Source organism: Arenibacter troitsensis, from assembly GCF_900177645.1.
Classification (GTDB): Bacteria; Bacteroidota; Bacteroidia; order Flavobacteriales; family Flavobacteriaceae; genus Arenibacter; species Arenibacter troitsensis.
Genome location: NZ_FXAO01000001.1, coordinates 700,054 through 815,396, shown reverse-complemented (window position 1 = coordinate 815,396; position 115,343 = coordinate 700,054). Strand labels below are relative to the sequence as shown.

The following is a 115,343-nucleotide window of genomic DNA, read 5'->3' as shown; positions in this document are numbered from 1 at the left end:
ATGGTACGGTAACGGCAGCCAATGCTTCAACTATTAATGATGGTGCGGCAGCCTTGGTACTGATGAGTAGTGAAAAAGCGAAAGAATTAGGGCTGAAGCCTTTGGCCACCATAAAAAGCTATGCCGATGCGGCCCAAGAACCCAAATGGTTCACAACGGCACCGGCAAAAGCCCTTCCAAAAGCATTGACCAAAGCCAGCATAGGCATGGAAGATGTGGATTATTTTGAATTTAACGAAGCCTTTTCCGTGGTTGGCTTGGCCAACATGAAAATCCTTGGCCTTACCGATAAGAATGTAAATGTGAATGGCGGTGCTGTTTCTTTGGGCCACCCCTTGGGTTGTTCGGGAGCAAGGATCATTATTACGTTACTCAATGTACTGGATCAAAATAAAGCCAAAATAGGAGCAGCGGCCATATGTAATGGTGGCGGTGGTGCTTCTGCAATAATTATAGAAAGAAATTAATAAGTTCTTGTAAAGCAAGCCCATGCAATACGGTATTTGCCACCTTAGTATTGTTCCAATACGTTCCGTTGCAGACGACACCAGCGAAATGGTTTCCCAGCTTTTGTACGGGGAACATTTCAAGGTATTGGATCAGAGAAAAAAATGGAGCAAGATCCGCAATGCTTTTGACAATTTTGAAGGCTGGGTCAGTAACCAACAATTTACCCTAATCGACGAAAGCCAGTATAAGGAAATGGAAAGTTTGGAATCCACAAAAGTATCTTCCGAACTAATTTCATTTGTAGAAACAGAACACAATGTTCTTCTGCCTATTGTTTTAGGATCCAGCATACCTCAAAACTGCCCCTTAAACCACAAATTCGACGGCTCATTTACAATAGGAGAACAAAACAAAGACCAAGTCCTAAACAAAGCCCTTCTCTATTTAAACGCACCTTACCTATGGGGCGGGAAAACCACTTTTGGAATTGACGGTCCAGGATTTACCCAAATGGCGTACAAAACAAATGGATATCGATTACTCAGAGGTGCCCAACAGCAATCTACCCAAGGGGAGGCTTTGAGTTTTATTGAAGAAAGTGAACCTGGGGATCTGGCCTTTTTCGACAATAATGATGGCATTATAGACCATGTAGGGATTATCATGGAGAACAACTATGTTATCCATTCCTTTGGCAAGGTCAGGATAGACCGGATAGACCACACTGGAATTTTCAACACCGAAACAAATACCTACACCCACAAACTAAGGGTAATCAAAAAAATCATATAAAAAAAGGGCTATCGAAATCGATAGCCCTTTTAAATTTTCGTTCTAAGATGGTACTACTCCCCACTAAGCTTTTTTAAGCGCAAGAAGTTTTCATTATCCCCTAAGGCACCATAAATATTCTTCAATTGGGAAAGGATACTTTGATTGTCCGGATTCAATTTTAAGGCATCCTCCAAGATTATGGCCCCATCACGGAACAAGCTATCCTTTTTCTCCTTCAATTCATCATATCTTGCGATATCCTTTTTAGAATTCCCAAGTGAATTCATTTCATCTATCAAGCTATTGCCCTCGTTAACATAGGTAGTAGAAAGATTCAATTGCGCATTAACATACCCTGGGTTAATTTCGATAGCCCTTTTATATGCCTTTCTGGCATCTTCTATATTTCCTTGTTCCATATTGATAACACCAACGTTGTAGAACAAATCCGGATTATCCGGAGCAACCTCGGAAGCTTCTGCCATCAAAGCCTTAAATTTTTCCTTATCCCCCATCTTATAGTAAAGATTGGCCTCGTTCAGAATCAAGTTCACATCCTTTGGATCCTTGGCCCTAGCATCCCTGTAGGCATCCAACGCCTCGTCATCCTTACCCAACTGGGTATATATTAAAGCAATATTCTTAACGATCTCTGTAGTTTTTGAAGGTGTCTTTTCATCTACTGGATCTTTGTAAGCTCCGGATTTAACCATAAGCTCCCTTTGGGTTTTCTCCATTTCTTCCACCTCTCCAGTAGAAACATTGGTGGCCTTGTAGACCATTCCACCTCCGTCATAACCCAAATCCTTTAACTCGTTGTAGTAATTCAAGGCTTTTTCCCAATGTCCACCATTTACAGCACTACTGGCAGCGTAATAAAGGTAAACAGTATCCCGGGGACTCAATTGATAACCCATATACAGTTTATCGGCAGCTTCATCGTATTTCTTGTTGTTGTTATCTTCCACTGCAGAATTGATAAGATCGGCAGTCATGCCGGAAAGTTTTTCCTTGGCATCAGGCCCGTATTTGGACTTTCCACTTTTCTCTTCTACTTCACTTACTTTTTTAAAGGAAGAAATAGCTTCATCAAAAGCACCGGCAGTACCTTTTTTAGCCAATTCGGCATAAGCACTACCCCTTAAAAAATAATATTGGGCCTGCATTTTTTCATCCGCACTAGCAATTAGTGAAGATGCACCGTCCAATGCTGTTTTAGCAGCCATGGCATCGCCCGACTTTAACGCCTTATCAGCCGTTTTTATCTCATCCTTTTGAGCAATTCCGACCACCGAAAAGAACATAGCCGAGAGTATTAAAATATTTGTTTTCATTTCAAATTAAATTTACTTATTAGTGTTTAAATGTTATTCTTTGGTTTCCGCACTATCATTATCAAGAGCCGTGCCATCTTCTTCTTTGGCATCTACCTCCAAGGCTTTAATATCATCCAATTCATCTTCGTCCTTCATCACTTTGGCCACTGCGGCAATAGAATCGTTGCCTTTAATATTAATGAGTCGAACTCCCTGAGTTGCCCTACCCATTACTCTTAAATCCTCTACACTCATTCTAATTGCGATACCGGATTTATTGATTATCATTAAGTCATCAGAGTCGGAAACATTTTTAATAGCTACCAATCCACCTGTTTTATCGGTAATGGAAATGGTCTTCACCCCTTTACCACCTCTATTAGTAATTCTATAATCCTCAATACTGGAACGTTTTCCGTATCCATTCTCCGAAACCACCAATATTTCCTCTTCAAAATTGTGTACGGCCACCATGCCGATCACCTCATCCTTGTCATGTGCCAAAGTAATGCCGCGAACACCGGAGGCATTTCTACCCATAGGTCTTGTCTTTACCTCTTCGAACCTAATGGCCTTACCAGATTTTAACCCTAGGAATATCTGACTTGAACCAGTCGTAAGTTTAGCTTCCAATAGTTCATCGTCCTCACGGACACTAATTGCATTGATACCATTCTGTCTCGGCCTTGAGTATTGTTCCAAAGAGGTCTTTTTAACGATACCCTTTTTGGTGGCCATAATTACATAATGACTGTTTACATATTCCTCATCCTTTAAATCCTGGGTACAGATGAAGGCTTTCACCATATCATCGTTCTCAATATTGATCAAGTTTTGGATAGCACGTCCTTTTGAAGTTTTGGTTCCCTCTGGAATTTCATACACACGCATCCAGAAACATTTACCCTTTTGGGTAAAGAACAACATATATTGATGGTTGGTACCCACGAAAAGATGTTCCAAGAAATCTTCATTTCTGGTGGAAGATGCTTTTTGACCAACACCACCCCTATTTTGGGTCTTATATTCGGAAAGAGGGGTTCTTTTGATATAACCGGCATGGGAAATGGTAATCACCACTTGCTCATCCGGGATCATATCCTCCATACTTAGATCACCACCTGCAAAATTTATTTCTGAACGACGGTTATCCCCATATTTGTCCTTAACCTCCAGCAACTCTTCCTTAATGATCTGCATCCTTCGCTCTTTCTTGGCCAGGATATCCTTTAAATCGGCAATGGTCAGGATTATTTCCTCGTATTCCGACCTTAATTTATCCTGCTCCAGACCTGTCAACTGGCGTAAACGCATTTCAACAATAGCCTTGGCTTGAATTTCACTAAGCTTGAAGCGCTCCATAAGCTTTTCCCTAGCCTCATCAGCATTGGAAGAAGCCCTTATGATCGCAATTACCTCGTCTATATTATCCGAGGCTATAATAAGTCCTTCCAAGATGTGCGCCCGGTCTTCGGCTTTCTTAAGCTCAAACTCTGTACGCCTTACAACCACTTCATGACGGTGCTCCACAAAATAGTGGATCATCTCCTTAACGTTCAACAATTGAGGCCTTCCTTTTACCAAGGCTATATTATTGACACTAAACGAAGACTGTAACGAAGTATATTTGTACAGGGTATTTAAGACGATATTAGGAATAGCGTCCCTTTTCAGGATATATACGATACGCATACCGTTCCTATCGGACTCATCCCTAATAGTAGAAATACCATCTATCTTTTTCTCATTGATCAAATCGGCAGTCTTCTTGATCATGTCCGCCTTATTGATTTGATATGGAATTTCGGTTACAACGATACTCTCCCTTCCCTGAACCTCCTCAAAACTGGCTTTCGCCCTTATTACCACACGGCCACGTCCGGTATGGAAAGCCTCCTTGACCCCGTCATAACCATAAATTATACCACCTGTTGGAAAATCGGGCGCCTTAATATGGGTAATAAGCTCATCGATCTCAATATCATTATTATCAATATAGGCTACGGTACCGTCCACTACTTCGGAAAGGTTGTGTGGCGGCATATTTGTTGCCATACCTACCGCAATACCTGAAGCCCCATTGATCAATAAATTAGGAATCCTGGTAGGAAGAACGGTTGGTTCCTGCAAGGAATCATCAAAATTAAGCTGATGATCTACAGTGTCCTTATCTATATCGGCCAACATATCATCTGCTATTTTACGCATACGGGCCTCCGTATAACGCATTGCTGCAGGACTGTCACCATCTACGGAACCAAAGTTTCCCTGGCCATCGACCAACATATACCTTAAACTCCACTCCTGGGCCATACGGACCATGGAATCATAAACAGAAGTATCTCCGTGTGGATGATACTTACCTAATACTTCCCCGACTATACGCGCGGATTTCTTATGGGCACTATTAGATCTAACACCTAACTCATGCATTCCGAACAAAACCCTTCTATGCACTGGCTTTAAACCATCCCTAACATCTGGCAGGGCACGTGACACAATGACCGACATTGAATAATCAATGTAGGCAGATTTCATTTCATCTTCAATGTTAATCGGAATTAATTTTTCTCCTTCTGCCATTTAAAATCTTCTATTTATTTTTAGTTAAAAAAGCAGGACAATATACGTAAAATCGATACTATACAAGTACTTAGGACATACTTTTGTAAAGAATTTATCAACACTTTAAATAAGTGCTACGGATAACGTTTTGATTGTTAATTTTTTCGCAAATAATGGCTTATTTCGTCAAATCGATCACGTTTAACGAATATTAGGTATAGTATTTGCCATAGATTGATATAGATTTACTATTTTTAAAGTTGAAAGGATATTTTATGGACGACAATTTTTCCCCTAGAGTAAAAGATGTAATTGCTTACAGTAAGGAAGAGGCCTTAAGACTAGGCCACGACTTTATTGGAACCGAGCATTTAATGCTGGGATTACTGCGGGATGGTAACGGAAAAGCAATAAGCATTTTAGACGCATTGGATGTGGACTTGGATCACTTGAGAAGAAAAGTGGAGATATTAAGTCCCGCCAATCCGAATACCGGCACTGCACAAAAGGACAAAAAGAACCTGCATCTGACCAGACAGGCGGAGCGTGCACTGAAAACAACATTTTTGGAAGCTAAATTATTTCAAAGTTCCTCTATCAATACGGCTCATTTATTACTATGTATTTTGCGTAATGAAAACGACCCTACCACAAAATTACTACACAAGTTAAAAGTGGATTACGATGGAGTAAAAGACCAGTTTAAATCAATGATAACAAGTGATGATGACTATATAGATTCTCCTACCTCGGAATCCTTTCCCAGCGATTCCGATGAGCCCAATGAAGAAAAGGAAGGCACTTTTGGCACTTCCGGTACCGGGCAAAAAGGAAGTAAAAAATCAAAAACCCCTGTATTGGACAATTTCGGTCGCGACCTGACCAAAATGGCAGAGGAAAACAAATTGGATCCTGTTGTGGGCCGTGAAAAGGAAATTGAAAGGGTTTCCCAAATTCTCAGCAGAAGAAAAAAGAACAATCCTCTGCTCATAGGAGAGCCAGGCGTTGGCAAAAGTGCCATTGCCGAAGGACTAGCCTTAAGGATAATCAACAAAAAAGTTTCCAGAATCCTTTACAATAAAAGGGTGGTGACCTTGGATTTGGCTTCTCTGGTTGCCGGTACCAAATACCGCGGCCAATTTGAAGAGCGAATGAAGGCAGTTATGAATGAACTGGAAAAAAACGACGATGTAATCCTGTTCATCGATGAGATCCACACTATTGTAGGTGCCGGTGGCGCCACAGGCAGTTTGGACGCCTCCAATATGTTTAAACCGGCACTTGCCAGAGGTGAAATTCAATGTATTGGTGCCACTACCTTGGATGAGTACAGACAATATATTGAAAAAGATGGTGCCCTGGAAAGGCGTTTTCAAAAAGTAATTGTGGAGCCAACTTCAGTGTCCGAGACCATTGAGATCCTAAAAAATATTAAAGGTAAGTACGAGGACCATCACAACGTAATTTATACCGATGAGGCCATACTTGCCTGCGTAAAACTTACCAATAGGTACATGACGGATAGATATCTACCGGACAAGGCCATTGATGCCCTGGATGAGGCAGGTTCCCGAGTACATATTGTTAATATGGATGTACCCAAACAAATTTTGGAACTGGAAAAACAGTTGGAAGACGTTCGTGAACTAAAAAATACTGTTGTAAAAAAACAGAAATACGAGGAGGCCGCCAAATTAAGGGACGATGAAAAACGCATAGAAAAAGATTTGGCCATTGCCCAAGAACGTTGGGAGGAAGACAGTAAGCTCCACAAAGAAACCGTTACCGAGGACAATGTTGCGGACGTGGTTTCCATGATGAGCGGCATTCCCGTAAACAGGATTGCACAAACAGAAAGTAATAAATTGGCCGAATTGCCAAAACTTATCAAGAGCAATGTAATTGGTCAGGACGAAGCCGTTGCCAAGGTTGCCAAAGCGATCCAACGCAACCGGGCAGGTCTAAAAGATCCCAACAAACCTATTGGTTCATTTATCTTTTTAGGGCAAACAGGGGTAGGTAAAACACAACTTGCCAAAATACTGGCCAAGGAGTTATTCGATTCCGAGGACGCCTTGATCAGGGTAGATATGAGTGAATATATGGAGAAATTTGCCATATCAAGACTAGTAGGTGCACCTCCGGGATATGTTGGTTATGAAGAAGGTGGACAGTTGACCGAAAAGGTACGCCGTAAGCCCTATTCCGTTATACTATTGGATGAAATTGAAAAGGCACACCCAGATGTATTCAACATGCTTCTACAAGTGCTGGATGATGGCTATTTAACCGATAGTCTTGGCAGAAAGATCGATTTTAGAAATACGATCATCATAATGACCTCCAACATTGGAGCTAGGCAGCTTAAGGATTTTGGGCAAGGGGTTGGTTTTGGAACTTCTGCAAAAAAGGCCCAAGCGGACACACATCAAAAAAGTGTTATCGAAAATGCCTTGAAAAAAGCCTTTGCACCTGAATTCTTGAACAGAATAGACGACGTAGTAGTATTTAATGCCCTCGAACGCGAAGATATCCACAGGATAATCGATATTGAGTTAAAGAAATTATACCTCAGGATCAAGGATATTGGATATGATTTGCAGTTAACCGATAAGGCCAAGGATTATATTGCCGAAAAAGGCTTTGACAAACAATACGGGGCCAGGCCACTTAAGAGAGCTATTCAAAAATATATTGAAGATGCGCTGGCCGAGGAAATCGTAAATTCCAAATTGGAGGAAGGCGACACTATACAGATGGATCTTAATGAGGCCAAGGAAGAGCTCACCATTAATATCAAAAAAGCAGAAAAGTCGTCCAAAACCTAAATTGGATTTCTATAAACAACACTAAAAGGGAGTAGCAAAATGCTACTCCCTTTTTTTATTTATTCCCCGTTATTTGTAAGAAATAAAACACAGTAAGCCAATTTCCTCACCACATAAACGATTAAAGTGTCTTTAATCTAATAATTTTTATAATAGTTGTACTTAATTCTACATTCGCTGCAGACACACTATATAAAATACGGAGAATGAAAGTCGGACGACCCAAGAAGACTATTATCGTACGAGAATATCAACTGGACATTGGAAAAGTACAGGTATTTGACGATTACATGGTTTCTATTTTTGACGAAGGAAGCACCATAACCAAAGAAAGAGTATTTCAAATTATTGGTATTATGGAAATTCATTTCAGGAATAAAAACTTTGGCTATATAAGTTTAAGAAAGAATTCATACGCCATTGATCCCATGGTATACAACCAAATTAGGGAAATAGAAAATATTAAAGCCTTTGCAGTAGTTTCCATTAAAGAAATAGATATGCACAATTTTAATATAGAGAAACTATTTTACAAGAAACCCATGAAATTCTTTATTGATCAGGACAATGCCCTAATGTGGATAAAAAGACGTGTAAGGGCATCCAACGCAGAATAGCAGTATTACTTTATAGCCAATGGCAATGACACTCCGTTATTCCCTTTCACCTGCAGCCGCATTTGGCTCCGAAACTTGAAAAAGATCCAAATAGGCCTGGCCAATATTGTCCAGTATACCACTGGCAATCAAGGCTTGGAAACCACATTTTTCCACCGCTATATCAGCAGCTTTTCCATGGATATACACCCCAAAAATGGCAGCATTTAATGGCGAATAACCCTGAGCGATCAAGCCCGTGATTACACCGGTTAGCACATCGCCACTTCCACCCGTGGCCATCCCTGGATTTCCGGTGGTGTTAATATAACCCATATCCTTATATATGGTCATGGTGTTTGCCCCTTTTATAACCAAAATACAATCGTATTTTTCAGAGAACTCTTTTGCTTTTTTCAACTTGTCAAAATCATCCGCCCAATTCCCTAAAATGCGCTCCAACTCTTTGGGATGCGGAGTTAAAACGGTCTGGGGAGGCATTTCTTTTAATAAGTCATGATTCTTGGAAAGAATGTTCAAGCCGTCAGCATCTATGACCAAAGGCAGTTTATTCCCCTTCAGAAATTCAGAAAAGGCCTTAATCGTAGTTGCCGTAGTTCCAATGCCAACCCCAATACCAATCACGCTGGGCAGTATGCCGAAATCAATTTTGGAAATTTCCGCTTCTTCATTATCCGTAACTACCATGGCCTCGGGGAATGCCGTCTGCAATGGCAAATACCCACACTTTGGCACATAGGCGGTAACCAATCCACTTCCTGCCAACATACTACCTTTTGCTGCCAAAATCACCGCCCCGATCTTACCGAAACTTCCGCCAACAATTAAGGAATGGCCATAGCTGCCCTTATGGGAATACTTCTTTCTAGGAAGGTACATGGACAGTACTTCGTTCTTACCTATCAACTCATATTTCGAATTCATCCTAAACAAAAATTCCTGGTCCAAGCCAATATCCAAAATCTCCCAATGGTCCATATATTTACCTGTTTCAGGAAGAAAAAAAACAAGTTTAGGCACTTGAAAAGTAAGCACATAATTTGCTTTTATCACCGCTTCGGTATTTGGGAGACCAGCCTCCATAAAAAGTCCGGAAGGCATATCTATTGAAAGAATAAAAGCATTGGAGCCGTTAAGCCGCTGCATGAGCCTTACCACCCAAGTATCAGGAACCCTGTTCAATCCTATCCCAAAAATAGCATCAACAATAATATCATCTCTTCCAATAACAGGTAATTCCGATTCTTCATTTAGAAAATTGGGCCAGATGCCCTTATTCTTTATTCTATCCAGATTTATTAAAAAATCCTTGGACCTGTGCTCGCTATAGTTAACTACGAAAACCTCGATATTGTAATCGTGATCCTTCAAATGCCTTGCAAGGACCAGCCCATCCCCTCCATTGTTGCCGATACCGCAAAACAAAATAATTTTCGTCTGGGCACCCTGCAGTCGGGAATGCATCCAATTAAAAATCTGAATTGCAGCCCTTTCCATAAGCTGCTCACTGGTGATTTGTTGCTTTTCTATTGTGAATTTATCAGCTTCGTATATCTGTTTGGCATTAAAAATCTTCATTCTATAAGATATTTTAGTAAAAATTGATGATTTGGCAAAAATCCGCAAAAACATTTGATTGGGTAATCAAAAATACTACATTTGGTTCTTTATTATTATGATGACATTTAACAATACGGACAATAATTTACTTTATACACCATTTATAGATGGTTGCATTGCTATTACCGTTATCAGCACCACTACCCCATTGGGGTAAGCTACTACATACACGTCCGTTACACAATTTTTTTCAAAATTCAGTTTTTCTTACTTAATTCCATTGAACCATGAAAGTTCTAAAATTCGGTGGCACATCGGTGGCCAACGCCAATAATATCAGCTTAGTAAAAAATATCATCGCGGATCTAGGGTCCAACAAAACCATAGTAGTGGTTTCCGCTCTTGGAGGTATAACGGATCTTCTTTTAAAAACCGCCGCTTTAGCTTCTGCACAGGATCAAACCTATAAAACGATACTAAAGGAAATAGAGGACAGACACCTCTTGACCATCAAGGAATTAATCCCAATACATTCCCAGAGTAAAGTACTTAGCAAGGTAAAGAGTGAACTAAATACCTTGGAAACTCTTTTGGAAGGGGCTTATTTAATTGGCGAGATTACCACTAAACTATCAGATAAGATTGTGAGTTATGGAGAATTGTTGTCTTCTTATATCATAAGTGAATATTTTATAGTTGAAGGAATAGATACTGTACATGCCGATAGCAGACAACTTATAAAGACAAATTCCAATTTTGGAAAGGCGGTCGTTAACTTTGATCTGACGAACAACAATATTACCGAATACGTGGACAAATGCAATAATTCCGTAATTATTATGGGAGGCTTTATTGCTTCATCCGTAAACGGAGATTCTACCACCCTAGGGCGTGGAGGATCGGATTATACCGCAGCCATAGTGGCAAATGCCATAAATGCAGAAGTTCTGGAGATATGGACAGATGTAAGCGGCATGTATACCGCCAACCCCAAAATAGTAAAGCAGGCCATGGCCATTCCCCATATTTCTTATGAAGAAGCTATGGAATTGTCGCATTTTGGAGCAAAGGTTCTTTATCCGCCCACTATACAACCGGTATTGACCAAAGGAATTTCCATTGTCATAAAGAACACCTTCGATCCAAAGGCAGCAGGTACTTTGATTACCAAGAATAAGAATGGGCAAGGTAAAACGGTACGAGGAATAAGCCATGTGGAGAATATTGCACTCGTATCCCTTGAAGGTCCAGGCATGGTAGGAATTACCGGGATCTCCAAACGCTTTTTTGAAGTGCTTTCAACTGCAGGAATCAGTGTTGTAATGATTACCCAGGCATCATCCGAACATTCCATCTGCATAGGAATAGACAATCAGGATGCGGACCATGCGGTTCAGGTAATCAATGATGCATTTGACATTGAAATTTCCCTTGGAAAAATAAAATCCGTAATTGCGGAGAAAGATTTGGCCATCATTGCCCTAGTGGGCGACAACATGAAAAGCCACCAAGGACTTAGCGGAAAAATGTTCAGTACCTTAGGTAAGAACAACGTTAATATACGTGCCATAGCTCAAGGTGCATCCGAAAGAAACATATCTGCCGTAATACTTAAAGAGGATGTAAAAAAAGCGCTCAATACATTGCATGAGGAATTTTTTGAGGAAAATATAAAACAGCTCAATCTATTTGTCATGGGTGTAGGTAATGTAGGTGCCAAATTTTTGAACCAAATACAATCACAAAAAAAGTATTTAAAAGAGAACCTAAAGCTCAATATAAGGGTTATAGGTATGTCCAATTCCAGGACCATGATCTTCGACGAAGATGGAATTGTCCTTAAGAACTGGGAAGAATTGCTAAGCAAGGGAGAAAAGACCAATTTAGACCTGTTCTTCCAAAAGGTAAAAAAACTCAATTACAGAAATAGCATCTTTGTTGACAATACCGCCAGTCAAGAGGTTTCGGAAACCTACAATTCATATTTAAGGAATAGCATATCCGTTGTTACCTGCAATAAAATAGCCTGCTCATCGGCCTATGACAATTATCAGGAGTTAAAGGATCTGGCCAGACAGTACAATGCACCCTTTCTTTTCGAAACTAACGTTGGTGCTGGATTACCCATTATAGACACCTTGAAGCACCTAGTAGCATCAGGGGACAAAATATTAAAAATTCAAGCCGTACTTTCAGGTAGTTTAAATTTCGTATTCAACAATTTCAACGATAGTACCACCTTTCATGATGTAGTAAAACAAGCCCAAGAGGAAGGCTATACGGAGCCAGACCCCAAAATAGATTTAAGTGGGGTAGATGTAATGCGAAAAATATTGATACTGGCTAGGGAAAGTGGAAATGTACTGAATATAGAGGACATCCAGAACAATCCCTTTCTGCCACAGGAGAGCTTGGAAACCACCAACAATGAGGATTTCTTCAAATCATTGACCAAGTACGAAGCTTCATTTCAAGAGATGTACAAAAAAGCAGTGGAGGAAGACAGCAAATTGAAATATGTGGCGCAATTTGAAAACGGAAAAGCTAGTGTAGGTCTACAAAGGATACCCAAAGGACATGATTTCTATAATTTGGAAGGCAGTGATAATATCGTCTTGTTCTACACCGAACGCTATCCCAATCAACCCATGATTATAAAAGGTGCAGGGGCAGGAGCCGATGTTACTGCCTCTGGAATTTTTGCGGACATTATTCGTATCGGTAATTTTTAAAAGGGTCCCACAGATCTGAAATTTATTTGATGAGAAATGAAAACTAACGAAATTAGAATTTTCTGTCCAGCTACGATAGCCAATGTTTCTTGTGGCTTTGATGTTTTGGGGCTTGCTTTGGATTCCGTAGGCGATGAGATGGTGGTAAGAAAAACCACCGAAAAAGGAATAAAGATTACCAAGCTTACAGGACAGGACCTACCTACCGAAACCCTTCAAAATGTTGCCGGAGTTGCCGGTTTGGCCTTGTTGGCGGAAAGTGATCATGTAGGAGGTTTTGAGATAGAAATTTACAAGAAAATAAAGGCGGGCAGCGGTATAGGAAGTAGTGCTGCCAGCTCTACAGGTGCAGTATGGGCCATGAACCAGCTGTTGGGCAGCCCCTTTACTAATCTGGAGTTGGTAAAATTTGCCATGGAAGGAGAACGATTGGCCAGTGGGGTTGCCCATGCGGACAATGTTGCCCCTGCCCTATTAGGAGGTTTTACCTTGGTACGCAGCTACCAACCACTGGATATCGTAAAAATTCCTACCCCTCCAGAATTATATGCAACCGTAATACACCCGCAAATAGAAGTAAGGACTTCGGACTCTAGACGAATCCTAAAAACATCCATTTCACTGGAAGACGGCATTAAGCAATGGGGAAATGTAGGTGGACTGATTGCTGGGCTATTTACCAATGACTACGACCTAATAGGCAGATCATTGGTAGACCATATCATAGAACCCATTAGATCCATTCTTATTCCCGGATTCGACAAGGTAAAGGAAGAAGCCTTGGGAGCAGGCGCCCTAGGCTGTGGAATCTCAGGCTCTGGACCATCTATCTTTGCCCTAAGTAAGGGCAAGAAAACCGCCCTAGTAGTGGCCGAAGCCATGAGAAAAGTATATGAAAAAATAGGGGTAGACTATGACGTGCACGTTTCCAAAATAAATACCCAAGGGATTAAAATACTGGAAAACTAATATATTATGTCCTTCGAGGCATAAGTCGGAACTCAAAAATTACAACTCATTCTAACAACAATAAATATGAACTTTTATAGCCTAAATCAACAAGCACCCAACGTATCTTTCAAAGACGCAGTTATAAAAGGAATTGCCCCTGATCGTGGGTTATATTTTCCGGAAATAATCGAGGCACTGCCAAAAGATTTTTTCAACAAGATAGAAGATTACTCCAATCACGAAATTGCCTACTTGGCCATACAACAATTCGTGGGCAAGGATATTCCAGAAGACGTTCTTAAAGATATAATTACCGAGGTTTTGGATTTTGAATTCCCACTTGTGGAAATTGAGGATGACGTTGCCGCCTTGGAACTTTTTCATGGACCTACCTTGGCCTTTAAGGATGTGGGGGCCCGATTTATGGCAAGATGTCTTGGCTATTTTTCGACCAAAAACACCAAAGATGTAACCGTATTGGTTGCTACTTCAGGAGATACCGGAGGTGCAGTGGCCAATGGATTTCTTGGGGTGGACGGGGTTAAGGTTGTTATTCTATACCCTAGTGGCAAGGTCAGCGATATTCAAGAGAAACAGTTAACCACATTGGGCAAAAACATTACTGCCCTTGAAGTTGAAGGCGCTTTCGACGACTGCCAAAACATGGTCAAAACAGCATTCCTGGACGAAGAGTTGATCCAAAATATGCAATTGACCTCGGCCAATAGTATCAATGTAGCCAGATGGCTTCCTCAAATGTTTTATTTCCTGTTTGCATATAAAGAGATGAAGTCCAAGGGCAAGGATATTATATTCTCTGTCCCTAGTGGCAATTTCGGAAACATATGTGCAGGTATTATGGCTCAAAGATTGGGAATGCCCTGCAAACATTTTATTGCCTCCACAAATGTAAATGATGTAGTTCCCCGTTATATGGATACAGGGGCATATGAACCAAAAGCTTCCATCGCCACCATTTCCAACGCCATGGATGTTGGGGACCCCAGTAATTTTATAAGGATAAGGCATTTGTACAAGGATAATTTTGAGGAGCTGTCCAAAAACTTGACTTCCTATTCCTTTACGGACAATGAGACCAAGGAAGCCATGTTAAAATTATACAACGACTATACCTATGTAGCCGACCCGCACGGTGCCGTTGGTTATTTGGGTTTAAAGAAATATCAACAGACCCATCCCGGTACTTACGGCATCTTTCTTGAAACCGCACACCCTGTAAAGTTTCTGGATATAGTGGAGGATACCATTCGTGAAAACATTGATTTACCGGAAAGTATCGTAAAAGTAATGGGCAAAAATAAAAAGTCGATTAAAATATCCCAATATGACGAGCTAAAGGGCTACCTATTGGGTAAATAAATAGTTTAATCTCTGTTAAAGATTTTTTTGCACTTGGCCAATGCCGAGGCTATGACCTGGTGCATATCGTAGTACTTATATTCGGCCAACCTTCCACCAAAAATAATATTGTCCTTTTCGGACAAGGTTTTGTATTTGGAGTAAATTTCACTGTTCCTTTCATCATTGATTGGATAATAAGGTTCCTTATTACCAGACCATTCCGTAGGGTATTCTTTTGTTATTACAGTCTTTTTCTGTGTTCCAAATTCAAAATGCTTGTGCTCTAAAATACGGGTATATGGAATGTCTGAAGCTGTATAATTTACGACCGCATTACCCTGGTAATTTTCCATATCCAGCGTTTCATGCTTAAAATCCAGACTCCTATATTCCAACTTACCGTATCGGTAATCATAAAACTCATCAATCTTGCCAGTGAACACAACCTGATCGGCCATTGCTACCAATTCCGTTTTATCTTTAAAAAAATCGACTTCCAAACGTGTTTCGATACCATCCAACAAACCATTGATCAACTTATTGTATCCCCCAACGGGTATTCCTTGGTACTTATCATAAAAATAATTATTGTCGAAGGTAAATCGCAATGGCAACCTTTTTATAATAAAAGCAGGCAGTTCTGCAGCTTTTCGCCCCCATTGTTTCTCCGTATACCCTTTGATCAACTTTTCGTAAATATCCTTACCAACCAGAGACAAGGCCTGTTCTTCCAAATTTTTTGGATTTTTAACCCCTACCTCCCTTACTTGTTCCGCAATGACAGACTTGGCTTCATCCGGGGTCTTTACCTTCCATAACTGATAAAAGGTGTTCATGTTGAAGGGTAGATTGTAAAGCTCGCCCTGATAATTGGCCACTGGCGAATTGGTATACCTATTAAATTCCACAAAACTATTTACATAATCCCAAATTGCTTTGTCATTGGTGTGAAAAATATGGGCCCCGTACTTATGAACATTTATACCCTCCACTTCCTCACAATAAACATTGCCTCCAAGATGTGGACGTTTATCTATAACTAGGCATTTTTTCCCCTTCTTCTTGGCCTCATGGGCAAATACGGCGCCAAAAAGTCCAGCTCCCACAATAAGGTAGTCGTATTTCATTATAGGTAGATTAGTATACAATAGGAATAAAAAAGTAAAACTAGTGTATATTATTACGTTTACGAATTGAAATCAAAAAAAAAATCCCTTTTGCCATAACATGGTTATATTTGCAGAGCTCAAAGAACCAACCCGTAATGGCCAATTTATTTTATATCTCTCGAAATTACAAAGCTACCAACAGCGCAGCCTCCAAGCCGAAAACAGATTGTGAGCGGATCCTGGACAAGATAGGTTTTAAAAATTTAGGTTTTAAACAGACTACATATCCCAGTTCCGCCTTAGGTGCGATAATAAGTTTTTTTGGAATAACAAAGGGGGTTATCCGATTGCCAAGAAATTCTACCCTGGCAATACAATACCCTCTTAGCAAATACTACAAATACATTACTACCATAGCCGGAATAAAAAAATGTAAAATCGTATTGATCATTCATGATGTTAAATACCTCATGGGAAAGAATAAGGATATTGCCCGGGAAATGAAAAAATTCTCATGTGCCGATGTAATCATTGTACATAACGACAACATGAAAAAATGGTTCGAGCAACAAGGGGCAACCGCCAAATTGATCCCCTTGTACATGTTCGATTATTTGGACGACAATAGTAGCTATACTGCTCCCGAACTTTCGAATAATGGCTTATTCGATGTGGTTTTCGCGGGAGGCTTGGGAATGGCAAAAAGTGCCTTCATCTATAAATTGGATGCCTTAAAAAATAATAGTTTCCATTTAAAATTATATGGTAGTGGTTTTATCAAAAACGATGTGGACCCCGCCAACACCATCATAAGTTTCGAGGGTATGTTTTCCCCGGATGACGTTGCAAAACACATAAGAGGTTCCTTCGGCTTGGTTTGGAACGGAAATTCCATAGACGAATGTGCCGGACATTTTGGACAATACCTTTTATATAACAATCCCCATAAAACATCATTATACCTACTCTGTGGCCTTCCAATAATTATTTGGGACAAGGCAGCCATCGCCACCGTCATAAAAGAACGCCAATTGGGTATTTGCATTTCCTCATTGGAGGAATTGGACGGAAAATTAAAAAACCTGTCCAATGAGGACTATCAACAAATGGTAAAAAATGTAGCAGAGGTTAGGGAACAAATAATTTCTGGCGGATTTTTAAAAGCGGCTATGGAAAAGGCCCTTCAAGAACTTTTCTAGTTCCTCGTATCGACCCATTTAATCCAAAGCTGGCAATTTAAAATGATCCAATGGACTGCTTTGTTCCATTACCGCCTCTATGGCCTCGGTGGTCCTAGGAGCCATTCCCGATAAATTAACAGGACCATTTTTGGTGATCAGTATATCATCCTCTATCCTTACCGCTATCCCCCACCACTTTTTATCACAATCACTTCCCTCGGGTATATAGATCCCGGGCTCTACAGTGATTACGGTATTTTCCTTAAAGGGCTGGTAGGTGCCCTTATCATGAACATCCAATCCCAAATAATGGGAAGTGCCATGTGGGAAATATTTTCTGGCCTCCTCGGGGCTTCCAATTATTCCCAACTTCACCAACCCTTTGGCGACAACCTCACTTGCTGCCTGACCAGGGGCCTGAAAGGTAGCCCCAATTACACTGGCACTAATTCCCGCCTCTTGGGCATTGTAAACAATATCGTAAATCTGTTTTTGTTCCTTTGAAAATTTTCCATTGGCCGGAATGGTCCTGGTTACATCGGCAGTATAACCGTGATATTCGGCACCCAAATCCATTAACACAAGTTCATTCCCTACCTTAGCCTTGTTATTTTCTATATAATGCAAAATACAACCATTGTTGCCTCCACCCACTATAGAAGGGTACCCCTCGTATTCGGCACCGTACTTCTTAAAGACAAACTCATGTATTCCCTGAATTTCCATTTCGGACATATTGGGATGCATGGCCTTCATAACCTCTATTTGCCCTATTGCCGAAATCTCCACGGCCTTTTTTAGAAGTAACAGCTCTTCCTTGGTCTTAACTTCCCTTAGGGTACTCATTATTTCCTCCAACATGGCACTGTTAAGGTTGTTGGATTTTAATTGCAGGGCTACCTTTTCCTTAATTTCAATCCGGGATTTATCATCTTTAGCTTCTACAAAATCTACCAATAATTTATCGGACTTTAACTCCTGGTAATAATTTAAATACCTTCCCAGGGTCTGGGCCACATTGGCACTATTTTGCAGTTCCGTTGACTTTATCATGCTGTAAAGCTGTTGTTTAGTGGCATCGTAATCTGACGGATAATTGGATTTTTCCTTAAATGTCCTTATCAAATCATATAGATCAGCGGGGTCATTGGTATCCCTAAAATCATTTTTAAAATCGAAAAACAGTACATTTTCAAACTGGGAAAAATCAATATCCGAGTATAAGAATTCTTCCGCATTAAAGGCGCGTTCAAACCCCAATTGGTCCTTAACCCCTTCTACCCCCAACCGCTTTCCATTCCATTGTTCGGCCTTTTCATCCCTTTTCTGGGCATAGAGCACCTCATCATAACTGTTCCCTGCCCCATCCTTTTGCTTTTCGGAAAATATGAGCAAAAGGGCATTAGGTTCCTTATATCCGGTTAAATAATAGAAATCGGGATCCTGATGATATACATAATCCACGTCATTGGCCCTATTCCTAACTGCTGCCGCAAAAAATACCGCTACACTATTTGGAGGCATAGCCTTACGCACTTCCTGCCGCCTTCCCTTGTGAAAATCCGCACTTAAAAAATCGTTAGGTACCTCTTGGGCCTGAAACCAAGACGTTAAAAAAAGAAATAAAAAAGTCAATATAAAATTCCTCATAATCATCACTAAATTAATGCTTAAAAATAATCAATTATAATACCAGGTTGATCAATAATTGTCCAAAAAACTTGGATAAGCTTATCATACAATCCCTACTGGCACAAAAAGTTTTCTGCTTGGTCTAAATAGTGAACATACCAAGTCCGCCAAATTAACAAGGTAAGGTTCCAAATTAACATTAATTTGTGCAAAACAAAAAGGTTATAGATTCTCCCTTAGATTAATTTTCGATATTTTTACGCCTCAAATTATTCAAATGAAAAACACCGCATTGACAAAGACCCATGAGGCATTAGGTGCTAAAATGGTACCGTTTGCAGGATATAATATGCCTGTGTCCTATGAAGGAGTTAATATAGAACATGAAACGGTGCGCAAAGGAGTGGGCGTCTTTGATGTATCCCATATGGGAGAGTTCTTGGTAGGAGGCCCCAAGGCATTGGACCTTATACAAAAAGTAACCTCCAATGATGCTTCCAAATTAACCATTGGCAAGGCGCAATACAGTTGTTTACCTAACGAAACTGGTGGTATTGTGGATGACCTTATAGTCTATAAAATTAAGGAAGAGCAATATTTATTGGTTGTAAACGCATCCAACATTGATAAGGATTGGGAGCACATCAGCAAATACAATGAAAATTACGGTGCGGATCTGCGCAACATATCCGAAGGGTACTCCCTTCTGGCCATTCAAGGCCCCAAAGCAGTGGAAGCCATGCAACCTTTGACCTCGATAGATTTAAGCGCTATTAAGTTCTACTCCTTTGAGGTAGCGGATTTTGCGGGTATAGAACATGTAATTATTTCAGCCACCGGTTATACAGGTTCAGGAGGTTTTGAAATATATTGCAAGAATGAAGAAGTACAACAGATTTGGGACAAGGTTTTTGAAGTAGGTTCGGCCTATAACATAAAACCTATTGGACTTGCCGCCAGGGATACATTACGATTGGAAATGGGCTACTGTTTGTACGGTAATGACATTAATGATTCCACCTCACCTCTTGAAGCGGGCCTAGGTTGGATTACCAAATTCACCAAGGACTTTGTAAATAGCGAAGCACTGGCAAAACAAAAGGAAGAAGGTGTTACTAAAAAACTGGTTGCTTTTGAGCTCGATGAGAAGGGAATTCCACGACACGATTATGATATAGTGGATCCCAATGGAATGAAAATAGGAGTCGTAACCTCGGGCACCATGTCGCCTTCCATGGGAAAGGGCATTGGTCTAGGTTATGTACCCACGGAATTATCCCAAATTGGTGGTAAAATCCACATTCAAATTAGGAAAAATGCAGTTCCTGCCACCATTGTTAAACTCCCTTTTTATAAGGATTAACAGATGTAGCGGTTGAGTTTTGCAAAAGGAGGTGATAGAATGAACAAAATACTCATTTTAGGAGCTAGCGGTTTTATAGGCAATGCCATTTATAAGGAATTACATTCCTATTTTGACACCTATGGCACCTACTATTCTTCAAGAAGAAGCTTTGAGAACAATCAACAGTTCTTCCGGTATGACTTGGAAGAAGACGATGTTCATGATATTTTGAATAAAGTAAAGCCCGATTTAATAATATCGGCCTTGAGGGGAAATTTTCAAGCACAGGTAATGGCCCACCAACATATAGTGGAATACATCCAAAATAGAAATTGCAAATTGTATTTTATTTCCTCTGCCAATGTCTTTGATGCCTATAGCAAATATCCATCTTATGAAAATGACAAGACTTTGTCCGAAAGCATATATGGCCGACTGAAAATTAAGATAGAAAACATGCTTCTGAGGATACCCGATTCTAAAATGGCCATTCTCAGAGTACCCATGGTATTTGGCATAAATTCCCCAAGGATCAAGGAAATAAAAAATGCCCTGACTAACAAAGAACCTATTGAAGTATTCCCTAATTTGATTATAAATGTCACCAACGATGACAAACTAACACAGCAAATACATTACCTTATAAACCACAATAAGACAGGGACTTTTCATTTGGGAAGTACAGACTTGATACATCATGAAGATTTTATTAAGGAAATCGTAAACCGTTTGGGCAATTATAGTCCAATTTTTAAACGTGTTTATACCACCAATGAAGATCGTTATTTGGCGGTGCTACCAAAATCCAATCAGCTTCCAAAAAATTTATTATTCAACTATCAGGAAATAATAGACCATCATATCTTTAGTGAATAAGCGGTTCCGAATTGTACTGTTTTATTTAACTTTATAAAAAATAGCAATATGAAAAAATTAACGGAATCAGAAATAGAAAAACGTTTATTGGAATTGGATGGCTGGGATTTTGTGGATGGTGCCATTGAAACCTCTTTTGAATTTAAAAATTTCAAGGATGCCTTCTCGGTAATGACCAGAATTGCCTTTGAATGTGAATCCCAAAATCATCATCCGGATTGGAGCAACGTCTATAATTCCCTTAATATACGCCTTTCTACCCATGATGCGGAGGGTGTAACCGAAAAGGATTTTAAGTTGGCGCACAGTATAGAGGAAATAATTGTCAGCAAGTAAACTTAACTCTTGTCCCAGCAGTAAAAATTATTAAATTTGTTCCATATTATTCTAATAAAACTAAGAAATGGGAAGAGCTTTTGAGTTTAGAAAAGCACGTAAAATGAAAAGGTGGTCCGCCATGTCAAAGGCCTTTACCAGAATAGGCAAAGACATTGTTATGGCAGTAAAAGAGGGAGGACCAGACCCGAGTTCCAATGCGCGTTTAAGGGCCGTTATCCAAAATGCCAAGGCCGTAAACATGCCAAAGGACAATGTGGAAAGAGCCATTAAAAGGGCATCCGACAAAAGTTTGGGCGACTTCAAGGAAGTGCTTTTTGAAGGATACGCACCACATGGAATTGCCATTTTAGTAGAAACAGCTACGGACAATAATACAAGGACCGTAGCAAATATTAGAAGTTATTTCAACAAGTGCAACGGTAGTTTGGGAACTTCGGGTTCGGTAGAGTTTATGTTCGACCACACCTGCAATTTTAGGATACCTGCCGAAGGCATAGACCCTGAAGAATTGGAATTGGAAATGATCGACTTTGGGGCCGAAGAGGTTTTTGCAGATGAGGACGGTATATTGATCTATGCTCCCTTCGAGAGCTTCGGGGCCATCCAGAAAGAATTGGAAAACAGGGGTATCGAAATTCTATCGTCAGGTTTTGAGCGTATTCCACAGGTAACTAAGGCCCTAAGCGAGGAGGAAGCAGCAGATGTAGAAAAACTCTTGGAAAAAATAGAGGAAGATGATGATGTACAAAACGTCTATCACACCATGCAGGAACAATAATCAATTTTGAATATCATATGAAAGAGGCCCATTTAAGGGCCTCTTTTAATTTTGTGATATAAAAAGCTAACGAAATATTAATGAGCCAAAATTTAATGCAATTCATCCTCCGGCCCAATTACGAGCGACTTGTTCAACGTAAGAACAATGGTTCCCTCATCTTCCGTTGGCGTAACCGAGGTTATAAAGTTGTTCTGTTGGTTTCCTGAAGTTACAATAGGATTACCATACCAGTTATTTCCATTGTTTACAAAGATATTATTGGTAATGGTAGTTTTGGAATCATGTTTAAAGCCTCCCCCTGTATTGATAATCGTTCCCGTATTTCCCTGAAAAAGGTTTCCATCAAAAAGGGTATTGTTGGTCCCAAGTGTATCTTCGCCCCAGGAAGGGGTATCGCCAATCTTACTTGAAAACGTAAACAACAATCGGCCTGTATTGTTAACAAATTTTGAGTTCAAAATCTGGTATCGGTTAACCCCCTTAAAACTTGCTATTTGATCATAGTTTTTGCTAAAGACGCAACTATCTATTTTTACATAATGTTCTGTTGAAAAGATCAAGCCCCTGTTGGAAATAAATGAAGATCCCGTAATGGTAATTCTATTGGTATAATCATTTTCATTGTCCGAAGTAAAATTGGGAGTAGACCCCCAATAGCTCCTGAACAAGGTGGCAGAATTATTTTCAAAAATGGAATTGGAAATGGTAATGGATGAATTGTCTCCCTTAGACCAAAACGCCGTTTGATTGGATACACCGGTTACCCTTATTTTAGAAGCCTTTACTTCAGAGCCCGAAACAGCGAAAATGGTTCCGTCATTGTAATTATCGGCGGAATCCGTAAATGTAAGTCCAGAAATATCCAATCTAAAACCTTTATTAATTACGAACATCCTATAATTGCCTTCCCCAGAAATGGTGATGTACTTCGCCCCTGGTCCTGTAATGGTTAGGTTATTATTGATATGAGGCAGATCTGAAGATAATCTAAGAGTACCCTCCAATCCTTCCAAAAAACTTATTTTATCTATAGCCGAATCTACATTGGCCGTATTTATGGCCCAACGTAATGTACCCTTGCTATTATCGTCGCCAAGATCGGTAACCAAAACCTCAGATTGTGCCATGGATATGGAAAAACAGAAGAAGGCAATTAAAAAAACAATTATTCGATCTCTTTTCATTCTCAATGGAATTTATACTATAAATGCTTATTAAATCAACGTTAATCCCTATTAGAAACAGGCCTGTACCTTGTTCCTTCATAACGTATTATGATCAAAATTAGTATTCCCCACCTAAAAAAGGATTTTTTACAACCCCAAAGATGTATAAGTGTCTGAAAATGTTGTGTAAGTCACTAATGGTGCAGTTTGATTTTTTGTGTTTACCAAATTTATTTTACAACCCAGGCCGTGATTTTAAATATGTTGGTTTTAATGATTTTTGACAATTAATCATTTTATGTAACATTTTAAATGAAAAAAGCACCAGGTTTTGCCCGGTGCTTTTATATATATTACTAAAATATATTTTACATGCCACTTGGCACTTCTCCAGCAACATTAAAATTAGTCACCAATAGCGAGAAATCTTCCAAGCCTACACTACCATCTCCATTAAAGTCTGCACTGGCATCATAACCAGAATCCCCAAAACTAATATTAAAGGTGGTTACCAAGACAGAGAAATCCTCTAAACCTACTGTATTGTCGTTGTTGGCGTCCCCAACCCTTAGTTCCCCTATATTGAGATTGTTGTCACCTGCCTCTAAGGTCATAGTCGACACTTTTTGTAAATGCATTCCGGATTTGACAGCAATTTCATAGGTGCCTTGCGGAATTCCCACCATTACTGCTTCTCCATTGGAAGTTCCTGTAGGATTAAACTCCAGTAAAGGTATAGTAGCTCCTACTTCATATAAAGCAACCGATAAGTCAATACTGTGATCGGTACGACCTTGTAAACTATAGGAAATGGTCAAATCGGATTCCGCTGCCGAAGGATCAAACTCCAATACAATCGTATTAGACGCCACGCTATTTATTCCATTGGCACCAGTTACAACGGCAATGAAATGATTCAAACCTCCATTTGGCGTTCCGGCCGCTCCCGTTGTTTGTGTTAGGGTAACTGGAATATTGGCAACCCCGGATGCATTTAATTGGGTTGTGTACAACTCCTTGGCCATGGCCTCATTAGCCTCAAAAGGATCTATGTCATAACCTATAGTAGGGTTACCTGCATCTATGTATAATCGTCCATCAACGCGCAATAGACTAACCATGGCATTTGGCTGGCCCGTAATTTGAACAACTTGATTTGCCTGTGTCACCAATCTGGAAACATTTGATCCTTCGACCAATATGGAAGGGGCCACCAAACTATTGCTATTTCCATTTACAACGGCATCCGATCCACCGAGCGAACCTTCGTCAAATAAACTAGTTGTGTATATAACCCCACTAGCGAACTCTATGCTAATAGTTGCGCCTATCAATTCAAAGCCTGAAATGGAACCCGCATCCCCAGAGGACAAATCTCCCTTGATAGTAGTTGGATCCATATCCACACCGAACACAAAAGACTCACCTGGATTAAAATCCGTAAAATCCAAAGACAAAACATCATAACCTTCTGCATTATTAATTCCATTGTGCGGTTGTCCAAATACGCTAACACAATCTGCATTATCAGAGCCACCATTTCCAGGTACGGTTAAACCAACAGCAGTGGAAGTATTACCAGCGGTACCTGCCGTTAAACACTTTGCAACACTATCTCCTGCTGTCCCCACTGGATCAAAAACTACATCCATCATAAAGCCTGTAGCCGTATTGATCGTAACATTTACAATATCATCATCTCCTGTATTATCTATAAAGAAAGAATTGTTTCCATAAGTAGATGCTTCTATATCATCCCCTGGGGTAACCTTGACCGTAGCCTCCGGATTGCCTATTGGCAAGGCCGTAACATTCCAATTAAAATTAATCACTGTACTTGAAGAAGGATCACAGGCGTCGCTTACCGTTACCGCCACATTGTAAGGACTATTTTCAGAAGCCCCTGGCGTACCTCCGACATTCTGTGAGGATTGAGGTCCATTTAACAAAGTGTTGTTTACACCTGTCCCAGTATTATCTATATGGGTTAATGCAATACGATCTATTTTATGACCTTCGGAACGTTCATTCATGGTAATCGCATATGTACCAGGATTTGCAAAATAAGCATATATAGGCCATGCATTATTATCAATAGTACGTGCATACCAGGAATTGGCAATAGTATTGGTATATACCTTAAAGAAACCATTGATTCCCGGGTTCTCATTACCATGATCAGGTCTTCCTTGAGCATTTCCCTTTGGCCAATACAAGGTTTTCGTAGTACTCGCCGGATTACTCAATTCATTAAGGAATTGTTGGGTTCCGGTAAGGTCTCCCCCTTGAACGGTGAAGAAATGAACGTCAGGGGTGTTCTCTATTTTAAACCAAGTATCGTTTTTATCCGTGGAAACTGAGCCTGAAATGGCCGATTTTACATGAAAGCGATATACACCCGGTGTTGTAATTTCCACATTATAGTTGACACTTTGCCCATTAAGATTAGAAAAATGATCCGTACTTGCTACCAAAAATGTTGTTCCTGAGGTAGTTTGAAGATTAAATCCTCCAGCGGTATCCGTAAAATCAGTTTCAGCTTCCATAATTACCACGCCGTTGTTCTCTATAAAGGCACCTGCAGTACCACTACCTGAACCGCCCAGAATAGTGCCTGAAATAACACCTGTTGAGGTGTCAATAGAAAGATTTGGCGGTAAATTTGTTGCAGAATAACTTAAAGGGCCGCAAGGATCCGTATTTTCATCGTTTGCAACAATTTGAAGGTTCACTGCATTTCCATCCACACCCATCTGTGCCCCTGGATTGGTGACAACAGGAGGTAAACCTGAGGTTGGATTACCACTAACTTCAACTATTTCTATCGCCTTAAGCGATGGATTTTGAACACCATGAATAAATTGAAGATCCAAGGTACCATCAGTTACCGTAACCCTATGGGATACCATAAAGGCTCCTAAAGCCCCTGCTTTTGCAAAGGGGTCAATATCATTAAATGCACTGGGCACGGATCCTTCAACTGAAACGTCGAACACTCTTTGTCCGGCTGTCGTTATTTGATTATACAACTCTGCAAAATAAAGTCTTACCTCAACTTCGGTCCCCGGATCTATCGGAAATTGCCACAACATTTCGGGAGCCCCTTCAGCGTCATATCTTTCAGTAACAAAAATACTACTTGGTGTTCCTGGAGGAAGTGATGCATGTGTCATATTAATTGGACCAGTATAGGCAGAACCGGCAGATTGATTATACAATCCACCTGTTGAGGTTGCAGCTGCCAAATATTCAGAATTTCCTGCAACTCCAAAAGTACCTTGATCCATACTCCAATCCGGATTTGGTGAGTCCGTTGCAGCAATAAATTCACCACCTGCATTTATACGATACAATACAGTTGACACCTCTTCACCACTAGAAACACTTATACTGGCAGAACCATTACTGCCATAAGCCATAACCAAAGTAGCAGCCTCCCCTGTTTGGGAACCAATATGCTCAATTTGAACGGTCTTTGTACTTCCGGCCCCGATCAGAAAACTCGTTGAACCAAGAATTTTAAAATTGGCGGCATTGTTACCTGTTAGTACTAAAGATTTAATGTACATCCCCTGGTTTCCGCCAGATATTTCAATTAGTAAATCCTCTACTCCGCCTTGTGGTACCGTTATGGATGAAGGTGCAGATAAGGTACTGGCTACAACCGATGTACCCGTAGGATTGTCCACTCCATAAACTTCCATTTTAGTTTGGTTGCCACCTCCTTGATTGGGAGACCCTGAAGTAATCCAAATACCATCACCGGATACAATACCCTGTGTACCGTGACGTGGATTGTTCAAATCGCTTAAAGAAGACCATGTATTAGTGTTTACATCCAAGGCATCTGTTTTGGCATATGCCTGTCCATTTCCTTCTCCACCAATAACGACGACTTTTCCGTTAAAAGTGACTGTTCCTGAAGCAGCTCTTGGGGTAGGCAAATTACCTGATGCAGGCAAGGTAGACCAGCTCCCTGTAGTAAAATCGTAAACATCCACTTCAGGGATTACCGGTGCAAAAGTACCCCCGGCGCCACCTGTAAGCCTACCTCCAACTACATATAATTTACTGCCTACAACCGTAGCGTGAAAATGATCACGTGCCCTTGGCACATCCCCCAAGACCGTCCACTTACCAGTAGCTGGGTCAAACTCATCAAACCATGGTATATAACCTCCATTATGTCCAATAGTGTTACCTGCTATTACATAAAACTTATTATTGTACATCACCAATCCGGCGGAACCTCTTTTTCTTGCATTGGGTATAGCTGGACCTTGAATCCATGTATCCGAAACTGGATTGTACATATAAATATGATCAGCAGGAGCTTCATTGGGGTAAGCATTATCCTTAAATGATCCGATAACCCAAATTAACCCTTCATAAGCCACAGCCTGAAAGTGGTTGAATTCAAAAGGAGCTGTCGAAGCTGCCTGTGACCAGGTATTTGTGTTATAGTCATAAATTTCTACTTTTTTGGCATTTTCCCTACCCCCAAACAAATAGAATTTATTCCCTGCTTGTACAAAGGAATTTTCGTGTCTAGGAGTATGTTCCGTTACATTGGTAATATTGGTCCAGTCACCACTAACGGTACCTCCGGAGCTAATAATCTCAATACCCTTAATATTAGGGTTTTCAATTCCTTTGATAAAATCAATATCAAGGTTTCCATCATTTACCTCTACCACAAAACTCTCGACTCCTACTGTAGCAAACCCATATTTTGCTGTTTGATCCAAATCGTTCAGTACAATTTGACCTTCAATGGCTACATCGAATACGCGCACGCCTGGAGCGTTAGCTCCAGCCCATACCTCGGCAAATAACAAATTAATGGTATAGGTACCCTGAGACAGTGGAATATCCCACTGCATATTTCCGGGTACAGCCAATGTATTATATCTTTCTGTAGCAAATATATTATTGGGATAGGAGGTGTTGTTGACAAAAGTGCCTGGAAGCGCTGCCCCGTAAGTTTTATCCTCTGTTGAAGAATTTACATATGCGGAAGGTGTTCCGTTTTGTGCATTACCATTGGCGCCACTTGCTGCTTGATCTTCCGCCCAATTCAAAGGCGATGCATCATTTGACGCAACAAGTGCACCCCCTGCATTAATACGATACAAAACCGTATTTGGCGCGTTGGGATCGTTTACTGTCCAAGCAAAATTAACATTTGCCAGTGTGGATGATGGTTTACTGACGGTTACCGTCACATTGTACTGCCCTGCATCTTCAGCATAGGAAGAAATTGTTCCTAAAATAGCTCCTTGAGTAGGCTCAATACTTAAACCTGGGGGTAATCCCGTTGCGGAAAAAGTAAAATTCTCGTTAGGATCGCCTCCACTAGCTGTAATATTCAGAACGGGTGTTTCTCCAGGATTGTTTATCTGATTGGCAACAGGGTCAATAACGATCGGTGAATTTACAACACTTCCTGCACCAAGTATTTCAATGGCGTTTATCAAAGGGTTTTCGGTTTGATGTATAAATTCAATATTCAAAACGCCATCGCTAACAGTCACTTGATAACTTTCCATAGCACCTACCTTATTTCCATATTGTGCAGTTAGATCCTTATCGTTTATAACCAGTACATCTTCCATTTTAACATCGAACACACGCTGCCCCGGAGCTCCTGTACCATCGTACCCATTACCCATATATAGATTTACAGTAAAAGTGCCATTGCCAGTATTAAAAGTCCATTCCATTTCCGGCAGACCAGCTGGATCCCATCGCTCCTTCGCAAATAATTCCTGGGGTGCATAAGTTGGAACCGATGAATGCCTTCCAGCAATATTATGGGTAGATATATTGCCAGTGTTAACATCAAAATTAGTTCCGCCAGATGCTCCAACAACATCATTGCCCGCCCAATTGGGATTTGGGGCATCTATTGCCGTAACGGTAGCGCCACCAGCATTTACCCTGAATAATACTGCTGGCTGCTCTGTTACATTTACTGTAAACATTTGTTCTACAAACAACGAATTGGAATCCGTGGCCCTAATGGTAATATTGGAACTTGCCTCAGTATCCGGATAAGTTAAGGTCAGTATATTGGCGGAAATAGTGGCCCCAATAGTAGGATTGGAATTATTTTCAACAGTATAAGTCAAATTCCCTACCCCTTGGTCATCCCCAAAATAATCGTTTAGATCAATATTCTGATCTGGAGAATCAATCAATTTATCCAAATTGGCCAAAGGCTGGGATATAGTTGGTTGACTTCCTGTAACATTCAAATAATCCCAAGTTCCTTCTACTTCTTCTCCAGTTGCATTGGAGGTTCCAATTAAACCTACCGCTAAAATTGTAGAGGATTGTTGAATAGCTGTTTTTATTGTCCCAGTTGCAGCAATGGTCCCTAAGGAAATTGGGGAATTGCCATCAAGACTGTACAGAACTTCTACTGCCGCGGTAACCGCATTAATATTAAATGAAAAAACTATATCGTTGGAAGGTCTATTTCCTGTTGCGATTGTAGCCGTTAGCGGTGTTTGCGGCACATCATTGATTTCCTGCAAGGCTACAACCCCGTTCTGGGTAAGGACAACCTTAATATAATTGCTTTGAGTTCCATCCCCTATAAATATTCCCAATTCACCTCCAGATGGAGCACTGGAACCATAAAGCTGGGTAGGATCGGAAAAATTAAATAATCGGCCAACAACAGTAAATGAGTTAACGGATTGATCTACGTTTACACCATATTGAAATCCTTTTTCCTGACTATTGGCTGTACCCAATGCCGTTCCCGAAGTCATCTGCATGGTCATTGCACCTGTTGCCCCTCCTAAAATATCATTGGGGTTTGGACCGGCACCAACTACATCCAACCAATTTAGCCAGTTAGGATTGGGGGCACCATTATTCATAAGACCTGTTAATCCAAGACCCAAATACCCCCCTAGAACTAAATTATCGGATAATAATTCGTTCAGCACTGGTAAATCAAATCCATCTGAACCATTATCCAACGGGTTACCCAATTGAAATGGGTCATTGGCATCTATAATACCATCGTTATCATCGTCATTATCGTTCAAATCAGAAACCAAAACCCCACCCGCCGCTTTATCAAAATCATTTGGCTGTGATCCCCCGTTACAATGGTCTATGTTGTTCTGAACTTCATCTTGATTGGTGTAACCGTCTTGATCGGTATCGGCCAACCCATCATATAAGTCATCGGAGGGGTCTAAACACACAACCTCTGGTTGTGGCTCCAAAATTTTGATGGTACCATTAAATGTCGCCACCCATATGGTCCCAGGAAAGGGATCATTGTCTCCATTACATGTAATACCCAGGGCATTACCCCCAAGACCAGATGCAAAAGTATTGGTCAATTGATCCAAGCTACCATCGGGCTTTAGTTGTACCCTTCTCAAAATACCGTTATTATGACCAGCAATCAAGTCGCCAACCATACTTTCCGAACCGGTAAATATGGTTGAGGTATATTCATCTATTCCATTAGTGTTATTGCCCCAGACAGTTACCAAAGCATCTTGTGGTCCATCTGGATTGTTGGTGGAAGGCCCTCTCCAATCACCTTGTGCTCCATCTGCAAGACTTACGGGAACAGGTGGCCAATCTACAGGTAATGCAATACTTGCATTATTTGTATAACCAGCTCCTTTTAAACCCGTTGGATCATAAATCAAAGTTCTATAAACCGCCCCATTGGTATTGTTTACAGACGGGTTGGTGTAAAGTCCAGCACCAGCCGGATTGGCCCTGATCGGTGTCGGGTGACCTCCATAAAAAGCACCAAATGAATAGGTTTGAATATTTGTAGTAACCAAGGATAAATGGTCATCGTTATCCACCTTTTCCCCCGCAATAGATGTATTACTACCTGGTTCACTTGAATCATATTCATTGGTTACGTTTTCAGTACCTTCGTTGTTGGGAAATCCGCCCCAACCTCCATTGGCTCCATTATCGGTCACATACACTGCTCCAGAAGCCGTAAGCACCAAATCATATGCATTTCTATATCCCGGTGAAAATATTTGCACTGGACCGCCAATAACAATTTTTGCCTGGTTCAATCCATCATTACCTCCCCACGGATCATTCACATCAACACCATCATAGCCTGCTACGTCTGGATCGATTATACCATTTACATTGGCCCTAGTAGGATCGTCCAAAGTAGGAATATCATAAATATAAGCCCTTCCATCATTTTTAATGGGCATACTTTCTATAAGATCAAGATTTATTGAAAGTACTGCTGCAGATAAGGCATATTCCGTGGTCCAAGCAAAATTGTCGGACGGGGACCCTGCGTTGGTATGTCCACCCTGTGCCACTATTAAAAAATCCACACCATTAATAGTTGCAAATTCCAATCCATTGGTGGCATGGTTTTCCTCAGACCTTGGCAGGCCTCGAACTATGTCCACCACATCCCAATTACTCCCTGTCCATGTAAGTCGGGTAATCACTCCAGAATTGGTATCAAGATTTAAATCTCCACTAGGCCCTCCTACCCTAGAATCACTGGAGGTAACATAAATAATTGGATTTTGTGCCGTTCCTGCAACAGTGAGACCAGTGGCCTCCCTGTTATTACCACTATTTGAAGAACCATCGTCGTTATGATTGGGAATGTTCTTTACACTCAATAGCTTTTCGGATGCTGTGACCACATAATTATTGCTCGCATTCTTTTGCACCGTATAAATGTCAATGGTGCCATTTAAATTTAGAACGTATAATCTTCCATCCGGGCCATACATTAAAGAGGTTCCTTGGCTGACAGCCCCATTCCCGTTGTAATTAAGATTACTCTGGCTGAAAGATTGCGCGTTCATGCCTGTATGGGATAGAACCGTCAACAGAGCAAATATGAATACAGTTCGAATTCTACTTACAAGTGAAGTTTCTTTTATGATCAATGGTATGTAATTTAATTTTTCCATTTTTTAATCTTTTTTGGGACTTGGTTATCGCTTTATTGCCATTTGTTGTTGTAATTCCTTTCCTTCTGCATCTATAGTTCTTATGAAATAAGATCCTGTAGGCAGATCCTGAACCCCAATAAGATAGGTTTCCAAATTCTCACTTGCATCCATTTTCAGAAATTTCACCAACCTACCTGTAATATCATAAACATAGATTTGGGTTAAAGGTGTTGGCTCATCAAAGGATACCGTAACACTTTCATTAGCCGGATTTGGAGATATGTTCATTGTCGTAACGAACGTCTTCGCAGTGGAAGCGGACTGTACTACATTAAAAACAATTGTCAATGATTGTCCCGCAACTCCTGTACCCCCTGCCAAGGTATAAGGTGTTGCCTTAAGGGTATAAGACCCAATTTGGAGAGTTGTCGGTATATAATCACCGTTAAAGTCACCATAAAGGGCATAAGGAGCATTGGTCTCTGTCCATGTTCTGGTCAAAGTACCCGATAATTCAAACTTCACACTCCCAACAATTCCTGGATCTGTATTGGCTCTAATGTTGACTCCTTCACCATCATTAACATTCATATTATTCTGAATATCAAATAGGTCAAATTGGTTTTCCGCATCTATTAAGGTAAAACTTACCACTTTGTCGATATCGGTAGGATCAACAGCAACAACTTGAATGCTTGTGGTTCCTATTCCACCATCATCATCGGTTACTGTAAGCGTTACTGTTTTAGTACCCCCAGAGCTATAGGTATGGGAAGGATTTTGGGAAGTTGAGGTAGTTCCGTCTCCAAAATTCCAAGAGTACCCAACTATATTCCCATCACTATCCGTTGAACCTAAACTTGAGAAACTAAATTTAAACGCAGTGTTGGCATCCGGGTTGCCTATTGCAACAGCTATTGGATTAACATTCCCCGGCGGTCCACTTACAACACTAAAATTAATTGTTTGGGTTGTTCCCACGGATGGTCGCGCCACTAAAGTGTAGTTCCCTACTGGAAAGGGTTTTCCTTGAATATCCACACCTATATCCCCGAACAATGAGTAAGGTGCCGATGGTCCTTCGGACTTAGTCTGACTTATTGGTCCGGTAAGTGTAAAATAAACATTGCCCGGATTTAAATTAGGGTTAAAGATGATACCCAAAGGAGTCTCTCCTATATCGGTTTTGGAAATCTGCAATCCATTGGTTAAAGCATATAATTGACTATCATTATTGGCATTCAAGATAAATAGTGCCGCATTGCTGTTAGGTGCATTTACATTGACACTTACACTTGTCGTACCTATTGCTCCATCGTCATCCTTTACGGTAAGAGTACAAACAAAACTACCCTGGGTGGTATAGGTATGTGACGGGTTGATCTGTGTAGAAGTTGCTCCATCCCCAAAGTCCCATTCGTAGGAGTCTATATTACCATCGGCATCACTGGAACCAACACTTGAAAAATTTACCAATAAAGGTGCCGTTCCACTATTGGGCGAAGCCGTAACCACAGCAATTGGAGGTTGATTAATACTAGGATCAATTGCAGTTACACTAATACTTTTAGTACTAGCTGCGTTGTCTTCATCCGTCAATGTTAGGCTAACACTAAATATACCACCTGAGCCGTAAGTATGTGCTGGATTTTGCAGATTTGAGGTATTGCCATCACCGAAATTCCATGAATACCCTGTTATAATTCCATCATTATCAGCGGATCCTGCACTCGAGAAATTAATTTTAAACGGAACAGTATTGTCAGGGTTACCTGCTAAAGCCACAACTGGAGGCTCATTGGCCGGAGGACCACTTATAATCGAGAAATCAATCGTCTGACTTACTCCCGAAGAAGTAGAGGTTACCAAGGTATAATTCCCAATAGGGAAGGGCTTCCCTTGTATATCTACACCTATATCCCCAAACAAGGAATATGGCGCAGACGGCCCTTCGGATTTATTCTGATTTATGGGACCAGTCAACTTAAACGTGACGTTGCCAGGATTCAAAGCAGCATTATAGATAATTCCCAAAGGAGTTTCGCCAATGGCACTCTTTTCAATCTGTAATCCATTGGTCAAGGCGAACATTGCATTATCGGTGTTGGCATTTACTACAATTACAGAAGCATTGTCTATTGGAGTACCCACTCTAATAGTTTGAGAGGCACTGTTCGCACAACCATTGCCATCTTCATAAGTATAGACTATAGAATAGTTTCCAATTCCTATGGCAGGGTTAAAGGAATTATTACTCACCCCTGTACCACTATATACACCTCCAGAAGGACTACCTCCTGTTAGGGCAAACGGACTATCTGTTATAAGTACATCGGCAAAAGGTGCCAATGTTACTTCAGGAAGTGTTGGTCCATTTAAAGTAACAGTCATATCTTCAGAACAACCATTGGCATCGGTAACTGTAACATTATAAGTACCAGCTCCCAATCCACTAACCGTAGGACTGTTCAAATTGGCATTATGGCTCCAATTATAGGTAAGAGGCCCCACAAATCCAACGGTGTTGATGACTATAGAACCATCGTTGCTATTACAAGCGCTAGGGTCAGAAGAAGTAGCAACGCTTGCGTCAAAATTACTACATAATGGATTCTGATTTGTGAATTGAAAAGTTATGGTCTTTGGCGAGCCTTGATTTCCACTCAATCCTGAATTGGCATATGGAGTAGCTGTAAGGGTATAGTTTCCTAGAGGAAACAACTCACCGATATAATCGCCTGTTGTTGCATTATCACCATACAATGTGAAGGGTGCAACACTTTCAGTTTGATTCCTACTCTTAGTGCCACTAAGCAATAACCTTACACTACCCACATCCGGGGTAGCATTGGCCCTAATGGCAAGGTTGGTGGTGGCGTAAGTTCCAGCATTGATCAATTTACCATTAGTCAATGGCATTATATCCTGATCCGTATCCGCATTTACAAGCGTAAAACCATTTACGGTAAGAGCAGCTGGAGTTATAGTTTCTATGGTTACATTGAAACTACAAGTCTGATTGTTTCCTGCCGCATCAGTAACCTCAAAAATATTTAATGTTGTTCCTAGCGGAAAGTTAGAACCACTTGCAAGACCTTGAGTTTGCTGAATATTGGCATTAGGACAATTGTCACTAAAAAGAGGAGTCGTAAAATCCACGATGGCAGTTGAAACTCCTTCTGCAACCTGGACAACAATATCTTGCGGACAACTTATTGTTGGGTTTTCAGAGTCTAGTACGGTAACCGTAAAACTACATGAAGATGTATTGCCTGATGCATCCGTAACTGTATAAACCTCTGTAGTTGTTCCAACAGGGAAAAATGCCCCACTTCCCAAACCTTGGGTTAGGTTGGTTATAGCCCCTGGAACATTGTCCGTTCCAACCGGTGCAGTATAATTTACTACCGCTCCACATTGTCCATTATCATTGGAAATACTAATATCTTCCAAGCAAGTAATTTCCGGATCCTCGTTATCTTCTTGAACCGTAACAGTAACCGTCCAATTCTTTTGGGTTCCATTTTGGGCTGTAACCGTATAATTTACTGAATTGGTAAAATCCAAAACTGTTCCCGAGGAAGGATTTATAGTAGCATCTGCCGAAATCCCAATACTAGGTGAAAGGCCAGTAACATCTGTTCCTGCAACAACGGTAACTCCCACTATACCAGACGAAGCGTCAATAATTTCTGGCCCAACCTGTCCTTGGACACTAAAAGACTCAATGTTTTTCTGGGTGGAGGCCGTAAAATCAACTGTAACTGATTGTATACAAGAACTTATATTGCCAGCATTATCAGTAGCCTTCCATTCTATCTGCGTTGTCCCTACGGGATAAGCATCGTCTACTTCCTGACCATCATTACGTGTACTTGTTAATGTAACATCCAATTGCGAACATGAATCGAAAACAGGGGGTGCAGTAATTTCAACTACTACCGGATTACCGTTGAAACTGGTTGCATTGATGTTAGCTGGACACCCGAAATTAGGCCCAACTTCATCATTTACTGTTATGGTCTGAATACAAGGTTCAGAAACATTGCCAGTTTCGTCAGTGGCAGTCCAGGATACCGTAGTTACACCTAAGGCATAGGGTTCCGTGAGTTCTAGTCCATCACTTCTAATTCCCTCAAAAGTTATACTTCCACTCATATCTATGGCGGATACACCAGTTAGATTTAAATCTACTCCACAAAAATCTGGATCAGTAGAAGTCACAATATCATCTGGACATGTAATAACTGGTGCAGTGCTATCGAATACAATGACGGTTTGGGTTACCTCAGCGGCAGGATTTCCAGCTGCATCAAAAACGTTATATGTAATAACGTATTCCCCTATGGTATTTGGATCAACGATATCACCTCCTATTTCAATTTCCTCGGTCAAATCACCATCCGTTTCATCGGTTGCACTGGCCCCTAAATTAAAATAAGGCGAACCTAATTCCACAGGAAGGGGATCAACATCCAGAAGTGTTATCACTGGTGGTATATTGTCCGGTAGGTTTACCGTAAAATTCACTACCGCCGTAGCTTCTGCATTATCAAAAGCTGCATGAGTAGGATCTGCCACTACTAGAACTATGGTGTTTTGGCCATCTACTATCCCATCTGCAGCTGTTAGGTCCCAGAATTCCTGTCCTATCTGTGAAGCTGTTGAAATTCGGGTAGCTGGATCAATATTATTAATGTCTGGTGGGTTAACAAATAAATGATAGTGTTCTGTAAGCCCATACAAAACGTCCGTTCCTGTCCATTCCAATCTTACGTCGGTAGAATTCAATTCTGCAGCTTCTAAAGGAAGGTCTATAACCACACTGGGCCCAGAAACATTAACAGTTACGTTGGCTGTACCCACTTCTGAACCATTATCTGTCGCAGTTGCCGTTAAGGTCTGAACTCCTGGCGTAACAAATTGTCCGGAAATTGCCGAACCAATTCCGTCTAAAGGTGTTGTAGTAAATCTAGTGTCGTTTGAACTCCAACCGATTAAATTGGAAATGTCTCCATCCTCAATATCCAAAGCAGTTCCGGTAAGAGTAACATCCGTCCCCCGTATTACTGGATCTCCATTAGCCGGTGCAGTTATTGACACCACTGGCGGAGTGTTGATGGGTTCAGAAATTAAACAAATACTGAATCCTTTTACAGATGGATTTTGATTACCTTTTTTAAAGTCGATATTCATAATACCGTCCGTAACTTCAACGATAAAAGTTTCAACTTTTGCTATGTTGAACCCACCTGCGGCTAAAGATGGTCTATAGTCATCCAACACCAGATCACCTTCTATTTCCACATCAAAAATCCTAGCGTTACCGGGGTTGGCTTCTCCAGTCCAGTTTTCATTGAATAAAATATTTACTTCGTACGTACCGTTAGCTGGAAACTCCCAGTTCATTAAAACCCCGCCATCTATATGCCGCTCTGTTTGAAAAATAGCATCAGGATATCCAGTATTATTTGACACCAAAGCTGCATTTGAGCCAAAGGTTTTATCTACAACACCCTTGTAATAAGGGGAAGGAGTTCCTGTACCAGCAGTTCCGCCGGCCCCAGCAACAGATTGATCTGCTTCAAAATCCCCTCCTGACAATCCTTGGATGGGACCTCCTGCATTTACCCTGAAAGCCACATTGCAGGCTGCAATGGCAGACTGTGTTATATCAAAATTTTTAAGGTTGACCCCGGCGTTAAAATCCAGACGGATTGTCTGTATACCCGGATTGCTAAATTCCACGGAGGTAGAAAAAGACGAATAAGTCTGCCAACCCGAGGTAGACGATACATTGACCGATCCAATGGCAGCAAACCCTACTCCATCTTCTTCAGAAACTGTTATAATAGTAATTCCCCCGGGCTGCTTGGCTGCAAAAAATTCTATATCATAAACTCCAGCAGCAGGAACATCTATTATATACTCCACAAAATCCCCAGCATCTATATAACCAATATTCTGCGCCGCATTAGCCTCTATGGCCACTGTAAATGGCAACGTGGGATTCGGACCGTACCATGGCATAGGATTACTAAACGTCCTGGCAAAAATATTTGCAGGAATAGGTTGGGCCACATTAATATTAAAGGTTTTCTGTACTGGTAGATTTACACCATCATTGGCTGTTACTTCCACCAAATAGGAGCGTCCATCACCAGGATTGGTATTCCAATTAAGTGTAAAGTTACCACCTCCATTATCCGTAAACGTATAATCTGTTGCAGGTATCACTGTGGATGGCAATAAGGGACTATTGGTTCCTCCATTACTTTTGTCATAAATAACAATACTGGCATTGAACACATCTTTATCATCTGAAACAATTATATCAGCGGATGCAGTTGAGCCTTCTCCCACTTCAACATCAGCGATATCAGCAATGCTCGGGGGAAGATCGGCCCCGGCAGGATATATAGTTACAGTAAATTCGGCAGTTACAGGAGCACTATTTCCATCAGAAATAATTGCATTTACTATATGGTCTCCTAATTCCGAAGCTTCAGGAGTTCCTTCCAATTGATTGGTTGATGGATTATAGCTTAAAGTTGATGGCAAGCCATTAAACACAATATTCAACAGATCACCGTCTATAATATTCAAGGTTTCGGAAACAGCCTCACCTACTTCAAATTGAAGATTGCCCAAATTGGCTATAGGGTGTACATTAGTTGTAGAAGTCCCAGTAATACAAAGTCCGGATATTTTTCCATTATCTACTGTTGCCGGCCCTATCTGTACATTTAAATTACCGTCAACCACCTGCACATAATAGGTTCTTACAATGGCCGTTTGATTTGTAGAAATACCATCTTTAATTGGATCTACCAAATCGTATTCATCCAATATAAGGTTCCCTTCCAGTAGGACATCAAAAACTCTACCATTAGGTGCGGGATGATATACCTCTGCAAAGTACAGATCAACTTGATAATAGCCATCCGGCACAGGAATCTCATAAGCTACCGGTGCGTTTACTCCAACCTTACCCCCGTAAATTTCCTTTTGAAACAAACTTAGTTCTTCAGGAGAGGATGTCGCGCCAATTGCCCCATTATAATCTAAATACGTTGCGCCACCGGTACGTACAAACGGACCTCCGGATGGTGGTGCCGTTGTAGGATCTCCGACAAAACTCCTGCCAAATGCGGTCAGGGCATCATTACCACTGGCAATACATAGTTGAAAAGCCGCATTTTCAATAAAGGTAGCACTGATTGTTGCAGTTGCCTGGACATCTGTGAATTCATAGGAGGACACAGGACCAACTGAACTGCCATTTACTAAAACATCCTCTATTTCAAATCCTGAATCCGGAGTTATGGTGAAAATAATATTATCCCCTTGATTAACATCTGTAGTAGAGGGAGAAATGGTTCCATTGGGTCCAGGGTTCGTTGTAATGGCATACGTATTAACAACCACCTGGGACACATTTACTTTTCGTACTACCTGTACCGCAGGATTTAATGCCGCATCCATAACATCATAGGTAATAACATATTCACCTACAGTATTTGTGTCAACTACGTCTCCACCAATTATTACGTTCCCACTAATATCACCATCTGTTTCATCATTGGCATTAGCTCCCTGTTCGGTATAAACACCGCCTACCGACAAATTGATAACCTCATCCCCTATTAGGGTGATAACCGGAGGTATAATATCTGTTACCGCAACTGTAATTGTTGATCCACTTACACCGGATAATATGTTTTGCCCCCCAAAAGTAACTTTTGAAGGAAGTCCGTTAAACTCTAAATCCGTTGTACCTTCAGCTATTGCCGTAAATTGTATTTCAAGCAAATCGAAATCTGAATTTGGAAAGGCAGAAAAAGTACCTGCTGCATAATTGATTACACCCAAGGAATTATCGAATTCCGATCCAATGATCGGAACTGGTAATGGATTAGGCTGTGACAGGCTTATACTTGTAACCTCTATAATAGTTGGATCAAAACTCAAATGTACTTCTGCCGCATCAGCATTTTGATCGGTCTCAACCTGCACCGTAATTGAAAAAGTTTCATTAGGTGCAACCATCAGTGAGGACGGATCAGTCGTTATTTGGACCTGACCCAAGACGGATGAACTGCAGCATAATATTACAAGTAGAATCCGTACTACCCTAATTTCCAATTTATTGAACTGAAAAAGGTGAATCGCCAAGAAAAAACCAACAAGTTTACGTAAAAATCTATGCATAATGTGGAGTATTAAAATTGTGTGTGGAATGATTATTTAATATTATCTGATTTAATGAATCTATTTGGCTTATTAACTGAGATCCAACAGTCCCCAGGTGGAAGTACTCATAAAACCAATCCCAATTCAGCCATATTGACCTACAATTAGGTGAAATTGAATTAAGAGCAAAACAAAACTTCTTAAAGTAATTATTTATCATAAAAATCCTGTTGGTCGTGACCACAACCAAGCGAAGCACATAGAGATCTGGGGTGCAAATCAACTAAATGTAATAACAAAAAAATGGGGGATATTTTTTTACTAAAACTAACTCTATAAAAAAACTATAATATCAATATTGCAATCAATAATGATATTCTCTATTGAAAATTACAAGAGGGAATAAATATTGAGATAAAATGTTAAATTTTGTAAAAAGAGTACACAATTTCGATAAGTGGTATCAAATCATAGACAATCAACCTGCTTTAAATGCAATAAAATAGAATTAACAAAGGAGATTATTAACTATGGCCTAGGATGTAATTTTGGATTTAAAATCCAAAACTCATAAATAGTATTAAAAAGCCTACAATTATTGTAAATTAACATTTAACATTGAGTCACATTTATATTAAATTCTTGGCTAAAAATCTTATAAATAAAAAAGCAATAACCTACAAGATCTATTATATAGTGCAAACTTAAAATTTCAAAAACTATTCTCGGGCACCCTTCCCACCACACCTTTAAAAAAGGCTTTGTAGGTTGCAAAATCTTCCTCTTTGTTATCCGTAGGATACTGTGGTTTGGAAATTTTGATCTGCTTTTTTCCAAAGTCGAACGCCACCATCACAATGGGAACCTTGGCCGCTTTGGCAATAAAATAGAAACCTGTTTTCCAATCCGTAACCTTTTTTCTGGTTCCCTCGGGAGAAAGCGCCAATCTGAATTTTTTATTTTGATTAAATATCTTGACCGTAGCGCTCACGGTATCCATATTTTTACTTCTATCGATAGGAGCACCTCCCATCCAGCGAAAATACCAGCCAAATGGAGGTTTAAAAAGTGATTTTTTTCCAATGTAATGAATCTCCTCGTTCAAAACCCTTCTAATCAGAAGTCCCAAAAAGAAATCGACCCAACTGGTATGCGGCACCACAATAACAACGCATTTGTCCACCTGAGGAAATGAGCCCACTAGCTTCCACCCCAAAATCTTAAAATAAATAAATTTGGCTAGGGCCCGCATTAATCATCAACTTTTTAAAAGGTTAGGAGTTTTTCTATTTAATCCAGATATCCCAATGTTATTACCATGCGTAATCCTGTTGACCAAAAAAAAATAAACCGAATTAACAAATCCTGATGGTAGATATACTATATTTTTTGATAGATCGATTTTAATTTCTCAGGAGTTGCCATGGTACGCCATTCTTTTCCAAGCGCATTTTCCCATAAGGGTACTAGACTAAGGGCAACGTTGATCATAATTTCAAAATCATCGTTGGTCAATTCCTTACAAATGCCTTTTGGCAACTGTATATTGTGTTTTTCCTTCATTTCATTAAATAATTCTACTCCTTCAGGATAGAACTCCTTCAAATGCTGAAACACCAAACAGTTCCCTATTCCGTGCCTAACTCCCAATAAATAGGACAGACCATAGCTCATGGCATGTGCAACCCCCACCTGTGAATAGGCTATGCTCATACCCCCGTGCCAAGAAGCCATCATTAATTTATTTCTGGCTTCATCCTCATGTAAGTCCTCCAAATAGACCTCTTTGCATAATTCCAACGCCTTTTCACCATAGCTTTGGCTAAAGGCATTCAAAAAAGTACCGTTTAAGGATTCTATACAATGTATAAAACAGTCCATACCTGTATAGAACCACTGCTCCTTAGAGACCCCTTTTGTTAAATCGGGATCCAAGAGCACTTGGTCAAAAGTGGTATAATCAGAGTTTATTCCCAATTTTTTCTCCGGGCCCAATAACACCGTTGTCCGGGACACTTCTGCTCCTGTACCGCTAATGGTAGGTATACCCACGTGATATATGGATGGTTTTTTTACCAAATCCCAACCTTGATACTCATGGGCATTGCCCTTATTGGTCAACATAATCGCCACAGCTTTTGCCAAATCCAACAAGGTGCCACCACCAATACCTATAATTCCCGAAGGGAGTTGGTCATAATCATTTCTAATTTTATAGACCAAAGCATCCACCTGGTCTGTTTTAGGCTCCTCGTCCGCCGAAATGAATATTAACTGATCATTAAAAATTAGCGGTATTCTAGAAACTAGCCCAGAGCCTTCGAATACATCGTCCACTAAAAAAATAAATGGCGCCTCGGAATTAATGCGTTTTGGCATTAAAATCTCTCCCAACTGTCCAAAACAACCTATACCAAATATAACACGCGGCACCATAGGAAAGTTCTTGTAATTCGTTTTCAATTCAGGGCTTATAATTGTGTTGATATTTTTACTCTTTATATCCATAAATTTATTTAAGATACTTTAAAATATCGGAAATAGTGCTTAAGGTAAGATGATCATTGTTATGTTCCTCCATCCTTACCTCCTCGTGCAGCCAAGTAGTATGAAAAGGAATATGCACGGCTTGTGCTCCTATTTTCAGTATTGGCAGTACATCCGATTTTAAAGAATTTCCGATCATTAAAAACTCCTCCACAGGAATTTCCAAATGCTCCAAAAGATTCTTATAATTTTCTTCCTTTTTATCGCTCAGAACTTCTACATGATGAAAATATTGGGAAAGGCCGGATTTTTCCAATTTCCTCTCCTGGTCCAACAAATCCCCTTTGGTCAATACTATTAGCCGATATTTGTCCTTCAATGCTTCCAATACTTGTTCCACACCGTCCAATAATTCCACTGGGTGCGTCAACATTTCCTTCCCTAGATTCAAAATTTCGGTAATCGTTGCTTGCGAAATCCTATTATTCGACAGATCTAAGGCAGATTCTATCATAGAAAGCATAAAACCCTTAATACCATAACCATATAGCTCAAGGTTCTTGATCTCTGTTTTGAATAGTTCCTGATCTATTTGATTCTTCGTTTCATAGCTATCCAAAAGACTGGCAAATTTTTCCTCCGCATTCCTAAAATACGTTTCATTTACCCAAAGGGTATCATCGGCATCAAACCCCACCACCGTAATATTACCAAAATCTACTTCCATTCCTTCTTTGCTTTTTCCAAATCTTCCGGCGTATCTATTTCTATCCCCGTAACACTAGTTTCTACCATCTTTATTTTTTTACCGTATTCCAGGTACCGAATGGCTTCTATTTTTTCCGTGGCTTCCAAAATAAGCATTGGCAATCTCTGAAAATCCATCAATGCACTTTTCCTAAAGGCATAGATTCCTTTGTGCTTAAAATAAGGTATGTCCAACTCCCTTGATCTGGGATATGGAATTGGGGCCCGTGAAAAATAGAGGGCAAAATTTTGATTGTCCACTATAACCTTTACGGTATTGGGGTCATTAATCTCCACCCAATCCGTAATCCTGGTCATTAAGGATGCCAAATCTATTTCTTTCTTAACATCATCCTTAAAAACTTCGATTACACTGGCCAAGCTTTCCCTGTCCGTAAATGGCTCATCTCCCTGCACATTTACGATGATATCCACATCCATGGATTCCACTGCCTCGGCAATACGGTCGCTTCCGCATTCATGCTGCTTTTCACTCATGATGGCCTTGCCACCTATGTTGGTAATCGTATCATATATAGTAGTACTGTCCGTAACTACATAAACTTCCTGAAACAAACCGGTTTTTAAAGCCGCTTCATAGGTTCTTTGTATTACAGGTTTCCCTTGAAGGTCCTGCATAAGCTTCCCAGGAAATCTTGAGGCTGCATAACGAGCCGGTATCATTGCAATGATTTTCATAAGTAGATCTTATTGTTTTTTTAAAGGTCATTTGAAATAAGCATATCGTCATTATTGCTTTTGCGACCAGTTTCGGGTCATGCCCATTTCGTACGAAAATTATTTAAAATTAATTTGGATTAAGTTCTCGGTCTAATCTTTCTATATAACCTATATATAATTATCAATATTATAAGGACCAAAAACGCAGCAAGGATAGGAGCGAAAATTGATGCTACAGTTACTACTGCCGCAGTTCCCGTTTCCACGAGGCCAATAACGGGGTTGGCCGTTCCCCCGGTGGTGGCCGTAGAGGCCAATCTGCCGGTAGCAGAAGCTCCTTTTATTGCGGTGGCCGTTCCCCCACCGGCAATTATAGCCAGGGTCCAGGTAATCAATGGATCTAGGTTGGAGACTGTTGACACCATGACGGCGGTACCCGCCAAAGCAGCCATAGGTATCGCAAAACTATCCAACAAATTATCCAACCAAGGAATAAAATACGCCAATATTTCAACAAGAGTTGCTACACCAAATGTTATTATGGCAGCCATACTCCCTACCCATTCCCAGTTTTCATTTAGCTGCCATACATCTAAATACCCCGCCAAACTTAAAGCAAACAAAGGCAAAAAAATCCTAAAACCTACGGATGCCGCCAGCCCGATACCTAAAAATATGCTTAAAATGGTCTCAAAAGTCATATTTCCTAACTTTAATGCGAAATTAGACTATTCCTAATCAACAAAAAAATCGTCCTTAAAGCCTATCAGGTACAATTTGTGCTTTGCCCTGGTCACCGCGGTATACAACCAGCGAAGATATTCCTTGTCTATTCCGTTGGGCAAGTATGGCTGTTCCACAAAGACAGTATTCCATTGCCCCCCTTGTGACTTATGACAGGTAATGGCGTAGGAGAATTTGACTTGTAAGGCATTAAAAAACTTATTGTTCTTTACTGCCAAGAACTTCTTGTATTTGGATTTCTCATCGGCATAGTCCTTCATAACTTCCTGATAAAGTCGGTTGCCATCTTCATAGGACAATGATGGTGTCTCTGCCATAATAGTATCCAATAAAAGCACAGTCTCAAATGGCTTTTGATTGGGATAATCTACCATTTTCACCTTTACCTCCGCAAATTTAAAACCGTATAACTCTTTAATGGCAAATATCTCCAACACTTCAATAATATCCCCGTTGGCAATAAAACCGGCCTCGGAAGTAGGTTTTAACCAGGAATAATTGTTTTTAACCACCATCATATAATCCCCTGTGGCCAACTCGTTTTCCAGATATAGGATTCTATTCCTAATATTTTCATTGTATAGATTGGCCCGCTTATTGGAGCGCACTATAATGGCCGTTTCTTCTTTACCATTTTGCGAATAGGAGTCGTCTATGGCCTCTTGGATATCATTGCCATCCACCAAGCGGACTATATCCGTATAGCGACTCACCGAAAACTTATAATCATCAAAGAATTCACTTTGAAGCTGTTCCCTTAGGCTCGTTGCATTTACCAGGATCCCCGAATCCTCTGCCTGCCTCACCACCTCATCCAACTCCAATTTAATAACTTCCTTATTATAATTCAAGGCCAATTGGTTTTCATCCAAAGCTGGACTAATGTTTAAATGAACCGGGGGAAGCTGGGCAGTATCCCCAATGAGTATTAGTTTACAATTATGTCCCGAATACACGTACATTAACAAATCGTCCAGAAGCGACCCATTTTCCATCAACTTGGAATCGGTGGGGGTATCAGGAATCATAGAGGCCTCATCTACAATAAAAATGGTATTTCTATGCTTGTTGGGAGACAAAACGAACTGTACTCCACCCCCACTTTGTTTTTTGGGAAAATAAATTTTTCGGTGTATCGTAAAAGCCTGGGTGCCCGAGTAATTGGACATTACCTTTGCCGCCCTACCTGTAGGTGCCATTAAAACAGCCTTCATCGTCGTCTTCCAAAGATTGGTCACAATTGTACCTACGATTGTAGTTTTACCGGTACCTGCAAACCCTTTTAACATAAAAACACTATCCTTTTCCTTGGATAAAACAAAACTTGCAAGTTTTTGCAAAGCCACTGACTGCTTGGCAGTTGGGTCATGTGGAAATTTGTCTGTCAGGAGTTTAAAAAAAGTAGCGTCGGTTATAGAAGTCATAGGCCATCAAAGATAATCAGTATTTTTAAGGTCAAATACTTTTACCATTAAAAAAAAATTGTAGATTTGTGACAACCACTAAATAAAATAACACTTACAAAATGAAGACCATTTTACAAATTTTCCTTTGGATAGTAGCTATCGTGTTGGGTTATATGATATATAATTCTGTGAACGGCCCAATTGAATTTAAGAAAGTTAAGCAAGAACGCTTTGCTAAGGTAATAGCCAATCTAAAGGATATTAGAAATTCCCAAGAAGCCTATAAAACTGTAAATGGTAGATATGCCAAGGATTTTGAGTCGCTAGTAAGTTTTGTCGACACTGGTAAATACACCATAACCCAACAGAGAGATTCCTCTTATTTGGAATACGACAAGAATTTTGGGATCGATATGTTGAAGGAAGTTAAGATAATTGATACACTTGGTACAGTTTCCGTCAAGGATTCCCTATTCAAAAAAGACGATCGCTTTAAGACCATGATGAATGTACCTTATGCTCCTAATGGCGAAAAATTTGAAATGAAGTCGACCATCATCGAGAAAAGCGGATACAAAGCTCCAGTTTTCGAAGTAAAAGTAAGCAAGGACGTTGTTTTACATGACCAACCCAAAGCTTTGTTGGCAAGGGAGAATACCCAAATCAATGTAGATGAGGTAAATGGAAATGTAATTAAGGTTGGATCTTTGACCGAGGTAAGCACCAGTGGAAATTGGCCATCTATATATGACAAACGAAACGACCAATAGCGTTTTAGAAAATTCTAAATCGGAATATCATAAATTGTCCATTCAAGTTAGCTTGAATGGACTTTCTTTTTGTGTTTCGGACACACTTTCCAATACCATTCTTGCTTCTGAAAGGATGGTGTTTGAAAACGAGCTTACCCCATATGCCGTTCAAAAGGAAATAAAGCAGCTTTTTGAAAAAAACAGAATAAGGGATGTAAAGTTTTCAGAAGTCGTTGCAATACACAGGAACAATCTATTCAGCTTGGTCCCACGGGCACTTTTCAATGAAAATGAATTGGCCAATTACCTAAAATTCAATGCCAAAATCTTAGCAAACGACCATCTGGAATACGACGAAATTAAAAATCTTGACATGGTAAACGTTTATGTTCCTTTTATGAATATAAACAATTATATCTACGACCTTTTTGGCGAATTTGAATTTATGCACCATGGAACCATCATGATTCAAACCTTGACAAACCACCATGGCAACCAAAACGAACCCATTTGTTATGTACACCTCATAGAGGGACATATGGACATCGCCGTAATTTCAAACAAAAAGTTGATTCTGTACAATAACTTCAGTTTTGCTACGAAGGAGGATTTTATTTATTATCTATTGTTTACTTTGGAACAATTGAAACTGGATACGGAAACCACTAAGCTGAAACTTTTTGGTTCTATTGAGGAAGGTGATGATTTATACAATATGTGTCATCAGTATATTAGGGACATATCTATTTTTGTCCCCTCCAACACTTCATTTCATCATTTTGGGGGATCCGATAAGGAGACTATAGATTTTACACTACTAAACACTCTTTAATGCGTATTATATCTGGAAAAAACAAAGGCCAAAGACTTACAGCTCCCAAAAAGCTCCCGGTCCGCCCCACTACCGATATGGCTAAAGAGGCCCTTTTCAACATACTCAACAACCAATACCACTTTAGCGAGCTAAGCGTATTGGATCTATTTGCCGGAACAGGAAACATCAGTTACGAATTTGCATCCAGAGGCTCAGAAGATATAACCGCCGTGGATGCAGACTATGGATGCATTAAGTTTATTACCGCAACTTCTACGGAAATGGACTTCCCCATAGCAACCATTAAGAAAGATGTTTTTCAATACTTGCAGACCAACCCGGTAAAAGCACATATTATTTTTGCCGACCCCCCCTATGATCTGTCCCCTGAAGAATTTGCTGCTATTCCCCAACTGGTATTTGAAAAGCAGCTACTTCTAGAGAATGGCGTTTTGATCATTGAGCATTCCAAACATACCGATCTTTCAAAATTGGAGCATTTCACCAACCAAAGAAAATATGGTGGCAGTGTTTTCAGTTTTTTCGAATGGACCGAAGAATAATGAAAGTATAGCACCTGCGGCGGCATTAACAGACATAATCTTCCTTTGTCAGCGGCCATCAAAAAGATACCGCCCTGCGGCGGCATTAATTCGACTACGCATTTGCTGTGCAAATGGGATCAATCCCAAAAGTTGTGTGTGAATTACAAAAAGATATGCCTGAGCAGCTCAAGTTAGTGTTCTGTTCATTTTTTGCATCGCCCAAAAAACGAACCAAAAAACGCTAGGCTGATTTTAAATTTCTTTAAATCTACGCAATTTCCACAGCCGCGCCGCCCAGGCCGCTTTCACTTAGGTGAAATGCCCTATGGACGGCTTCCCACGACCAGTGTGAAAACCACTTGATTTAAGACGAAATTGAAAATAGGCCGTTCCATTGTTCGTCAATCCACATAGTACCAATAAATCATAGTGCCTAATTCGGTACCTTTGAACATTGTCCTCAAGGTCTATGGTTCCGTCGTTCTTCTTCCGTCGTGGAGATGGCGTGGCCGCACCCTGAGCGGAGTCGAAGGGTTGGACAAGCAAAGAAATCATAGATTCACGACATCCGATAAAAATAATAACAACCCATTGAGTAAAATGAAAGAATAATTTAATGATTGGTTTTACTAGATTGCTCCTATTAATTAAAACTATTGATCAAAAAAAACACGCCTGATCAAATTAATCCTAATTTCCGCATAACTACAACAATTGTTCCTGATCCTGCAAATGCTGTCTCATTAAAAAAAGCAGGTCATAAGCCGGATTCTGTTAGCCTTGAATTACTTCACGGCCTCCTTATCATTTATCTAGGCCAAAAGTTGCCCTTTGGCTCCAACCGCCTACCCTTCAGCTCGGGCGTGCAGCCCTCAAACACTGATTTACATGACGTTGCACCGTATAGAGTTTACCTGGTTTCACTACAGCATTATCTGTACATACTTTCTGTTGCACTTGTCCTCATCTCTCGATGGACGGGCGTTACCCGCTATACTGCACTATGGTGTCCGGACTTTCCTCCCCCCGCGCAACACGGGGAGCGATAAGGCGACCTGCTGATACAAAGGTAATTCAATTGTTGATAAATAAAGAACTAAAGAAAGTTAAATAGGCCCTTTAATACAAAGCTATTTTTATATTTGTACTTCACCCATCGGCGTATTATTTTTACACCGAATATAAGTCAATAGCCTTGGAACCTTTTATAGTATCTGCCCGAAAATATAGGCCCCAAACATTTAAGGATGTAGTTGGGCAACAGGCTATTACCAATACCTTGACCAACGCCATAGACAATGACCACCTAGCCCAGGCACTATTGTTCACAGGCCCAAGGGGGGTAGGAAAGACAACTTGTGCGCGTATTTTAGCGAAGCAGATCAATCAGGATGGCAGGACAGACCAGGAGGAGGACTTTGCCTTTAACATTTTTGAACTTGATGCCGCTTCCAATAATTCGGTTGATGACATAAGGGAACTCACCAGTCAGGTGCGCATACCCCCCCAGGTTGGAAAATACAAGGTTTACATTATTGACGAGGTGCATATGCTGTCTCAGGCCGCCTTTAATGCTTTTTTAAAGACGTTGGAGGAACCACCTGCACATGCCATATTTATATTGGCCACGACGGAAAAGCATAAAATTATCCCTACCATACTATCACGTTGCCAAATATTTGATTTTAAGCGTATCACCGTTAAAGATGCCGCAGAATACCTTAAATATATTGCCGAGAACCAAGAAATAGAGGCTGAAGACGATGCACTTCATATCATAGCCCAAAAAGCTGATGGCGCCATGCGCGATGCCCTATCTATATTTGATAGGGTTGTTAGTTACTCGGGCAAAAAATTGACCAGAAAGGCCGTTACCGAGAATTTGAACGTTCTGGATTACGACACCTATTTCGCCGCTACAGATCTTATTCTTAAACATGATATTCCCGGCCTATTGATTCTTTTTAACGAAACCTTGGCCAGGGGATTTGACGGACACCATTTTATAAGTGGCCTGGCTTCACATTTTAGGGATTTAATGGTATGCCTACACCCAAACACGATTGCACTCTTGGAGGTTGGGGAAGAGGCCAAAAAACACTATAGCGAGCAATCCAAAAAAACATCCAGTAGCTTTTTATTATCGGCAATCGATTTGGCCAACGACTGCGACATAAATTACAAGTCCAGCAAAAACCAGCGTCTTCTTGTTGAACTGACCTTAATGAAATTAGCCTCTATCGATTTTGATGGAGAAAAAAAAAAGTCTGAATCCTTAGGGAATGGTCGTAACAAACCAGACTTTATAATCCCCGCTTCCTTTTATAAAGTTAGTAGGCCCACCACTGAAGTCAAAGAAACCAAAGTCAACGAATCGCAAGCAAAAACGGGCCATACTGAAGTTCCTACAACCCAAAGTGTCGTTGAAGAGGAACACACCTCCCAGAACCAAGCTTCCCCTGTGCATACTTCCACACAGACACACAAAAGTGATGGGAATGAATACGTAAACGTTGCCCAAGAGTCCAATCCTGCACCCAGAGCCAAAATCAACCTAAAAACTACCGAAAGGAGGGTTTCTGGTCTTTCGCTGTCCAGCTTAAAGGCCAAAAAGGAACATCAACAGAACAAAAAAGAAGACGTTATTGACGAAAGCAACCTTCCCAAAGCCAATTTTACCGAGGAAGAAATGCAAAAACATTGGGCAGATTTCGTTGATATTTTGGACAATGATGGACGTAAAATTTTGGCATCCAATCTGCATTCGGATGTTCCCAAGCTTACCGACAATTTTACCATTTGGATTGAATTGCCCAATGGTACCATGAAAAAGGAAATTGAGCGGGAAAAGTACGACCTGATGGAGTATTTAAAACTAAAGCTGAACAACCACTTTATTCAACTGAGAATAACCGTAAACGAGGCCACTGCCAAGAAATTTGCTTTTACGCCCGAAGAAAAATACATGAAATTAAGGGAAAAGAATCCAGCTATCGACCTTTTGAGAAAAGAATTCGATTTAGATATTTAGCGCCCTTACGACCCTCACCCTCCAAGCATAAAACAACATTACCAAGGCATTGATTATGAGCCCCAAGGACTCCCTGGCATGCTCTATATTATCTATATTTCCACTGCCTATTGAAACTCCTTCAAAGTGATCCGGCCAAAAAATCCACGCCGCTATCAAGTATGCAAACGAAAGTACCACAGGTATCAATAAATTCAGCCGGCCAAGGAAAAATAAAAAGGATGCTCCAGCGGCAATTCCGTAGATAAAGTACCATATAAAGGCATCTGGATCGTTATATTGGACCAACGCCGCCCAAACAAACAATATGGTAAATACTCCCGAAAATATCTTGGAAAAAAGTCGCATGTTATGAATTAATAAGATGTTTTTCTATAATACCGTATACCTCCGTTGCTAACAGCCTATCCTTTAAAGTTTCACCTTTTTTGTTGGTTATCAATATTGGATGATCATTGGAATCCTCGGGCATCCTACCATGTGACCCTTTAACCAATGTGGCGTCCAGCGGAATAATATCCATTACCGTTCTGAAACCCAATTTCTTTTTCAACAACTTCCAAATAACCTTTGGCATCAAGAATTTATCCTTCGGATCGGTAAGCATCTCTACCGGGTCGTATCCGGGTTTTTTGTGAATGTCCACCATCCTGGCATAATCAGGTGCCTTAGTATCGTCCAACCAGAAGTAATAGGTAAACCACGAATCCTTATCCGCAATTACCACCAAATCCCCACAACGTTCATGATCCAAATGCAGCTCCTTGATTTCGCTTCCAGAAAGCACTCGCTCCACCCCTTTTAAGCCCTTTAATATGGCCTTGACCTTATCCAAATCTTTCTTGTCCTTAACATAGACATGGGCCAACTGATGGTCTGCAACGGCAAACGCCCTACTGGCTCCAGCATCCAATAATTCCAGTCCCCTTTCCACTCGTACACCAAGATACCCCTCTTGCCTCAATTTTCTGTTTAAATGAATAGGATTGTTTACATTGGTTATCCCGTATTCCGAAAGTATAATAATATGGGCGGATTTGGTCTCATAAAACTCCACCAGCTTCTTAACTACTTCATCTATCTCCCTTAGGTCCTTTGAAATTTTGGTTACATCGGTTCCGTGGCGTTGCATATTATAGTCCAAATGCGGTAGGTAAACCAAAGTGAGGGTAGGATCATATAGCACATCCGTTTTTAAACTGGCGTCCGCAATCCACTGACTGGATTTTATAGAGGTTTTTGGCCCCCAAAAATGGAATAGCGGAAATGTTCCCAATTCATTTTGTAAATGGTCCCGAAGTTCCGATGGATAGGAATACACATCCGGTATCTTCCTTCCATCCGCCAAATAATTTGGTCTTGGGGTTACACTGTAATCCGCATTGGAATACATGTTGTACCACCAGAACATATTGGCACAACTAAAATTACTATCAAGCATTTTAAGTTTATCCCATATTTTTTCAGACTGGATAAGGCTATTGGATTGACGCCAAAACTTAACCTCATGCTCTTCCTTAAAATACCAACCGTTACCAACTATACCATGATCAGATGGCGTTTTGCCTGTTAAATAAGTGGCTTGCACCGCACAGGTCACTGCAGGCAATTGAGGTGTAATAGTGGCCGAAGCTCCTCTCTCCAAAAAAGATTTAATAAAGGGCGTATGTTCCCCTATCAATCCCCGTGTTAATCCTACAACGTTTAGTACTACGGTTTTCTTCATTCCTTAAATTTTACTCTTTAACCATTCAATTTCACGCACAATGCAATTGGATAGTTCAGTTTTAAGACCTTTGGGCAAAACATCCCATGTATAGGTCTCAATCTCCAATTGATCCGAAAATTGATCCTTTCTTAGATATTCCAACACCTTGAGTATTTGATCCTGGGTAGAAAATAAATGGTCGTACTTTTCCAAAAAAATGGGTACATGAAAATGGGACCTTAGCTCTTGGGCATCGGAACGATGCTCTAAAACTTCGGGCAAATCCTTATAGGTAACTACTTTGTCACCTATCTTTACGGTGACCTGATGTAAATAAGTGGGTTCGTTAAACTGGCTTAACGAGTGCCAAATAGCCTCATTATCACCCTCTTTGAAAAGAATCTTAAGGGCAGAACTCACTTGTATTTTACCAACCCTTATTCCTGCTTTCTTAAATTTTGCCAAAGTATGTTCCGGTTCTTCATAGGCCAGTGAAAAATGGCACACATCATAACAAACGGTTATATGCCTTAGAATTAAATCTTTGGCCATTTCCTCGTTGCACCCTAGAACATCGATCAATTTTTGGGTTGCTATGGGAAGCAGATACGTATTGTAAAAATGAATCACCTCATCACTGTTTTCTAACATCCCATCCGGTTCCGGCTCAATATCTAAATGGAGATACTTACCAGTTTTGCTTTCAATTTCCACCAACTGCAACACAATCTCCGACATGCTTTCGGCCCCGGTTGCAAAAGCCTTATCCAATGCTTTATCTGAAGTATGCCAGTGCCTGTAACTAACAGGTGAGGTAGAAATTCCTCCCGAAATACCTTCAGGAATCAAAAAAGCCAATTGATCAAAAAGTCGCATGGTATAATCCAATCTTTCTTTGGTAGTCCAATCCGGGGCATGAACCATATCTTTTACCCTTTGGTTATGAAAATTTCCATAAGGGAAGCCGTTCATGGTAAAAACATAGAATTGATTTTGGTCCAACCAATCCTTAAAATCCTTCAAATTACTACCTTCATCAAGTCCTAGACTTGCTACATTGGACAAACGCAATCCAATGCCAAAAGGAGATTCTGGAGATACTTCCTTCTTTATTTTAGGAAGATATGTTTTTAGACTATCATAGGTCTGCTCCCAATCTTCACCAGGATGAATATTACTACAATAACTAAGATGATATTTATTTTGTATTAACATGCGGTATTGGATACTTTAGGTTTGTACATTTCGTTTAGCCATACAATTGCTTTTTCCATGGTGGAAATATCAATTTCATGAACATCGTGTTTGGCTCCTATTTTGGATATTAAGGTAATAGTAAGTTCCCCTCCCAAATGCTCCCTGAATTCCTGTATGCCATTTAGCAGATCGTCCAAATCACCATCCTTTTGCAAAGGGATATGCAAATTGAACCCAATTTGTTCCAGAACATTTAAAATTCGGTCCAATGTCTCCTTACCAATCAATCCAATAAAATGGGCATACACCAAATCCAAGGCCATCCCAATGGCAACTGCCTCACCATGTCTTAGTTGATAATTGGTCATATACTCCAATTTGTGGGCCGCCCAATGACCAAAATCCAAGGGTCTGGAAGAACCGCTCTCAAATGGATCCCCCCCTTGGGCAATATGCTCCATATGCATCTCTGCACAGCGATAAATTAAGTACTCCATAGACTCCATATTACGTGCCCGGAGCAGTGTACTGTTTTCCTCAATAAAATTAAAGAATACCGCATCCTTAATCAACGCCACTTTTACCGCTTCCGCTATACCTGAAATCCAATCGCGCTGCTCCAAAGTAGTTAAAAAATTACTATCGTTTATTATGGCATAAGCGGGAGCAAAAGTCCCTAAAAAATTCTTTTTTCCTAAAATATTAAAACTATTCTTCACCCCTACGGCCGAATCGTTCTGTGACAGTACCGTGGTAGGAATCCTTATCAACTTAACCCCTCTATGGGCTATTGCAGCAGCATATCCTACCATATCTATGATGGCTCCTCCTCCAATAGCAACAACAAAAGAGTGCCTACAAATCCTATTATCATTTACGGCACTTAATATCAGCTCTACATTGTGGTAATCATTTTTACATTGTTCCCCGCCCGTAATTACCATTTGTTCCGTTAGATGGATCACCGAATTATTCTGGGTACAATAAGAGGTAATATCCTTACTCAAATTTGGATGGCAGGCCAGTACACCGCTGTCTATTACAAAAAGTACTTTTACGTCCCCCTTACTGTTATACCCTTGAACAATATCTTTAAATAAGGGGTTATCCTTACTAAATATATGTTCCGTGAAATGTAGCTTATACTCATAAGCAACTTTAAATGATTGCTCTATTGGTCTATAATTTGACATGCTTTACAACTTTAGGTAACTGCGAACAGTTTTGATAAAAAAATAGATAAGGGCAATAGTAATAGTATAATCAATCCTACCCACCAATGTGAAAATCCTACGGCCAAGGATGCGTCCAAAACAATGATCGATATGACCCCGGCCATTACCGCCTTTTTTATGTTTTTGGGCGAATTTTCCGAATATGCCTTTAACAATGGTCTAAATACTAAAAAAGAGAACAGTAGTAAAAATGGAACCGACTCCAATAAATTAAGGTCGGAAGTTGAAAAAATACCAACTATTCCCAAAATTACAATACCGTACAACCCCCCAGCAAAAATGATGTGGTTCTTATTGTCCCCATGTACCTCGCCCCTACTTATTAGGGTTATGGCCGCTATATATAAAACTGGGAAAATGAAATAACCCCAATTGTTAAAATCGCCTAAAATGGTTATCCCTAGGAGTAAATTTAAACCTCTACAAACACCCATGTTAAGTGGACCAATAAAAGAATGGTGTTTTCCCAAGGCATCGTACAAAAGAATGGAGAGCCCTAGCGCAATGGCCACCATTCCGCTTACGGTGCCCACCAAAAATGAAAATAGCACCCCTAAATTCATCAAAACACCTCCAAAGATAGCAGCGGATCGAACAGAAACCAAACCGGAAGGAATTGGTCTTTCGGGCCGCTCCGTTTTGTCTAATTTATGATCAAAGAAATCATTGAGAACCACACCGGCGGCATATAGAAATACGGAGGAAAATAACAACAATAGTATATCCCAAAACATGGACGTATTCCATGCCTTATCAATAAAAACACCCATGAATACACCAGAAATGGCCACACCTGCCAATACATCGGCTGCAGCTGTAGGTAAATTTGCAGGTCTCGTGAGCCTTAAATATCCTTTCAATACAGGATTCATTATACTATTTTATCCGCATCCGTATCAACCTTAGGCTCTTGCCCTCGCAAAACACTATTATCGTTATATAATTTGGTTTGATTGATGCCTTTTGGATTCAACCAATCGGATTCTTTCATTTTACCATTCTTACCAAAAATATCCAATGCATTCTGGTAACAGGTTTTAACCACATCCGATTTAGCTATTCCCCTTTTCAACATCAACGAGGCTGTTTTTGGCACTGCCAATGGATCACTAACACCCCAATCCGCGGAACTATCCACAATAATACGATCACTTCCAAAATTCCTCACTACCTCCACCATTCTTTCATTCCCCATTTTGGTTTTTGGATAAATTGTAAATGCAGCCCAAAAACCGCGATCCAATACATCCTTTACAGTTTCCTCGTTATTGTGATCAATAACGACCATGCCCGGATCCAGGCCATGTTCCAAACAGACCTCCATACTTTTTATGGTTCCCGACTTTTTATCCCTATGTGGAGTATGTATCTGAACCGGAATATTCAATTCTTTGGCCAACTCCAACTGCAATCTAAAATATTTATCCTCGGCCGGAGTCTGATCGTCGTAACCAATTTCACCAATGGCCACCACATTTTCCTTATGCACATATAAGGGCAATAATTCTATTACCTGTTCCGCCAGCGCTTCATTGTTGGCCTCCTTGGAATTTAATCCAATAGTACAATAATGATGTATCCCAAACTGACTGGCCCTAAAAGGTTCCCAGCCCACAAGACTGCTGTAATAATCCTGAAAAGATCCTACCTGCGTACGTGGTTGCCCCAACCAAAATGATGGCTCTATAATAGCCACTACGCCCGCGGCTGCCATTGCCTCATAATCATCGGTTGTCCTAGAGGTCATGTGTACATGGGGGTCTATAATCATCATTTTCTCTTCCATAATAATATTGTATACTTTAATTGATTAACGCTTCTACTATTCAAATGTTTTAACAGCCTTCTGGATCGTGTTCCAATTACGGCAAATTCCCTATTCTGATGGCAACTCCAACCGATAAAGTTAATTAATTAATGGGTCATAGCGATTATCATAGACCCATTTTAAAAGTGTTTTAACAGTAACAAGGAATCTTACCATAATTCAAGGCCATGGAATCCCAATTATTGTCAAAGTCACAACCCTATCAATATTTCAATACCATGGCGTTAAAATTGGCTATTATTTGCTCCTTGTCTCCCGAACCTTTGAAAACGAGATATAGAGCATCAAAATCCTTGGTAGGCTTAACCGGGATAAGGTAATTCTTCTTGGCACCTTTTTCTTTGTTAAAATATTTCAGGAAGCTTTCCCCGATCAGTGTACCATTAGGACTATTCTCCCTAATTTCCACTTTGCCCTCGTACGGATAGTCGGCCCCAAAATACATGAACAGCTCAATATTTTTTAGCCCCTCCAAGCCAATATCGCTGAATTTTAAATAGGAATCATTTTTAATAGAGCCAACTACCTGGTCTCCTTCCACCTCCCAATTACTCAATCCCCCACTTCTTTCATCGGCTTTGGTTCCTTCATACTTAGGAAATTTAAATATAATTTGATTCCTTACCGATAGTGAAGATTCTGGTTGGTCCTTGCTCCCCTTATCCGTGTACGAAGCCATTAAGACATACTTACCCTGACTAATCTTCGCCTGATGGGCATTAAAATCAACTATACCTTGTACATCCATTAGATTTTCATCTTTTCCTTTATCGGCATTTAAAGAAAGAATATAATCTACTATTTTATCCACTTCGGAAACCTTAAGTTGGGGATGGGCAGACATCATACTTTCTCCCCAAACCCCGGAACCACCTTTAATGATCTTATCTATCAAATAATTTTTGTCCTTGGCCGAATAGCGTGCTGCAATTTCCTCGTAAGATGGCCCATTAACCTTAATATTTACGGCATGGCATGCCTTACAGTCGGTATCGTCCATAATCAACTTGCCTTCCGGTATTGTGTTCTGTTGATGACCAATGGTAGCCTTTACCATATCCTCACCTTCCGGTATATAATCGAAGGTAACTTTAACATCTTTAGGATCTATGGTACCATCTAAGGTACTGCCATCCTGCTTATCGGTTACAACGACCTTATAGGCTACTTTATGCCCATCCCAATAAGTTCTGTTCTTGGTATCCAAATCTATTCTTACTTCAGGAATATCGTTGCCCACCAATATCTTCTGGGTGGCCATATCCGAGTTTCCAGCTTCATCGGTCACCTTTAAACGAACTGTATAATTCCCAGGCTCGTTAAAGGTAAAACTTGGCTCCATTGAAGTATCTTGAACCTCATCAGCATTAAAATACCACTCGTAACGCAAAATATCCCTATCAAAATCTTCAGATCCAGCACCGGAAAAATTTACCGTAAAAGGCTGTGCTCCCACCATTTTGTCCGATGTTATTCTGGACACTGGTTTGCGATTGCCACTTACGTAACTAATCCTGTTTAAACGTGCATCCATATTTTGGGAATTCCACTTTTGCCCATATTCAAGTACATATAAATTGCCATCGGAGGCAAAAAGCATATCCATTGGATGGGAAAACTCATCACTTGGCATAAAAGGATCTGCCTTTATATAGTTGTGATCTTCATCCAATGTTACCACATAAATCCAATCCCTCATCCATTCATACAATAAAATCTTATCCTCGAAATATTCTGGAAATTTATTGGTAGCATTGGAATAATTGGAAGCATGATAAATTGGACCCGCCATTGGGTTTACCCCTCCAGAACCCAACCAAGGAAATTCTTCCGAAGCACTATAGGAAAACCATATCATTGATTCCTGTGCCGGCGGAAGCTCTTTAATACCCGTATTATTGGGAGAATCATTAATTAATTTAGCAGGATTAAATTTTTCCCCTGGAGTTTCCGTTGTAAAATCATAATCATTATAAGCCTGATTATTACCTCTGGTATAGGGCCACCCCCAGTTCCCCGCTTTTCTTGCCTGGTCAAATTCGCCCATTCCATGAGGTCCCCTATTGAGGTCGCCCTTCCCGGCATCCGGACCGATATCTCCCCAATAGAGATACCCAGTTTCACTATCTATTGAAAATCTAAAGGGGTTACGACAACCCATCACATATATTTCCGGTCTAGTGTTGGGAGTTCCCACTGGGAACAGATTACCCTCGGGAATGGAATAGCTTCCGTCGTCCTCCGGCTTAATCCTCAATATCTTACCTCTAAGGTCATTGGTGTTGGCCGCTGATTTTTGAGCATCCCATAAGGCTCTACCCTCCCGCTCATCTATGGGTGCATAACCAGAAGATTCAAAAGGGTTGGTGTTGTCTCCCAAGCCAATAAATAAATTACCATCGGGACCAAATTCCAAGGCCCCTCCACTATGGCAGCACTTACGCAATGTTGGAATGGTCAATAGATTTTTTTCAGAAGCAAAATCCAAGGAATCACCGACCAGGGTAAATCTTGAAATGCGCTGCTCGGATATTTCTCCTGGAGCAGAGTAAAACAGATAGATCCAATTATTTTTCTGATAATCGGGATCGACAGCTATACCCAACAACCCATCCTCATTGCCATAAAACAAATTAAGCTGGGCAATTTGTTTTGTTTTTTCCTCCTTAAAATCATAGAGCTTTAAAGCACCCCTTCGCTCCACGAATAAAATCCCCCTACCGGGAAGTTCTTCCAATTCCATTGGTTCGTTGAGATTAAAATCGAGCACCTTGCGTACATATCTATTTTCCTCAGGTATACGTTCGGTTTTTGCCTTACTGTAATCCAAAGCTTTATCCCCAACTACATAATTAATACCACCCAATACGTGATTTAAAAATTCAGGATTTTCAAAGGTGGCATCGCTATGGCCCATTTCCGTATAAAAAGATCTTCCTCCGTCATATTCGTGATACCAGGATATGGGATGATGCTCCCCATTTTCCCCTCCCTCATAACTTGTCTCGTCTATTTCTATCAACACTTTTATGGCCGGGTTAATATCCTTAAAATTATACCATTCGTCCGTCTTCATCCAAGTATCGGACATAGTTTTGGTAGCCAGGTGGTTTTTATCCACTATATTCAACCTTGCCTCTTGAATTTTGGGATGATTCTTAAAATAGGCACCCACTAATTTATTGTACCAAGGCCAGCCGTACTCCGTATCCGTAGCGGCATGGATTCCCAAAAATCCCCCTCCAGCTTGAACGTACCTTTCAAAATCGGCCTGTTGCACATTATTTAAAACATCCCCCGTAGTATTTAAAAATATAACTGCCGAATATTCCTTTAATATTTCCTCTGTAAAATAGGTTGCATCTTCGGTCGCCTCCACTATAAAGCCATTTTGATCGCCCAATCCCTTTATTGCATCCACACCTTTCTCTATTGAACCGTGCCTAAACCCTTCCGTTTTACTAAACACCAGTAATTTGGTCTCCTTAGAGGTACAGGAGCCCAGAATACAAACCAGGATAAATCCCATTATCAACTTAAAAATACTATCCATAAAAATTAAATAATTAAATACAATTATTGAATAAAGATGTTGCCATTGTAGATTCAACCTTTATCTCTATAACTTAAAAACACCTCAACCAAAAACAAATTATACAATTGTAAATACTTTTTTTGCCTAAAATGCAGAATTCTATACAATAATGCAGCAATTTAAATCATTTGAAAAGAAATTTATATAAACCCATAAAAAAATACGACCATGGACCAACATTACCTTATTCCAAGTTGGACCTTTTAAAATGGAAATGCACATGTTACAAATTCCTGAATTAAAGTGAGTGCTTCTGTTATGAAAGTTCCTAGTTTCTGCGGATAATATGCCTTACTAAATTCATGCGAATATGCGGTCAGGAGTAAAGGCCAAAGAATGCAATAACCCAGTTCTACACCTACCTGGTACTAAACCCTAAACAATATACCATAAGGCGCTGCAGATTCATAGTCGCACCTCTCCTCCCAACGTTCCATATTATTATAAAAAATGGCTAGCTATTAGAAGCAGGAATACGCTACCACTATGGCACCTATGCCCCATGTCCCCAAAGATGAAGCCCTTAAAATTGCTGGGTGGATCAACTCATTGAAGAAGTAAGCCTTCTAACATCCAATAAAAAAATAAAAGCGGCTCAGTAGTGATACTGAGTCGCTTTTTTGAAGTAAGGCTATTCTTTGATGTTCTGCCAAGTAATACTTCCATTTTCAATTCCGTTTATAAGCTCTGTAAAGCTTGCCAAAATTTCTTTGGCTTCACTTGAATTGGAGTGGTAACAACATAAGGCGGCCGCTTTTCTTTCAGCAATATTATCACTGGAAAAGAGTCGCTTCATGTCCTTTATAATTTTTTCGTTCATAAAATTACTCACTGGCCTCCAAAAACAGGGGTCAATTTCCCTTGATGCCGCCCAGCGCTCGTGGGCGTAATCGGAAATGATTCTCGCAAGTTCCTTGTTTCCTCTTTTTTCCACCTGTACAATCTCATTAAGGTTTTGCTGCATAAAAGCCGCCTTAAGGTACATCTGGTTCCACTGCTGTTCATTAAAGTAAAGTGCCGGGTAAGGATTATTCAAGGCAATAGCATCAAAAACGGTGGAGATATTGGTCCTTAGTGCCTCAACAGCCTGTACCTTATAATTTTCGGGGTGGGGCAACAACACCAAAAATTTGAGGAAGGTTTCCAGTTCACTCTTATCCGCCACTTCAATAATATTGGCCACCTTGGCCTTAAAAAAATCTTCCTTGGCTTCCAACACCTTGTAAAGCAAGTAAATTCTACCTATTTGCTGAAGGTTTGCATGTTGAATTTCCAAATAAGCCTTTAATTCCTTATCATCCAATACAAGCGACAGATCCTTTTCCGATCTTATTTTTGTAGGCACCAAGCTATAGGTCAGATATAGATCCTTTGTGGACTCAGATTCCACAATGCCTTCAATTTTAGACAACAACCATTGCTTATTTTCCTTATCCACATTATCTTCTAAAATTTTGAGAAGCTGGGCACCGATATTTTCAAATAACATATTACAATATATTTATCCCGTGTTAAACCATAAATTCAAATAAAACATATAGTAAGCCCATGCGCGATCCAAATTATCGCACCTTGCCTACAAAGAAGGCTTAAATATAAAACTATATCAGCATTAATTACCGCGGTTTATGGTATTCTTTCTATTTTTGAAATAGAAAATTGAGCTATGTTAGGTTTAAAGTTACCCACAGATCCAAGATGGGTCAATATTGTTGAAAAGAATATAGATGAAATATTAACAGATCATGCCTATTGTGAGCAAAAGGCAGCTAGCACGGCCATTTCCTTAATTGTGAGTTTTCCCGAATATACGGAACTTACCCAAGAAATGATAGCCTTGTCCAGAGAGGAAATGGGACATTTTAAAATGGTACACGACCGTATATTGGCCCGTGGCAAAACATTGGGAAGGGACAGAAAGGACGACTATGTAATAGCCCTATTGAAGTTTTTTCCAAAAGGAGGCAGCAGAACCACGCAGTTGGTGCATCGTTTATTATATGCGGCATTAATCGAAGCCCGCAGCTGTGAGCGTTTTAGACTGCTATCAGAACAATTACAGGATAAAGAACTGGCAGATTTTTACCATAAACTTATGATCAGTGAGGCGGGGCATTACACCATGTTTTTAAACTTCGCTCGCAAATATGGCGACCGTAAGGAGGTAGATAAGAAATGGGACGCTCTACTAACCTATGAAGCATCCATCATGAAAGATTTAGGCAATACAGAAACCGTGCACGGCTAAACTTTATTCCCACTAAAAAGGACCTATATAACCGCCACAGGGACCAAAAATTTATTAGTCTTTGTTATAGTACAGGGTTTTAATAATCCCGTCCGACAATCCTATTTTGGGTACATGAATTTTTTTGGCTCCTATCCACTTTGCCGAGGAAACAAAAATTTGGGTAGCAGGAATAATAACGTCGGCCCTATCAGGATTCAGTCCCAATTCTGATACCCTTTCCTCAAAAGTCAAGCTTTTAAGAAAATGATATTGCGCCCTTAACCAAATATAGGACAAGGACTCCCCTTCCTTTCGGCCCGACATTTTATGCAGTTTATTAATATTTCCCCCAGAACCAATGATCGAGAGATTGGGCAATCCCTTAACGTGTTTCTTAAGCCAAAGTTCCAGTTGGTCCCACATAGAGTCGTCTACCATACCATTCAGTAACCGAACGGTTCCAATCTTAAAGGATTCCGAAATTTTTATTTTCCCTTCGGAAAAGACCGTGAACTCCGTACTACCACCGCCCACATCTATATAAAGATAAGCTTCATCCTTTCTTATTAAATTCTTAAGGTCTGTAGAGGCTATAATGGAAGCCTCCCTTTCCCCGTCTATCAGTTGAATATGTACCCCTGAAGCCTCTAAGATATTATCGATGACCAGCGGCCCATTATCTGCCTCCCTCATAGCCGATGTAGCACAGGCCATATATTTTTCAACCCCATGCACTTCCATCAAGAGCTGAAAGGCCTTCATCGCATTCAACAAACGCTCTTCATTACGCTTGGAAATAGTCCCATTTTTAAACACATCCTCCCCAAGCCTTATGGGCAATCTTACCAAGGCGCTTTTCCTAAATAGGGTATCTTTCCCCTCTTCTTCAATTACGTTATGGGTAAGTAAACGTATAGCGTTGGAGCCAATATCTATGGCGGCGTATTTCCTTACTTTCAAAGTTGCTGTTCTTTATTTAGGAATTCAATTTATTAAGGTAATAATCATAGGTGGCGAATTGTGAACGCACTTTGGGATTATTGTTCTTTCTGTAGGCATTATCGTGCCTTTCAGAAAACATCCTGGCCTTCACGTTATCCTTCCAAGAAATATCGAAAGTATCCAGAAGCTCCTGTTTAACGTCAGCATCATAAATAGGCACACCAACTTCTACACGGTAATCCAAATTTCTGGTCATCCAATCGGCCGAGGAAATATATACCTTGGAATTACCATCGTTTCCAAAAATGAAGACCCTTGGATGCTCCAAAAATTTATCTACAATACTAATAGCCTCTATATTCTCACTCATCCCCTTAACACCTGGCACCAAACAGCAAATACCCCTGATAATAAGCTGAATTTTTACTCCCGCCCTGCTGGCTTCATACAGTTTATCTACCATTTTATAGGAGGTAAAGCTGTTCATTTTTATCTTAATATAGGCTTCTTTGCCCGCTTTGGCATTTTGAATTTCCTTATCGATCAACTTCTTGAACACATTTTTGGTGTAGTGGGGAGAAACTATCAGATGTTTGTATTTATTGATCTTATAGGTAGTCTCAAAGAAATCGAAAACCTTGTTCAATTCCTTCAATACCCCATCATGTGCCGTGAACAAGGTATAATCCGTATAGATACGGGCCGTTGATTCATTGAAATTTCCGGTACTAATAAACCCATAGCGTTTAATATGCGCTCCTTCTTCCCGTTCTACAAGACATATTTTGCTATGCACTTTTAAACCGCGTACACCGAATATAAGCTTCACCCCTTCCGCCTGTAATTGTTCCGCATATTCAATATTGGCCTGCTCGTCGAACCTAGCCTGCAATTCTATCTGCACCGTAACGTGCTTTCCATTTTTTACAGCATTGATCAAGGATGCCGCCACCTGGGAGTTATCTGCCAATCTATAGACCGTAATCTTGATATTTCTTACCTTGGGATCTAGGGCAGCTTCCCTTAAAAACTTAATGATATAAGAAAAAGTCTGGTATGGGGTATACTGCAGGAAATCCTTTTCGGCAACCCGCTCAAAAAGGCTGCCTTCCAATGATATTCCTTTTATGGGCAATGGGGATATCTTATCGTACATTAGATCATTTCTGCCCAAACTTGGAAAGCCCATATAGTCTCGCCTATTGTGATATCTACCTCCCGGAATTACACTGTCCGTATCCTCAATGTCCATCTTGTCCTTTAGGAAATCGAGGGTATCCTTACCAATACTTTTATCGTACACAAAACGCACGGGATCACTTATTTTCCGATGCTCTACACTTGATGATATCTTTTCAATAAAACTCTTGCTCAGGTCATTGTCCATGTCCAGCTCGGCATCACGGGTAATTTTGATCATATGGGCCGATATGGATTCATAGTCGAACATATTAAAAATACTCCCCAGGCAATACCTTATAAGATCATCGAGAATGATGATATAGTTTTTATCGCCTTCCTTGGGCAACACCACAAATCGATCTATACCTTTAGGGATTTCTATAAGAGCGTATCGTTTTTCCTTAAAATTGGATTTGCTATCGGGCTGTTTCTTTAAGATCAATTTTACCGCCAGATAGGCCGCTGTATCCTTCAGCATAGGGAAGCCGGCCAAGTCGTTCAAAATTATGGTCATTAAGACCGGACTGACCTTTTCAATAAAATAATTTTTAATAAAGGCACATTGGGATTCCGTTATTTTTTTTTCATTGATCAAAAAAATATTCTGGGTTTCCAATTCCTTTTCAATATCGCTAAGTATTTTTAAGCTTTTGGTCTGCTGCTTAATAACGATTTCGGTAATTTCCTCAAGTAGATCCTTTGCGGTTTCCCCTCCCAGAACACTTTTCCCGGTTCTGCCTGCTTCTACAATTCTTTTAACCGTTGCATACCTTACCTTAAAAAATTCGTCCAAATTATTGGAAAATATCCCCAAAAATCGGAGTCGCTCTATTAAAGGAACATTCTTGTCCGCACTTTCCTGTAAAACCCTCTCATTAAAACTTAACCAACTAATTTCTCTATTTATATATTGATTTTTACTCTTGATCATTCTTATAATTGTTTTGGAAAAAGTGTCTGTGCGGTAATTCCTTTTGTTACGGCACTCCAATCGTTTGTGTCAAATTTTAATTGTACCAATCCACTAGTGGGAACATTGTCAATATACATGTTTCCTAGAGAATTGGCAATATGCGTAAAGGCTTCATTGTGTCCAAAAATAACTACCGTATCCTTGTCATTGTTCAATCCTTTTATAAAGCGGTATACATCCTCACCGGAAAAATCATAAAGTTCATTGGACAGTTCAAATTTTGTAAAGGGAAAGTTTATGGCTCTTAAAAAAATCATTGCCGTATGCAAAGCCCTATTGGCAGGACTGGAATAAGCTGCATCAATAGGTATTGAATTGGATAAAAATTCCTTGGCCACCTTATTAACATCCTTGATACCCCTCTCCATTAAGGGCCTATCCCTATCCGAAACATTATATTCCCAGGACGATTTTCCGTGCCTTACCAATATTAGCGTTTTCATACGTTTAAAACATTTTAATCCATTTCAATAAAAGAAAACCAAAAATTGATGGCGTTAATAATTGTTCATTACCTTTTCCACATATTGATTCATACAGCCCCATTACCATTCTTATCCAATGCGCTATCCAAGCCTCACGGGGCCAACCTTTCAATTTTCCAATCGTAATTGGCCTGCAGGCTGTAACGTATCCTATCATGCAATCTATTGGGACGTCCTTGCCAGAATTCAATGGACACAGGCCTTACCATAAATCCGCCCCAGTATTTGGGACGAACTATCTCCTTATTTTCATATTCCTTCTCCAAATCCTTTAATTTCTTCTCCAGATATTCCCTATTCGGGACCACCTCGCTCTGTTTGGATACTATTGCACCCAGTTTACTGCCATCGGGTCGCGATTCAAAATAGCCATCAGATAAATTTTCAGCTATTTTCTCGGCCCTACCCTTAATTATGATCTGCCTTTCCATATTGGGCCAAAAAAAAGAAATGCAAACATTGGGGTTTTGGGTTATGGCCCTTCCTTTTTCACTTTCGTAATTAGTATAAAAAATAAAACCTTCATAGGTATACTTTTTCAGCAATACCACCCTATTCTTTGGAAACCCGTCCAAGCCAATGGTAGAGACCGTCATGGCATTGGGTTCATCCACCCCATCCGATGCCTCGACCTCATAGAACCATTTTTGAAATAACTCCATAGGGTTATCCGAAATAACTTCTTCTGAAAGCGAGCTTTTTTCATAGGATTTCCTGTAATTCCCTAGGTCTTTTTGCATAAGTACTCTTGGATATTATTAGCGCGAAAAGTTACTATACAAAATTGCACAAAACAAACTGAAACACGAAAACTAAGTGTAGTTTTTTTAATCTCCAAAAACCGAAGGAAGCCCTATGTAGCATCAATCCCAAAAGTTAAGTGCGAATTTGAAAAGGTAAGGATGAACTATCCATGGATTCGTGTCCTGCTCATTTTTTTACATCGCCCATAAAACACCAAATCAATTATAAACTTCTTTAAATCAACACACTTTACCTCTGCCACAAAATTATTGGGATTTCTCTGGACTAAAGATCAAACTCCTTACCATCGTCCGCAAGTTCCACATTTGAAAATATGGTCTTGGCCTCTTCCTTAAACAGGTCCAAAGATTGATATCTAGTGGAAAAATGTCCCAATATCAACATCCCTACATTGGCTTCTTTGGCAATGGTAGCGGCCTCTTTGGCGGTTGCATGTTTTGTTTTCGGGGCCAATCTTTTTTCGGTCTCCAAGAACGTAGCCTCATGGTATAACACGTCTACATTCTGTATCCAAGGAATAATTCTTTTGGAAAAGGCCGTGTCACTACAAAACGCATAACTTTTGGGAGCTGGAGGGTCAAACGTCAACAAGGCATTGGGGATAACCGTATTATTATCCAAAACAATGTCCTTGCCGCTCTTAATATTCTGAAAATAGCACTTGTCTATTTTGTATTTGGCCACGGCTTTAACATTCAATTTTCGCTCTGCCAGTTGTTCCCTAATCAGAAAACCATTGGTATATACCCTGTGTTCCAATGGAATTGTGGTAATGGACACCTTATCATCCCCATAAATCCTTTCGGGCTCCGTTGAAGTCAATTCGTGAAAAACAAGGGGGTAATTGGTCCATGAATCCCCTAATTTGAGAAATAGGGTAATCGCTTCCTTAATTCCTTTTGGACCATAAACATGCAATTCATTTGTTCTGCCCAATAACCTAAAAGTAGATATCAACCCCGGCAATCCAAAAAAATGGTCCCCGTGCAAATGTGATATCAAAATATGATTGATTCGGGAAAACTTAATCTTGCTCTTGCGCAATTGCACCTGTGTCCCTTCTCCACAGTCTATCAAAAACAATTGATTCTTAATCTCTAATACTTGTGATGTAGGATTGTTCAAAGATCTTGGTGTTGCTGCATAACAACCCAATACGGTTAGTTTCATAAAAATGAAATATTGAAAGTGGAAAATGGAAGATCATTCCCTTATTATATTTTAAAGACCCCTAATGGACAATAACAACCCAATAAATGTGGCCGCCCATTTAATTACGATCTTTCTTCCACTATCACTTATAAATTATATATACTTAAAGTTCCAAGTCCCTTTCAATCTCCTCCATTTCTATAATATCCTTTGCCTCTTGAATCGTAGGCACCACACAAATACTATCCGGAACCTCATCATAGGATACTTTTCCGGTTACCAAAACGAAAGATTTTTTGGTTTTTCGATGGGCATCGGAGAGTTCCAAAAATTCCAAAACATCATTGGAAGTCAGTTTGGAAAATGAAAAAAGATTTACAATAATATGATCGTTCTTAATCTTAGGATACACATCCTTAAAATTGGCAAGAAACTTGCTTAATGAGATATTTTCTTGAAGAACCGTAGTTACATTCCCTTCTTTATCCAAAATCATAGACCTATTATTTAATTTTTGACGCCAATAAATAAATCACTGCCATACGTATGGCTACCCCATTTTCTACCTGGTTCAATATAATGGATTGTTTGGAATCCGCTACATCACTGGTTATTTCCACTCCACGGTTAATGGGACCCGGGTGCATTATTACAATTTCCTTGTCCAAACTGTTCAACAAGGCCTTATTTACCCCAAATTGCTGGGTGTACTCCCTTGTTGTAGGAAAGTAACTAATATCCAACCGTTCATTCTGAATACGCAGCATATTGGCTACATCGCACCAATTCAGCGCTTTTCGCAAATTGGTTTCTACGGTGACGCCCAAAGACTCTATATGTTTGGGCAGCAATGTTTTGGGCCCACAGACCTTCACGTTGGCACCCTGTAATTGCAGGGCAAAAATATTGGAAAGTGCCACTCTTGAATGAAGAATATCCCCCACGATGACCACATTTTTTCCCGCTACGTCTCCCAATTTTTCCCTAATGGAATAGGAGTCCAACAAGGCTTGGGTGGGATGTTCATGGGCGCCATCACCGGCATTGACAATAGACGCTTTTACATGCTTGGAAAGAAATATTCCAGCTCCAGGATTGGGATGGCGCATTACCACCATATCCACCTTCATGGAAAGAATGTTATTGACCGTATCTATCAAGGTCTCCCCTTTTTTGACCGAAGACTGTGCTGCTGAGAAGTTAACAACATCTGCGGACAACCTCTTTTCCGCCAACTCAAAGGAAAGTCGTGTACGTGTACTGTTTTCAAAAAATATATTGGCTATGGTAATATCTCGTAGGGAAGGAACTTTTTTGATGGATCGGTTAATCACCTCCTTAAAGTGATCTGCAGTTTCAAAAATGAGCTGAATATCCGATTCTTTCAGATACTTGATTCCCAACAAGTGTTTTACACTTAATTCGCCCATACCTATGTCTTTACTAAATATATTACATCCTCCCCATCATTTTCCTCCCACATTACCTTAACTTTTTCACCATTTATAGCATCTACTTGCCGCCCCCTATAATTGGGCTGAATAGGCAAATGCCTACTAAAACGCCTATCGATCAATGTCAACAATTCTATTTCCAACGGCCTTCCAAAAGACTGTATGGCCGTTAAGGCTGCCCTTATACTTCTACCGGTATAAAGAACATCATCCACAAAGACCACTTTCTTATCCTCTACAAGAAAATCAATTTTGGTCTTATTGGCTTCCAAAGTCTTATCACCTCTCCTAAAATCATCACGATAGAATGTGATGTCCAAAAATCCCAAATCGATGTTTTTCACCCCATAATCCTCTTTAAGGATCTTGGCCAGGCGGGAAGCCAAAAATATTCCCCTAGGTTGTATCCCTATAAGAACGGTATTTTTAAAATCGAGATGGTTTTCTAATAATTGACAGGCCAGGCGATGCAGGATAATATTTATTTCTTTGGAAGAAAGTAATACTTTTTGACTCATAGATGATTTGGCCAATGCTTTTGAACTACAAAAGTAGGGATTTCTATTTAATATTGGCGCCGTAAAGACAAAAGACCACAACTTAACAGAAATAAGTATTTTAACTGGCACATAATTCCTTGAGAACCCACGGGTTGCAATTTATGTAACCTTCCGGGCACGGATAACCCCGTAATTAAACTACTCCCTATTTCTACTTTATACAGCATGGAAATTTCAAATTTTTAGAACAAAAAAAAAGCCCTGACAAATGTCAGGGCTTCCTTATACAAATAATCTAAAAGCTTACTTCTTTTTCTTGTCGTTAGCTTCCATTTTATCTTTCAATGCTTGCAATGCTTCATTGGCATCACCTATAGTAGGTTTAGCTTCATCAGCAGAGGCTGCAGCTTTCTTAACGGCAGCTTTTACATTGCGTTGTTCCTCTTCCCTAAAGATAGCGGTGTGGCTAGCTACAACTCTTTTGAATTCTTTATTGAATTCAATGATCTTGAACTCGGCCTCTTCACCTTTTACCAATTTCTTGCCATCTTCTTTTTCCAAATGACGTGATGGTACGAAGGCAACGATATCCTCGTTAAATTCTATGGTTGCTCCTTTATCCACTATTTCAGAGATAGTTCCTTTGTGAACTGTATCCAATGCAAATTCAGTTTCGTACTTATCCCAAGGATTTTCTGTAGTCTGCTTGTGTCCTAAACTTAGTTTACGACCTTCAACATCCAATTCCAATACCTCAACTTCCAAAGTATCACCTACGGTTACAAACTCGGATGGATGCTTAATTTTCTTGGTCCAAGAAAGATCGGAAATGTATATCAACCCGTCTATTCCTTCTTCCAATTCAACAAACACACCAAAATTGGTGAAATTACGAACTATACCTTTATGCTTGGATCCAACAGGATATTTGCTAGTAATGTCGGTCCATGGATCCGGAGTTAATTGCTTAATTCCAAGAGACATTTTACGGTCTTCCCTATCCAAGGTCAATACAACAGCCTCTACCTCGTCACCAACTTTTACGAAATCCTGAGCGGAACGTAAATGCGTAGACCAAGACATTTCAGAAACGTGGATCAATCCTTCAACACCTTCTGCAACTTCGATAAATGCACCGTAGTCGGCAATAACCACTACCTTACCTTTCACTTTGTCTCCAATTTTAATGTCTTCGCTAAGAGCATCCCAAGGATGTTTCTCCAATTGCTTAAGACCTAACTGGATTCTAGATTTGTTCTCATCAAAGTCAAGGATAACAACGTTTAATTTCTGATCCAATTCCACCACTTCATTTGGATGGTTGATCCTGCTCCAAGACAGGTCGGTAATGTGTACCAATCCATCTACGCCACCAAGATCAATAAAGACACCGTAAGAAGTAATGTTTTTAACAACACCTTCAAGAACCTGTCCTTTTTCCAATTGACCGATGATTTCTTTTTTCTGCTCTTCGATATCGGCCTCGATCAACGCCTTATGCGATACAACTACGTTTTTGAATTCGTGGTTTATCTTAACCACTTTAAATTCCATAGTCTTATTTACATATTGATCGTAATCACGGATTGGCTTAACATCTATTTGTGAACCTGGCAAGAACGCCTCAATTCCAAAAACATCGACGATCATACCACCTTTAGTTCTGCATTTTACAAAACCACTAACAATCTCTTCTTTGTCATGAGCCGCATTTACACGATCCCAAGCCATAATAGTTCTTGCCTTTCTGTGTGAAAGTACCAACTGTCCACTTTTATCCTCGCGGATATCGATCAACACCTCTACCTTATCTCCAACCTTAAGGTCAGGATTGTATCGGAATTCGTTCAGTGAAATAACCCCTTCAGATTTGGCATTGATATCAATAATCGCCTCACGTTCCGTAAGGTACACTACTGTTCCCTGTACTACTTCTTCATCTGCAGTATCTACAAAGTTTTCAGCGACCAAGTTTTCAAATTCCTTTAATTTGGAATCATCAACGCGCTCTATTCCTTGCTCGTACTTGTCCCAATCAAAATTTTCCAAAAACTCTTTTGGATCCTGCGCTTGGGCTTCTACTTTTGTTTCTTGTGTAGCCTCGGTAGTTTCTTCTACCTCAACTGTTGTTTTTTCTTCAGCCATTTGCTGATTATTAATTTGTATTCCATGGAGTAACAAGAGCTAACAATTACCACGGAAGAAGTTATATTGATTTTCTTTTCGTCCCTTTTTCCTCTCGATGCTTTGCTAAAAAAGGAGTGCAAAAATACAACTAAAAAATGGTTTTACAAACCTAAAAATGAGATGAGTGTCAATTACTTGACTATTTTCTAAAAATCGATGAAAACTTGACCAATAATCCCTATCTTGAAACCATAAATTTTAACCATTAAAAAATACGATTATGAGTGTGAAAGCAAAATATCAAGCTGTCCTGAATCTTGGCGAACAGTTAAAAATAAAGGATGGTGACGTAAAAGAGGAAGCAGGTATTCTAAAAATAAAAGGACAGGCGGCAACCCAGTACGAGAAAAACCTTTTGTGGGATAAAATAAAGGAACTGGGCGGTGAAAATCCGTCGGATATTAAAGCCAACATTACCGTTGCAGACGAAAGTGTTTATCACAGACACACCGTAAAAAGTGGGGAGTCCCTTAGCAAGATTGCCAAAAAATACTATGGCGACCCAATGAAATACAAGAAAATTTTTGAAGCAAATACCAATATCCTGAAAAATCCGGATGTTATTCATCCAGACCAAGTCTTGGTTATCCCCAACTAAGGGAATCACAAATTAACTTCGGGCGTAGTTGGGATTGAAGCCATTAAGGCCAACAACATCCCAACTACGCCCGAATTGATATTTAGAAGATCAATAAAAAGAAATTTATTTTCCTTCAATTTTACGGAGTGCAAAATTATAAATGCGTTCCAATTGCTCCTTTAATCCCATGTCACTATTATCAAATTCTATGGCATCATCCGCTTTTCTTAAGGGTGAAAATTCGCGATGGGAATCAATATAATCCCTGGTCTGGACATTCTTCAACACTTCGTCATATGAGACCTTCTCGCCTTTGTCCAAAAGCTCCTTATATCTTCTAAACGCCCTGGTTTCTGGTGAAGCCGTCATAAAAATTTTAAATTCGGCATCGGGAAAGACTACGGTACCTATATCCCTACCATCCATTACAACTCCTTTTTTCTTGCCCATTTCCTGTTGCATCCCCACCAATTTTAACCTTACCTTCTCAATTGTAGCAATCTTACTTACTTGTTGGGAAACCGGCAAGGTGCGGATTTCCTTCTCCACATTCTCCCCGTTCAAATACATTTCTGAATACCCAAGGGATTTATTGTAGACAAATTTTAAATCTACCTTGGGAAGAACATCGACCAAGCCATTCAGATTATCATTTTCACCCCCAATAAAACCTTCTCGCATAGCAAAAAGTGTTACCGCCCTGTACATGGCCCCGGTATCTACGTAAACATAATCCAATGCCTTTGCCAACTGATTGGCAATTGTGCTTTTTCCGGTAGACGAATATCCATCAATAGCTATAGTAATCTTTCCCATGGGTCTAAAAATAGTAAGAATTGCTCAATTGGAACATATAGACAAGCCTTAATATTACCATTTTGACAGGGGAATACTTTCAAACTCCAACTCCCAGGCATCATTCAGATCCTGCCAAAACTTTTATCAAATGGCCACAGCTTCCCTAAAAAACAAAAAGTACCTACTATTTTTCTAGTAGGCACTTCCTTTAAATTCATTAAAATCAATCTCTTTACAACTGCTTTGGATTTTTAACGGACTCATCGGTGATGGCAATATCTATCACCTCCTGCATATCGTTTACATAGTGAAAAGTAAGCCCCTTTAAATAGTCCTCCTTAATTTCCAAAATATCCTTCCTGTTATCCTCGCAAAGAATGATCTCCTTTATTTTTGCCCTTTTTGCAGCCAAAATCTTTTCCTTAATCCCCCCAACAGGCAACACTTTTCCCCTTAAGGTTATTTCTCCCGTCATTGCCAGGCTCTTTTTTATTTTTTTCTGGGTGAACAGGGATACCAAAGAGGTTAACATGGTGATTCCAGCACTGGGACCGTCCTTTGGGGTAGCCCCTTCCGGAACATGAATATGAACATTGTACTTATCAAATACTTCAGAATCTATTCCATACCTATCCGAATTGGATTTAATATACTCCATGGCTATGGTGGCAGACTCCTTCATCACCGTGCCCAAGTTACCCGTAATGGTCAGGTTGCCCTTTCCCTTTGACAGGATGGACTCAATAAATAAAATATCCCCACCAACACTAGTCCATGCCAATCCCGTGACCACACCGGCCACCTCGTTATTTTCGTACTTATCCCTTTCCATACGAGCAGGCCCCAAAACCTTTTCAATATCCTCAAAGGAAACCTTTTGGTTGTACTCCTCATCCATTGCTATAGATTTGGCAGCATGCCTTACCATCTTGGCAATTTGTTTCTCCAGGGACCTAACCCCTGATTCCCTGGTATAGCCTTCCACGATCTTTTCCAATTGAGGTTTGCCAATTTTCAAATGTTTTACGGTAAGACCATGTTCCTTTAGCTGCTTGGGCAATAGGTGCCTCCTGGCTATCTCTACTTTTTCCTCTATGGTATAGCCGGTTACGTGTATAATTTCCATCCTATCCCTAAGGGCAGGCTGTATTTCGGACAAACTATTGGCCGTAGCAATGAACATTACTTTGGATAGGTCGTAGCCCATTTCCAAAAAGTTATCATGAAACTCATTGTTCTGTTCCGGATCCAAAACCTCCAACATTGCAGAGGATGGATCACCTTGATGGCTATTGGACAGTTTGTCTATTTCATCCAAAATAAAAACGGGGTTGGATTTACCGGCCTTTTTTAGACTTTGAATAATTCTACCGGGCATAGCCCCTATATAGGTTTTACGATGCCCGCGAATCTCGGCTTCGTCCCTTAGGCCACCCAATGAAATACGCACATACTCCCTTCCCAAAGCCTCCGCTACCGATTTTCCCAGAGAGGTTTTACCAACCCCTGGAGGTCCAAATAAACATAGGATGGGCGATTTCATATCATTTCGCAATTTTAAAACCGCCAAATATTCGATTATCCTTCTTTTAACATCTTCCAGACCATAATGGTCCCTATCCAATATCTTTTGGGCCCTTTTTAAATCGAATTTATCCTTGGAATATTCGTTCCAGGGCAACTCCAAAAACAGATCCAAATAGTTCCTTTGAATGGAATACTCTGCCACCTGAGGATTCATCCGCTGCATTTTGGCCAATTCCTTTTCAAAATGTTCGGCAACGGACTTGTTCCACTTCTTCTTTTTGGCCTTATTCCGCATCTCATCCACTTCCTCTTCATAAGAAAGCCCACCCAATTCCTCTTGGATGGTCTTCATTTGCTGATGAAGATAGTACTCCCGTTGCTGCTGATCCATATCACTTCTCACTTTGGACTGAATATCGTTTTTCAGTTCCAATTTCTGAAGCTCAATGTTCATATATTTAAGGGTAGCTAAAGCACGATCCTGTAAACTTCCTATTTCCAGTAATTCCTGCTTGTCCTTTACGCTCAAGTTAAGGTTGGAACAAACAAAATTTATTAAAAAAGAATCACTCTGAATATTCTTTATAGCAAACGAAGCCTCACTGGGGATATTGGGATTATCCCTTATAATCTGCAAGGACAGTTCTTTAATCGAATCTATAATTGCCCTAAATTCCTTGTCGTCACGCACAGGTCTAACCTCGGTAGTTTCTCTCACGGTAGCTGTAATGTAAGGCTTTTCCGTAAGCACCTCGGCCACCTCAAACCTCTTTTTACCCTGAATGATTACCGTAGTGTTTCCATCGGGCATTTGTAAAACCCTTAATATTCTCGCCACCGTTCCCAACGTATTGATATCCTTTACGCCGGGATTTTCCGTTTCCTCATCTTTTTGCGCTACTACACCAATCACCTTTGATCCGTTATTGGCATCCTTTATCAATTTAATGGATTTATCCCTTCCTGCAGTAATCGGAATTACTACGCCAGGAAACAAAACAGTATTGCGCAAGGGTAATATAGGCAAGGTTTCGGGCAACTTTTCATTATTGATCTCCTCCTCATCCTCAGGTGTCATTAAGGGTATTAATTCCGCATCCTCATCGATCCCGTGCAATGACATTGTGTCAAATTGTATGTTTTTTGTTTTAGCCATATTCTAATTTCGGTCATTCTGTCATTAAAAGACAGAGAAATAATTTATATTTAATCCATTATACACCTCCTTTCCCTATAATAATCAGGAGGTTGGGGATTCTAACATTTCCTTTTCATTTCTATTTGGGCAATTCTTATGCCAACAAAGAAAATCTTTTTATAAATAAACTGTAACATTCCATAAATTACCTCATCTATTAAGCAAACCAATACCTTTTTGAGCCTAGAAAAGAGACATATTGATGAGTTGATACCATTGTGCCTAAAGGGGGACCGTAACGCGCAACTAGAAATTTACAATCGCTATTACAAAGGAATGTACAATGTTTCCTATAGGATTGTAAAAGACAGTGCCATTGCAGAAGATGTAATGCAGGAATCCCTACTAAGTGCACTGACCAAACTGGACCAATTTAAGGGTGAAGTTTCCTTTGGGGCCTGGTTAAAGCGAATTGTGGTAAACAATAGTATTCATCAATATAAAAAGAGATTGAAACGCCAGGAAGTAGATCTTGGAAATGTACTGTACAAGGTCGAAGACAATGATGGATATGTCCCAGATAATGGAATGATTGAACTAAAGGCTCAAAAAGTGATTGAAACCATGAAGCTGTTAAAAGACAATTACAGAATTTCTTTGACCTTACATTTAATTGAAGGATACGATTACGAAGAAATATGCGAAATAATGAAATTGAGTTACGCCAATTGTAGGACATTGATATCCAGGGCAAAAGATAGCCTAAGACAAAAATTAAATACCGAATACCATGGAAGTTGATCATATAGAAAAACTGTTTGAGGAATTAAAGGACTCCTTTGATACAGCGGAACCGGCAGATGGACACCGATCAAGGTTTCTGGCAAAATTGGAAGCCACTTCGAAGGCGTCAACAAAAACCAAAAGGAATCTTTTCGGTTGGAAGCCACTATCCATAGCCGCTGCCTTACTAATATTGTGCAGCCTAGGATTCAATTTCCTTTACACATCCCCAAGCGTACAGCAGCAGGTTTCCAAAATTTCTCCGGAAATAAGCAATACCGAAAACTACTTTGCCAGTGTCATAGAGGACCAGGTAAAAAAAATGCAAAAAGAAAGTACACCCGAAACTCAAAAATTAATTGCCGACACCATGACCCAACTTAGAAACTTGGACAATGATTACAAAAAGATGGAGCAGGATCTATTGGATGGAGGCAATAGCAAACTAATATTAAGTGCCATGATCACCAATTTTCAGACCAGAATAGATCTATTAAATGAAGTACTGGAACAAATTGAAGAAATTAAAAATTTAAAAAACTACGAAAATGAAAATATTACGGCTTAGATATATAATCGCCCTGTTATGGCTTGTACCAATTAGTTCCTTTTCCAAGAATGATATGCCTAGAGGCAAGTATACAAAGGAGAAAACCATTAAAAAAGAATACAAAGTAAATTTGGACGCCTTATTGAAAATCAACAATAGCTATGGAAATTTAAACATCTCCTCCTGGAACCAGGACCGGGTAACCATAGAGGTTCATATCAAGACCTCAGGGGACAACGAAGATAAGGTACAGCGCAAGCTGGATGAAATCAACGTGGATTTTGAGGGCAACAGTACTATGGTCTCCGCCACCACCATCTTTAACAAGAGTAAAAATAGTTGGGGATGGAATTGGGGCAATAGCAACAATGTAAATATGCAGGTAAACTACACGGTAAAGATCCCCATAAAGAACAGCGTTAATCTTAGTAATGACTACGGCAGCATTATTTTGGACAGAATAGACGGCCATGCCAAAATTAGTTGCGACTATGGCCGATTGGAAATAGGGGAACTACACGGTAGAAACAACCAATTATCCTTCGATTACACGTCTAAATCTACCATAGGATACATCAACAGTGGTAAAATTAATGCCGATTATTCGGGCTTTACCATTGAAAAGGCAGGGAACCTAGATATCGTTGCCGACTACACCAATGCCTCGGTCCAATCTATGAAAGACCTGTCCTATGTATGCGATTATGGTAAATTGGAAATAAAGGAAGCACAAAACGTCCAAGGCAACGGAGATTATATAAATGTAAGTCTGGGAACCATTCACGGTAACGTGGATATAAAATCCAGCTACGGGTCCGTGAAAATTGACGAGATGGCACCAGATGCCAAAAACATTCGGATAAATACGGATTATACCGGCATAAAAATAGGGTACTCCCCGGGGTATCATTTCAATTTTGAAATTGATACCAAATATGCGGGAGTAAGTGGAAAGGATGAATTTGAAATAAACATTAGCAATGAAAGATCCAATCAAAATTATTTTAAGGGCTATTACGGAAGTCAAAATAGTGGTAATCTAATGACCATTAACAGTGAATACGGAGGGATTTCATTTTATAAAAAATAATAGTAAACAGGTAAAAAAGATGAAACATATAACACTTGGCCTATTAAGTCTATTTGTCATTGGCTGCATTAGTGCCCAAAGAAACGAGAAAATAAGCGGTAACGGCAATCAGGTTACCTTAGAGAGATCAATAAAGGACTACGATCAAATTGCCATTTCAGGTTTCTTCCATATTGAATTGGTAGATGGTAAGGAAGGTATGCTTACTTTGGTGGGAGAACAAAATATCTTGGACCATATTATAACCGAAGTAACCGGCAATAAATTAACGATAAAAGTAAAAAACGGATATAATCTAAATCCATCTTCCAGAAAAAAAGGGGTTTCCACAACCATTCCTGTAGAAAGCATTACGGCCTTGAGCTTATCGGGCTCCGGGGAAATTGTTGGCAGAAAAACATTAATGGCCAATCATTTTGAAATCGCTATGTCCGGCTCAGGGGACATTGCCTTGGCACTGGATGTAAATTCCATAAACGCCAGTTTGTCCGGTTCCGGGGATATGGCCCTAAGCGGAAAAGCAACCCATTTAACCGTATCCATCTCAGGATCGGGCAATATGAATGCCTATGACCTAATTGCCGAAAATGTGGATGCCACAGTTTCTGGCTCTGCAAATGTAAAGGTAACCGCCAATAACGCAATAAACGCACAAGTTTCTGGTTCGGGAGACATAGATTATTGGGGCAATCCTGAAAAAATAAGCACTAAGGTTTCAGGATCTGGAGACATAACCCAGCATTAAACGGAAATACTCCCTTAAGATTAAGAACTTAAATTTCCCGTGTCTTAACAACCCTGGTCAGTAGAAATGCGCCTGCCATAAAAAACAATCCAAGCAAAATAATGGCATATCGCATACTTCCAAAATATTGGGCAGCAAAACCATACAAGAAAGTACCTATAACAATTCCTATCTTTTCCGCCACATCATAAAAACTAAAGAAAGATGCAGTATCTGTGGTTTCCGGTAAAAATTTGGAATAGGTAGACCTGGAAAGTGCCTGAATCCCTCCCATGACAACACCTACACACCCCGCAGCTATGTAAAAATCCAAAGGCGTAATCAAAAAATAGGCATAAATGCAAATCAACACCCAAAGTATATTCACCACAATAAGTGTCCCAATATTGCCGAAGGCTTTGGATGCCTTGGCGGTAAGTGTTGCCCCAGCAATGGCAACAAGCTGAATAAGAAGAATACTAACAATCAATCCTGTTGTTCTTTCGGAATCCGAATTCCATTGAATCTCCTCTTCCCCAAAATAAGTGGCTATCAGCATCACGGTCTGTACAGCCATACTGTAGATAAAAAAGGCAGCCAAATATCGTTTCAATTTTATTTGCCCTCCCATTTGATGCCACACATTTTTTAGTTCCTTAAAACCATTAAGGATTATATGTTTCCGTGCCCCTTCCCTTTTAAACCCTTTGGGCAGAAAATAAAAGCTATACTGCGAAAACCCTATCCACCACAAGCCTACGGTTAGAAAGGAATATCTCATAGCTTTGATTTCCGCCAATCCGCCAGCGTCGGATTCGATCCCAAAGAGATTGGGCTTCATGACCATTGCCAAATTTAATAGCAATAAAATAACGCTCCCAATATAACCCAGTGAAAATCCTTTTGCACTAATCCCATCCTGTTGTCCAGGAAAAGCTATATCCGGAAGGTAGGAGTTACTAAAGGCAAAACTTACCCAAAATCCCACCAATCCAAAAAAATAACAAATCAGGCTAAAATAAATTTGCTCCAAGGAAAACCAGTACAATCCTATGCAGGACAAGGCTCCCAGATAACAAAACAATTTCATAAAAAGTCTTTTGTTTCCCAAATAATCCGCAATACCGGATAAAATTGGTGTTATCAGGGCTATAAATAAAAATGCGGCCGAGGTAACGTAGCTAATAAGGGGCGCCCTAGCAATTTCCCCACCAAATACCACCACCTTTTCTATCCCGGCCACCCTAAATAAAGCTCCATAAAAAATAGGAAATATAGCGGAAGAAATTACAAGGCTATAGACAGAATTGGCCCAATCATAGAATGCCCACGCATTCAATAACTTTTTACTGCCTTTAACAGGTAGGATTCGACTCATAAACAAAAAAAGCCACTCCTATTAAGAGCAGCTTCCCAATTGAAATTAGTACTTATTTATTTTTATTTCACTTATCACTATTGAAAAGAGGTTATGCCAAATTTAGCCGCTTCTTTTTTCGCTAAAGGGGCCCATTCCGTAAGGTTGGCAATACGGGTTTCATTGGAAGGGTGGGTGCTTAAAAACTCTGGTGGTGCACTACCGCCACTATTGGCCTTCATTCTCTTCCAAAGTTCAGCCGCTTCATCCGGATTATAGCCTGCAATGGCCATAATTTGCAAACCTATCCTATCCGCTTCAGTTTCATGGCTTCTGCTAAAAGGAAGCATTACCCCGACCTGGGATCCTATTCCATATGCTTGATTGAAAATATTTCTTTTTTGCTCATCCTGTATCACTACATTACCGGCCACTGCCCCCAATTGTTGCAAAGTGCCGGCACTCATCCTTTGTGCCCCATGGTCTGCCAAGGCGTGGGCCACCTCATGGCCCATTACTACCGCCACTCCCGTCTCTCCTTGGCATATTGGAAGTATTCCAGTATAAAATACTATTTTACCTCCAGGCATACACCAGGCATTCACCGTTTCATCATTCACCAGATTATATTCCCACTTGTAATCCTTAAGGTATCCCGCATAACCATTGGCAGTTAGCCAACGTTCTGCAGCCGCTGCAATACGCTGACCAGTTTTGGTGATCATTCTTGCATCGTCCGTTCCGGTAATTACCTTGTTCTCTTCAAGAAATTGGTCATATTGGGCAAAAGCCGTTGGAAAAAGTTGACTATTGGGGTAAAAGTTCAAAACCTTTTGCCCTGTAAAAGGATTGGTCTTACAGGCTACAACCCCTAAAAAGACCATTATTGCTAAAACTATTTTTTTCATCTTAAGATTAGATATTTATTCCCCGAAAATTACAAAAAAATTACGCACCAATAATGTGCAATAAAGTAAAATCCTTGCTGACATGTATATTATTGTTACCGTTTAACTTGACATCTTTCAGATCCACAAACTCATTATCTACTTGAATTTTCTTTATTTTGAAGGGTAGCCCATGAAGATTCATTTTAAAGGTTTCATAGGAGGTTATAAAACTTCCATCCTTAAACTGTTGAATAAGAAGTTCATTAGGCTTTCCTTTTAAATTGAAGTTTCTAAGGCTGTATCTGCCTTTTTTATAATCGTAGCCATCCTGGCCATCCTCATAAACGGTTGACGTTTCTACACCATTTTTATAGTATACATCCAAAACCAATTCCTTGATTTCAAGTTCACCCACGTATTGTTGCACAGGGTATTTTGGAATCATGGCACCTTCTTTAATAAAGATTGGAATTTTATCCAAACCGGCCACCACCCATTTCTCCATACCACCAACTACGGCCTCATTGGTCCAATAATTATACCATATGCCCCTTGGCAGGTACATTCTACGCCCCTGGGCATTTGGTTCCTGTACCGGACAAACTAGAATTTGTTCCCCAAATATAAATTCATCGGTCCTAAAATGTGTTTGGTGATCTTCTTGATCAAAATGTACCAATGGCTTCAACATGGGCACCCCTTCTTTGGAATACCTATAGAACATGGTGTACAAATAAGGCAAAAGCTGATAGCGCAATTCAATAAACTTCCGCACAATGTTGGTTACTTCATCATCAAAGGACCATGGTTCCTGATCGCCATGATCACCACTGGAATGCACCCTACAGAACGGATGGAAAACCCCCAATTGAATCCATCTGGCAAATAGTTCGCCATTAGGTTGTTCCGCAAACCCGCCAATATCCGAACCTACAAACGAATATCCGCTCATACACATACGCTGAGCCTGCACGTTCGCAATCCATAAATGTTCCCATGTAGCCACATTATCGCCGGTCCATGTAGAAGAAAACCTTTGGGTCCCTGCAAATGCTGCCCTGGTAATTACAAAAGGCCTCTTTGGATATACATACTTTTTAATACCCTCATAGGTAGCACGGACCATTTGCATTCCATAAACGTTGTGGGCTTTTCTATGGGAGCATGGATGTCCATCAAAATCATGTCGGGTATCCAAAGGTGCCGTTTTGGTGGGCACCTCCATAACCGCTGGTTCATTCATATCGTTCCAAACGGCATGCACACCAATTTCCGACATCATTTCCTTATAAAGTTCGGCCCACCATTCCCTTACCGTTGGATTGGTAAAATCTGGAAAATTGCACTCTCCCGGCCACACCTTGCCTTTCATGTAAGCACCATCGGCCCGTTTGCAGAAATAATCGTTTTCAATAGCCTCTTGATATACCCAATAATCCTTATCTATCTTTATCCCCGGATCTATCATCACAACCGTCTTAAACCCTTTCTCCTCCAGATCGGAAATCATCTTTTTCGGATTTGGAAAACGCGATTTGTCCCAAGTAAAGCACCTAAATCCGTCCATATAATCGATGTCCAAATAAATGGCATCACAAGGAATCCTCATTTTCCTAAAATTCTTGGCTATAGCCCTAACATTACTCTCCGGATAGTAGCTCCATTTGGATTGATGATAACCCATAGCCCACATTGGTGGCAACTCTGGCGTCCCCGTTAAGTTGGTGTAGGCTTTGACCACTTGGCTCATTTGGGGTCCATAGATAAAATAATAATTCATCTCTCCCCCATCTGCCCAAAAACTGGTTACATTTCTCCGCTCATGCGCGAAATCAAAATTCGTCTTAAAGGTATTGTCAAAGAAAATCCCATAGGCCTTATTGTTGTGCAAGCCTATAAAAAATGGAATTGCCTTATATAAAGGATCCTGATCCTTTCCATAGGCGTATTGATCCGTTACCCAGTTGCTTACACGTTTCCCTTTAAGGTTGGAATGTGTTGCCTTATCCCCCAAACCGTAGAAACTTTCGGCGTTTTGGGTAATCTTGCTCATTTTTACAGAATTCCCCCCAAACTCATAATTCTCCTCCCAATGAAAACCAAGTTCATCCTCATTAATAATATTGCCATCAAGATCGGAAATTTGGGTTCTCAACGTCTTTTTATCCAAAAGCACTTTTAGTTTGGCCGTATACACCAAATACTCTGTAGCAGTCTCTTCCACCTTAAGGTGATTAAACCCAATGCTAACATTTTCACTGATGGAATATGAAAAGTCTGGTTCAAAAATATTTTCGGTCGCATACCTAAACCTCAATATACTGTCCCGCAAAATTGTCAACTCCAAAATGACCCCGTTGGAGGTGGTAAAATACAATTTGTCCGTGTCCCTATGAAATTCAACAATTGTATTGGGGTATAAATTGCCTTTGTATTCAAGTTCAGTATTAGTGATCATGGGCGGTTAATTTTCGAATACAAAAAAAATACATTCATATGAATTAAAGAAATGATAAGCGCTGCAATTATATTCCGTTGGCATTATAATACCTAAAATCACTTAAAAACGACCACTCCGAGTGGTGGTATGGTGATTTCCACGGACTTATCAAATCCATGCCATGCGGTTTTCCCTATTTTCAATGCGCTGTTTTTCATCCCCGTACCGCCATATTTTGTGTCATCACTATTGAAAATTTCCTTTAATTGTCCTGATTTTGGAACCCCCATTCTATAATTTTTCCTAGGTACCGGAGTAAAATTACAGGCTATATAGATATTCTGCTTAGGATCAATTCCTTTTCTAATATAGGTAAGGACGGAATTTTGATGGTCCCCGTAATCTATCCATTGAAAACCTTCTGGACTAAATTGTTTCTCGTATAGGGCTGGATACTCCTGATATAATTTGTTTAGATCCTTCACCAAATTTTGGATTCCAATATGAAAGTCATATTGTAAGAGATGCCAATCCAAACTTTTTTGAAAATTCCATTCGGAAGATTGACCAAATTCGCCTCCCATAAATATCAGGTTGGCCCCGGGATGGGTATACATATACCCAAAAAGCAATCTTAGGTTGGCAAAACGCTGCCATTCATCTCCTGGCATCCTATACAATAGGGATCGTTTACCATAAACCACTTCGTCATGGGAAAAGGGCAACATAAAATTCTCCGTAAAGGCATAGGTAGCACTAAAGGTAAGGTCGTTTTGATGGTGTTTCCTATAAATGGGTTCTTTTTTAAAGTATTCCAAGGTATCGTGCATCCAACCCATCATCCATTTCATTCCAAAACCAAGGCCTCCCATGCTTACGGGTTTGGACACCATAGAAAAAGAGGTGGATTCTTCCGCAATCATCTGTATCCCCTCAAAATTGGAATAAACGGTTTCATTGAGTTCCCGTATAAATGAAATTGCCTCCAAATTCTCGTTATTGCCGTATATATTGGGTTCCCACTGACCTTCATCCCTGGAATAATCCAAATAAAGCATGGATGCTACGGCGTCTACACGAAGTGCATCTGCATGGAACTGATCCAACCAAAACATGGCATTACTGATCAGAAATGCCCTTACCTCATTTCTCCCATAATTAAATATCAAACTTTTCCAATCAGGATGATATCCCCTTCTGCTATCGGGATGCTCATAAAGGTGGGATCCATCAAAAAACCCCAAACCGTGGGCATCTTCAGGAAAATGCGAGGGCACCCAATCCAGGATAACCCCAATTCCATTTTGATGCAATGCATCTACCAATACTTTAAACCCTTCAGGTTTTCCGAATCTAGAAGTAGGGGCAAAATAGCCTGTTAACTGGTATCCCCACGATGGATCGTACGGATATTCCATGATGGGCATAAACTCCACATGGGTAAAATTCATTTCCTTAACGTAGTTCACCAATTCTTCGGCCAATTCCGAATAGGTCAAATAATCATTGTTCGATTTTCTCTTCCAAGATCCCAAATGGACCTCATATACAGCAAATGGCTTGTTAAGCGCATTTTTCTCCTTTCTGGATTTCATCCAGTTTTCGTCTCCCCATTGATGTTTGTCCTCCCACACTATAGATGCCGTCATAGGTGGATGTTCACAGCTTCGGGCAAAAGGGTCCGCCTTTTCGGTAACCACGCCATGATTTGTAGAGTGAATAACATATTTGTACAAAGTACCTTTTCCCAAGTCGGGAACAAATCCCTCCCAGATACCACTACCATCCCAACGCACATACAGCTTATGGTCAGCTTCGTACCAATTGTTGAAATCGCCCACCACTGAAACGGAACGGGCCGAAGGAGCCCAAACTGCAAAATAAGTGCCTTTTACCCCATTGACTTCAATAAGATGTGAACCTAACTTTTCATATAATTTGAAGTGTTTGCCCGCCTTAAATAGATTTATATCAAAATCTGTAAATAAACTATGGGATACTACTTTGGTCATGATTACGTTATTTAGTGTACTATTTGGACAACTTTGTTCCGTAATTTGGATATACGAACAACAAGTTTTCCCTAAAACCTAACTTTGCAAGTATAGATATAAAAAATGGAACGCTTTTTGAAACTACAATAAAAATACAATAACATTTATAGATTTTGATTAAACACTAAAATAAATATTATGAAAAAAGTTACCTTATTACTCGGCGCATTTATTGCTTTATTTTTTATCTCCTGTGAAGGACCTGCAGGCCCTCCTGGCTTTGATGGTTTAGATGGACGTGACGGAGATGATGGCCTGGACGGTGTAAACATTTTGGGAACCGTTATCGATATTGAGGGCGATTTTAACCCGAGCGATTACTCTATAACATATCAATTTCCACAAACTGTAGAGGTTTTTGAAACCGATGTCGTTTTGGTTTATATTTTATGGGAGCAGCTTGATGGTGGAAACGAGCCTCCTATTGATGTTTGGCGTCTTTTACCACAAACCGTTTTATTAAATCAAGGAATTTTACAATACAACTATGACCACACCTTCTTGGACGTTAGTATTTTCCTGGATGGTGATTTTGACTTAGGCACCCTTACTTCGGCAGATACCCAAAACCAGGTTTTTAGAATAGCCATTTTACCCGCAGAAAAGTTGGCAGGTTCCAAATTGGACAAATCCAATATTAATGCAGTCATGAGTACTATAGGCGTTGAAGAAAAAGATGTAAAACGATTTACATTGGATTAAACTTTGTTACAATATGTACTTGGCCCTTAATTCCTTAAGGAAATAAGGGCTATTTTTATACATTGAAACCCTAATTCAGGAATTGACGTAAGTGAATTGATGAAAGGAAGCCAATCGCACTTCGTCTAAATGTGGGAAGTACAATAAATTAAGATACGCTATGAAAAAAATATTATTCGCACTATGTGTGGTTCTTATTGGATGCAAGGGAACCTCGCAGGAAAAGGAGGCCCCTAAAGGGGATACCAAAAAAAAGGAGCAGTTTAAAGTCACCAAAACCGAGGCCGAGTGGAGAAAACAGCTTACAGACATGCAGTTCTATGTCCTTAGAAAGGCAGGTACGGAAAACCCTGGATCCAGCGAGTTGCTGAACAATAAACAAAAAGGTGTTTATACCTGTGCGGCCTGTGGAACCGAACTTTTTAAAAGTGAACACAAATTTGATTCCGGAACGGGCTGGCCCAGTTTTGACAGGGAGATAAAGGGAAATGTGGCCTATGACGTTGATTATGATCTGGGCTATGCCAGGACTGAAGAACATTGTGCCACCTGCGGGGGACACTTGGGACATGTTTTTAACGATGGACCTAGAGAAACCACTGGTAAGAGACATTGCATTAACGGTGCTGCCCTAAACTTTGTACCGAAAAAATAAGGTAGGGCCGCAATTCAGCAAATTATATTCATCATAAGGCTGGCCAGCAACTACATACGGGCCAGCCTATTTTATTCCAATTAATTTAAAATGGCCTCTGTGTGGATTCAGTATGGTTTTGTAACTTTGCCACTTCATAATTTATTTACCAAAAAAAATATAAATGAGCAATTTTGATATTATTGTATTAGGTAGTGGTCCTGGAGGTTATGTAGCCGCAATCAGAGCCTCTCAATTGGGATTTAAGACTGCCATTATAGAAAAGGAAAATCTAGGTGGCGTTTGTTTAAATTGGGGATGCATCCCTACCAAAGCATTATTGAAATCCGCTCAGGTTTTCGAATATTTGCTCCATGCAGCCGATTACGGACTAAAGGCCGAAGGCGTGGACAAGGACTTTAATGCCGTAGTCAAGAGAAGTAGGAACGTTGCAGAAGGAATGAGCAAGGGCGTTCAATTTTTGATGAAAAAAAATAAAATTGAAGTCATTAAGGGTTATGGTACCCTAAAGCCAGGAAAAAAAATAAGTGTAAAGTCCGATGACGGCAAAGAAACAGAGTATTCGGCCAACAACATAATTATTGCTACAGGTGCACGTAGCAGGGAACTGCCAAGTTTACCACAGGATGGCAAAAAAATTATAGGCTACCGGGAGGCCATGTCCTTGGACAAGCAACCAAAGAAAATGCTTGTTGTGGGTAGTGGGGCCATAGGTATCGAATTTGCCTATTTCTACAACGCCATGGGCACAGAAGTAACCGTAGTGGAGTTCTTGCCAAACGTTGTACCGGTAGAGGACGAAGAAGTTTCCAAACAATTGGAGCGCAGTCTTAAAAAGACGGGAATAAAAATTATGACCTCTTCCGAAGTAACCAAGGTAGACACCTCCGGTGCAGGAGTGAAGGCCACCGTTAAAACAAGCAAGGGAGAAGAAATCCTAGAGGCCGATATCGTATTGTCTGCCGTGGGCATTAAGACCAATATTGAAAATATTGGTTTGGAAAATGTTGGTATCGCCACGGATAGGGATAAAATTTTGGTAAACGATTATTATCAGACCAATATTCCCGGATACTTCGCCATTGGCGATGTAACACCCGGGCAAGCCTTGGCCCACGTTGCATCGGCAGAAGGAATACTTTGTGTGGAGAAAATTGCGGATATGCACGTGGAACCCTTGGACTATGGCAACATTCCCGGGTGCACCTACTGCTCTCCTGAAATAGCTTCTGTTGGACTTACGGAAAAACAGGCTATTGAAAAAGGATATGAAATAAAAGTTGGTAAATTCCCATTCTCAGCTAGTGGAAAAGCCAGTGCTTCCGGTAACAAGGAAGGCTTTGTAAAAGTAATTTTTGATGCCAAATACGGCGAATGGCTAGGATGCCACATGATCGGTGCAGGAGTTACGGACATGATTGCAGAAGCAGTAGTTGCACGTAAATTGGAGACTACAGGCCATGAAATCCTGAAAGCCGTGCATCCCCACCCTACCATGAGTGAAGCGGTAATGGAGGCTGTAGCACATGCCTACGGGGAAGTAATACACATATAAAACCAGGCTCTCTTCCTTAAAAATTTAGACCCGTTAGCCCTATATCCTAACGGGTCTTAAAAAATAATTTTATTTCGAAACTGACCCAAAAAGTAATGTTGAAAATTTTTAGTTTGACCGCAATTCTTGAAGGTATTTCCTATCTATTGCTTTTTGGCATTGGAATGCCTTTAAAATATATGGCCCAAATACCTGAACCCAATATCTATATTGGCTATGCCCATGGATTTCTGTTCATGGCATATGTAGTTTTGGCAATCGTGGTCTGTGTAGAAAAAAAATGGGACCTAAAAATGTTTGCCATTCTATTCATTGCCTCCCTTGTTCCATTTGGTACTTTTTATGTTGACAAGAAGTATCTAAAGCCACAACTGACTTAGACAGTAATCAGTGAACAATATTCAGTAGTCAGCAGTGTACATCCCTGGTATTGTTTAATGATGGTATTCCACTTGGGTAGCTATTTTTTATCCAATCCACGACCCTAGTCTACATTCAAAAAACTATGAATTGCCAGGTTGTAACTTTTTAGACCAAAGCCCAAAATTACCCCTTTGGCCACTGGGGAAATATAGGAGGTATGTCTAAAATCCTCCCGCCCAAAGGTATTGCTGATATGTACCTCTACTACAGGCGTGGTTATTCCTTTTATGGCATCTCCAATACCAATGGAAGTGTGGGTATATGCACCGGCATTCAAAACAATGCCTTGATATCCTTCAAAACCACAATCGTGTAATTTATTTATGATTTCCCCTTCTATATTGGACTGATAATATTCCAATTGCACCTCTTTAAACTTGAATTGCAAGGTAGCAAAATACTCCTCAAAAGTTGTTTTTCCGTAAACCTCCGGCTCTCGTTTGCCCAAAAGGTTAAGGTTTGGTCCGTTGATAATGATAATCTTCATGGGATAAATGTAAGAAATAGTAATGCATAAAAAAAGAGACCACAGAGTATTAATCCAACATTTAAAAGGATTAGATCCATTGTAGTTTCCTAAACAATCCTTTGTCACAAACCAATTCCACCCTCCAAAAAAAAACTTATATCAATTTAATCAGTTTAAGAGTTAATGAGCATATATTATTTCAACCCAAAAAAGTCCATTATATTTAGGCTATGAAATGGAATCAAGCCCTTCACGATTTTCAACATTACCTAAATTTGGAACGAGGTCTTTCCAAGAATTCCATTAGCAATTATGTTTTGGATGTTGAGAAGTTAATACTTTTCCTGGAAAGCCATCAAATTGTGGAAACACCCATAAATATTGATAAAAGTACGGTACAACAATTTATTTACGAACTGGCAAAAAATGTGAACCCAAGGTCTCAAGCTAGAGTAATATCGGGCTTAAAAAGCTTTTTCAATTATTTGGTCTTCGAGGATTATCGCCAAGACAATCCCATGGAATTGATAGAATCCCCCAAAGTTGGCCGCAAACTCCCGGATACGCTTTCCGAAGAAGAAATTAATGCCCTCATCGGGGCCATAGATCTTTCCAAACCGGAAGGAGAGCGCAATAGGGCCATTTTGGAAACACTCTATGGCTGTGGACTAAGGGTTTCCGAGCTATTGGACTTAAAATTATCGGACCTTTATTTTGAGGAGGATTTTATCAAGGTTACTGGAAAAGGCGACAAGCAGCGTTTTGTGCCCATAAGCGAAATCAACAAAAAATACATCAATATCTATAGAAAGGAAATACGAATACATTTGACCATTAAAAAGGGGGCTGAAGATATCCTTTTTTTAAACCGTCGAGGAAATAAGTTGACCCGAGCCATGATATTTACCGTTATAAAACAGCTTGCACAGGATATAGGGCTTAAAAAAAGCATAAGTCCCCATACCTTTAGACATTCCTTTGCCACCCACTTATTGCAGAATGGGGCCGATTTGAGGGCCATTCAACAAATGCTCGGCCATGAGAGCATTACCACAACCGAAGTTTATATGCATGTTGATCGCACACATTTGGCCGAAGTAATGAATAGATACCATCCCAGAAAAGGGTAGCAATAGGATTGGACAATTATACTTTAGGTTTCTTACTCCTAATCCTTAAAGGCGTTGTAATTTCTATTAAATGGCCTTATGATCAATCGGGCCTCCCTATCGAACCGAACATAATTATAAACCCAGTTCACAAAGACCACCATTCTATTCCTGAACCCGATAAGAAAGAACAGGTGCACGAACATCCAAACAAACCAGGCAAAAACACCTTGGAACCTAATATTCTTCATATCTACCACGGCCTTGTTCCTCCCAATAGTGGCCATACTGCCCTTGTCCCTGTAAACGAAGGGCTCTAAGGGCTTGTTTTCCAACAATCGAACTAGGTTCTCCCCAAGGTTCCTTCCTTGTTGCAATGCGGGCTGGGCCATCATAGGGTGCCCTTTCGGAGTAGCTTCGGTCTGCATACAGGCTACATCCCCCACAGCAAAAATATTGTTATGGCCTTTAACCTTATTGAATTCATCTACCGGAATTCTACTTCCTCCTACCAAAAGATCTTTGGCATTCAAACCTTTAATTTCCACCCCTTTTACACCAGCCGCCCAAACTAGGGTAGCAGTTTCAAAATCAACATCTGTATCCGTGGTAACCGTTTTACCATCATAGCCCGTTACCCTGGTATTTTTCCATATTTGAACACCAAGTCCCTCCAAAAAATCCTCCGCCTTTTGGGAAGCTTTTTCACTCATTTCCTTAAGGATGCGATCTCCGGATTGAATGATATGAATTTGTACCCTTCTGGTATCCAGATCCGGATAATCCTTTGGCAGAATCCCTTTTTTTATTTCCGCCAAGGCACCTGCAAGTTCCACCCCCGTAGGCCCTCCCCCAACAATAACGAAATTCATAAGGGCATCCCTTTCATGATATTGATCGGTAAGAAGTGCCTGCTCAAAGTTTTCCAGTATTAAACTTCTAAGATTTAAAGACTGGGGTATGGTTTTCATGGCCATACTATTAATTTCAATCTCCCTATTCCCGTAATAATTTGTTTCAGAACCAGTGGCAATTACCAAATAATCATATTCCAGGGAACCTATATTGGTCACAATGGTATTTTCTCCGGTTCTTATTTCCTCAACATTGGCCAATCTAAAGAAGAAGTTGGAATAGCCCTTTAAAACTTTTCTAATGGGATAAGCAATGGAATCGGGCTCCAAGCCCCCAGTAGATACTTGATAAAGCAAGGGCTGAAAAGTATGATAATTATGTTTATCCAGGAGTACCACCTGTACTTCTTTATTTTTCAATCCTTTGGCAATGGAAATACCTGCAAAACCACCACCTATGATAACAATTCTTGGAAAACTAGTCTTAGGAATATTCATATACGTAAATATGGGTAAATTTAAACATTCACAAACTAATCAAGAAGAAGAATATTGGATTTAAACATATTTAAATTTTCATAAATAAAACGGGACACAACTATAACCAACTATAATTTCAAAAAGATAGATGAACTATATTGTGCATTGAAGCGAATCTGCAATAATTTTAAATTATTCGCTTTTAAAAAATATTAGTTGTAACAAAAACATATTTTCTACTACTAACTATCAACTAACTACTAGAACCGAGTGACCAAAGATTTGGAACATCAATTTGTAACGGAATTGGAGCACAATCAGAATATTGTGCATAAGGTCTGTACATTGTACACCAATGATCGGGACTCCCATAATGATTTGTTCCAGGAAATAACGATTCAATTATGGAAAGCCTATCCCAAATTTAGGGGAGAATCCAAATTTAGTACTTGGATGTATAGAGTTGCTTTGAATACGGCTATAACATTATATAGAAAATCCAAAAAAAGCATACCTACCCAAGATTATGAGTCGGTCATGTTTAAAATAACAGCAGACGAATATGACCCTACCGAGGAACAACAACTTAAACTGATGTACAATGCGGTACGGCAATTAGGGGATGTAGACAAGGCCTTGGTCTTTCTTTACCTGGAAGACAAAGACTATAGGGAAATAGCGGAAACCTTGGGTATTACCGAGGTAAATGCCAGAGTGAAAATGAACCGAATAAAAAACAAATTAAAAACCATTTTAAATCCCTAGCCATATGATGGATGAACTGGAATTACTAAAAAGGGATTGGCAAAAGAATGACAAGAAATTGCCGCAACTGTCCTTTGATGAGATCTATAAAATGATATGGAAGAAATCCTCTTCCATCGTTAAATGGATTTTCTTAATAAGTATTATTGAATTTTTGGTACCACACCTTTTATACTTTCTTCCTTCTATGTCCAAGAATTTGGCGGTGTGGAAAGATTTGGGCTTAGGGAATTTTCTTCTGATTTCCAACGTGGTGCAATATACCGTGGTGCTCTTTTTCATCTTTCAGTTTTATAAAAGATATAAGGAAATATCAACCTTGGACAATGCCAAAAAATTGTTGTCCAACATCTTAAAAACCAGAAAGACCGTTAAGTATTACGTCATATTTTGTTTGTCCCTGATATTCATATCCTTCATAGTCATGGCCGTAGGTATATATTTGAACGAAGATCCCATGGCTGCAATGGGCTACAGTTATCAACCGGAAAATATCAGCCGGGAACAATTAAAGACCACCTTGATAGCAACCGTGGTTGTTTTGGGAATAGTTGTTACCCTAGTAATGGGATGTATTTATTTTTTACTTTATGGAATACTCTTAAAGAAACTAAAGAAAAACTATAAGGAACTGAAGGACATGGATATTTAGACCCTGAATTTCCGTTTTTTATTTTCCTCTTCGTATGCCATTAACTCACTTTTGGGAATAACCTTTAAAAAAGAAGGATGTTGCTCGATGGCGTATTCCAATTTTTCAATAATGGAATCGAAAGATTCATTCTCATAATCTATATCCAACGGTTCTTTGATTACCATAGATTGAAGAATTCCTTTCTTTTTTATACGCAATCCTTTTTTATCGAAAGATCTTCTAAAACCGTCTATGACCACAGGCACCACTACGGGCCTATATTTCTTTATAATATGGGAAGTTCCTTTACGTAAGGGTTTCCAGGGAGTTGTGGTACCTTGGGGAAAGGTAATGACCCATCCATCCTTTAGGGCAGTCCCAATATTGGAAATATCACTCATTTTAACCTGTCTGTTTACGTCCTGACCTTCGGACCTCCATGTACGCTCAACACTAATTGAGCCGGCATATGCCAAGATTTTTGTCAACAGGCTTTTTTTCATGGTTTCCGCTGCCGCCACGTAATACATATTCAATTTGGGCTGCCATATGTATCCCAAATTTTTTATAGAATCTTCCCTACCGCTTAAACTGGCGTTAAAGACATGGAACATGGCCACCACATCCGCAAAATAAGTCTGATGGTTGCTTACAAAAAGGACATTTTGAGGTGGCAGTTTTCTAATGATATCCGAACCCTCAATTTCAATGGTATTAAATCCCCTATATCTTTTGTGCGTGATAACGGCCAGAATGCGTATAAGCCACTTCTTTAAAAATAAATTATGTCCAAACGGATTTTTCTTAAACAGGCCCATATTTTTTTTGTTAACATTCAAAATTACAAAATAAGTACCTTATAACACTTGTTTAAACAATTCCTTAATCTCATTCAACATCATTGCCGTTGCCCCCCAGACCGTATAACCATTTAATTTAAAGGCCGGTACCTCTACATTCCGTGCATAGGAAGTATTCAAAATTTGATGAAAAATTTTCTTGTCATCCATAAAATCATGCAAAGGAACCTCAACAATGGCCGCCACTTCATCTGCCTGTCGTAAAAACGGTTTTTCTTTTTTATAGAGCCCAAGGTAGGGAGTAACCTCAATATTGCTGGGAGGAATATAAACCTCACTCATGGATCGGATTACCGTAATATGCTCCCGAACTGCCCCCACTTCTTCCTGCGTTTCTCGCAAGGCGGTATCCAATAAATTTAGGTCCAACTTTTCTACCTTGCCGCCGGGCAATGCTATCTGATTGCTATGTACTCCCTCATACGTATTTCTTAATATGAGAAGAAGGTTGGTCTGATAGTCCAGATTAGGATAAAAAAGCGCCATTACTGCAGCCAACTTAGGGTTTTTCTTGACAATTTTACCGGACTCCAACTCTTTTATCCTGAACATTGGAGCCATTTTATAATGCGAAGCACTCCCAGGAAGTTCTAGATTTTCTATTTTTGATACTCTGTTGGAAAAATCATCAAAATGCACAAATTCTATTTTTGTATTTTTCGGCAAATTAATTAAAAAACAACCAACACTCGGGCGATAATAGGCATTTAACACTCATTTTAATATAATACAAATTACATGTCACTTAAAGAATTTTCACTTTTTGCAGTATTGTTTATGGTTCTTTTGGGGAGCTGCAGAGATCAGCCGACAACCAAAGCAAACCAGCTTCCCCAAAACAATATTAAAAAAGATAGCATTGTTCCAGAGGTCCCAGTAAAAGTTGTTAAAAAAGAAGAAGAGGCCTTTGAGCTAACGGAGGATAATGCCATTGAGTTTTTCTTCAATTACAGCAAAACCTTAAAGGAAAACAAAGTAAAACTAACTACTAGCCTAGGGGAAATTACCATAGAACTGTTCAACAATGTCCCCTATCATAAAGCCAACTTTATCTACCTTACCAAAATGGGGTATTTTAATAATACCTATTTCCATAGAGTGGTTAAAAACTTTATAATTCAAGGTGGCAATGCCGATAATGTGGAAACAGCGGAAAAAAGGTCAAAAATTGGACGATATCTTTTGCCTCCCGATACAAGAAAAGGGCACAAACACCACAGGGGAGTAGTATCCATGCCAAGCAGTGAAATCAACAACCCCCATAAATTGGCATCTCCCTACGAATTCTTTATAGTGGTCACCAAACCGGGCTCCTATCACTTGGATGGTGGATACACCCCATTTGGAAGGGTAATAGACGGCATGGATGTGGTAGACAAAATAAACAGCCAACCTGTGGACAATGGGGATTGGCCTTCCCAGAATATTTATATTCTAAAAGCCGAAGCTTTTTAATAGGGGATAAATTATTATAAATTGATATGTAGTAAGCGGTCCTAGTCCTACCCCCTACTTACACACTATCCATAAAAACAACTACCCTTCCTTGACACTGCGGTAGATACTTGGAAGGGATATCTTGAATCTAACCGCAAGCAATCGGACCCCAATGACGATCAATATGGTAGCTACATAGGCATATGCATCATCATAGGGCAATTTTCGAATAAAGAAAAAGCTAACACCACCCATTATACAGGCCGTGGCATAAATTTCCTTTCTAAATATTACAGGTATTTCATTACATAATATATCGCGTATTACCCCTCCAAAACAAGCTGTTATAGTACCAAGGGCTATGCACATTACCGGTGGCAAGCCCGCTTGTAACCCATGGGAAATGCCAACCATGGTGTAGAGGCCTATTCCAATAGTATCAAAAAGAAACAGTGACCTGCGTACATATTTTAATTGATTCCTGAAAATTATAGCAAAAACAACGGTTCCGGCTATCACATAAACATAGGTGGGTTCCTGCATCCACAATACTGGTGTATTGCCAATTAACAAATCCCGTAAAGTACCACCCCCGGTTGCCGTTACAAAAGCTATGATAAAGACCCCAAAAAGATCCAATTTTTTGTCCATAGCCACCAAAACTCCAGAAATGGCAAAGGAAATTATTCCTAATATATCAATTATAAAATAGAGCATGGGCTATGATTTTTGGGTATAAAAATTATAATCTTTTAATACTGTATCAATATATTGCACGTCATATAGGTCCGAATTGGAATTCAAAACACTTTCCACCTTATCCCTCAAGGCCTTCATTGTCCTGTAGTCGTGACTATTTTTAGCAATTTGGTAGGTTTCCTTTATGAGACGTACATCCTTATCGGTCAATAAGGTAACATTGGTAAACTTAGGGGCATAGGTTTCCTCTACTTCTTCCAAAATAGTATGTGAAATTTTCACTGTATTTTTAGTACTTATAACCACGGTACCGGCAGCAGCGTCCCCTAACCTTTGTTTTTTATCCGTAAATAAAATCGTCAATAATCCCACAGACCCAAAGAAGAGCCAAATATCCACAACCCGGAGCATCCACCTAACCAATAAATTTGACCAATGTACAGGGGATCCGTCCAATCTCACCACCCTTATTTTCATTAGCATTTTCCCCACCGTTTGACCATTGAAAAGTGAGTGCAATAGTAAGCTATAAAACATGGCCGGAAGAAAAATAAGGCTTACCAACCCTATTTGTGTCCAACTATCATCATACACATAACCTATGGCCCTTCCTATCAACTGCACTAGTATGGCGTAGAGATATAGTATAAACCCGTCGATTAAAAAAGCCACGATCCTTTCACCAATTCCAACAATTTTATAATCCAGGTTTACATTTTGCGTTGTATTGATTTGAAGTTTGGACATATTAGTACTATTTTTATTTTTTAAAGGATTATCCCAGTATGCGTGAGGCAGCTTTTGTGAAGCAAAATAAGGAAAAATGGATAGCATTTGAAAAGGCTATCAACTATAATGCCCACATTAGTCCGGACGAACTTGCCAATGGTTACATCCAATTGACCAACGACCTCGCCTACGCACAGACTTATTACGCCGAAAGTAAGACATTATTGTACTTAAACTCCTTGGCATCCCAGGCACATCAAAAAATTTATAAGAACAAAAAGGAGAGCAGGAACAGAATAGTGGAATTTTGGAAAACGGAATTCCCACTATTCTTTAGGCAATATCATAAAACCTTGGGCATCGCCTTTCTAATCTTTATGATCGCGAGTGCTATAGGCAGTATTTCAGCTATGAACGACGATACCTTTGTAAGGTTGATCTTGGGTGATGCCTATGTTAACGAAACCCTCAACAATATTGCCAGCGGAGACCCTACTGCCATATATAAGGGAGGTAGTGAAATTGGCACTTTTTTAGGAATTACCATCAACAATATCAAAGTAGCCTTTATGGCCTTTTCATTTGGTGTAATTACCAGTATCGGCACTGCTTATATTCTGTTTAGCAATGGTGTAATGCTAGGGGCTTTCATTACTTTTTTTTACACTCAGGATGTCTTTTATCAGGCAAACAAGCAGATTTGGCTACATGGGACCATAGAAATTTCGGTTATCATTATTGCCGGCTGTGCAGGATTGATCATGGGCAATAGCATTCTGTTTCCCAAAACCTATTCTAGAAGGGTTTCCTTTATGAAAGGAGCCAAGGACGGATTAAAGGTAGTGGTCAGCACCATTCCCTTTTTTATAATTGCCGGTTTTATAGAAGGGTTTATTACCCGCTATTCCAATATGCCCGCTTGGTTGGCGTTTTTAATTATAGGCAGCTCTTTATTGCTAGTTGTTTTTTATTATATCATTTATCCCATTTTGTTAAACCAATCTTATGCAAGTCGAAAATCAGGAAAAATTTATTGAACTAAGAGTTAATAGGGACTTTGGGGATATCATCAATGTTTACTTCGAATTCTTTAAACAAAATCTTAAAAAATTCACCAATGTTTTTCTAAGCTACAATGGTATTTTTCTAATAGGACTATTGGTTGTTAGTTATTTGTTGGTATCCGGGGTAATTGGACTTATCACCAATAACCAAAATACAGTCTTGGATGTAGTAGGTTCCGGCAGTGAAGCCTATATTATGTACTTTATCTTTGGAGGTATTTTGTTCTTTGTTATTTTTTTAATGGTGGCTGTGTTAAATTATAGTCTCAGCACTTCATATATGATAAAATACGAAGAACGCAGAGGGCAGAATTTTGAGAAAACCGAGGTTTGGGAAGAAGTTAAAAAAAATCTCGGAAGCATCATTGTTTTTATTCTGATTTTGATGTTACTGTTTTTTGGAATTATGATCGCAGCCATAATCTTGACTTTTATACCCTTGGCAGGTATGCTTGCACAATATGTAATTCAATACTTCGTAATGGCCTGGGTAGGAGTATCCTTCTTTGTAATGTTGAAAGAAAAACGAGGTGTTACCGATGCCCTTGGGGAAGGTTGGAACTTGGTGACCAAAAATTTTTGGAGATCCGTAGGGGTTAATTTTATCCTAGGGTTCTTAATTGGTCTTTTGTTCATGGTGGTCATTATGATTCCTGGGATTCTAATCGGGATATACACCTTTCACGTTGTTCAAAACGATGTTGATCTAGGTGCTACTGTGATACCCACCATCATTTATACCTTGGGCACCTGCCTATTCCTGATAATTGCGGTTTATTCGCAATGTTTATCGCAGTTTGTAAATGGGCTGTTGTACTTTTCCCTACACGAAAAAACTTACAATCTAAATTCAAGAAGTAAAATAGACCAAATAGGACTTCAAGACCAGTGATAAGATTAACCGCAACCCTTTATTGTTTTTTTAATTTGTTCTTTGGGTTGGCCCAAGGGCTAAAAGATTCGGTACCCTTAACTGAAGATACCAACAGTAAATTGGTATTGCGAAGTTTGGATGAAGATCTTATCCAAAAATATCAGGGAAAGGAGTTTAATTACGACGTCAAGGATGGTGAATCACAAAATTTACTGGCCCGTTTTCTTACATGGGTTATGAACGGACTCAGGGATGTTTTTGGTATTGACATTCCCCCGGAAATTACACAACTGCTGGAGTACCTTATTTATGGCTTAATGGGCGTTTTGGCCATATACCTGTTAATAAGATTCCTTACCGGAGAAAACGCCTCAGCCTTATTTAGGAAAAAGGAGACTGCAACCATAAATCTGAACCTGGCCGAGGAACATATAGAAAGCCTGGATTTGGATGCTTTGATAACTGATGCCATACAACAAAATAATTACAGACTGGCCATACGCTATCAGTATCTAAAAGTATTAAAAACACTGTCCCAACATCAGATCATTGAATGGCATTATGAAAAAACCAATCTGGACTACGAAAAAGAAATAATAGCTCCTAAAATAAGGCTACTATTTAAAGATGTTTCCTATTTATACGACCATATCTGGTACGGGGAACAGGAAATAGACGATCAAAAATACCGAGCCGCCCAGATTACGTTTACCAACCTTAACAACATAAGTGCCCATGGATAAGCGTTCCAAAATAATCCTTTGGTTGTTTCTAGCTGTACTTGTTGGCATTATAGTAACCGAAGTTGTACGCCCCAAACCCTTAAACTGGCGACCATCATATACTTCCTCGGACAAAATACCTTTTGGGTGCTATGTATTGTTCCATGAACTTCCCAATCTATTCCCAGAACAAAAAATACACACTACCAGTGAAAGTTTGTACAACATGCTTGCTAAAAGGGATTCCAGCACAACCTCCAACTATTTATTGATCAATGATTTTCTGGACCTGGACAAACAGGAAGCTTTCAAATTACTTCAATACGTTCATGATGGCAATGACACCTTTATTGCCGCTTCCAGCTTTGGCACCTATTTGGCAGACACCTTGAATATTGAAGTAGAAACCCAATACTCTATAAAAGAGGATACCATGCTGATCCATCTTACCAACAATTCATTTTCCAAACAAAATTATCCCTTAAAGCGCGGAGTATACAATACCCATTTTTCTTCCGTGGATACATTAAACACAACGGTTTTAGGGTATATTAACTTTAAATCGGAACAGGGAACTTTATCTTCAGAATCCAATAAAATGACCATGAGTCCCAATTTTGTAAAGGTAAGATTCGGTAAGGGCCATTTTTACCTGAATACCACTCCTCAAGCGTTTACCAACTATTATATGCTAAGAGGCAATAAGGACTATGCAGCAAATGCTTTTGCCTATCTTAAGGATTTGGATGTATATTGGGATAATTATAAAAAATCCGGACGGATAGTAATAGATTCCCCCATGCGCTTTATACTTAATCAAGTATCCCTAAGGTGGGCCTATTACTTAGGTATGTTAGGACTATTAATTTTTATAATATTCAAGGCCAAAAGGGAGCAACGGATTATTCCGGTGATTACTCCTTTGGATAATTCGTCCATTGAATTTGCCAAAACCGTAGGGGGGCTATATTATGAGCATAGGGACTATACAGATTTGATCCATAAAAAGATAAATTTTTTCTTGGAGCATATCAGAAGTCAATATCAACTAAATACCGAATCCATAAAGGAAAAAACCGCCATGGATCTTGCAGCAAAATCGGGCAAACCACTATTGGAAGTCAAAGAACTTTTAGATCTGATAGTGCATCTTAACAATAAAAAACATCACAGTGAACAGGATGTGGTTCAATTGAACAAAAAAATAAATCAATTTAAAAAATAATACATGGAAGAAAGTCAGCAAGGGGAAGACTACAGGCCGTTGGAATTTACAAACAGAATAGACCTAGGCCAGCTACAAGAGTCGGTGGCACAAATAAAAACCGAATTGGGAAGCGTTATCATTGGGCAACAGGAAATGATCGAATTGCTCATTATTTCTATCCTGGCCAATGGACATTCATTAATTGAGGGGGTACCGGGAGTAGCAAAAACCGTGACAGCCAAACTCCTGGCAAAGACATTGAACGTAGACTTCAGCAGAATACAATTTACACCAGATCTAATGCCAAGCGATATTTTGGGCACATCCATTTTTAATGTGAAGACCTCGGAATTTGAATTTAAAAAAGGTCCTTTATTTTCCAATATTATTTTGATAGATGAAATAAACCGAGCTCCTGCCAAAACCCAGGCAGCCTTGTTTGAAGCTATGGCCGAACGGCAAATTACCATGGATGGACTTACTTATGAAATGTCGCCGCCATTTTTGGTATTTGCCACCCAAAATCCTATTGAACAGGAAGGTACCTACCGACTTCCCGAAGCCCAATTGGACCGTTTCCTGTTTAAAATAAAAGTGAACTATCCATCCCTGGAGGAAGAGATAGCGATTTTGGAAAGCAAACATCATCAAAAAAATAAAAACTTGGAAAGCTTAATAACTTCGGTACTTAGCGCAGACCAAATAGCCAGTTATCAAGAGGTTATCAAGGAAATTATTATAGAGGACAATCTAATGAAGTATATAGCAGGAATTGTCCATAATACACGTAACAATGCCAACCTATATCTTGGAGCCTCCCCTAGAGCCTCCATAGCTATCATGGACGCCTCCAAAGCTTTGGCCGCCATCAACGGACGTGATTTTGTAACCCCCGATGATATTAAAAAAGTGGCGACCCCAATATTGGGGCACAGAGTTATATTGACTCCTGAAAGGGAAATGGAAGGATTTACTCCGGATAAAGTGATTAAACAAATTATGGAAACCATTGAAATTCCAAGATAACGGACAAAACTTATTGGCTATAAAATACACGATAGCCACCTATATCAAATGAAGAAACTCCTAAGGAACATCTATTTACAAAAAAGATTCTTTATAGTATTGACTATTTTGGTCTTAGGGTTCTTGCTATCTTATATGGTGCCAAATATTTTTGGCGTAGTTAAATTATTGTTCTATGTATTTGCCCTAATTTTTTTGGTCGATATTATATTGGTTTTCGCATCCAAGGGCGGAATAACAGGTCATCGTTCGGTTCCCGAAAAACTTTCCAATGGGGATGAAAACGAAATTAACATAAGTCTATCCAATTCTTACTTGTACACAGCCGGTTTGAAGATTTTGGATGAAGTACCCCATCAATTTCAAAAGCGGGATTTCGGAATTTACACTACCCTTGGGAAAGGTAAGGAAAAGCGGTTCAAGTATTACCTGAGACCCACGGAAAGAGGAGTGTATTCCTTTGGGAATTTAAATGTGTTTGCCAACTCCCCTATTGGTTTTATCTCTAAAAAGTATACTTTTGGCAATGAACAGCAAGTCCCTGTGTACCCCTCTTTTTTACAATTGCGGAAGTATGACCTTAAGGCCTTTACCAATAAACTCTTCGAATACGGCCTTAAGAAAATTCGCCGTATTGGCCATACCATGGAGTTCGAGCAGATCAAGGACTATGTTCTGGGAGATGATATCCGAAACATTAATTGGAAGGCCACTGCAAAAAAAGGTGGGCTGATGGTAAATCAGTATCAGGATGAAAAGTCGCAGCCTATTTATTCCATTATAGATAAAGGGAGGGTCATGAAAATGCCATTTGACGGACTTAGCTTATTGGATTATGCCATTAACGCTACCTTGGTTATTTCCCACATTGCCCTTAAAAAGCATGACAAGGCCGGAATGTTCGCCTTTGCCAAGAAGATTGAAAACAGGGTAGTTGCTGAGAGACGTAGTTCCCAAATGAACCTTATTTTGGAAACACTTTACAATTTGGAGACGAATTTTGTAGAAAGTGATTACAGTAGATTATACGCCGATATTAAAAGAAACATCACCCACAGGAGCCTGCTACTGCTCTATTCCAATTTCGAGACCTTGGATGCCCTGCAGCGACAACTACCCTACCTACAAGCCATTGCCAAGCAACATTTATTAGTGGTCATTTTCTTTGAAAACACAGAATTGATCAAATTTACGGATGAAAAGGCCGAGACCATCCAACAAATATTTGAAAAAACCATTGCAGAGAAATTTGTTTATGAAAAGAAACTTATCGTTAACGAACTAAGGAAATACGGCATACAGACCATTCTAACAAAACCAGAGCACTTGACCATAAATACCATCAACAAATATTTGGAAATAAAAGCGAGAGGGTTAATCTAAAATTTGGTAACGTCCAGATTTATGGATTTTCAATCAAAATCAATTCCTTTCTTTGGGCTCAGTAAAGTCAATGCCACAGCTTTCTTTTTGTTTTTCTTCCCTGAAAAAAGGTTAATAGTAACCCCTGCAGTTACACCACCCAACACAGTTGCTGCCAAATCTCCATTATCCCAACCCTCGTACTTATTCTCATCATAGGCCTCCTTGGCCAAGCCCGCCAACAAACTAGCCGTTATCGCTCCGGCAAATCTCCAATAGGGATCTCCTCTGGAAACTTTATCCGCTAGTGTAGCACCTACAATTCCACTAATGGCCCCAGCACCAAAATGAAGCACCTTATCCCCATCCAATTGTGCACTCAAGGACCAGGAGGTACTGATAGCAATTAAAACAAAAAACATACTTTTCATCATTAACAAAGATACTAATGCCCAAATAAATATTACCTGATTGCCTTTATATAAATTTTGTATCTTAACAACAGTTTACCTATACTAAAAAAATGAATTCCAACTATACCCGCATATTTTCAGGTAGTTTTATTTCAGTACAGACCATAGTTAATCAACTAAAGGAAGTTGGAATAATACCGGTGATAAAGGATGAATCCGAATCCGGAAGGTTGGCTGGTTTTGGATCCGCCATTCAAGGGAACCAAGAGATCTATGTCCATGCCAATGAGCTGGGAAAAGCGCAAAGTATTGTCCAAAGAGTTATTGGTAACTAAAGGAAGCTATTGCCAAGAAATTTCCAATGAAACATTCTTGACCGCTATAATTCATAGAAATGGCCATCCCATAGTATGCGGAATATCAACTTCAAGGGCTTTCTTTCACCAACACCAAGCATTTAATACTTGTATAACCTCCTAGAATTCACTACTTTTAGTTATCGCAATATTTAGTTTTTTATCTCCCCTATATTTAAACGATCACAAATTTTCCCCTCGCAATTAAACAGTCCTTATTAAAAATAAAGTCAACCTATCATCAAACATAGGTTGAGGTATTGCAACGTTTTGGAAATCCAAAATATACCTAACGGCATCAACATAAAACATCAACGTCATGAAAACAAAGTCAAGTTTGTCCATATTCTTGATAGTGCTAATGGCCATAGCCTATTTTTGGACGCCTCAAACCTCTCCAAAGGTATTGGAGGTAACACAGGAAGCCAGTTTTTACTCCATGAAATGTACCGTTGCCAAATACCTATTGAGCAATGTGGATACCACCCAACAAATTGCACCGCTGTTCGAGAACCTAGGTAATTTACATTTCGGCATAAGCACAAAAGACCAAAAGGCCCAAGCTTATTTTGATCAAGGCGTAAAACTTACCTTTGCTTTTAACCATGCCGAAGCCCACCGTTCGTTTATGGAAGCATCGCGACTCGACCCAAAGGCTGCCATGACCTATTGGGGACAGGCCTACGCATTGGGCCCTAATATAAATGACCCCATGCCGGATGACGAGCGCAGAAAAAAATCTTTTGAAGCAATATTAAAAGCCAAAAACCTGTCCCAAAACAGTTCTCCCAAGGAAAAAGCTTTAATAGAAGCTTTAACCCACAGATATAGCGGTGATTTAACTAAAGAAATTTCAGAATTGAACATGGCCTATATGAGTGCCATGGAAAAAGTAGTGGAAGCATTTCCAGAGGATGCCCATATACAGACCTTGTACGCTGCCTCCATTATGAATACCATGCCTTGGAATTATTGGGACAATGTTGGCAATCCAGCTCCCAATACACTAAAGGGAAAAGTTGCCTTGGAGCGTGCAATGATCCTGAATCCCGACCATCCAGGAGCCCATCATTATTATATTCATATGGTGGAGCTTCCCAAACCAGACCTCGCCATTCCCAGTGCGGACAAACTAGGGTCCCTAATGCCCGCAGCAGGCCATATTGTACATATGCCTTCACATATTTATATAAGGGTAGGCAGGTATGAGGATGCGGTAAAGGTAAATCAAGCAGCTATTTTGGCAGATGAGGATTATATCTCGCAATGCTATTCCCAGGGCATGTATCCATTGGGCTATTACCCGCACAATCTACACTTTCTATGGTCTGCCGCTACCCTCTTGGGCAACAGTGACCTAGCTATTGACGCCGCAAAAAAAACAGCGGAAAAAGTACCTATAGGCGAAATGGCAACTTTGCCATTTTTACAAGATTTTGCTTCCTCACCACTGTTGGCCTATACCCGCTTTGGAAAGTGGAATGAAATTCTGACCATACCTTATCCAGGAGATCAATATAAACACCTTAAACTTATTTGGCATTACGCAAGGGGAATTGCCTTTGTCAGGAAAAATAACATCAAAGAGGCCAAGGAAGAGCTGGAAGCCCTTCGGCTAATGAAGAACGAACCAGAATTGGAAACTGTTGTGGCCAATTACACCAATCCATCTTCAAGTATAGCCCAAATTGCACATGGGGTTGTTTCCGGTGAAATAGCCCATGCAAAAGGTAATACAACAGAGGCCTTGGAATATCTAAGGCAAGCGCTATATTATGAAGACCAGTTAATTTATAGCGAACCTACAGCATGGCATATACCGGTAAGGCAGACTTTAGGTGCAATTTTATTAAAGGCCCAAAAATATGAAGAAGCTGAAAAAGTATATAAGGAAGACCTGGAAATACTCCGCCAAAACGGCTGGTCTTTAATGGGACTGCATAAAAGCCTTGTTGGTCAAGGTAAAACGGAGGAGGCAAAAAAGATCGAACAGGAATATGATAAGGCCTGGAAACATGCAGATATCTCCTTAAAAACCTCTGTACTATAATTACGCCCAAAAAAATATCAGGTCATATTTTAAGGAAGCTTCGAAGACGTTTTGTAAAATATTGCCCAATACGGGGATATAACAATAAAGAAGGAAGGATTGATTGTTGCTCCTACAAATGCCCAACATCTGCTTTGGCACGGGTAAATTCCTCCATCATGTCCATCACAATTTGGGCCGCAGGTTTTATTTCATGGATTAAAGCGGCCACCTGACCAATTTCCAATTCACCTTCCTCCATATCTCCCTCAAACATCCCCTTTTTGGCCCTGGCCCTACCCAATAGGGCCCTTAGCTCCTCTACCGTTGCACAACCGGCATAGGCTTTTTGAATATCGTTATAGAATTTATTTTTTATCAACCTAACAGGTGCCAATTCCTTTAAGGTCAACTGCGTAGCCCCTTCACCGGCCTCTACTACTTTTTGCTTAAATAAGGGGTGGGACGAAGCTTCAGTGCTAGCCACAAATCGACTGCCCACCTGCACACCATCGGCCCCCAAAACCATAACCGCCAACATAGCTCTACCTGTTGCTATTCCCCCCGCAGCTATTAATGGGACGTTTATTTTTTCCTTTACCGCAGGAATTAATGTCAAAGTAGTGGTCTCATCCCTACCATTATGCCCACCGGCTTCAAAACCTTCTGCAACTATGGCATCTACCCCGGCTTCCTCTGCTTTTTGGGCAAATTTCACACTGCTCACTACGTGCACAACAGTAATCCCTCTGTCCTTTAAATATGTAGTCCAGGTTTTAGGATTTCCTGCCGAGGTAAATACAATCTTCACATTAAGCTCTACTATGACCGCCATGAGCTTTTCAATATCCGGATACAGCATAGGCACATTGACCCCAAAAGGCTTGTTGGTGGCCAACTTACATTTCGCTATATGTTCCCGTAAAACCTCTGGATACATGGACCCAGCTCCTATAATCCCCAATCCCCCGGCATTGGAAACGGCAGATGCCAAACGCCATCCACTGGCCCATACCATACCAGCCTGAATTATGGGGTATTGAATTCCAAAAAGATCGGCAATTCTATTTCCCATTAGTTCTTTATCAATTTATATTCCTTTCGAACCCCATCAACATTTACATGTACAATGTAAATGGCCCTACTTAAAGTCTCTACGGATATTTCTTCGTTACCTTGATTTAATTGCCTTTCCAGGATACGTCTGCCATAAATATCAAAAAGCGTTACATGGGCATTCCCATAAGTCTCCGGAAGCCGAACCTGAAAGTCGGTCTTGGAAGGATTAGGAAATAGGTACCACAAATCATCCCCTGAATTTGAAATATCAATTCCCAAAAGTGTCAATGCCTTTGAAAAATTGGGTATTCCAAAACCCATTCGGGAATTTGGATTTTGATAACGGGAAGAGGATTCCCTTACCATGGCCATAATCTCCATATTGTTTTTATCGGGGACGGCCTGCCAAAAGGAAGCCATGGCACCCGCCATAATGGGTGAAGCAAAAGAGGTTCCATTATTTTTCACCAATCTGTCGTCCGGACCTATTACCGTTGCTCCTGCGCCCAAGGCCATCCCATCTGGCTTAATCCTTCCATCGGCACTTGGCCCCCTGGAACTAAATGCCACATAGTCGCTAGAGGTATCAACTGCACCAACACCAAATACATTGGCATCTGCCGGTGCCGTAATAACGCCCCAAGAACTATCACCGGAATTCCCTGCAGAATTCACGACCAATATCCCTTTTTCCGTTGCTATATTGGCCCCTTTGGAAATAAACGCTGTATTTCCATCCATATCTGCTGGGGAATAGTTATATCTTGGATTATCATAAGTACTATAGCCCAAGGAACTGTTAATAATATCCACACCAAGGCTATCCGCACGCTCAGCAGCCTCTACCCAATAGCTTTCCTCCACCGGTGTTTCCGTAGCGGCATCTTCAGTTCTAAAAAGAATGTAGCGGGCATCCGGCGCGGTACCAACAAATTGTCCGTCCACAAAACCAGCCATATCGGACAATACTTTTGTACCGTGATCATTTCCGTTGGCTGTATAAATATTTGTTGACCGAGCAACAAAATCATATCCGCCCCATAAACCATTGTTCGCACGTAAACGGTCAAATGCATCCATTTGATCCACATTGGGGAAGCCACTATCCAAAACTGCAATCAAGAACCCCTCCCCTGTAAAATTGTTTTGGTGCAAAACATGTACCCCCAATTGTTCTACTTGGGAATAAGATTGTCCATAGACAAAATCCACCCCTTGTTCCAAAAACTTGTTTTTATGGTTATTGACTACATTTCCCACATCTGTAACGGAGTTCGATTTGGCATTCAAAGCCTTATCCGCATAAGAAATATGGTCTACAAACTGAAGATCCGTTAAAGCCGATATGTCCGACACACTACCAAGAACGTGAACACAATTGAACCATTTGGACTTAGCCTTGACAGTGATACCATTTTGAAGTTTTAATTGGGCAATATAATCCTCATTGACAGGAACATCCCTTTCGTCTATGGCAATATTAAATCTGTTCTTTTTTTGTATTGCCCGTTCGGATAATATACTTGATGGATTTAAAATGGACGCTTCTACCTGGTCTTTATCCTTAAAATATACCCAGGCATGCTCTTGGGCCCCTCCCCATACCGAGAATATAATACATAGAAAAAGGATAGTCCTGGCCATTTTAGGAGATTACACCTGAACCTACCAATTCCTCTCCAATATACCAAGCTACAAATTGCCCTTCCGTAATTGCCGATTGTTTCTCAACGAAATCCACATACAAACCGGAATCAACCCTGTATAGTGTTGCTTTTTGCAACGGTTGACGATATCTTATCCTGGCCATAACCTCCATGGTCTGGTCCACTTCCAATGCCAAATCTGTACGAACCCAATGCAATTCATCATTGTTTACAAATAATGTCCTACGGTAAAGTCCGGGGTGCCCCTTGCCCTGACCGGTATAGATGACATTTTGATCAACATCGGTTTCAATTACGAATAAAGGTTCTTTGGTCCCCCCTACGTCCAACCCCTTGCGCTGGCCTTTCGTAAAATAGTGGGCTCCTTGGTGCTCCCCTACCACCTTCCCATCGGTTAGGTCATAATGGGGCTTTTCAGCGTAATAGGCCAATTCTTCCAATTTGGAATTAAATTGGGGAATGGTGCTAGCATACTGCTCCAATACCGCCGGCACTTCTACAATTACTCCTTTTTTTGGTCTTAGCTTCTGTTGTAGAAATTCTGGCAAACGCACCTTTCCAATAAAGCAGAGACCTTGTGAATCCTTTTTATCTGCGGTGATCAAATCATTTTCCGCAGCAATTTTCCTCACTTCAGGCTTCTGTAACCCACCTATAGGGAATAAGGTTTTAGCAAGTTGTTCTTGGGATAGCTGACATAAAAAATAAGATTGGTCCTTATTTGCGTCCGCACCGGCCAACAACTGATACGTTTCCGTTCCATCCTCATTTTTAATCACACCCTTTCTACAATAGTGCCCCGTTGCCACATAGTCTGCACCCAGCTGCATGGCAATTTTCATAAACACATCAAACTTTATTTCCCTATTGCAAAGTACATCCGGATTTGGTGTTCTCCCTTTCTCGTATTCCCTGAACATATAGTCCACAATACGTTCCTTGTACTGGGCACTTAAATCTACCGTTTGAAAGGGTATTCCCAACTTCTCCGCAACTATAAGGGCATCATTACTATCTTCCAGCCAAGGACATTCTTTGGAAATGGTCACGGAATCATCATGCCAATTCTTCATAAACAGGCCAATAACATCGTATCCCTGCTCCTTTAATAGATATGCCGTAACACTGGAATCCACTCCTCCGGAAAGTCCAACTACCACCTTTTGCATTTGTAATTATTTATTGTTACCCTTGGTCGCCGCAAACCATAAATGGCTTACAATTACCATGCAAAAATACAAAATTGGATTTTGCCCACCCCAAAAATATCATCCAACTAAAATTGAGGGATGGTTACCTTGTTTGGTAAAGAACAATTTCATCTTCTTTAGTCATCAGAACGATAAACATCTTTGATTTTGGACATACTTTATTTGGAAACCCAGTTGTAAAATCGGAATACCGCCAATCTTAAATTTGGAGAATTAAAATCAAAAAAATAACCATACATCAAAAGAAGGCAGTTTAGCATACTAAAATGACCACTTTACAACTAATAGTTTTATACAGTTTAAAAAAGTACAATCTTTGGAGACCCAAATCTTACCAAACTAAACCAAATCAATGCTAAAAACCCCGACCATCTGGTCGGGGTTTTTATTTATAAAATAATCCCAGACCATTAATCCTTCCCTTCCATTGCGTCAATTAGGTCCAAAAAAAAGTGCCTGAAAAAATTCAAGCACTTTAATCGTATGGTTTAAGAAAATATAGACTTATTTCTTGCTTATTTTTTTCTGTTCCTCGGCCTGCTCCATCATCTCCCGCATCTTTTTTTGAAACTTATTTTCTTTCTTAGGCTTCTTTTTATTCTCTTGTATCTGTGCGTGGATCTTGTCCTCGTCCAAAATAAAATTCTTGATGGCCAACATTATAAAAATGGTAATCAAGTTAGACACAAAATAGTACAAACTTAATCCACTTGCATAGTTGTTAAAGAAAACCAACATCATTAAGGGGGACAGATACATGATAAATTTCATATTGGGCATTCCTGGTTGCGTCTGCATATTCTGCCCAGTGGTCATCATCATATAAAAGAATATGGCAACAGAGGCGAAAATTGGAAACAAACTTACATGATCCCCATAAAACGGAATGGTAAACGGTAATTGCGCTATGGCATCATAGGAAGAAAGGTCATCTGCCCATAAAAACGGCTTCTGTCTCAACGCAAAGGAAGTCGGGAAAAACATAAACAAGGCATAGAAGATTGGCATCTGCAACAAAGCGGGCACACAACCACTCATAGGGCTTACCCCTGCCTTATTATACAATTTCATGGTTTCCTGCTGCTTTTTCATGGCATTGTCCTTATACTTCTCGTTAAGCTCTGTAATTTCAGGTTTCAAAACCTTCATTTTTGCTTGGGACAAGTAGGACTTATACGTAGCTGGCGACATTATAAGTCTTACCAAAATGGTCATGACCACTATAGCAATACCATAAGGTAGGAACGAACTTAGGAAAGTATATACGGGGGTAAAGATATATCTGTTGATCCATCCAAAAATTCCCCATCCAAATGGTATGGAATCTTCCAGTCCCAATTCCTTGTACTGCGCCAAAACCTTTACATCTGTTGGCCCGTAGTACCAATTAAAATTATAGGCAAACTCGCCGCCCTGCAACTCCAAAGGCACCTCTGCAGCGAACTCCTTGGTAAATTGTTGGGTGTGACTTTCTTCCTCCACCAAATTAATAGAATTCAATTTGGCCGTTTCAAATTTATCGGCATAGGTAAGAATGGAACTAAAAAAGTGCTGTCTGTAAGAAATCCATTTTACATCCACTTCCGTTTCCTCATCTTCACTGCCTTCGGATAACTTACTTATTTTATCCCCATCGTGATTATAGGTAACCCTAGTATATCTATTTTCATATTGGATACTTTTGGAATGGCGGATCGCCTTCATCTTCCAATCCAAATCAATAGGTTTTGAACTATTTACGATTCCATTTAAGCCTTGCGAACGCACTGTAAAACCGATAAGATATTCTTCAGGTTTCATCTCATAGCGATATTCCAAGAACTTATCGGATGCCACTTTGGCTTTCATGGACAACACCTGATTCTCACCCGATTTGGAAAGTGTTGGTTCAAAATAAAGATCATTGGTGTTTAAAACCCTATTGTCCGAAGTACTAAAATTAAGTGCAAAATTGGCATTGCCGTCTTTTATCAAATAAACTGGAATGGAATCATAGGTTACGTAACCTTTCATTCTCGCCTCAATAATCTGGCCTCCCTTGTTGCTTATTTCCAAATAAACAACATCGTTCTCCAATACTGTTGTTCCCTCTGAAGGAGCCGTATAACCAAAAGCACCTATGGCACTTTTGTAACTTGCAACGGCCATAGAATCTTGTAGATCTACTGTTTTTGGTTGTGCAACCTCTTCTTTGGTTGCATTGGCCTTTTGCATTTCAGCGGCTTCAAGCTGCTCCTGTTTTGCCTTCTGTGCTTCCAGCTCTTCCGGTGTTGGCTGGTTTTGCCAGAACATAAAAATAAGAATACCAAAAATCAGTACAAAACCGATAATGGTATTAATATCCAATTTCTTTTCCTCCATCTAAAGTTAAATTTAAAATATTATCGGTGGGGATACAAACATCATCTACGTTCCCAACGGATTAAATAAGCTTGCAAATATATGCCCAATTAGACTATATATGCCAAACTGGCATTAGTTTATTGTTTTACTTCCTTCTGATGCTTTAAGGCAGCCTTAATAAACCCTACGAACAAAGGGTGCGGATTGTCTACCGTACTCTTATATTCCGGGTGATATTGAACCCCAATAAACCAAGGATGGGCAGGAACCTCTACTATTTCCACCAATCCTGTTTCATGGTTTACGCCGGAAGCCACCAGTCCGGCTTCCTCCAATTGCTTTTTATATTGGTTGTTAAACTCATAACGGTGACGATGCCGCTCAGAAATCTCGGAAGCCCCATGATAAATCTTTTGAACCAAACTACCATTTTCCAAATGACAGTCCCAGGCTCCCAATCTCATAGTACCTCCCTTGTTAACAATATTTTTCTGCTCCTCCATAATGCTGATCACAGGATCAGGGGTGTTTTCATCCATCTCCGTTGAATTAGCGTTTTTAAGGCCAAGTACATTTCTGGAGTATTCTATTACGGCCATCTGCATCCCCAAACAGATGCCCAAAAAGGGTATCTTATTTTCACGTGCAAATTGAACCGCTTTAATTTTTCCTTCTATTCCCCTTTCCCCGAAACCTGGAGCAACTAGTATTCCGTCCAGACCTTGCATCTTCTTTTCAATATTCTTGGCGGAAAGATGTTCGGAATGTATAGATTTCACCTTTACTTTTACATGGTTCACAGAACCGGCGTGTATAAAGGATTCCAAAATGGATTTATAGGAATCCTGTAATTCCACATACTTTCCAATTAGACCAACGGTAACTTCATTTTTTGGGTTCTTATGCCATTGTAAAAATTGATTCCAATTGGTAAGATCCGGAACAACGTTGTCAGGAAGGGCCAATTTTTTAAGTGCTACGGTATCCAAACCTTCTTGTTGCATTAAAATGGGTACATCATATATGGTAGATGCATCTATGGATTGTATTACCGCTTCCCTTTTAACATTACAAAAAAGTGCCAATTTTTCCTTGAGGTCATCCGGAATTTCATGTTCTGTTCTACAGACCAAAATATCGGCTTTTATTCCACTTTCCATTAAGGTCTTTACGGAATGTTGGGTAGGCTTGGTTTTTAATTCTCCAGCCGCAGAAAGATAGGGCACCAAAGTTAAATGGATCACTATCCCATTATTATCGCCCAACTCCCATAGCAACTGGCGAACGGCTTCAATGTAGGGTAGAGATTCTATATCCCCCACGGTACCCCCTATTTCGGTAATGACGATATCATATTCCCC

Annotated in this window: 88 protein-coding genes and 1 other RNA gene (2 of these 89 only partly in view); 38 read left to right on the top strand and 51 right to left on the bottom strand. The window is 40.0% G+C overall.

The features are described 5' to 3' along the window. Window positions 1-467, top strand: the final stretch of a protein-coding gene (locus B9Y87_RS03250; protein ID WP_085496090.1) for an acetyl-CoA C-acyltransferase. It extends 709 nt beyond the left edge of the window; only the last 467 of its 1,176 coding nucleotides appear in the window; its start codon lies beyond the left edge, outside the window; the stop codon is at window positions 465-467. A 22-nt stretch (window positions 468-489) separates the two neighbouring features. Further along, complete coding sequence (locus B9Y87_RS03245; protein ID WP_085496087.1) at window positions 490-1,242, top strand: C40 family peptidase; 753 nt, start codon at window positions 490-492, stop codon at window positions 1,240-1,242. Between the two features lie 53 nt (window positions 1,243-1,295). Here B9Y87_RS03245 and B9Y87_RS03240 read toward each other — a convergent pair whose 3' ends face one another. Both B9Y87_RS03240 and gyrA read right to left on the bottom strand, forming a co-directional pair. Further along, the gene (locus B9Y87_RS03240) at window positions 1,296-2,558 is read right to left on the bottom strand and encodes a tetratricopeptide repeat protein (RefSeq protein ID WP_085496085.1); all 1,263 of its coding nucleotides are present in this window, start codon (window positions 2,556-2,558) and stop codon (window positions 1,296-1,298) included. A gap of 33 nt (window positions 2,559-2,591) precedes the next feature. Then, window positions 2,592-5,123 (bottom strand): DNA gyrase subunit A, encoded by a 2,532-nt coding sequence (gene gyrA / locus B9Y87_RS03235; RefSeq protein ID WP_085496083.1) that lies wholly within the window; start codon window positions 5,121-5,123, stop codon window positions 2,592-2,594. A 257-nt stretch (window positions 5,124-5,380) separates the two neighbouring features. Between gyrA and B9Y87_RS03230 the strand changes: the two genes are divergently transcribed. Both B9Y87_RS03230 and B9Y87_RS03225 read left to right on the top strand, forming a co-directional pair. Beyond that, window positions 5,381-7,933 (top strand): ATP-dependent Clp protease ATP-binding subunit, encoded by a 2,553-nt coding sequence (locus B9Y87_RS03230; protein ID WP_085496081.1) that lies wholly within the window; start codon window positions 5,381-5,383, stop codon window positions 7,931-7,933. Between the two features lie 206 nt (window positions 7,934-8,139). Next, the gene (locus B9Y87_RS03225; RefSeq protein WP_085496080.1) at window positions 8,140-8,550 is read left to right on the top strand and encodes an STAS/SEC14 domain-containing protein; all 411 of its coding nucleotides are present in this window, start codon (window positions 8,140-8,142) and stop codon (window positions 8,548-8,550) included. A gap of 36 nt (window positions 8,551-8,586) precedes the next feature. Here the strand turns inward: B9Y87_RS03225 and B9Y87_RS03220 are convergent, their stop codons facing one another. Next, on the bottom strand, window positions 8,587-10,128 hold the full coding sequence (locus tag B9Y87_RS03220; RefSeq protein ID WP_085496644.1) for an NAD(P)H-hydrate dehydratase: 1,542 nt from the start codon (window positions 10,126-10,128) through the stop codon (window positions 8,587-8,589). A gap of 269 nt (window positions 10,129-10,397) precedes the next feature. Between B9Y87_RS03220 and thrA the strand changes: the two genes are divergently transcribed. The 3 genes from thrA (at window position 10,398) to thrC (ending at window position 15,173) form a co-directional block, all read left to right on the top strand. Beyond that, window positions 10,398-12,842, top strand: coding sequence for a bifunctional aspartate kinase/homoserine dehydrogenase I (gene thrA, locus B9Y87_RS03215; RefSeq protein WP_085496077.1), 2,445 nt, complete (start codon window positions 10,398-10,400; stop codon window positions 12,840-12,842). 36 nt (window positions 12,843-12,878) lie between these two features. Beyond that, window positions 12,879-13,811: a homoserine kinase gene (locus tag B9Y87_RS03210; protein ID WP_085496076.1), complete on the top strand. Its 933-nt coding sequence runs from the start codon at window positions 12,879-12,881 to the stop codon at window positions 13,809-13,811. A 66-nt stretch (window positions 13,812-13,877) separates the two neighbouring features. Then, a complete protein-coding gene (gene thrC / locus B9Y87_RS03205; protein WP_085496074.1) occupies window positions 13,878-15,173 on the top strand; it encodes a threonine synthase in 1,296 nt (431 codons plus the stop codon). 5 nt (window positions 15,174-15,178) lie between these two features. On the opposite strand, the gene glf is transcribed toward thrC, so the two are convergent. After that, window positions 15,179-16,282, bottom strand: coding sequence for a UDP-galactopyranose mutase (gene glf / locus B9Y87_RS03200; RefSeq protein WP_176225578.1), 1,104 nt, complete (start codon window positions 16,280-16,282; stop codon window positions 15,179-15,181). Between the two features lie 137 nt (window positions 16,283-16,419). Between glf and B9Y87_RS03195 the strand changes: the two genes are divergently transcribed. After that, entirely contained in the window at window positions 16,420-17,463 is a 1,044-nt protein-coding gene (locus tag B9Y87_RS03195; protein WP_085496072.1) for a glycosyltransferase, read from the top strand. Window positions 17,464-17,481: 18 nt separating this feature from the next. Here B9Y87_RS03195 and B9Y87_RS03190 read toward each other — a convergent pair whose 3' ends face one another. After that, entirely contained in the window at window positions 17,482-19,095 is a 1,614-nt protein-coding gene (locus tag B9Y87_RS03190) for an aminopeptidase P family protein (RefSeq protein WP_085496070.1), read from the bottom strand. Window positions 19,096-19,354: 259 nt separating this feature from the next. On the opposite strand from B9Y87_RS03190, the gene gcvT reads away from it, so the two are divergent. The 4 genes from gcvT to B9Y87_RS03170 all read left to right on the top strand — a co-directional run bounded on the left by gcvT (window position 19,355) and on the right by B9Y87_RS03170 (window position 22,415). Continuing rightward, window positions 19,355-20,440, top strand: a complete 1,086-nt coding sequence (gene gcvT / locus B9Y87_RS03185) for a glycine cleavage system aminomethyltransferase GcvT (protein ID WP_085496069.1) — start codon at window positions 19,355-19,357, stop codon at window positions 20,438-20,440. Between the two features lie 39 nt (window positions 20,441-20,479). Then, entirely contained in the window at window positions 20,480-21,298 is an 819-nt protein-coding gene (locus B9Y87_RS03180; RefSeq protein ID WP_085496067.1) for a sugar nucleotide-binding protein, read from the top strand. A gap of 48 nt (window positions 21,299-21,346) precedes the next feature. Beyond that, window positions 21,347-21,634 (top strand): 4a-hydroxytetrahydrobiopterin dehydratase, encoded by a 288-nt coding sequence (locus B9Y87_RS03175; protein WP_085496066.1) that lies wholly within the window; start codon window positions 21,347-21,349, stop codon window positions 21,632-21,634. 67 nt (window positions 21,635-21,701) lie between these two features. Continuing rightward, the gene (locus B9Y87_RS03170) at window positions 21,702-22,415 is read left to right on the top strand and encodes a YebC/PmpR family DNA-binding transcriptional regulator (protein WP_085496064.1); all 714 of its coding nucleotides are present in this window, start codon (window positions 21,702-21,704) and stop codon (window positions 22,413-22,415) included. Between the two features lie 92 nt (window positions 22,416-22,507). Here the strand turns inward: B9Y87_RS03170 and B9Y87_RS03165 are convergent, their stop codons facing one another. The 9 genes from B9Y87_RS03165 to B9Y87_RS03125 all read right to left on the bottom strand — a co-directional run bounded on the left by B9Y87_RS03165 (window position 22,508) and on the right by B9Y87_RS03125 (window position 46,790). Next, window positions 22,508-23,602 carry a hypothetical protein gene (locus tag B9Y87_RS03165; RefSeq protein ID WP_085496062.1) on the bottom strand — a complete coding sequence of 365 codons (1,095 nt, stop codon included), beginning with the start codon at window positions 23,600-23,602 and terminating at the stop codon, window positions 22,508-22,510. 350 nt (window positions 23,603-23,952) lie between these two features. Then, window positions 23,953-32,532, bottom strand: coding sequence for a malectin domain-containing carbohydrate-binding protein (locus B9Y87_RS03160; RefSeq protein WP_245808630.1), 8,580 nt, complete (start codon window positions 32,530-32,532; stop codon window positions 23,953-23,955). 24 nt (window positions 32,533-32,556) lie between these two features. After that, window positions 32,557-40,725: a PKD domain-containing protein gene (locus B9Y87_RS03155; RefSeq protein WP_085496059.1), complete on the bottom strand. Its 8,169-nt coding sequence runs from the start codon at window positions 40,723-40,725 to the stop codon at window positions 32,557-32,559. A gap of 694 nt (window positions 40,726-41,419) precedes the next feature. Continuing rightward, the gene (locus B9Y87_RS03150) at window positions 41,420-41,959 is read right to left on the bottom strand and encodes a 1-acyl-sn-glycerol-3-phosphate acyltransferase (RefSeq protein ID WP_085496057.1); all 540 of its coding nucleotides are present in this window, start codon (window positions 41,957-41,959) and stop codon (window positions 41,420-41,422) included. A gap of 128 nt (window positions 41,960-42,087) precedes the next feature. Beyond that, complete coding sequence (locus tag B9Y87_RS03145; RefSeq protein ID WP_085496055.1) at window positions 42,088-43,215, bottom strand: iron-containing alcohol dehydrogenase family protein; 1,128 nt, start codon at window positions 43,213-43,215, stop codon at window positions 42,088-42,090. Between the two features lie 4 nt (window positions 43,216-43,219). After that, window positions 43,220-43,921 (bottom strand): HAD family hydrolase, encoded by a 702-nt coding sequence (locus B9Y87_RS03140; protein WP_085496053.1) that lies wholly within the window; start codon window positions 43,919-43,921, stop codon window positions 43,220-43,222. Next, window positions 43,912-44,640 carry a 3-deoxy-manno-octulosonate cytidylyltransferase gene (gene kdsB, locus B9Y87_RS03135; protein ID WP_085496051.1) on the bottom strand — a complete coding sequence of 243 codons (729 nt, stop codon included), beginning with the start codon at window positions 44,638-44,640 and terminating at the stop codon, window positions 43,912-43,914. The genes B9Y87_RS03140 and kdsB overlap by 10 nt, the downstream gene beginning before the upstream one ends. A 119-nt stretch (window positions 44,641-44,759) precedes the next feature. After that, window positions 44,760-45,323 carry a DUF4126 domain-containing protein gene (locus B9Y87_RS03130; protein WP_085496049.1) on the bottom strand — a complete coding sequence of 188 codons (564 nt, stop codon included), beginning with the start codon at window positions 45,321-45,323 and terminating at the stop codon, window positions 44,760-44,762. Between the two features lie 33 nt (window positions 45,324-45,356). After that, the gene (locus B9Y87_RS03125) at window positions 45,357-46,790 is read right to left on the bottom strand and encodes an ATP-dependent DNA helicase (RefSeq protein WP_085496048.1); all 1,434 of its coding nucleotides are present in this window, start codon (window positions 46,788-46,790) and stop codon (window positions 45,357-45,359) included. Window positions 46,791-46,891: 101 nt separating this feature from the next. Here B9Y87_RS03125 and B9Y87_RS03120 point away from each other — a divergent pair, with 101 nt between their 5' ends. The 3 genes from B9Y87_RS03120 to B9Y87_RS03110 are packed head-to-tail and all read left to right on the top strand — an operon-like array spanning window position 46,892 to window position 48,901. After that, window positions 46,892-47,542, top strand: coding sequence for a hypothetical protein (locus tag B9Y87_RS03120; protein ID WP_085496046.1), 651 nt, complete (start codon window positions 46,892-46,894; stop codon window positions 47,540-47,542). Continuing rightward, the gene (locus B9Y87_RS03115; RefSeq protein ID WP_085496045.1) at window positions 47,520-48,356 is read left to right on the top strand and encodes a DUF3822 family protein; all 837 of its coding nucleotides are present in this window, start codon (window positions 47,520-47,522) and stop codon (window positions 48,354-48,356) included. Before B9Y87_RS03120 ends, B9Y87_RS03115 begins: the two co-directional genes overlap by 23 nt. Next, window positions 48,356-48,901 carry an RsmD family RNA methyltransferase gene (locus B9Y87_RS03110; RefSeq protein ID WP_085496043.1) on the top strand — a complete coding sequence of 182 codons (546 nt, stop codon included), beginning with the start codon at window positions 48,356-48,358 and terminating at the stop codon, window positions 48,899-48,901. The genes B9Y87_RS03115 and B9Y87_RS03110 overlap by 1 nt, the downstream gene beginning before the upstream one ends. Window positions 48,902-49,192: 291 nt before the next feature. Here the strand turns inward: B9Y87_RS03110 and B9Y87_RS21760 are convergent, their stop codons facing one another. After that, window positions 49,193-49,438, bottom strand: coding sequence for a hypothetical protein (locus tag B9Y87_RS21760; RefSeq protein ID WP_139827126.1), 246 nt, complete (start codon window positions 49,436-49,438; stop codon window positions 49,193-49,195). 190 nt (window positions 49,439-49,628) lie between these two features. Further along, window positions 49,629-49,945, bottom strand: an RNA gene (gene rnpB / locus B9Y87_RS03105) — RNase P RNA component class A. 133 nt (window positions 49,946-50,078) lie between these two features. Between rnpB and B9Y87_RS03100 the strand changes: the two genes are divergently transcribed. Beyond that, window positions 50,079-51,914 carry a DNA polymerase III subunit gamma/tau gene (locus B9Y87_RS03100; RefSeq protein ID WP_085496042.1) on the top strand — a complete coding sequence of 612 codons (1,836 nt, stop codon included), beginning with the start codon at window positions 50,079-50,081 and terminating at the stop codon, window positions 51,912-51,914. Here B9Y87_RS03100 and B9Y87_RS03095 read toward each other — a convergent pair. The 8 genes from B9Y87_RS03095 to B9Y87_RS03060 all read right to left on the bottom strand — a co-directional run bounded on the left by B9Y87_RS03095 (window position 51,903) and on the right by B9Y87_RS03060 (window position 62,966). Next, window positions 51,903-52,262, bottom strand: coding sequence for a transmembrane 220 family protein (locus B9Y87_RS03095; RefSeq protein WP_085496040.1), 360 nt, complete (start codon window positions 52,260-52,262; stop codon window positions 51,903-51,905). The genes B9Y87_RS03100 and B9Y87_RS03095 overlap by 12 nt on opposite strands. A gap of 1 nt (window position 52,263) precedes the next feature. Continuing rightward, window positions 52,264-53,640 (bottom strand): alkaline phosphatase family protein, encoded by a 1,377-nt coding sequence (locus B9Y87_RS03090; RefSeq protein WP_085496038.1) that lies wholly within the window; start codon window positions 53,638-53,640, stop codon window positions 52,264-52,266. 3 nt (window positions 53,641-53,643) lie between these two features. Beyond that, window positions 53,644-54,837, bottom strand: a complete 1,194-nt coding sequence (eboE, locus tag B9Y87_RS03085; protein WP_085496036.1) for a metabolite traffic protein EboE — start codon at window positions 54,835-54,837, stop codon at window positions 53,644-53,646. Continuing rightward, on the bottom strand, window positions 54,831-56,012 hold the full coding sequence (locus tag B9Y87_RS03080; protein WP_085496034.1) for a 3-dehydroquinate synthase: 1,182 nt from the start codon (window positions 56,010-56,012) through the stop codon (window positions 54,831-54,833). Before B9Y87_RS03080 ends, eboE begins: the two co-directional genes overlap by 7 nt. 11 nt (window positions 56,013-56,023) lie before the next feature. Further along, window positions 56,024-56,926: a UbiA-like protein EboC gene (eboC, locus tag B9Y87_RS03075; protein ID WP_085496033.1), complete on the bottom strand. Its 903-nt coding sequence runs from the start codon at window positions 56,924-56,926 to the stop codon at window positions 56,024-56,026. Continuing rightward, on the bottom strand, window positions 56,926-57,840 hold the full coding sequence (locus B9Y87_RS03070; protein ID WP_085496031.1) for a TatD family hydrolase: 915 nt from the start codon (window positions 57,838-57,840) through the stop codon (window positions 56,926-56,928). The genes eboC and B9Y87_RS03070 overlap by 1 nt, the downstream gene beginning before the upstream one ends. A gap of 244 nt (window positions 57,841-58,084) precedes the next feature. Next, window positions 58,085-61,435, bottom strand: coding sequence for a ThuA domain-containing protein (locus tag B9Y87_RS03065; protein WP_085496029.1), 3,351 nt, complete (start codon window positions 61,433-61,435; stop codon window positions 58,085-58,087). A gap of 673 nt (window positions 61,436-62,108) precedes the next feature. Continuing rightward, window positions 62,109-62,966, bottom strand: a complete 858-nt coding sequence (locus B9Y87_RS03060) for an EboA domain-containing protein (protein WP_085496027.1) — start codon at window positions 62,964-62,966, stop codon at window positions 62,109-62,111. 177 nt (window positions 62,967-63,143) lie between these two features. Between B9Y87_RS03060 and miaE the strand changes: the two genes are divergently transcribed. Continuing rightward, window positions 63,144-63,725 carry a MiaE family protein gene (gene miaE / locus B9Y87_RS03055; RefSeq protein ID WP_072862427.1) on the top strand — a complete coding sequence of 194 codons (582 nt, stop codon included), beginning with the start codon at window positions 63,144-63,146 and terminating at the stop codon, window positions 63,723-63,725. A gap of 54 nt (window positions 63,726-63,779) precedes the next feature. On the opposite strand, the gene B9Y87_RS03050 is transcribed toward miaE, so the two are convergent. From B9Y87_RS03050 to rpsA, 9 genes are all read right to left on the bottom strand, one after another. Beyond that, a complete protein-coding gene (locus tag B9Y87_RS03050) occupies window positions 63,780-64,667 on the bottom strand; it encodes a Ppx/GppA phosphatase family protein (RefSeq protein ID WP_085496024.1) in 888 nt (295 codons plus the stop codon). A gap of 16 nt (window positions 64,668-64,683) precedes the next feature. Continuing rightward, window positions 64,684-66,762 (bottom strand): polyphosphate kinase 1, encoded by a 2,079-nt coding sequence (gene ppk1 / locus B9Y87_RS03045; protein ID WP_085496022.1) that lies wholly within the window; start codon window positions 66,760-66,762, stop codon window positions 64,684-64,686. 2 nt (window positions 66,763-66,764) lie between these two features. Further along, a complete protein-coding gene (locus tag B9Y87_RS03040; protein ID WP_085496020.1) occupies window positions 66,765-67,247 on the bottom strand; it encodes a SixA phosphatase family protein in 483 nt (160 codons plus the stop codon). A gap of 134 nt (window positions 67,248-67,381) precedes the next feature. Beyond that, on the bottom strand, window positions 67,382-68,029 hold the full coding sequence (pdxH, locus tag B9Y87_RS03035) for a pyridoxamine 5'-phosphate oxidase (RefSeq protein WP_085496018.1): 648 nt from the start codon (window positions 68,027-68,029) through the stop codon (window positions 67,382-67,384). Window positions 68,030-68,318: 289 nt separating this feature from the next. After that, window positions 68,319-69,224, bottom strand: a complete 906-nt coding sequence (locus tag B9Y87_RS03030) for a ribonuclease Z (RefSeq protein WP_085496016.1) — start codon at window positions 69,222-69,224, stop codon at window positions 68,319-68,321. Window positions 69,225-69,369: 145 nt separating this feature from the next. Continuing rightward, window positions 69,370-69,702: a ribonuclease Z gene (locus B9Y87_RS03025; protein ID WP_085496014.1), complete on the bottom strand. Its 333-nt coding sequence runs from the start codon at window positions 69,700-69,702 to the stop codon at window positions 69,370-69,372. Between the two features lie 7 nt (window positions 69,703-69,709). Then, window positions 69,710-70,636 (bottom strand): aspartate carbamoyltransferase catalytic subunit, encoded by a 927-nt coding sequence (locus tag B9Y87_RS03020; RefSeq protein WP_031442959.1) that lies wholly within the window; start codon window positions 70,634-70,636, stop codon window positions 69,710-69,712. Window positions 70,637-70,638: 2 nt separating this feature from the next. Next, complete coding sequence (pyrR, locus tag B9Y87_RS03015; RefSeq protein WP_085496012.1) at window positions 70,639-71,178, bottom strand: bifunctional pyr operon transcriptional regulator/uracil phosphoribosyltransferase PyrR; 540 nt, start codon at window positions 71,176-71,178, stop codon at window positions 70,639-70,641. Between the two features lie 285 nt (window positions 71,179-71,463). After that, window positions 71,464-73,305 carry a 30S ribosomal protein S1 gene (rpsA, locus tag B9Y87_RS03010; RefSeq protein ID WP_085496010.1) on the bottom strand — a complete coding sequence of 614 codons (1,842 nt, stop codon included), beginning with the start codon at window positions 73,303-73,305 and terminating at the stop codon, window positions 71,464-71,466. 262 nt (window positions 73,306-73,567) lie between these two features. On the opposite strand from rpsA, the gene B9Y87_RS03005 reads away from it, so the two are divergent. After that, window positions 73,568-73,945, top strand: coding sequence for a LysM peptidoglycan-binding domain-containing protein (locus B9Y87_RS03005; protein WP_031442955.1), 378 nt, complete (start codon window positions 73,568-73,570; stop codon window positions 73,943-73,945). 105 nt (window positions 73,946-74,050) lie between these two features. Here the strand turns inward: B9Y87_RS03005 and cmk are convergent, their stop codons facing one another. Together cmk and lon are read right to left on the bottom strand one after the other, a co-directional pair. Beyond that, on the bottom strand, window positions 74,051-74,743 hold the full coding sequence (gene cmk / locus B9Y87_RS03000; protein ID WP_085496008.1) for a (d)CMP kinase: 693 nt from the start codon (window positions 74,741-74,743) through the stop codon (window positions 74,051-74,053). Window positions 74,744-74,957: 214 nt separating this feature from the next. Further along, complete coding sequence (lon, locus tag B9Y87_RS02995; RefSeq protein WP_085496005.1) at window positions 74,958-77,408, bottom strand: endopeptidase La; 2,451 nt, start codon at window positions 77,406-77,408, stop codon at window positions 74,958-74,960. Window positions 77,409-77,627: 219 nt separating this feature from the next. Between lon and B9Y87_RS02990 the strand changes: the two genes are divergently transcribed. The 4 genes from B9Y87_RS02990 to B9Y87_RS02975 are packed head-to-tail and all read left to right on the top strand — an operon-like array spanning window position 77,628 to window position 80,558. Continuing rightward, on the top strand, window positions 77,628-78,191 hold the full coding sequence (locus tag B9Y87_RS02990; RefSeq protein ID WP_085496003.1) for an RNA polymerase sigma factor: 564 nt from the start codon (window positions 77,628-77,630) through the stop codon (window positions 78,189-78,191). Next, window positions 78,181-78,741, top strand: a complete 561-nt coding sequence (locus B9Y87_RS02985) for a hypothetical protein (RefSeq protein WP_085496000.1) — start codon at window positions 78,181-78,183, stop codon at window positions 78,739-78,741. The genes B9Y87_RS02990 and B9Y87_RS02985 overlap by 11 nt, the downstream gene beginning before the upstream one ends. Continuing rightward, window positions 78,722-79,813, top strand: coding sequence for a DUF4097 family beta strand repeat-containing protein (locus tag B9Y87_RS02980; protein WP_085495998.1), 1,092 nt, complete (start codon window positions 78,722-78,724; stop codon window positions 79,811-79,813). The genes B9Y87_RS02985 and B9Y87_RS02980 overlap by 20 nt, the downstream gene beginning before the upstream one ends. Window positions 79,814-79,832: 19 nt before the next feature. Continuing rightward, a complete protein-coding gene (locus B9Y87_RS02975) occupies window positions 79,833-80,558 on the top strand; it encodes a head GIN domain-containing protein (protein ID WP_085496641.1) in 726 nt (241 codons plus the stop codon). 28 nt (window positions 80,559-80,586) lie between these two features. Here the strand turns inward: B9Y87_RS02975 and B9Y87_RS02970 are convergent, their stop codons facing one another. From B9Y87_RS02970 to glgB, 4 genes are all read right to left on the bottom strand, one after another. Next, complete coding sequence (locus tag B9Y87_RS02970; RefSeq protein ID WP_085495996.1) at window positions 80,587-81,915, bottom strand: MFS transporter; 1,329 nt, start codon at window positions 81,913-81,915, stop codon at window positions 80,587-80,589. 77 nt (window positions 81,916-81,992) lie between these two features. Beyond that, window positions 81,993-82,802 carry a M48 family metallopeptidase gene (locus B9Y87_RS02965; RefSeq protein WP_085495994.1) on the bottom strand — a complete coding sequence of 270 codons (810 nt, stop codon included), beginning with the start codon at window positions 82,800-82,802 and terminating at the stop codon, window positions 81,993-81,995. A 40-nt stretch (window positions 82,803-82,842) separates the two neighbouring features. After that, complete coding sequence (locus B9Y87_RS02960) at window positions 82,843-85,242, bottom strand: glycoside hydrolase family 31 protein (RefSeq protein ID WP_085495992.1); 2,400 nt, start codon at window positions 85,240-85,242, stop codon at window positions 82,843-82,845. Window positions 85,243-85,340: 98 nt separating this feature from the next. Further along, window positions 85,341-87,236: a 1,4-alpha-glucan branching protein GlgB gene (gene glgB, locus B9Y87_RS02955; protein ID WP_085495990.1), complete on the bottom strand. Its 1,896-nt coding sequence runs from the start codon at window positions 87,234-87,236 to the stop codon at window positions 85,341-85,343. A gap of 180 nt (window positions 87,237-87,416) precedes the next feature. On the opposite strand from glgB, the gene B9Y87_RS02950 reads away from it, so the two are divergent. The 4 genes from B9Y87_RS02950 to B9Y87_RS02935 all read left to right on the top strand — a co-directional run bounded on the left by B9Y87_RS02950 (window position 87,417) and on the right by B9Y87_RS02935 (window position 90,570). Next, entirely contained in the window at window positions 87,417-87,980 is a 564-nt protein-coding gene (locus tag B9Y87_RS02950; RefSeq protein WP_085495988.1) for a hypothetical protein, read from the top strand. Window positions 87,981-88,140: 160 nt separating this feature from the next. Then, window positions 88,141-88,635, top strand: coding sequence for a peptide-methionine (R)-S-oxide reductase MsrB (gene msrB / locus B9Y87_RS02945; protein ID WP_085495986.1), 495 nt, complete (start codon window positions 88,141-88,143; stop codon window positions 88,633-88,635). Between the two features lie 163 nt (window positions 88,636-88,798). Next, on the top strand, window positions 88,799-90,190 hold the full coding sequence (lpdA, locus tag B9Y87_RS02940) for a dihydrolipoyl dehydrogenase (protein ID WP_085495983.1): 1,392 nt from the start codon (window positions 88,799-88,801) through the stop codon (window positions 90,188-90,190). Window positions 90,191-90,285: 95 nt separating this feature from the next. Beyond that, window positions 90,286-90,570 carry a DUF3817 domain-containing protein gene (locus tag B9Y87_RS02935; RefSeq protein ID WP_085495981.1) on the top strand — a complete coding sequence of 95 codons (285 nt, stop codon included), beginning with the start codon at window positions 90,286-90,288 and terminating at the stop codon, window positions 90,568-90,570. Between the two features lie 104 nt (window positions 90,571-90,674). On the opposite strand, the gene aroQ is transcribed toward B9Y87_RS02935, so the two are convergent. Further along, the gene (gene aroQ / locus B9Y87_RS02930; protein ID WP_085495980.1) at window positions 90,675-91,100 is read right to left on the bottom strand and encodes a type II 3-dehydroquinate dehydratase; all 426 of its coding nucleotides are present in this window, start codon (window positions 91,098-91,100) and stop codon (window positions 90,675-90,677) included. A gap of 212 nt (window positions 91,101-91,312) precedes the next feature. On the opposite strand from aroQ, the gene xerD reads away from it, so the two are divergent. Next, window positions 91,313-92,212, top strand: coding sequence for a site-specific tyrosine recombinase XerD (gene xerD / locus B9Y87_RS02925; RefSeq protein ID WP_085495978.1), 900 nt, complete (start codon window positions 91,313-91,315; stop codon window positions 92,210-92,212). A gap of 38 nt (window positions 92,213-92,250) precedes the next feature. On the opposite strand, the gene B9Y87_RS02920 is transcribed toward xerD, so the two are convergent. Next, window positions 92,251-93,543, bottom strand: coding sequence for an NAD(P)/FAD-dependent oxidoreductase (locus tag B9Y87_RS02920; RefSeq protein ID WP_085495976.1), 1,293 nt, complete (start codon window positions 93,541-93,543; stop codon window positions 92,251-92,253). A 252-nt stretch (window positions 93,544-93,795) separates the two neighbouring features. Between B9Y87_RS02920 and B9Y87_RS02915 the strand changes: the two genes are divergently transcribed. Next, a complete protein-coding gene (locus B9Y87_RS02915; protein ID WP_072862384.1) occupies window positions 93,796-94,290 on the top strand; it encodes an RNA polymerase sigma factor in 495 nt (164 codons plus the stop codon). Window positions 94,291-94,294: 4 nt separating this feature from the next. Then, the gene (locus B9Y87_RS02910) at window positions 94,295-94,942 is read left to right on the top strand and encodes a hypothetical protein (RefSeq protein WP_085495974.1); all 648 of its coding nucleotides are present in this window, start codon (window positions 94,295-94,297) and stop codon (window positions 94,940-94,942) included. Here B9Y87_RS02910 and B9Y87_RS02905 read toward each other — a convergent pair. Continuing rightward, window positions 94,939-95,742, bottom strand: coding sequence for a lysophospholipid acyltransferase family protein (locus B9Y87_RS02905; protein WP_072862383.1), 804 nt, complete (start codon window positions 95,740-95,742; stop codon window positions 94,939-94,941). The genes B9Y87_RS02910 and B9Y87_RS02905 overlap by 4 nt on opposite strands. A 39-nt stretch (window positions 95,743-95,781) precedes the next feature. After that, entirely contained in the window at window positions 95,782-96,336 is a 555-nt protein-coding gene (locus tag B9Y87_RS02900; RefSeq protein WP_317045105.1) for an NUDIX hydrolase, read from the bottom strand. Between the two features lie 186 nt (window positions 96,337-96,522). Here B9Y87_RS02900 and B9Y87_RS02895 point away from each other — a divergent pair, with 186 nt between their 5' ends. Continuing rightward, window positions 96,523-97,239, top strand: coding sequence for a peptidylprolyl isomerase (locus tag B9Y87_RS02895; RefSeq protein WP_085495972.1), 717 nt, complete (start codon window positions 96,523-96,525; stop codon window positions 97,237-97,239). Window positions 97,240-97,320: 81 nt separating this feature from the next. Here B9Y87_RS02895 and B9Y87_RS02890 read toward each other — a convergent pair whose 3' ends face one another. After that, a complete protein-coding gene (locus tag B9Y87_RS02890; RefSeq protein WP_085495970.1) occupies window positions 97,321-97,938 on the bottom strand; it encodes a trimeric intracellular cation channel family protein in 618 nt (205 codons plus the stop codon). 3 nt (window positions 97,939-97,941) lie between these two features. Further along, window positions 97,942-98,667: an RDD family protein gene (locus B9Y87_RS02885; protein WP_085495968.1), complete on the bottom strand. Its 726-nt coding sequence runs from the start codon at window positions 98,665-98,667 to the stop codon at window positions 97,942-97,944. A 38-nt stretch (window positions 98,668-98,705) separates the two neighbouring features. On the opposite strand from B9Y87_RS02885, the gene B9Y87_RS02880 reads away from it, so the two are divergent. From B9Y87_RS02880 to B9Y87_RS02855, 6 genes are read left to right on the top strand one after another with little or no spacing between them, the layout of a single operon-like run. Next, the gene (locus B9Y87_RS02880) at window positions 98,706-99,686 is read left to right on the top strand and encodes a stage II sporulation protein M (RefSeq protein ID WP_085495967.1); all 981 of its coding nucleotides are present in this window, start codon (window positions 98,706-98,708) and stop codon (window positions 99,684-99,686) included. Continuing rightward, complete coding sequence (locus B9Y87_RS02875) at window positions 99,655-100,605, top strand: hypothetical protein (RefSeq protein ID WP_085495965.1); 951 nt, start codon at window positions 99,655-99,657, stop codon at window positions 100,603-100,605. The genes B9Y87_RS02880 and B9Y87_RS02875 overlap by 32 nt, the downstream gene beginning before the upstream one ends. Then, a complete protein-coding gene (locus B9Y87_RS02870; RefSeq protein WP_085495963.1) occupies window positions 100,602-101,330 on the top strand; it encodes a hypothetical protein in 729 nt (242 codons plus the stop codon). Before B9Y87_RS02875 ends, B9Y87_RS02870 begins: the two co-directional genes overlap by 4 nt. Continuing rightward, window positions 101,323-102,534: a DUF4350 domain-containing protein gene (locus tag B9Y87_RS02865; RefSeq protein WP_085495961.1), complete on the top strand. Its 1,212-nt coding sequence runs from the start codon at window positions 101,323-101,325 to the stop codon at window positions 102,532-102,534. The genes B9Y87_RS02870 and B9Y87_RS02865 overlap by 8 nt, the downstream gene beginning before the upstream one ends. Before the next feature lie 3 nt (window positions 102,535-102,537). Further along, window positions 102,538-103,542 carry an AAA family ATPase gene (locus B9Y87_RS02860; protein WP_085495960.1) on the top strand — a complete coding sequence of 335 codons (1,005 nt, stop codon included), beginning with the start codon at window positions 102,538-102,540 and terminating at the stop codon, window positions 103,540-103,542. A gap of 48 nt (window positions 103,543-103,590) precedes the next feature. Further along, window positions 103,591-104,925, top strand: coding sequence for a DUF58 domain-containing protein (locus B9Y87_RS02855; RefSeq protein ID WP_085495958.1), 1,335 nt, complete (start codon window positions 103,591-103,593; stop codon window positions 104,923-104,925). A 29-nt stretch (window positions 104,926-104,954) separates the two neighbouring features. Here the strand turns inward: B9Y87_RS02855 and B9Y87_RS02850 are convergent, their stop codons facing one another. Further along, window positions 104,955-105,326, bottom strand: a complete 372-nt coding sequence (locus tag B9Y87_RS02850; RefSeq protein ID WP_245808629.1) for a hypothetical protein — start codon at window positions 105,324-105,326, stop codon at window positions 104,955-104,957. A gap of 101 nt (window positions 105,327-105,427) precedes the next feature. Between B9Y87_RS02850 and B9Y87_RS02845 the strand changes: the two genes are divergently transcribed. Together B9Y87_RS02845 and B9Y87_RS02840 are read left to right on the top strand one after the other, a co-directional pair. After that, on the top strand, window positions 105,428-105,652 hold the full coding sequence (locus B9Y87_RS02845; RefSeq protein WP_085495954.1) for a putative signal transducing protein: 225 nt from the start codon (window positions 105,428-105,430) through the stop codon (window positions 105,650-105,652). A gap of 340 nt (window positions 105,653-105,992) precedes the next feature. Continuing rightward, a complete protein-coding gene (locus B9Y87_RS02840) occupies window positions 105,993-107,723 on the top strand; it encodes a tetratricopeptide repeat protein (protein WP_085495952.1) in 1,731 nt (576 codons plus the stop codon). A 112-nt stretch (window positions 107,724-107,835) separates the two neighbouring features. On the opposite strand, the gene B9Y87_RS02835 is transcribed toward B9Y87_RS02840, so the two are convergent. The 5 genes from B9Y87_RS02835 to B9Y87_RS02815 all read right to left on the bottom strand — a co-directional run. Then, window positions 107,836-108,777: an NAD(P)H-dependent flavin oxidoreductase gene (locus B9Y87_RS02835; protein WP_085495949.1), complete on the bottom strand. Its 942-nt coding sequence runs from the start codon at window positions 108,775-108,777 to the stop codon at window positions 107,836-107,838. Beyond that, window positions 108,777-110,405 carry a S8 family serine peptidase gene (locus B9Y87_RS02830; RefSeq protein ID WP_085495948.1) on the bottom strand — a complete coding sequence of 543 codons (1,629 nt, stop codon included), beginning with the start codon at window positions 110,403-110,405 and terminating at the stop codon, window positions 108,777-108,779. The genes B9Y87_RS02835 and B9Y87_RS02830 overlap by 1 nt, the downstream gene beginning before the upstream one ends. 1 nt (window position 110,406) lies before the next feature. Then, complete coding sequence (gene mnmA / locus B9Y87_RS02825; protein WP_085495946.1) at window positions 110,407-111,597, bottom strand: tRNA 2-thiouridine(34) synthase MnmA; 1,191 nt, start codon at window positions 111,595-111,597, stop codon at window positions 110,407-110,409. 546 nt (window positions 111,598-112,143) lie between these two features. Then, complete coding sequence (yidC, locus tag B9Y87_RS02820; protein WP_085495944.1) at window positions 112,144-114,000, bottom strand: membrane protein insertase YidC; 1,857 nt, start codon at window positions 113,998-114,000, stop codon at window positions 112,144-112,146. A gap of 119 nt (window positions 114,001-114,119) precedes the next feature. Beyond that, window positions 114,120-115,343, bottom strand: the 3' portion of a protein-coding gene (locus B9Y87_RS02815; RefSeq protein WP_085495942.1) for a CTP synthase. It continues 402 nt past the right edge of the window; only the last 1,224 of its 1,626 coding nucleotides appear in the window; its start codon lies off the right edge, out of view; the stop codon is at window positions 114,120-114,122.

Bases quoted from the DNA above. Each gene is read 5' to 3' on its own strand.
- B9Y87_RS02890 (WP_085495970.1), bottom strand. From the start codon at position 97,938: ATGCTCTATTTTATAATTGATATATTAGGAATAATTTCCTTTGCCATT.
- B9Y87_RS02855 (WP_085495958.1), top strand. From the start codon at position 103,591: ATGAAGAAACTCCTAAGGAACATCTATTTACAAAAAAGATTCTTTATA.
- pdxH (WP_085496018.1), bottom strand. From the start codon at position 68,029: ATGCAAAAAGACCTAGGGAATTACAGGAAATCCTATGAAAAAAGCTCG.
- eboC (WP_085496033.1), bottom strand. From the start codon at position 56,926: ATGAATCCTGTATTGAAAGGATATTTAAGGCTCACGAGACCTGCAAAT.
- B9Y87_RS02935 (WP_085495981.1), top strand. From the start codon at position 90,286: ATGTTGAAAATTTTTAGTTTGACCGCAATTCTTGAAGGTATTTCCTAT.
- B9Y87_RS03240 (WP_085496085.1), bottom strand. From the start codon at position 2,558: ATGAAAACAAATATTTTAATACTCTCGGCTATGTTCTTTTCGGTGGTC.
- thrA (WP_085496077.1), top strand. From the start codon at position 10,398: ATGAAAGTTCTAAAATTCGGTGGCACATCGGTGGCCAACGCCAATAAT.
- B9Y87_RS03090 (WP_085496038.1), bottom strand. From the start codon at position 53,640: ATGAAGAAAACCGTAGTACTAAACGTTGTAGGATTAACACGGGGATTG.
- B9Y87_RS03125 (WP_085496048.1), bottom strand. From the start codon at position 46,790: ATGACTTCTATAACCGACGCTACTTTTTTTAAACTCCTGACAGACAAA.
- B9Y87_RS03175 (WP_085496066.1), top strand. From the start codon at position 21,347: ATGAAAAAATTAACGGAATCAGAAATAGAAAAACGTTTATTGGAATTG.
- xerD (WP_085495978.1), top strand. From the start codon at position 91,313: ATGAAATGGAATCAAGCCCTTCACGATTTTCAACATTACCTAAATTTG.
- gcvT (WP_085496069.1), top strand. From the start codon at position 19,355: ATGAAAAACACCGCATTGACAAAGACCCATGAGGCATTAGGTGCTAAA.
- B9Y87_RS02880 (WP_085495967.1), top strand. From the start codon at position 98,706: ATGCGTGAGGCAGCTTTTGTGAAGCAAAATAAGGAAAAATGGATAGCA.
- glgB (WP_085495990.1), bottom strand. From the start codon at position 87,236: ATGACCAAAGTAGTATCCCATAGTTTATTTACAGATTTTGATATAAAT.
- B9Y87_RS03195 (WP_085496072.1), top strand. From the start codon at position 16,420: ATGGCCAATTTATTTTATATCTCTCGAAATTACAAAGCTACCAACAGC.
- cmk (WP_085496008.1), bottom strand. From the start codon at position 74,743: ATGGGAAAGATTACTATAGCTATTGATGGATATTCGTCTACCGGAAAA.
- B9Y87_RS03120 (WP_085496046.1), top strand. From the start codon at position 46,892: ATGAAGACCATTTTACAAATTTTCCTTTGGATAGTAGCTATCGTGTTG.
- B9Y87_RS03165 (WP_085496062.1), bottom strand. From the start codon at position 23,602: ATGAAAAGAGATCGAATAATTGTTTTTTTAATTGCCTTCTTCTGTTTT.
- thrC (WP_085496074.1), top strand. From the start codon at position 13,878: ATGAACTTTTATAGCCTAAATCAACAAGCACCCAACGTATCTTTCAAA.
- B9Y87_RS02845 (WP_085495954.1), top strand. From the start codon at position 105,428: ATGAATTCCAACTATACCCGCATATTTTCAGGTAGTTTTATTTCAGTA.
- B9Y87_RS03180 (WP_085496067.1), top strand. From the start codon at position 20,480: ATGAACAAAATACTCATTTTAGGAGCTAGCGGTTTTATAGGCAATGCC.
- B9Y87_RS02850 (WP_245808629.1), bottom strand. From the start codon at position 105,326: ATGTTTTTTGTTTTAATTGCTATCAGTACCTCCTGGTCCTTGAGTGCA.
- aroQ (WP_085495980.1), bottom strand. From the start codon at position 91,100: ATGAAGATTATCATTATCAACGGACCAAACCTTAACCTTTTGGGCAAA.
- ppk1 (WP_085496022.1), bottom strand. From the start codon at position 66,762: ATGATCAAGAGTAAAAATCAATATATAAATAGAGAAATTAGTTGGTTA.
- B9Y87_RS03110 (WP_085496043.1), top strand. From the start codon at position 48,356: ATGCGTATTATATCTGGAAAAAACAAAGGCCAAAGACTTACAGCTCCC.
- B9Y87_RS03030 (WP_085496016.1), bottom strand. From the start codon at position 69,224: ATGAAACTAACCGTATTGGGTTGTTATGCAGCAACACCAAGATCTTTG.
- B9Y87_RS03245 (WP_085496087.1), top strand. From the start codon at position 490: ATGCAATACGGTATTTGCCACCTTAGTATTGTTCCAATACGTTCCGTT.
- B9Y87_RS02835 (WP_085495949.1), bottom strand. From the start codon at position 108,777: ATGGGAAATAGAATTGCCGATCTTTTTGGAATTCAATACCCCATAATT.
- B9Y87_RS02840 (WP_085495952.1), top strand. From the start codon at position 105,993: ATGAAAACAAAGTCAAGTTTGTCCATATTCTTGATAGTGCTAATGGCC.
- B9Y87_RS03080 (WP_085496034.1), bottom strand. From the start codon at position 56,012: ATGTCAAATTATAGACCAATAGAGCAATCATTTAAAGTTGCTTATGAG.
- B9Y87_RS02895 (WP_085495972.1), top strand. From the start codon at position 96,523: ATGTCACTTAAAGAATTTTCACTTTTTGCAGTATTGTTTATGGTTCTT.
- B9Y87_RS03005 (WP_031442955.1), top strand. From the start codon at position 73,568: ATGAGTGTGAAAGCAAAATATCAAGCTGTCCTGAATCTTGGCGAACAG.
- B9Y87_RS03040 (WP_085496020.1), bottom strand. From the start codon at position 67,247: ATGAAAACGCTAATATTGGTAAGGCACGGAAAATCGTCCTGGGAATAT.
- B9Y87_RS03230 (WP_085496081.1), top strand. From the start codon at position 5,381: ATGGACGACAATTTTTCCCCTAGAGTAAAAGATGTAATTGCTTACAGT.
- B9Y87_RS03140 (WP_085496053.1), bottom strand. From the start codon at position 43,921: ATGGAAGTAGATTTTGGTAATATTACGGTGGTGGGGTTTGATGCCGAT.
- B9Y87_RS03155 (WP_085496059.1), bottom strand. From the start codon at position 40,725: ATGCATAGATTTTTACGTAAACTTGTTGGTTTTTTCTTGGCGATTCAC.
- B9Y87_RS02910 (WP_085495974.1), top strand. From the start codon at position 94,295: ATGATGGATGAACTGGAATTACTAAAAAGGGATTGGCAAAAGAATGAC.
- gyrA (WP_085496083.1), bottom strand. From the start codon at position 5,123: ATGGCAGAAGGAGAAAAATTAATTCCGATTAACATTGAAGATGAAATG.
- B9Y87_RS02885 (WP_085495968.1), bottom strand. From the start codon at position 98,667: ATGTCCAAACTTCAAATCAATACAACGCAAAATGTAAACCTGGATTAT.
- B9Y87_RS03225 (WP_085496080.1), top strand. From the start codon at position 8,140: ATGAAAGTCGGACGACCCAAGAAGACTATTATCGTACGAGAATATCAA.
- B9Y87_RS02965 (WP_085495994.1), bottom strand. From the start codon at position 82,802: ATGAAAAAAATAGTTTTAGCAATAATGGTCTTTTTAGGGGTTGTAGCC.
- kdsB (WP_085496051.1), bottom strand. From the start codon at position 44,640: ATGAAAATCATTGCAATGATACCGGCTCGTTATGCAGCCTCAAGATTT.
- B9Y87_RS03070 (WP_085496031.1), bottom strand. From the start codon at position 57,840: ATGGAAGAGAAAATGATGATTATAGACCCCCATGTACACATGACCTCT.
- B9Y87_RS02900 (WP_317045105.1), bottom strand. From the start codon at position 96,336: ATGTTCAGGATAAAAGAGTTGGAGTCCGGTAAAATTGTCAAGAAAAAC.
- B9Y87_RS03220 (WP_085496644.1), bottom strand. From the start codon at position 10,128: ATGAAGATTTTTAATGCCAAACAGATATACGAAGCTGATAAATTCACA.
- B9Y87_RS03065 (WP_085496029.1), bottom strand. From the start codon at position 61,435: ATGGATAGTATTTTTAAGTTGATAATGGGATTTATCCTGGTTTGTATT.
- eboE (WP_085496036.1), bottom strand. From the start codon at position 54,837: ATGTTAATACAAAATAAATATCATCTTAGTTATTGTAGTAATATTCAT.
- B9Y87_RS03020 (WP_031442959.1), bottom strand. From the start codon at position 70,636: ATGGGCGAATTAAGTGTAAAACACTTGTTGGGAATCAAGTATCTGAAA.
- B9Y87_RS03170 (WP_085496064.1), top strand. From the start codon at position 21,702: ATGGGAAGAGCTTTTGAGTTTAGAAAAGCACGTAAAATGAAAAGGTGG.
- B9Y87_RS02975 (WP_085496641.1), top strand. From the start codon at position 79,833: ATGAAACATATAACACTTGGCCTATTAAGTCTATTTGTCATTGGCTGC.
- pyrR (WP_085496012.1), bottom strand. From the start codon at position 71,178: ATGAGTCAAAAAGTATTACTTTCTTCCAAAGAAATAAATATTATCCTG.
- msrB (WP_085495986.1), top strand. From the start codon at position 88,141: ATGAAAAAAATATTATTCGCACTATGTGTGGTTCTTATTGGATGCAAG.
- B9Y87_RS02960 (WP_085495992.1), bottom strand. From the start codon at position 85,242: ATGATCACTAATACTGAACTTGAATACAAAGGCAATTTATACCCCAAT.
- B9Y87_RS02980 (WP_085495998.1), top strand. From the start codon at position 78,722: ATGAAAATATTACGGCTTAGATATATAATCGCCCTGTTATGGCTTGTA.
- B9Y87_RS02875 (WP_085495965.1), top strand. From the start codon at position 99,655: ATGCAAGTCGAAAATCAGGAAAAATTTATTGAACTAAGAGTTAATAGG.
- B9Y87_RS02920 (WP_085495976.1), bottom strand. From the start codon at position 93,543: ATGAATATTCCTAAGACTAGTTTTCCAAGAATTGTTATCATAGGTGGT.
- B9Y87_RS03130 (WP_085496049.1), bottom strand. From the start codon at position 45,323: ATGACTTTTGAGACCATTTTAAGCATATTTTTAGGTATCGGGCTGGCG.
- B9Y87_RS02970 (WP_085495996.1), bottom strand. From the start codon at position 81,915: ATGAGTCGAATCCTACCTGTTAAAGGCAGTAAAAAGTTATTGAATGCG.
- B9Y87_RS02830 (WP_085495948.1), bottom strand. From the start codon at position 110,405: ATGGCCAGGACTATCCTTTTTCTATGTATTATATTCTCGGTATGGGGA.
- B9Y87_RS03025 (WP_085496014.1), bottom strand. From the start codon at position 69,702: ATGATTTTGGATAAAGAAGGGAATGTAACTACGGTTCTTCAAGAAAAT.
- yidC (WP_085495944.1), bottom strand. From the start codon at position 114,000: ATGGAGGAAAAGAAATTGGATATTAATACCATTATCGGTTTTGTACTG.
- B9Y87_RS03060 (WP_085496027.1), bottom strand. From the start codon at position 62,966: ATGTTATTTGAAAATATCGGTGCCCAGCTTCTCAAAATTTTAGAAGAT.
- B9Y87_RS02905 (WP_072862383.1), bottom strand. From the start codon at position 95,742: ATGGGCCTGTTTAAGAAAAATCCGTTTGGACATAATTTATTTTTAAAG.
- lpdA (WP_085495983.1), top strand. From the start codon at position 88,799: ATGAGCAATTTTGATATTATTGTATTAGGTAGTGGTCCTGGAGGTTAT.
- B9Y87_RS02865 (WP_085495961.1), top strand. From the start codon at position 101,323: ATGGATAAGCGTTCCAAAATAATCCTTTGGTTGTTTCTAGCTGTACTT.
- B9Y87_RS03115 (WP_085496045.1), top strand. From the start codon at position 47,520: ATGACAAACGAAACGACCAATAGCGTTTTAGAAAATTCTAAATCGGAA.
- B9Y87_RS02860 (WP_085495960.1), top strand. From the start codon at position 102,538: ATGGAAGAAAGTCAGCAAGGGGAAGACTACAGGCCGTTGGAATTTACA.
- glf (WP_176225578.1), bottom strand. From the start codon at position 16,282: ATGAAATACGACTACCTTATTGTGGGAGCTGGACTTTTTGGCGCCGTA.
- B9Y87_RS03150 (WP_085496057.1), bottom strand. From the start codon at position 41,959: ATGCGGGCCCTAGCCAAATTTATTTATTTTAAGATTTTGGGGTGGAAG.
- mnmA (WP_085495946.1), bottom strand. From the start codon at position 111,597: ATGCAAAAGGTGGTAGTTGGACTTTCCGGAGGAGTGGATTCCAGTGTT.
- B9Y87_RS21760 (WP_139827126.1), bottom strand. From the start codon at position 49,438: ATGATTTCTTTGCTTGTCCAACCCTTCGACTCCGCTCAGGGTGCGGCC.
- B9Y87_RS03095 (WP_085496040.1), bottom strand. From the start codon at position 52,262: ATGCGACTTTTTTCCAAGATATTTTCGGGAGTATTTACCATATTGTTT.
- B9Y87_RS02985 (WP_085496000.1), top strand. From the start codon at position 78,181: ATGGAAGTTGATCATATAGAAAAACTGTTTGAGGAATTAAAGGACTCC.
- B9Y87_RS03190 (WP_085496070.1), bottom strand. From the start codon at position 19,095: ATGAGGAATTTTATATTGACTTTTTTATTTCTTTTTTTAACGTCTTGG.
- B9Y87_RS03160 (WP_245808630.1), bottom strand. From the start codon at position 32,532: ATGGAAAAATTAAATTACATACCATTGATCATAAAAGAAACTTCACTT.
- rpsA (WP_085496010.1), bottom strand. From the start codon at position 73,305: ATGGCTGAAGAAAAAACAACAGTTGAGGTAGAAGAAACTACCGAGGCT.
- B9Y87_RS03145 (WP_085496055.1), bottom strand. From the start codon at position 43,215: ATGGATATAAAGAGTAAAAATATCAACACAATTATAAGCCCTGAATTG.
- lon (WP_085496005.1), bottom strand. From the start codon at position 77,408: ATGGCTAAAACAAAAAACATACAATTTGACACAATGTCATTGCACGGG.
- miaE (WP_072862427.1), top strand. From the start codon at position 63,144: ATGTTAGGTTTAAAGTTACCCACAGATCCAAGATGGGTCAATATTGTT.
- B9Y87_RS03210 (WP_085496076.1), top strand. From the start codon at position 12,879: ATGAAAACTAACGAAATTAGAATTTTCTGTCCAGCTACGATAGCCAAT.
- B9Y87_RS02950 (WP_085495988.1), top strand. From the start codon at position 87,417: ATGAAAAAAGTTACCTTATTACTCGGCGCATTTATTGCTTTATTTTTT.